Raw genomic sequence first — 115343 nt, forward strand, 5'->3', positions numbered from 1 at the left:
GTGCGGCTGCCCAGCTTCCCCCACCCCTATCGCCTGAACGTGGACCGCACCTTTTCCGTCGGTGAGCTGTCGGACCTGGATGGCGCGGGCCTGGTGGATTTGGTCAGCACCGATGGCAAGCTGAATGGACGCCGGCGCGACGCCGAAGGCAGCCTGGCCCGCCGCTTGACGGAGATCGAGGCCGAGGTTTCAAGCGACGCCGAAGCCCTGGCCGAGATTCGGGAGCGGCTGTGGCGGGCCACCCACCACCTGACGGATGCGCCGTCGGTGCTGCGCCGCTGGGAACGGGAGGTGGCGGGCTGGGCCCAGGACCGCATCCACGCCCGTGGCCGCAGCTTCGTCGACAGCCACTTCGACCTGAAGCGCTATGAGGACCTGTTCCCCCTGGCGCGCAGCATGCCGCGCCGCCTGGTGCTGGTGGTGGGCCCAACCAATTCCGGCAAGACCCACCGCGCCATGCAGGCGCTGAAGGACGCCCGCAGCGGCGCCTACCTAGCCCCCCTGCGCCTGCTGGCGCTGGAGATCATGGACCGCCTGAACAAGGAGGGCGTGGCCGCCAACCTGGTGACGGGCGAGGAGGAGATCCGCGTGCCCGGCGCCCGCATCACCGCCTCGACGGTCGAGATGCTGGACCCCGAGAGCCGCCTGGACGTGGCGGTGATCGACGAGGTCCAGATGCTGGCGGATGCGGAGCGCGGCTGGGCCTGGTCGGCCGCCCTGGTCGGCGTCCCGGCGGAAACGGTATTCCTGCTGGGCTCCCCCGACATCCGCCCGGTGGTCGAGCGCATGGCCCAGTATCTCGGCGAACCTTTGGAGGTGGTGGAGCTGGAGCGTAAGACGCCGCTGAAGCTGATCGACCGCCGGCTGGAGTGGAGCGATGTGCAAGCAGGCGACGCCCTGATCGCCTTTTCCCGGCGCGAGGTTCATTCCGTCCGCGAAACAATCCGCGCCAAGGGCCTGAGCGCCGCCGTCATCTATGGCGCCCTGGCGCCCGAGGTGCGCCGGCGGGAGGCGGAGCGCTTCACCACTGGCGAGGCCGACGTGGTGGTGGCGACCGACGCCATCGGCATGGGCCTGAACCTGCCCGTGCGCCGCGTGCTGTTCACCAGCCTGGAGAAGTTCGACGGGCATGAGGTGCGCCCCCTGTCGGGATCGGAGGTGCGGCAGATCGCCGGCCGCGCCGGCCGCTATGGCAAGTTCGAGGTGGGGGAATACGGCGTGGTCGGGCGCGGCAGCCCCAACGCCCTGCGCCATATGTACAAGGCGGCGGATGAGAAGGTGCACGCCGCCCTGTCCCTGACCCTGCGGCCCACCCGCGCCATGATGGAACGCCTGGCCACCTATGTTGGGACAGACCGCCTGGTGCCGCTGGTGGACTGCTTCGCCGCCGCCGACACCAAGGGCTCCCCCTACGCCCTGGCCGACCTGGCGCCGGTGCGCAAGATGGCGGTGGCCCTGGACGCCCGGCGCCTGGACTTCGACCGCCGCCTGACGCTGCTGTTCATGCCGGCGGACCTGGACCGCGAGACCGATGCCGACCTGGTCTATGGCATCTGCCGCGCGCTGGAGCGGGAACAGCCCCTGCTGCTGGACAACGTGGCCGGCAAGCGCATCGACAGCCTGGACGATCTGGGGTTGGAGGCGCAGTCGCGCATCTGCGACCTCTATTACTGGGCGACCCGCAAGTTCCCCACCTATTTCCCCGACCGCGAGGCCGTCACCGAACGCCGCGCCGCCGTGGCCGAGCGCCTGGCCCAGGTCCTGGCCATGCGCAGCCGCGCCCGCGCCGCCGGCGAAGGACCCAACAAGCCCAAGCCCGGTTTCAGAGGGGCGGCGCGCAAGCGCTATGGGCCCAAGCGGAAGTAGGGCCCATTAACTATAGGCTGTGCCCCATTTTATAGAATCTCTGCTAACATTTTGTTCTTAGGACATGATGCGCTATGGAACACGGTGATATTCAGAAGCTATACGGGAATCATCTTTCATCGATTGTGAATTTAGTAGTTATGAAAGAACGACCCCTATTAGCGCATTATACATCATTATCTACAATGGAAAGCATCCTAAGAGGTGGGGAAATTTGGTTCTCAAATCCCCTTTTTATGAATGATTTTCAGGAAGTCCGATTTGGGTTTATCGAAGGTCGGAACATTGTCGAGAGCGAAATGCTGGCACTGGATAAAAACTTAGATCACATCGGACAGAGAGTAGCAATTTTCCTTTCTGCTTTTACGCACTATTTTAAAGATTACGAAGAGAAGCATCTATTTAATCTGTTTATATTTTGCCTAAGTGAGTTTGATCCAGAATTCCCCGACGGCAGTCTTTCCATGTGGAGAGGCTATGGCGGTAATGGCACCGGTGCGGCTCTAGTATTCCGCACTGACTTTATCAAGATGAATGCAGATTCTCCATTTTTAATTTGTCAGGTTGCATATGGAACGGATGAATCTCGAAGGGAGAAAATTCGCTCCGTCGTGGAAATTGCCAAATCACAAGTAGCTGGAAACCTTGTTCCCAATGACAAATTATACATCCTTGCACATGAAACATTTCATGTACTCCGACTTCTTTCTTTAACATCAAAACATCGCGGATTTATGGAAGAGCGAGAGTGGCGGGTAATCTACCTTCCAGAACGAGATATACAACAACGCTGTCCCGAGTATCTTACATATATAGTAGGTAGGAATGGCGTAGAGCCCAAACTACGTCACCCACTTAAACCGATCTCATTACCAGAGGGAACAACGTATGATTGGAATTTCGAAAATATCGTCGACAGGATTCTTTTAGGCCCAACGCAAGCCACTCCCCTAGCAATAAAGGGCTTTAGCGGGATGCTAAAAACATTGGGCAAGGAAGAACTGATCGGCAAGGTTCGCGCCTCAGAAATTCCTTTCCGACCAACATAGTCTAGGAAATTTACGAACCTTATCATTAGAACTCTAAGAAAAACTCAAAGCGTGGGAAATCTGATTGGCTGTCTCTTGCAGCGCCGGAAGGAACTCCTCCCGCAACTGCGCCTCGGTCACGCGGGAGGCGTGGGTGCTGACGTTCATGGCGGCGATGACCGCCCCGCCCCGCCCTCGGATGGGCACGGCGATGGAGCGCAGGCCCTCCTCCAACTCCTGGTTCACCAATGCCCAGCCCTGGCCGCCGGCCTGGCGTACGGCGGCCCTGACCGCGTCCGCCGCGATGCCCGGGGTGGCGGCCAGGATGGCGTCCAGCTCGGCATCCGGCAGGGCAGACAGCAGGACCCGCCCCATGGAGGTGCGGGCCGCCGGCAGGCGGGTGCCGATGCTGATCTCGATGGACATGATGCGCTTCATGGGGACGCGCACGACATAGACGATGTCCGTGCCGTCCAGCACGGAGATGGAGCAGGATTCCTGCACCCGGGTCACCAGTTCCTGCATGAGGGGCTGGGCGACACCCGTCAGGGTCAGGGATGACAGATACGCCAGGCCCAGGTTCAGCACCTTGGGCCGCAGGCTGAACAGCTTGCCATCGAAGGCGACATAGCCCAAGGCGCACAGGGTATGCAGCAGGCGCCGGGCGGTGGCGCGCGTCACCTCCGCCCGTTTCGCCACCTGGGTCAGGGTCATGGGCGTGTGGGTGGCGCCGAAGGCCTCGATCACCGACAGGCCGCGCGCCAGGGCGCGCACGAATTCGCCCCCCTCTTCCCCCGTCTCCACATCCATCTCGGTCATCGGCCGCGCCTCCACCATGCAGGTGCCCCGCTCACGGGCCGTTGACAGGCCGGGGCGTCAGGTTCATTGTAATGTTCATTATACGGACATTTGTACGCTAGACGAACAAAAAAGATGCGGCTGCCGGAAAAAAAGTAGCCGGTGACTTCCCCGGGGAGGGGACGGCCAAAGACACCCCGCGTGGATCGCCGATCAGGTGACCGCCACCAGGACGCTGGTCAGCCCCCTGCCCCCGCGATGACGGAGGAGTGCGTAGTCATGACTGAGGTCTTCATCTGCGATGCGATCCGCACCCCTATCGGGCGCTATGGCGGCGCCCTGTCGTCGGTGCGCGCCGACGATCTGGCCGCCGTGCCGCTGCGGGCATTGATGGCGCGCAACGCCACGGTGGACTGGGACGCGGTGGGCGACGTCGTCTTCGGCTGCGCCAATCAGGCGGGTGAGGACAACCGCAACGTGGCCCGCATGGCCCTGCTGCTGGCGGGCCTGCCCGTGGGCCTGGGCGGCACCACCGTCAACCGGCTGTGCGGGTCGGGGATGGACGCGGTGGCCATGGCCGCCCGCGTCGTGGCCCTGGGCGAGGCGGAGTTGATGATCGCCGGCGGGGTGGAAAGCATGTCCCGCGCCCCCTTCGTCATGGGCAAGGCGGAGGACGCCTTTTCCCGCAAGGCGGAGATCTTCGACACCACCATCGGCTGGCGCTTCGTCAACAAGGCGATGAAGGCGGCCTATGGCGTCGACAGCATGCCGGAAACGGGGGAGAACGTGGCCGAGGATTTCGGCATCGCCCGCGCCGACCAGGACGCCTTCGCCATCGCCAGCCAGCGGAAGGCCGCCGCCGCCCAGGCCCGTGGGCGGTTCGAGCGGGAGATCGTTCCCGTCACCATCCCCCAGCGCAAGGGCGAGCCCAAGGTGGTGTCGGTGGATGAACACCCCCGCCCCGACACGACGCTGGAGGCGCTGGCCAAGCTGAAGGGCGTGGTGAAGCCTGACGGCACGGTGACGGCCGGCAACGCCTCGGGCGTGAACGACGGCGCCGCCGCCCTGCTGCTGGCGTCCGCCGAAGGCGTGCGCAAATACGGCCTGACGCCCCTGGCCCGTTTCGTGGGTGCCGCCACCGCCGGCGTGCCGCCGCGCGTCATGGGCATCGGCCCGGCCCCGGCGACGCAAAAGCTGCTGGCCCGCCTGGGCCTGAGCGTCAAGGATCTGGACGTCATCGAGTTGAACGAGGCCTTCGCCAGCCAGGGGCTGGCCGTGCTGCGCCAACTGGGCATCGCTGACGACGACGCGCGGGTGAACCCCAACGGCGGCGCCATCGCCCTGGGCCATCCCCTGGGCATGTCCGGCGCCCGCCTGGTCGCCACCGCCGCCCATGAACTGGCCGGGTCGGATGCCAAGCGCGCCCTGTGCACCATGTGCATCGGCGTGGGCCAGGGCATCGCCAGCGTCATCGAACGGGTCTGATCACCCCCAGGCCCTCAGCACACCGGAGCATAGCGACCACGCCCCATCTAGGGCCGCCGCAGGTTCCCGGGGAGCTCTGTGGACTGGAAACCGAGGAATAAGAATCGATGCTAAGCAAAGTTCGTACTTCAGCCCTGGAAGCCCTGGCCGACGTCGCCGATGGCGCCACCGTCATGGTGGGCGGCTTCGGCAACGCCGGCATGCCCATGGAACTGGTGGACGCCCTGATCGAGCAGGGGTCCCGGGACCTGACGATCGTCAGCAACAACGCCGGCAACGGCACCACCGGCGTGGCGGCCCTGCTGGCGGCGGGCCGGGTGCGCAAGGTCGTCTGCTCCTTTCCCCGGCAGAGCGACAGCTTCGTCTTCGATGAGCTGTACCGCGCCGGCAAGGTGGAACTGGAGCTGGTGCCCCAGGGCAATTTGGTGGAGCGCATCCGCGCCGCCGGCGCCGGCATCGGCGGCTTTTTCACCCCCACCGGCTATGGCACGCCGCTGGCCGAGGGCAAGGAGACGCGCGTCATCGACGGCAAGGGCTATGTCCTGGAATACCCCATCCACGCCGACGTGGCCCTGATCAAGGGCCGGCTGGCCGACCGTTGGGGCAACATGGTCTTCCGCAAGACCGCACGCAACTTCGGCCCCATCATGGCGTCCGCCGCCAAGGTGTCGGTGGCGCAGGTGGAGGAGATCGTGGAGTTGGGCACCCTGGATCCGGAGACCATAGCCCTGCCCGGGATATTCGTCAGCCGCGTGGTGGCCGTGGGCAAGTCCGCCCGCGCCGCCGCCTGAGGTCAAGGAGCCAAATCATGACCCAGACCCCAAGCTACATCGCCTGGACCCGCGACCAGATGGCCGCCCGCATCGCCAACGACATCGAGGACGGCGCGGTCGTCAATATCGGCATCGGCATGCCCGAGCTGGTGGCCAACCACCTGTCGCCCAATAAGGAAATCCTGCTGCACAGTGAGAACGGCATCCTGGGCATGGGCCCCAAGCCCGCCGCCGACGCCGTGGACCCGGACCTGATCAACGCCGGCAAGCAGCCGGTGACCCTGCTGGACGGCGGCGCCTTCTTCGACCACAGCCTGTCCTTCGCCATGATGCGCGGCGGGCACCTGGACATCGCCATCCTGGGCGCCTTCCAGGTGGCGGAGAACGGCGACATCGCCAACTGGTCCACCGGCAAGCCCGGCGCCATCCCGGCGGTGGGCGGGGCCATGGATCTGGCCGTGGGCGCACGCCAGGTTTTCGTGATGATGGAGCACCTGACCAAGGACGGACAATCCAAGCTGGTGCACCGCTGCACCTATCCCCTGACCGGCCTGGGCTGCGTCACCCGTGTCTATACCGACCTGGCGGTGCTGGACGTGACGGCGGACGGCTTCGCCGTGCGCGAGCTGTGCCCGGGCCTGACGCTGGAGGCGCTGGCGGCCTTGTCCGGCCTGGCGCTGACGGCCACCAGCCACCCAGGCGTGTAAACGGTACATGAACAACGGGACGAAGCGCCCAGCCTAAGCCCTTGACCTAACCGGAAGATCGGCCAGGCGGGCAGCTTCGTACCATTGTAGGTTGATTCCGCCTCTCCTATCCTGGGTCCGGGTCCGGCCCTTTTGATCGGCCGGACCGGTTACCCAGGTGGGAGGGCGTTTGCGTGGACCTGGATGTCCCCAGCCTGCTGATCGTCAACACGCTGTTGCAGATCGTGGCGGCCCTGTGCCTGCTGATGGCGGCGCTGTCACTGCCCCGCCAGGCGGGCCTTACCTACTGGGCCCTGTCCGGCTTCGCCCAGGCCGCCGGCTTGGCGCTGACCAACCCTTTGGGTTGGCTGCCGCCCTGGCTGACACTGCTCTCCAGCCAATTCCTGATCTTCGCCGGCTATGGCCTGGCCTATGTCGGCGTGCTCCGCTTTCTGGGCCGGCCGACGCGCGAGGCCGGGCCCATCTTGGCCGTGGGCGTTGTGCTGGCGGCGATGTTCCTGTGGTTCACCCTGGGCGCGCCGGAAGACCGGGGGCGCGTCCTGGCCGGCAGCCTGTTTTTCGCCACCCTGTCGGCGGCCATGGCCTGGCGCCTGCTGCGCCAGGCGGAGCGCAGCCTGCACCCCGCCGCCACCGTGACGGCCGGCATCTATGCCGTCTGGGCGTTGCTGGCCCTGGCGCGCGCCGGCTGGGCGCTGGTGATCGACTGGAACGGCACGGCGCAGGAACCCCAGGCCATGACGGTGCTGACCCGCCTGATCGTCATCTGCGTCACCACCACCGTCACCAATGGCTATCTGTGGATGATCAGCCGCCGGCTGGATTGCGACCTGATGCAGCAGGCGCGTGAGGATCCGCTGACCGGCGTCGCCAACCGCCGGGTGATGTGGGCGGCGGGGGAGATGGAGGTGTCGCGCGCCCTGCGCCACCACCGGTCGCTGTCGCTGTTGATGATCGACATTGATCATTTCAAGACGGTCAACGACCGCTGGGGCCATGGCACAGGCGATGCCCTGCTGGTCGCCGTGGCGGATACCCTGGCGGAGGAACTGCGGCGCAGCGATGTGCTGGCCCGCGTGGGGGGTGAGGAATTCATGGCCCTGTTGCCGGAAACAGGGCTGGAGGACGCCTGGTCGGTGGCGGAGCGGGTGCGCCGCCGCGTGGCGACGATCACCCTGGACCGGCCGCAAGGACCGGTGCGCTGCACGGTCAGCATCGGGGTCGCCACGCTGGGCCCCGACGGGCAGGTCTGGGACGATTTGGTGGGCACGGCCGACCAAGCGCTGTATCGGGCCAAGGATACGGGCCGCAACCGGACGGAAACGCTGAGCCTGGGGCCCACCATGCCTGAGCGCGGCAGCTCCCACCCCGTGCAGCCGCTGATCCTCCCCGGTTGGGGCGCGTAGGGGATCAAAGGCCGGCAAAAGCCCAGGGGCCGCCTTCCGTCAGGGCTTGCGGGGCGTCAGCATCTCGCGCCACAGCGGCAGGCGCCGTTCCAGATCGGCGAACGTCACCAGCGCCTCGGGGCAATCGTCGCGGTTGGGCGCCTGGTTCTGCATGGTGACGGCAGTGTTGACCAGAAAATCGAACATCTCGCCCACCTTGCGCCGCTCATCCGCGTTGGGCGCCGTCAAGTCCAGCAGCTCCCGCACCTGGTCGGAGGCATGGTCCGTGCGTGCCGCCGCGGCGCCGCAGGCCTTGGCTTGGCCGATGATGGGCCCGGCCGAGCGCGCGTAGTCCCACACATCCGCGCGCGACGGGGCGGTGGCAAGCAACGGGGCCAGCAGAGCGATGGCGAACCGTGCGCGGGTTGGGGGCAGCCGTCTCAGCATGCCCGAAAGATAGGGCGCGGGCGGCCCCGGCGCCAGCGCCGCCTAGCCCCCGATCAACAGCTTGGTCAGCCAGCGGTGCAGGGGTTTCAGCGGGGGCCGGGCCAGGCGGTCCAGGCGGGGGCCCTTGCGGTCGAACACCGCCTTGAGGTGGCTGAAGGTGTCGAAGCCGTCGCGGCCGTGATAGCGGCCCATGCCGCTGGGCCCGATGCCGCCGAAGGGCAAATCCTCCACCGCCACATGGATCAGGGTGTCGTTGACCACCACGCCGCCGGCGGCGATGGTCTTGAGCGCCCGGTCGATGAAGGCGCGGTCGCGGCCGAACAGATAGAAGGCCAGCGGCCGGGGCCGGTCGCGCACATAGTCCAGCGCCCGCTCGACATCGTCATAGGGCACGATGGGCAGGATGGGGCCGAAAATCTCCTCCCGCTGCAGGGTGATATCGTCGGGCGGGTCCAGCACCACGGCCGGCCCCAGGACCAGGCCCGGCACCGGCGGGCCCAATTCCCGCACCTCCGCCCCCCGGGCCTTGGCCTCCGCCACCAGATCGGCCATGCGGGCGCGGCCGGCGGCGCCGAAGACGGCGGACATGGCGCTGAACCCTTGGCCCGCCCCTTGCCCTGGTGGGAAATAGCCGGGAACGGCCACCGCCAGCGCCGCCACGAAGTCCTGGACCCGCGACCGGGGCACCAGGACGTAATCGGGCGCGACGCAGGTCTGGCCGGCGTTGGTGAACTTGCCATAGGCGATGTCGGTCGCGGCCGACGTCAGGTCGGCGTCGGGCAACACCAGGGCCGGCGACTTGCCGCCCAGTTCCAGGGTGACGGGCGTCAAATTCTCCGCCGCCGCCTTCATGACCAGCCGCCCCACGCGGGTGGAACCGGTGAACAGGATATGGTCGAAGGGCAGGCGGCCGAACTGGGCCCCCACCTCCGGCCCGCCGGACACCACGGCGGCCACGTCCGGCCCAACCGCCTCCGCCACCAGATCAGCGATCAGGGCGGTGGTGCGGGGCGTCAGTTCCGAAGGCTTCAGCAGCACGCGGTTGCCGGCGGCCAGCGCCCCGGCCAGGGGGCCCAGCGCCAGGAACAAGGGATAATTCCACGGAGCGATGATCCCGACCACGCCCACCGGCTGCGGCTGCACCCAGGCGCGGCCGGGCCCCAGGGTCAGCGGCACGGATCGGCGGCGGGGTCGCATCCAGCCCGCCAGGTGGCGGCGGGCATGGCGCAAGCCCTCCAGGCTGACGAAGATTTCCGCGAACAGAGTCTCATGTGCCAGCCGGCCGCCGAAGTCGGCGTCGACCGCCTGGACCAGGGCGTCGCGGCGGTGGACCAAGCCCCGTTCCAGCGCCGCCAGCCAGTCACGCCGCCGCCCCGCCAAGGGATAGGCATCCTGCCGCGCCGCCGCCCTCAGGCGGTTGAAGGCTTGCTCCACCACCGTCAGGTCAGCCGCGCCGCCCTGCTGCACCGCCATCATCACCCTCTCCTTCACACATCAAACACGCCGCCCCTTCATCTCGGCCGGCGACCGCCGGCCCCCGCAGTTTTCCGGGGAGCCATCGGCGGACTGGAAAACGAGGAAGGCAAGGCCCCAGAGGGGCCGCCCGCCGCTTGAGGGCGCTAAAAATGCCAGCTCAGGTAGCCGCCGAAGCGGCGGGGGGAACCCATGCTGATGGAATCCAGGCCGAAGCTGTCCAGGTTGTTGATATCCATGATGTAGGTCTGGTCGAACAGGTTGCGCACCCACAGGCCCAGGCTGATGGTGCCGTTGGGCGCCGTCCAGCCCAGCCGCGCATCCGTCAGCCAATAGCCGGACTGGCTGAGCCGCGACAGGTTGTGGCTGTCGAAATAGACCAGCGACCGATAGGAGACATTGACGCTGGCGTTCAGCGTGCCGGCCTCCTTGCCGTTGGATCCGTCCAGCGGCTGGTCATAGCTGACCAGGCCGCTGAGGGTCCAGCGCGGGGCGGAAGGCAGGCGGTTGCCGGACAGGCTCTCCCCTTCGGAGACATAGTTGAGGTATTCGCTGTTGAGGTACTCGCCGCCCAGGCTGATCTCCAGCCCCTTCAGGGGGGCCAGGGTGATATCGGCGTCCACGCCATACAGGCGCGCGTTGGCGGCGTTGTTGAAGGTCTGGGTCGGGATGCCGTCGCGGGTGACGATCTGGAAGACCTGCAGGTTGCTGTAGTCGTAATAGAAGCCGGCGGCGTTCAGGCGCAGGCGCTTGTTCCACAGCTCCGTCTTGGCCCCGACCTCATAGGCGTCCAGCGTCTCATCGGCGTAGGGCGCCAGATCGGCCGGGTCTCGGGTGTAGCCGCCGAAGAAGCCGCCGCTCTTATAGCCGCGGTTGTAGCTGGCGTAGACCATGACGTCGTCGGTGGGCTTCACCTGGACGGAGGCGCGGCCCGACACGCTGTCGAAAGATTTGGAGGCGGCGTAGCTGAAGACGTCCACCACCTCCTCCACGGTGCTGCGATAGCGGAAATCCTTGTCATCCTTGGAATAGCGCAGACCGCCGGTCAGCGTGATCCGATCGGTCAGCTGATAGTCCACCTGGCCGAAGGCGGCGTAGCTGTCGCTGATCTGGGTGTAGGGATAGCCCACCGTGGCCACGTTGTTTTCCAGCGAGAAGCCGGTGGGGTTGTCATCGGTGACGAACATCGGGCGCAGGTCGCGCAGGATGTCGTACTGGCTGGAGGTGTTCAGATAGTCATGCAGGAAATAGGCGCCGGCCACGGCGCGCCACTTGTCGCCCAGCGGCGCCTCCACCCGCAGTTCCTGGGACACATCGTGCTGCGTGGCCTTGTAGGTGCTGGTCAGCAGATTATTGGGGCTGGCGTCGGTGTCCTCAAGATCGCTGCGCTCGGCACTGTCGAAACCGGTGATGGAATAGAGGGTGGCCGTGCCCACGTCCCAGCGCACGTTGACGGAAGCGCCCCAGGTGTCGACCTTGTCCTTGCCCTTGACGTTGTAGGCGCCGGCATAGGGGTTGTTGTCGGTATCAGCATAGCCCAGCGCGTCGGTGCACAGGCCGGAAGCGTAATAGCCGGGCGCGCACAGGCCCCCGGGACCAGCGGCGGAAGCGTCCTGCGGGATCAGGGGACGGGCCTGGAAAGACCGGCTGTCGCCCCGGTTTTGGCCACCATGGAACTGCACCGTGACGCTGAGATCGTCGGTGGGCGTGAACAGCAGGCTGGCCCGCCCGCCCCAGCGGTTCACGGCGTTGACATAGTCGTTGGTGTAGCGGTTGTAGGTGTCGCCGTCGTCGCGCTGGTAGACGCCGGCCAGGCGCATCGCCAGCTTACCGGGAATGAGGGCGCCGCCCACGCCGGCCTCCGCCTTCACCTCGTTGAAGCGGCCATATTCCAGGCTGCCGTCGCTGGTGGTCTCAAAGGTGGGCTGGCGGGTGGTGAGGTTGATGGCGCCACCGGTGGTGTTGCGACCATACAGCGTCCCCTGAGGACCCTTCAGCACCTCCACCCGTTCCAGGTCGAAGAACTGCCCCAGCTGCGCCAAGGGGGAGGCGACGAAGACGCCATCCGCGTAGATGCCGACGGCGCCGGCGGCGTTGGCGTTGAAATCGTTCAGGCCCACGCCACGGATGAAAACCTTGGGGTTGGCGCTGGCGTCGGACGTCTTGATCTGCAGGCCCGGCGTCAGGGCCGGCAGATCCTGGACATCGCGCACGTCCATCTTCTCCAGCGTCTCGGCCGTCAGGGCGGTGATGGCCACCGGCACGTCCTGCAAATTCTCCGACCGCTTCTGCGCCGTGACCACGATGTCCTGCAACACGCCGTCGGTGTCGGCCGGCGGCGCCGACTGCGCCCGGGCGGTTCCGTGCAGCGCGCCCAGCGCCACACCCGACAGCAGCATGAATGCAATACCCGCCCGGCCGATGCCCGTCTTGTCCATTCGCGTCATGGTTGGCTCCCTGTTCTGGTTCCGTCGTTGCGCAACCGCCCTACCCACATTTCCTTTGTTCAGCCCCGGTGCCCGCCGGGGGGTACGCGCCGTGTTACCGCCGCCTGACAATCAGGCGGACATCTCGAATACCGGCCATCGCCCGGTGATGGCGGCGCCGTCATAGGCCAGCAGCGGCCCGAATTGCAGCAGCACCGCCTCGCTCTGCGAGGGGCGCAGGAACACCCAGTCGTCCGGCTTCAGCGGCACGCGGCGCGATCCCGACCAGCGCTCCTGGTTGCTGGACCGGCCGTAAAGGCCGCTGAGCCGCAGGCCGGGTGGCGACACGGGATTGGCCAGCCAGTGGCCGCCCTGCACGAAGAAGGCGCGGGCCGTGTTGGGGTCGAAAAAGGCGGCGATGCCCGCCAAGCCTTCCAGGCCCGGAATCAGAGCCGGCTCCTCCACCTTCAAGACCGGCGTGGCGATGAAGCAGGCCGGCTGGTGATGGGCCAGGGTGTCGATGTCGAAATCCGTGGGCTTCACGAAGGCCGAGCCCACGGCCACCTCCGTCGCCACCGGATCATCGGTGTGCAGGGCATAGGTCGGACTGCCCGCCGTGTTGAAGGTGTAGGGCGCCTGGCCGTCCTTCAGCGGCGCCTTCTCGCGCAGCACGGCGGCCATCCGGGCGTACAGGTCCTTGGCCTGGGCCAGCGCCTTGCCCCGCATGTCGAAGATGCCCGGCATCTTGGCGACATGGGGGTCGTAGCCCATGAGACCGCAGGCGGTGACGGCAGGGTCCAGGGTCGCCAGCAGGGCGGCAAGGTCCCGCGGATCGGTCAGGCCGCCCCGGTGCAGGCCCACGTCGATCTCGAAATTGACCGACAGCGCCACGCCGCGCGCCTTGGCCATGGCCGTGTACTGGGCCAGGCGCTCCGGCGTGTCGATCAGCCATTGCGGCCCCGGCGCTTGCGCGCCCAGCGTGTCGTAATAGGCCGCGGCCGCCGCCACCGGCAGGGGCTTGCCCATCAGCATGTCGGCGTCGGGGACGCGCGCGCCCATCTCCACCAGCATGGGCTGGTTGAAGACCATGTAGCGCTTGGTCTTCAACCCCGCCGCCACCCGGTCCATCAGGTCGTGGCAGGGCAGCGACTTGACGACGATGCGCAGGCCCTTGGGCTGTCCGCCCGCCTGGCCGCCCGCCTTGCCAAGGGTATCGCTGACCGCCTTGATGTTAGCGTCCAGCCGCGTGGTGTCCACCACCAGCACCGGCTGGGCCACCCCCGCCTTGGTCAGGGCGGCCGACAGCCCGGTGAAATAGGCATCGTGCCCGCCGCCATGGTCGCCCGCCGGCCAGGCCAGGGCGCCGGCCCCGACCACGGCGGCGCCGGCGACACCGCCCGCCAGCACCCGGCGGCGGCTGGGCCGCCGTCCATAATCATCACGCATCGATGAACACCCCCCGCAGATAGTCGTTGAGGAAGCGCCCCTCCGGGTCGACCTGGCGGCGCATGTCCATGGCGTCGCGGAAGCGGGGATAGAGGGCGATGAAATCGGCGGTCTTCAACGTGTTCAGCTTGCCCCAATGTGGCCGGCCGCCATGGCGCCGCAGGATGGGTTCCACCACGTCGAACAGGAATTGGTAGTCGTCCTTGTAGTAGGCGTGGACGGCGATGGAGCCGGATGGACGGTCGTGGAAGGGCGACAGCCAGGCATCGTCGGGCGCGATCACCCGCGCCTCGATGGGGAAGAACACGTCGGGCCGTCGGGTCTCGATGGCCTCGATCACGTCCTTCAGGGCCTGCACCTGCGCCTCGCGCGGCAGGTGGAATTCCATCTCGTTGAAGCGGATGGGGCGTTCGTTGGACAGCAGCTGCCAGCTTTCGGCCACCACGCGCTCCGGCTCCAGGCCGGACAGCACATGCTTGGCCACCCGGCGGCGGATGGCGGGGGACCAGCCCAGCCAATCCCGCAGCGCCTTCAGGCTCATGACCGCGTCATTGTCCTGGGTAGGCGGCCGGGGGGTGGCGGGCGCATCCGTCTCGTCATGGGTGATGACGGCGGTCATGCCGGTGAAGGGCAGGTAATAGAACTCCACATTACGGTGCTGGCCCTGCAGGGTGGGCCATTCCGCCAGGGTCTGCTCCACCGGCTGCAGCCACACCCGCCGTTCCACCCGGCGAACGGGGCTGTTCTTCAGCGTCACGCGGGTTAGGATACCGAAGGCGCCCAGCCCCACCCGGGCCGCGGCGAACAGGTCGGCGTTCTGGCTGGGGCTGCAATCCAGCACCTGGCCGTCGGCGGTGACCAGGCGGAAGGCCTGGACGTTGCCGTGCAGCGCCATCAGGTTCACGCCCGTGCCGTGGGTGGCGGTGGACAGGGCGCCGGCCAGCGACTGCTTGTTGATGTCGGGCAGGTTGGGCATCTCCTGCCCCACGGCGGCCAGGGCGGGCCCCAGGTCGGCCAGGCGGGTGCCGGCGCGGACATGAGCGGTCAGGGCGTCCGCGTCATGGCCATCCAGCCCGGCGATACGGTCCAGCGTCACCAGGGTGCCGGGCGTGGGCACCAACGGCATGAAGGAATGGCCGGAGCCAACGGCGCGGATGGGCCCGGGCGCCTTGCACACCAGGTCAGCCAGCTCACCCTCATCCGCCGGGGCGGCGCGGCTGACGGGATAGGCATGCTGGATGCCGGACCAGTTGCGCCACAACAGGTGGCCGCGGGCGTCGGCGCTGGGCGGGGCCGGCGGTTCCGGCTGCACGCCCACGCGGCTGGCCGCCACGCCGCCACCGGCGGCCAGCGCCGTGCCGCCCATCAACAGAAACAGGGTACGCCGTGTCAGCATGGTTCGGTCCGGTTCCCCCTTGGGAATAGGGCCCTTCTGGGAAGGCCCTTTTTGAAAGGTGTCAGTTGGTCTTGGCGGCGGGCGTTTGCCCGGCCATGAAGCGGATCAGCGCCTGGTAATCGTCGGCGGTGCAGGAGAAGCACTGGCCGCCCGCCGGCATGCCGTTGAAGCCTTCCAGCGTGTGTTTCAGCAGGGTGTCCGGCCCCTTGGCCCAGCGCGGCGCCCAGGCCGTGGCGTAGGTCACCAGCGGGGCGCCGGAGTCCGGATTAGCGTGGCAGGCCTTGCAGCTGGCCTCATAAAGCCCGGCCAGGCGCTGGTCAGCCGGCCGCAATGCCGCCAGCGTCTCCGCCGAAGGCGGCGGCGCTGGCGCCTTGTCGCAGGCGGACAAGCCGCCGGCCATCACCGCCAACAGGATGGACGCGGACAAGCGCGCCCGTTTCGGAAAATGCCCGATGCCCCAGCCCATGGAACTCCCCGTCGCCACCCCGTCTATCGCGGGCATGGCGTTAGTCATCGCTAACTTCTGTTAGTGATAACTAAACTTTGGGGTGAGGGCAAGGGGGTAATCGACATCGGCCCTTTCTGGCCGGCCGTTAGCCCCCGACGGCCCCAAGGGCCAGCCAGATGTCCGCCGTCATTTCGGCGTCGGCGCGGGATTTGTGCGGGTAATCGCCGGTGATGGTGACGCCGCCGTCCTGGCGGCGACGGCGCTTGTGCCGCGTCCAGACGGCACAGCCCAGCCGTTCGGCCACCAGGGGAAGCCGCGACCGTTCGCCCGGCCAACGGCGGCGGGCCAGGGTTTCGGTGCATATCACCGGATTGGACAAGGGCGGCAAGCCGGCCACGGCAAGTTCCTGGTTCAACAAGGCGACATCGCCCGAGGCGCCATGGAACACCAAGGGATCGTGACCGATGAAGGCCAGGATGTCGGCCGCCACATCGGCGAAGTCAGGACAATCGGTCAGATCCTCCGCCCGGACGCCGTGCACGCCGATGGCGATGGGATTCAACGGGCATCGGGGATTTATCCGCCAACTGCACGCCTCGCGCACATGCCCGCCCCCGCCGCTCGGCGTAACCGCCACCGCCGAAACCTCGATGATGCTGCGTCCGTCCACCGGGCGAAAGCCGGTCATCTCGATGTCCATGGCCACCCAACGGCCCGTGCCGACGCTTCCCGCCTTACCCAAGACTTGCCCAACCCCGTGTGTGATTACCCTTCACCGACGCCGCACGCCGGGCGTCTATATCAGCCCCAGCCTCATGCGCCGTGACGCAGGCCGCCCATCCACATGTCGGTCAGGGCGCGGCAAACACTTTCCGGCGACATGGTGGGGTCGTCCAGCGCCATTTCAACGGCGGCGTAGCCCGCGTCCACGGCGATGCGGGTGCGCAGGCGCAGTTCGGCCGGGTCCATATCCGGCAACAGCGGGCCCATGGCGCGACAGATGCGGTCGGTGACCATCTCATGCGAAGCCAGGCGGATGGCGGTCAGCGAGGGCACGGCGCGCAGCGCCCGCATGATCCACACCGCCCCCGGCACGGCGGACGTCGCCTGAATGGTGGAGAGCAGGAACTGATAGTGGTTCTGCATCAGCTCTTCAAAGCCGGCGGGCGCGCTGCGCTCCAGCCAGTCGTAGAGGATGTCGTTCTGCGACTCCATGAGCGCGCCGCCCAGGGCGGCCAGCAGATCGTACTTGTCTTTGAAATGGCGGTAGAAGACCGGGGGCGTCACGCCGGCGCGGCTGGCCACCTGGTTGGTGGAGATGCGCTCGATCCCCACCTCACCCAGCAATTCGGCCCCGGCCTGCATCAGACGCTGGCGCGTCGCGGCGGCGCGGCCGGTCAGGGCGGGACCCGGGGGGGATGCGGCGGAGGCGGGTTCTGGGGCGGTCACGGGTCGGGCGGCTGAGGCTGTTGGGCGCGGCGGTCGGCGGCGGGAAAACGGCGCGGCGCCTACTGCGCCCGCCTATGGCGCCCCATGACTACCGCGTCCGGCGGCGGAACGCCATGGGCCATCGACCCGGCCGGCCCCCATATGTCCGCGGCCATACGCCCGTATAGCGCCAGACCACTGGATTCGGTGGCGCGCGGTGCTACTCTTTCCTTCGGGGAAGACAAGATTGCTGGACCCACAATGACCGGCACCACAGACAGTTCATTCGGCAAGGGTTTGACGGGCGAAGGTCCGATCGGCCCAGCCCGGGAAAACGCGGACGGCGACGCCCACGACCCGACGGTCGCCTGCCTGTCCATCGTCAGTTGGTCCATGGCCTTCGCGGCCCTGGGCGCCATCATTCTGCTGGCGGTCGTCCTGCTGCTGTTGGGCGTGTCGCAGTACACGTTCCTGATGGTGTGGTTCATCGGCGCGCCCTTCGCCGCCGCGGCCGCCGCGCTGATCGCCCTGTTCGTCCAGTTGAACCAGAAGGCCTCGCGCCAGGACTGAGCCTTCACGAGGGGGGTGTCAGCGGGGGCACAGGCCCCGCAGGAATAGCCGCACGACCTGCTGGACATATTCGTGGCGGTCCGCGGCGTCGCCCAGGCGGGCCGGATTGATCTGCCCTTCGAACGAATATCCCGCCGTAACCATGCCGAAGAAGATGTGCGCGGCGGTCATGGGATCGTCCACCACGATCACCCCCTGATCCGCCGCCCGGCGCAGATAGCCCGCGACCTTGCCGCGGGCCTGGTCGGGCCCGCTGCGGAAGAAACCTTCCAACTGATCGGGGAACAGCCGGCCCTCCGCTACCAGGATGCGGTTCATGGCCATGACATCGGGCTGCACCAGCGCCTCCAGCAACGAGGTGCCGAATTGCAGCAGCACCTCCTCCGGCGGGCCGCAGCTTTCGGCGATGTCGTTCATCAATTGGCTGATGTGGGCCGTGACGACATCAAGCACCGCCAGGAACAAGCCCTCCTTGTCGCCGAACAGGTCGTAGAGCGTGGCGCGGGAACCGCCGGACAGGGCGACGATGTCGCCCAGGGTCGTGCGCTCGAACCCCTTTTCCATGAAGACCTTCAGCGCGGCATCCATCATGGCGGCCCGCCGCGCCTCCGCCCGGCGTCCCAGCTTGGGCGCATCCGATGGGGGTGATGGCGGCTGCGACGGGGATGCCGCGGCCGGGAGGGAGGCTGTCTCAGAAGGATAGCTGGAAGCAGGCGCGGCGTGGCGTGAGGGGCTGGTCATCGTAATTTCATAGCTTAATCAATGGCCCGGTGACGCACATCACAGGACTGTACTGTATAATACAGTACGAAACCACCATTCGGCAAGGTCAGGGCTTCCGTACGATGCACCCTTGCCTATCTTTTTCCCCGTTCACTTACCACTTCCGGTTTGTTCCTGACTGAGGTGCGTTTTCGCCGACATCCAGACAGGCAGGGTTGGGGGCGGGCTTTCGTCGAAGAGGCATTGATGACACTCAACATTCCTAAGGTGGCCATGGTGGCGACGCTGTCGGTCGCGGCGATCACGCTGGCCGGATGCGGCGAGAAGAAGCAAGCGCCGCCGCCCCAGGGCCCTGTCTCCGTGGGTGTCGTCACCGTGACGCCGCAGCCCGTGACCCTGTCGACGGAACTGACCGGCCGCACCTCCGCCTTCCGCGTCGCCGAGGTGCGCCCGCAGGTCAGCGGCGTCATTCTCAAGCGACTGTTCACCGAGGGCGGTGACGTGAAGGCCGGCCAGCAGCTGTACCAGATCGACCCCGCCCCCTATGAGGCGGCGCTGGCCAGCGCCAAGGCCAGCCTGGCCCAGGCGGAGGCCACGGTGAAGTCGGTCAAGGCCAAGGCGGAACGCTATGCCGACCTGGTGACCGTGAATGCCGTGTCCAAGCAGGATTACGATGACATCACGGCCAGCCTGGCGACCGACCTGGCGGCGGTGGACGCCGCCCGCGCCCAGGTCAAGACCGCCCAGATCAACCTGGACTACACCCGCGTTTACTCCCCCATCAGCGGTCGCATCGGCCGCTCTTCCGTGACGGAGGGCGCCCTGGTCACCAGCGACCAGACCACGGCCATGGCCACGGTGCAGCAGCTGGACCCGATGTATGTCGACGTCACCCAGTCCAGCGTCGACCTGTTGCGGCTGCGCCAGGAGATCGCCGCCGGCCATGTGAAGGGCGCCACGGCGGGTGATGCCCCCATCAGCCTGCTGATCGACGGCCTGGGCGACCAACCTTATGGCGAGCCTGGCCGCCTGCAATTCGCGGACGTGACCGTGGACCAGACCACGGGCATGGTCACGCTGCGCGCCACCGTGCCCAACCCCAAGGCGGAGTTGCTGCCAGGGCTGTTCGTGCGGGCGCGGGTCGAGGAAGGCGTGCGCGACCAGGCCATGCTGGTGCCGCAACAGGCCGTGGTGCGCGGCGCCGACGGCGGCACCACCGTCTGGGTGGTGGGCCAGGACAACAAGGCGACCGTCCGCCCCGTCACCACCACCCAGGCGCAGGGCAACAAGTGGGTGGTGACCGGCGGCCTGAACGCCGGCGACCGCGTGGTGGTGGAAGGCGTCCAGCGCCTGCGTCCCGGCGCGGACGTGAAGGCGGATGAGGTGAAGCCCCAGGCGGCCGCCCCCGCCACCCCGCAGCCGCTGTAAGGCAGGGCCACCCCATGTCAAAATTCTTCATCGACAGGCCCGTTTTCGCCTGGGTCATCGCCATCGTCATCATGATGGCGGGCGCGCTGGCCATCAACAGCCTGCCCATCGAGCAGTTCCCCCGCATCGCGCCGCCCTCCGTGGCCATCACCGCCAGCTATCCCGGCGCTTCGGCCAAGACGCTGGAGGACACGGTCACCCAGGTGATCGAGCAGAAGATGAACGGCATCGATCATCTTCGCTACATGAGCTCGACCAGCGACAGCTCGGGCAACGTCACCATCACCCTGACCTTCAACGCCGAGGCCGACCCCGACATCGCCCAGGTGCAGGTGCAGAACAAGCTGCAGCTGGCGACGCCGCTGCTGCCCACCGAAGTGCAGCAGCAGGGCGTGCAGGTCAGCAAGTCCGCCAAGAACTTCTTGATGGTGCTGGCCTTCTACTCCCCCACCGGGCAGTTGAACGACACCGATGTCGGCGACTTCGTCGCGTCCAACCTGCAGGATCCCATCAGCCGCCTGGACGGCGTTGGCGACATCACCCTGTTCGGGCCCCAGCACGCCATGCGCGTCTGGCTGGACCCGAACAAGCTGGCGGCCGTTCAGATGACGGCAGCCGACGTGACCAACGCCATCAGCGTGCAGAACAAGGCCGTGTCCGCCGGCCAGGTCGGCGGTCTGCCCTCCGTCCAGGGGCAGCAGCTGAACGCCACCATCATCGCCCAGACCCGGCTGGAAACGCCGGAGCAGTTCGCCGACATCATCCTGCGCGTGAACCAGGACGGGTCCAAGGTCCTGCTGAAGGACGTGGCGCGGGTGGAACTGGGCAGCAACAGCTATGAGACCCAGGCGCGCTATAACGGTCATCCCGGTGCCGGCCTGGCCATCAAGCTGACCACCGGCGCCAACGCGCTGCAGGTCGAAAAGGCCATCAAGGCCAAGATCGACGAAATGCGCCCCCTGTTCCCCGAGGGGCTGGAGGTCGCCTATCCCTACGACACGACGCCGTTCGTGCGCCTGTCCATCCATGACGTGGTCGAGACGCTGCTGGAAGCCATCGTCCTGGTCTTCATCGTCATGTTCGTGTTCCTGCAGAGCTGGCGGGCCACGCTGATCCCCACCATCGCCGTGCCGGTGGTGCTGCTGGGCACCTTCGGCGTGCTGTCGGCCTTCGGCTTCACCATCAACACGCTGACCATGTTCGCCATGGTGCTGGCCATCGGCCTGCTGGTCGACGACGCCATCGTGGTGGTGGAGAACGTGGAGCGCGTGATGGCGGAGGAGGGATTGTCCCCCCGTGAGGCCACGCGCAAATCCATGGGCCAGATCACCGGCGCCCTGATCGGCATCGCCCTGGTGCTGTCGGCCGTGTTCGTGCCCATGGCCTTCTTCTCCGGGTCCACCGGCGCCATCTACCGCCAATTCTCGCTGACCATCGTGTCGGCCATGGGCCTGTCGGTGCTGGTGGCCCTGGTCCTGACCCCGGCCCTCTGCGCAACCCTGCTGAAGCCCGCCGCCCACCATGGCAGCGGTGCCGTGGAAACCGGCCCCTTCGGCTGGTTCAACCGCGGCTTCAACCGCCTGTCCAACGGCTATGGCAACGCCGTCGGCCATGTCAGCCGCCGCACGCTGCGCTATCTGCTGGTCTATGGCGTCATCGTCGCGGGCATGGTCTTCCTGTTCATGCGCATCCCCAGCGGCTTCCTGCCCGATGAGGACCAGGGCTTCCTGTTCGTGCAGGCCGCCACGCCGCCCGGCGCCACCGCCGAGCGCACGCTGGAAGCGGCCAAGGCCATGGAAAAGCACTTCCTGGTCGATGAGAAGGACAATGTGGCCGGCCTGTTCACGGTGGTGGGCTTCAACTTCGCCGGCCGTGGCCAGAACTCCGCCTTCGCCTTCGTCAACCTGCGCGACTGGTCACAACGCTCCCGGGCCGACCAGAAGGCCGGCGCCATCGCCCAGCGGGCGATGATGAAGCTGATGGCCTATCGCGACGCCTCCATCTACACCATCCTGCCGCCGGCGGTGATCGAGCTGGGCAACGCCTCCGGCTTCGACTTCGAACTGGTGGACCGGGCCGGCCTGGGCCATGAAAAGCTGATGGCCGCGCGCAACCAGCTGCTGGGCATGGCGGCGCAAAGCCCCGTGCTGATGCAGGTTCACCCCAACGGCCTGGAGGATGTTCCAGAGCTGCGGGTGAAGGTCGACCAGACCAAGGCCACGGCCCTGGGGCTGTCGCTGTCCGACATCAACGGCATCCTGTCCACCGCCTGGGGTTCGTCCTACGTCAACGACTTCATCGACAAGGGCCGCGTGAAGAAGGTCTTCGCCCAGGCGGACGCCCCCTTCCGCATGCTGCCCAGCGACATCAGCCGCTGGTACGTGCGGGGGTCCAGCAACCAGATGGTCCCGTTCTCCTCCTTCACCACGGCCCATTGGCAGTACGGCTCACCCCAGTTGGAGCGCTACAACGGCGTGTCGTCGCGCGACATCCAGGGCGTGCCGGCCCCCGGCCACAGCACGGGCGAGGCGATGGCGGAGATGGAAAGGCTGGCCGCCAAGCTGCCCCCGGGGATCGGGCACGAGTGGACCGGCCTGTCCTACGAGGAACGGTTGTCGGGCTCGCAGGCCCCCGCCCTCTACGCCATCTCGCTGGCCATCGTCTTCCTCTGCCTGGCGGCCCTGTATGAAAGCTGGTCCATCCCGGTGTCGGTCATGCTGGTGGTGCCGCTGGGCGTCATCGGCGCGGTGGCCGCGGCCTGGCTGCGCGGCCTGGACAACGACGTCTACTTCCAGGTCGGCCTGCTGACGACCATCGGCCTGTCCGCTAAGAACGCCATCCTGATCGTGGAGTTCGCCAAGGAACAGTATGAGGCCGGGCACGACCTGATCACCTCCGTGGTCACCGCCGCCAGGCAGCGTCTGCGTCCCATCCTGATGACGTCCTTCGCCTTCATCCTGGGCGTGTTGCCGCTGGCCGTGGCCAACGGCGCCGGCTCCGGCGGGCAGAACGCCATCGGCGTGGGCGTGATGGGCGGCATGGTCTCGGCCACCTTCCTCGCCATCTTCTTCGTTCCCGTCTTCTTCGTCTCGGTCCTCCGGCGCTTCGGCAAGCGGCCCTCCCCCGGCACCCCCGCCTCGGGCACGCCCGCCCCCACCGCCCCGGGCCATGACACCGCAGGACATCCGTGATGACCGTGTTTTCGATCCCCAAGCGCATCGCGGCCTTCACCGCCCTGCTGCTGACCACCGCCTCGCTGGGGGCCTGCTCCCTGGCGCCGGACTACACCCGGCCGCAAAGCCCGGTTCCCAACGCCTGGCCCACCGGCCAAGCGTATGAACCGGCGGATGCGCCCGGCAAGCCCTCGCCCCTGCAAGGCCCCGACAGCTGGAAGGCCGTGTTCCGCGGTCCCCGGCTGCAGGCCCTGATCGCCAAGTCGCTGGAGAACAACCGCGACCTGCGCGTGGCCCTGCTGAACATCGAAGTGGCGCGGGCAAACTACCGTGTGCAGGATGCGGCCACCCTGCCGACGCTGAACGCCGGCGGCAGCACCACCCGGGCCCGTACGCCCATCTCCGCCCTGGGTGCCCAGGGGGCGTCGGCAGGCGCCTCGGGCTCCGGCACCAAGGGCATCACCTACAATTCGAGCCAGGCGCAGGTCAGCGTCACCTCGTACGAGTTGGATCTGTTCGGCCGGGTCCACAGCCTGTCGCAGCAGGCACTGGAACAGTACCTGTCGACGGCGGAGGCCACGGCCACCACCCGCCTGTCCCTGATCGCGGAGGTGGCGAACGCCTACCTGACCCTGGTGTCGGACCGCCAGTTGCTGGCCCTGACGCAGGACACCCTCCGCACCCAGGAGGAGACGTACAACCGCAACAAGCGCATGTTCGATCGGGGCAGCAGTTCCGCCCTGGACCTGGCGCAGTCGCAGACCTCCGTCGACACCGCCCGCGCCAACCTGGAGCAATACACCCGCCAGGTGGCGCAGGACCGCAACGCCCTGGAACTGCTGGTCGGGGCGCCCCTGACCGACGCGGAGATCGAGGGCGCCAGCCTGGACGACCAGGACGTGCTTGGCGACCTGCCTGCCGGCCTGCCGTCCGACCTGGTGCTGCGCCGGCCGGACGTCCGCGAGGCGGAGCACACGCTGAAGGCGGCCAACGCCAACATCGGCGCCGCCCGGGCCGCCTTCTTCCCGCAGATCACGCTGACGGGCAGCTACGGCACGGCCAGCGCCGGCCTGACCGACCTGTTCGCCCCGGGCAGCAGCGCCTGGAGCTTCGGCCCCAGCATCAGCGTGCCCATCTTCGACAACGGGAAGAACCAGGCCAACCTGGACTCCGCCAAGGCCACCCGCGACATCGACGTGGCCAACTATGAGAAGGCTGTGCAGACCGCCTTCCGCGAGGTGGCGGACGCCCTGGCCGCCCGCGGCACGCTGGACCGTCAACTGACGGCCCAGACCTCGCTGGTGAAGTCCAGCCAACTGACCTACGACCTGTCGAACAAGCGCTACGAACGGGGCGTCGACAGCTTCCTGACCCTGCTGGACGCCCAGCGCAGCCTGTACAGCGCCCAGCAGAACCGCATTTCCGTGCAGCTCTCGCTGCTGGAAAACCGGGTCACCCTGTTCAAGGTGCTGGGCGGGTCGGAGACAGCGCCGACCGTGGAGGCCGCCGCGAACTGAGCCTTGATGGCCCCCACCCGTGGATGACCAGCGTTCCACGGGTGGGGGGTGGCTCTCAAGTGTCTATCCCAGCCTCACGCCTTGCGCGCCGTGATGTAGTCCTGGATGACAAGGGACAGCACGTCCAAGGGCATGCTGCCGGATGACAGGCCGGCATGGTGGAACTCGCGGATGTCGAACTTTGGCCCCAGTTCCTTTTTCGCCTGGTCACGCAGGCGCAGCCACATGGTGTGGCCGATCTTGTAGCTGCAGGCCTGGCCCGGCCAGGCGCAGTAGCGGTCGGTTTCCCGCGTCATCGCGCTTTCGGTGTCGCCCGTCAGTTCGACCATGTATCGCACGGCCTTTTCCCGGCTCCACCGCTTGTGGTGCATGCCGGTGTCGATGACGCAGCGGCCGGCGCGGAACAGCAGAAACTTCAGATAACCGATCCGGCCCATGGGTTCCTTGTCGTAGAGGCCCATTTCATCCGCCAGTTGCTCGGCATACAGGGCCCAGCCCTCGCCATAGCCGGAGAAGAACATGTTGGAGCGATAGCGGGGGATGCCCGCCGTCTCCTGCGCCAGAGCCACCTGCAGATGATGGCCGGGGATGCCCTCGTGGTACAGCGTGGTGGGAAGGGCCCATTTGGGCCATTCGCCGGTGTCGTGCAGGTTGAAATAGATGGCGGCCGGGCGGTTCCCATCCAGCGAGGGCGACTGGTAGTAGGCCAGCGGCGCACCGGCATCGATCTGCGGCGGCACCGGTTTCACCTCCGCCTTGGCCTTGGGCAGGGTTGAGAAGTAGCGGGGCAGATGGCCGACCACATCGGCCAGGCGGACACCCAGGTCGGCGATGAGCTGGGCCTTCCCCTCCTCCGTCTTGGGATAGAAGGAGGCGGGATCCTGGTACAGGGCCTTGATGCGCTGGCCCACCGTGCCCTGGGTCAGCCCCTGCGCCTTGAGCCCGGCATCCAGTCGGGCGGTGATCTCCCGGCCCTGGTCCAGGCCGATCTTGTGCACCTCCTCCGGGGACAAGGTGGTGGTGGTGTTGGCGCGCAGGCCGTCGACATACCAGGCGTCGCCGTCCTTGACGTGCCAGACGCCGGCGTCGTGCGTCGCCTGCTTGCGCGCGGCCTCCACCGCCGCGATCTGGCGGTCCAGGGCCGGCAGCACCTTGGACGTGTAGATGCCGGCGGCGCGGGCGGCCCAGTCGCCCTCTATGCCCTTGGCTTTGGTCCGGCGCGCCACGGAGGCCACCAGATCCGACGTGCCGGCGTCGACGCGTAGGGCGCGCATCTGGGTCAGGGTCGTGTCCAACAGGAAATCCGGCGCCACCACGCCCACGCCCCGGTCATGGTCCAGGCGCTCGGTATCCTGGTCCAGCGCGGTGGCGAAGGCCTCCAGCCGCGACAGGTAGGCCTCGGCGTCGTCCTTGCCGGTGATGGGGTGCTTGGTATCCAGGAAGGTGGGGGTGGACTGATAGCAGCCGGTCAGCTGGCTGATGGCGTAGGGGGAGCGTTCGCCCGGCCGGCCGAAGTCGAAGCGCTTGTACGTTTCCAGGCGGTTGGACAGGACATAGGCGACGCAGTCGTAATTGACGGCATCGATGCCGGCCAGGGCGCGACGGTCGATGCTGGCCAGGCGCCGCATCTGGCTGGCCGTGGCCTCACGCTCCGCGGCCAGGCCGGCGGCGGAACGGTCGGCCAGGCGGCCACGCAAGGCGGACAGCTCCCCGGTATCGAGGCCCAGGTTGGTCGCCGCCTCGGGCCGGCGCCGCAAATCCTCCTGGAAAAAGGTTTCGAGCAGGGCGGTCAGCGAGGCGCCAGCCCCTTGCGCCCACACGGGCAGGGCGGACGACACGGCGACGGCGGCGGTACCGCCGGCCAGGAATTGACGACGATCGATCATGAAGCTCTCCCAACTGTCGAACCTTGTTTTGCGGGAGAGTATGCGCAAAATTTTGAGGGATGAAAGCCGGTCCGGCGCCAGCGCTTGAACACGCCCCGGCCGCCCCCTAGAGTGCGGCTGCGTTTCCCCCCGTTGATGCAATGAAACTCCGGCACCAAAGGCCGCAGCCCAGGACAAGCAATGCCGTCCCGCCCTATCGACGCGACACCCATGCCGGATCTCAGCAAAAAGCAGACGCCGGTCCAGAAGCGGTCCATCGATACAGTGGAGACGATCCTGTCGGCCGCCGCCCTGCTGTTAGGCGAGGTTGGCATTGAACGGCTATCCACCAACCTGATCTGCGCCCGCGCCGGCCTGACGCCACCCGCGCTGTACCGTTACTTCCCCAACAAATACGCCGTGCTGAAGGAACTGGGCGTCCGGATGATGGAGCGGATGAACGCCGCCTACATTGCCTGGGTGAAGGCCAGCCATCCGATGCCGACGCAGGACACGCCGGAGCAGCAAGCCGACCGCCTGCGCCAGATTCAGGAGGTCACCAACGACATCGCGCGGAATTGCCTGGGGGGCGTCTGGGTCCTGCGGGCATTGCGCGCCGTTCCGGCGCTGCAGCAACTGCGCCTGGAATCCCATAATTTCGTGGCCGAGCGGTCCTTTCAGGAAATCCGTGGCCATTACCCGCATACCAGTGACACCGAGTTGCGCCTCGCCACCCGGTTGGCGGTCGAGGTGATGTACAGCGCCACGGAAATGGTGTTCGACGAGCCCGGCCTGGACGACAACCTGATCAACCGGGAAATCGCGGACATGGTCGTCCGCTACTTCGCCAAGTTCGCCGAGCGCGAGGCGGCGCTGGCCGCCGCGAACTGACGCGGCCACCGGACAGGAACGCTTTGGTGGCATCCCGCTACGACCAAGACACGCCTTCCTTGTTCCAATAAATTAAGCAACACCGACATAAATCGGCAATAGTTATTCAGTAGCTTTCGCTACCGAACGACATAGCGCTCAAAAAACGACAAAACATCTTTAGGTGGATTTGGGTCCGGCTGGCATTTGCCCGCCTGTGATTAGCGCATGAACCCGCAATTCGGGCGCGTGCCGCAATAAATCTTGGTCTTTATGACATTCATCCTCTTTCGCGAGGATGATGCTTTGGTGTCATTTTAATTTTTCAATTTTCCTTCCTATCGCCAGGACGCGTCCGCCCTCCCGGCTGGACGTCGTCCCAACCAGAACCGGCCACGCCCATTCCATCCGGATGGGTGAATGGCCCCCTTTGACCTGATGGAGCCCCTTATGCGCCGCCTGCTTATGCTCAGCGCGTCCGTCCTGGCGCTGGCAGCCCCCCTGATCGCCCCCTCGGTCGCCCGCGCCGCCGACGTCACCGCCGCGGATACGCCCGATGCCACGGCCAACGCCGACGCCACGACGCCCGAGTTGGTGATCAGCGCGAACCGGGAGCGGGGCACGGCCACCAATCTGGCGGTGGGCCAGGCCTCACTGTCGGCGGTGCAACCGCAATCGCTGCTGAACAGCCACTTCATCCAGGACGTGGCCTCGCCCATATCCGACTATCTGGCGATCGCCCAGTTCGCGCCCAGCGCCAGCAGTTCCAGCCCCAACGGCATGGGCCTGTCCAGCAAGAACGCCACGGTGCGCGGTTTCCAGGACGGTGAGTACAACGTCACCTTCGACGGCATCCCCTTCGGCGATCCCAACGCCTTCGGCCATGCCACCACCTCGTTCTTCCCGGCCCCCACCCTGGACCATGTGGTGGTGGACCGCGGCCCCGGCACCGCCAGCACGGTGGGCAACGCCACCTTCGGCGGCACCATGGCCCTGTCCTCCAACTCCCCGGCGGAGAGCTTCGGTGGCAAGGCCATGGTGGGCTTCGGCAGCGGCGGCGGCTTTGAAGGCAACGGCGCCGTGAACACGGGCGCCATCGCCGACACCCAGGGCACCCGCGTCCTGCTGGACTATGACCACACCCAGTCGGACGGCTTGCTGAACTATGCCGGCCTGAACCGCGACAACGCCTTGGTCAAAGTGCAGCAGCCCGTGGGCGCCGGCACCACCGTCACCCTGTTCGCCGATTACAGCGACCTGACCTGGAACAACTTCACCCAGCAGACGCGGGCGGCCACCGCCAAGTTCGGCAAGTCCTTCGCCAACCTGAACGACGACCCCAATTCACAGCAATACCGGGACTATAACGTCGACCACCGCAAGGCGGACTTTGAATATATCGGGGTGCAAAGCGACCTGGGCTTCCTGCGCCTCGACAACAAGGCCTACACCTACGCCCTGGATGACAAGGCCATCGCCGGCGCCGACCAGACCGGCGCCACCCCCAACGCGGCCCTGCTGTCCAGCGGCGTGCCCGGTGCCCATAACCAGGGGTATTACCGGGCGTGGGGCGATATCGCCAAGCTGGAAAAGGACGTGGGCGAGGGCTTCCTCACCACCACGATCCGCACCGGCATCTGGGCGGAACATGCCCGCGACACCCAGTTCCAGCAATCCTACAACCTGGCCACCGGGGTCATCACCGCCCTGACGCCCTACCGGAAATTCGGCAGCGTCATCAACAACTACATCACGGAAAGCGACACGACCCAACCGTTCGTGGAGCTGGAATGGCATCCGCTGCCGGACCTGACCATCATCCCCGGCTTCAAGCACATCGACTTCTCGCGCACCTTCCAGGGGGCGCTGAACTTCGCCCCTTACACCAACCGGGGGGATTACAGCGCCGACCTGGGCTCCACCATGGTCAACTACCGCCTGAACGACCAGATGGCGGTGTACGCCCAGTGGGCCATGGGCTTCCAGGCGCCGCAGGTCAGCGTGCTGGAAAGCACCGGGTCCAGCGCCAACCGCGTCAGCCCGCAGCAGACCATCAATTACCAGACCGGCTTCGTCTACAAGACTGACCGGCTGGTGGCCGATATCGACGGCTATTACATCAACTTCCGCAACAAGGTCAGCAGCGACCTGGAAACGGTGAACGGCATCGCCAACACCACGGTGTATTTCAACCAGGGCGGCGTCATCTACAAGGGCATCGAGGCGGAGGTGACCTACACCCTGATTGAGGGCCTGGCCGTCACCGCCAACGGCAGCCTGAACAGCGCCGCCGTCAAGGCCACCGGCCTTCAGATCGCCAACGCCCCCAGCAGCACCCTGGCCTATGGCCTGATGTACGACAAGGACAACTGGTTCGGGTCCTTCCTGACCAAGTATGTCGGCACGCGCTATGCCGGCACCGGCCAGCGCGCCGACAACAACCCCAACGTCAAGCTGCCCGACTATCAGTTCAGCGACGTGGTGGTGGGGTACAAGATGGGCGACCGGCTGAAGGTCAGCTTCATGATCAACAACCTGTTCAACAACCGCACGGCCACCGAGGGCAGCGGCAACCTGACCAACCCCACCTTCTACTATCTGCCGGGTCGCAACTACATGGGCACCGTCACCGTCGGCTTCTGACGATACCTCCTGTCCGCCATCTGCCATCCGACGGAGCGATGCCGATGTTGAAGAAGATGCTGCTGGTCTCGACCATCCTGCTGGCCTGGACCACCGGGCCCGCGCGGGCCGCCGGGCCCAGCGACGCGGTCTACCCCTACCTCGGCATCGACTGGGGCGGGGAGGTGTTCGTGGGCGCCGCCCTGCCCTTCGGCATGGTCAAGGTGGGCCCGGATATGGAGACCTTCGACGGCTTCCACATCGGCTCCGGTTATGCCGGGACGGGACGGGTGCTGGGGTTCAGCCACCTGCACCTCAGCGGCGCCTCCGGCAAGTACGGCAACATCCTGGTGGCCCCCGTCACTGGCGAGGTCATCCCGGCCGACATCAAGTCGGTGCGGGTGGATGAGGTGGCCAAGGTCGGCTATTACGCCGCGACCCTGACCCGCTACCAGACGCGGGTGGAGCTGACGGCCACGCCGCGCGTAGGCCTGCACCGCTACACCTTCCTGACCGGCGGCGACGCCCATATAACCGTCAACTTGGCGGCCATCCTGAACAAGGGGCCGGGGTCGGAATCCCAAAAGTTCCTGGGGGCTGAGCTCAAGGTCATCTCCCCCACCGCGATCGAGGGCGTGGGCCGCTACACCGGCGGCTGGAACGAGGGTGGCGAGTACCAGGTCTATTTCCATATGGAGGTCGATCACGTCCCAGCCCGGGTGCGCACCTGGGCAGGCGGGCCGCCATCCCCGGATGCCACCGCCACGGTGGACGGCGACCAGCCCATCGGCGCCAGCTTCGATTTCAATGCCCAACCGGGCGAGGTGGTGCAGGTGAAGGTGGGACTGTCCTTCGTCAGCGCCGCCCAGGCCCACCGCACTGTGGAGAAGGAGGCGCCCGGCTGGGACTTCGACGCCATCCGCGCCCAGGCGACCGCCGCCTGGGACAGGGCGCTGTCGCCCATCGCCGTGACGGGCGGCAGCGATGACCAGCGCCGCCAGCTGTACACCGCCCTCTATCACACCATGCTGATGCCCTCGGACCGCACGGGCGAGAACCCCAGCTGGACCTCGACCGAGCCCTATTACGATGACTATTACACCCTGTGGGATACCTTCCGCACCTCCGGCCCCCTGCTCACCCTGATCGCGCCGGAGCGGCAGCGCGACCTGGTGCGGTCGCTGGTCGACATCTACCGGCATGAGGGCTATTTGCCCGATGGGCGCAGCGGCAACGACACCGGCCGCACCCAGGGCGGCAGCAACGCCGAAGTGGTAATCGCCGACGCCTATGTGAAGGGCCTGACCGGCATCGACTACAAGACCGCCTATGCCGGCATGCGCAAGGATGCAGAGGTGCCGCCCCAGGACCCGCGCAAATGGGGCCGCGGCGGCCTGATGGAATACAACGCCAAGGGCTATCTCAGCCTGGCCAACGAGCGGTCAGGCTCCCGCACCGTGGAATATGCCTACGACGACTTCGCCATCGCCACGCTGGCCTGCGGGCTGGGGCGACGCGAAGAGGCCAAGCTGTACGCCCAGCGCTCCGGCAATTGGTCCAACCTATGGGACCCCGCCCTGGTGAAGGAGGGGGTGAAGGGCTTCCTGCGGCCCCGCAACCCGGACGGCAGCTGGGCCGAGCCCAACACCCTGAAGCGCGGCACCTGGCCCGACTTCTTCTATGAGGGGGATGAGTGGACCTATTCGCTGTACGCGCCCCATGACGTGGCGCGGCTGGTGGCCCTGTCCGGCGGCAAGGCCGGCTTCCTGCGCCGGCTGGACACGCTGTTCCTGAAGCGGCATTTCGACATGTCGAACGAGCCGGGCTTCCTGCTGCCGCTCTACTACAACTGGATCGGCCGGCCCGACCGCACCGCCGACATGACGGTCTACGCCCTGGAACGGGAATTCCTGGGCACCCACGGCGGCATTCCCGGCAACGACGATTCCGGCGCCATGTCCAGCTGGCTGATCTTCCAGATGCTGGGCTTCTTCCCCGTCGCCGGCCAGGATGTCTACCTGATCAGCACGCCCAGCTTCCCCGAAGCCGACTTGGACCTGGGCGAGGGCAAGCACTTCCGCGTCATCGCCCATAATCTGGATGCGGAGCGGTTCAACCGCTACGTCCAGTCCGCCACCCTGAACGGCCAGCCGCTGGAAACCAACTGGTTCCGCCATGGCCAGATCAAGGACGGCGGCGTGCTGGAGCTGGTCATGGGGCCGGAGCCCACGCGCTGGGGGACGGGCACGCCGCCACCCTCCCTGTCCGACACGACGGCTGACCGGCCCATGCTGTGTGTCCCAGCGTCGCAGCCCTGAGGCCGTCACGGTCCTGAAACCAAACGCGGTTAAGCCTTCGCCCCGAACCCTTTCGAGAAAGCCTTCCCATGCCTCTCCCCCGTTCGCTGCTGCTGGCCGGCGCCGCCACCCTTACCCTTGCCGCGTGCGCCGCCCAGGCCCCGGAGAACAAGCCCGCCACGGGTGCGGTGGCCATGAACCAGATCCAGGTCATCGGCACCCACAACAGCTATCACGCCGGCATCGCCGCCAGCGAGTCGGTGCTGTGGCAGAAGACCCGCCCCGAGCTTTACGCGGCCCTGGACTACCGCCACCAAGCTCTGACGTCGCAGCTGTCGGCCGGGGTGCGCCAGGTGGAACTGGACATCTTCGCCGACAGCAAGGGCGGCCTGTACGCCCATCCCGCCGGCCCCGGCCTGGCGGCGCGGGCGGGCCTGCCGGCGGACCCGCCCTTCGATCCCAACCACCTGATGGACAAGCCGGGCTTCAAGGTCATGCATGTCCAGGATGTGGACTACCGCAGCACCTGCCAGCCCTTCACCGCCTGCCTGGCCGAAATCCGCGCCTGGTCCCAGGCGCATCCGGGCCATGTCCCCCTGTTCATCCTACTGGAAACGAAGGAGGAGACCTTGTCCCTGTCCTTCCCCACGGTGACGCCGGAGGCGCTGACCCCCGCCAGCCTGGACGCGCTGGACCGCGAGATCCTGTCGGTGTTCAAGGCGGACGAGATCATCACCCCCGACCGGGTGCGGGGCGATGCCGCCACCCTGAACGCCGCCATCCGGACGCGCGGCTGGCCCAGCCTGGAGGAGGCGCGCGGCAAGGTCGTCTTCCTGCTGGACCAGCGCGCCATCAGCGCCCGTTATCTGGAGGGTCATCCCAGCCTGAAGGGCCGTGTCGCCTTCACCAACGCCAAGGTCGATCCCAATGGCGTCGCCAGCGACGATGCCGCCTTCATCGAGATGAACGACGGCCCCGGCGATGCCATCACCGCCCTGGTGCGCCAGGGCTATCTGGTCCGCACCCGGTCGGACGCCGACACCAAGGAGGCGCGGGCCAACGACACCCGCCGGCGCGACATGGCGCTGGGTAGCGGCGCGCAAATGGTCAGCACGGACTATCCGGCGTCTGAACCGGCCGCGACCGGCTTCGTCGTCAGCCTGCCGGGCGGTGGGGCGGCGCGCTGCAACCCGGTGACGGCCGGCGCAAACTGCGTCAGCCAGGGGCTGGACCGCTAAAGGCGGCCAGCGGGGGACAGCACGCTTGCCAGGGGCCTGAAACCGTTATCTATTCTTCCTGCTGACAAGAACATCGGAAACGGCAGGCGATGAAGATGATGACGCGATGGGCGGCATTGGCCCCCACCTTGGCCCCCACCTTGGCCCTGGGCACGGCGCTGAGCCTCAGCATGAGCGGCATGGCGTTCGCGGCGGACGCGGGCAAGTCGGTCCCGGGCACCCAAGGCATCACGGTCGACCTGACCCGGCCCGACTGGGTGGCCTTTCGTAACTTGTACCAGCAGCTGGTGCAGACCAACACCACCCTGTCGTCGGGCAGCTGCACGGCGGCGGCCCAGGCCGTCGCCAACCGCCTGACCGCCATCGGCCTGAAGAAAAGCGACGTGCGCGTGCTGGTGCCGGAAGGGCGGCCCAAGGATGGCGCGCTGGCGGCGGTGCTGCCCGGCAGCGATCCGGCGGCCAAGCCCATCCTGCTGCTGGCCCACATCGACGTGGTGGAGGCCAAGCGCGAGGATTGGCAGCGCGATCCCTTCACCCTGGTGGAGGAGAACGGCTATTTCTACGGGCGCGGCAGCAGCGACGACAAGGCCATGGCCGCCGTCTTCGCCGACCTGCTGGTCCGCCTCCGCCAGGAAGGGTTCCGGCCCAAGCGCACCATCAAACTGGCGCTGACCTGCGGCGAGGAAACCAGCGACACTTTCGACGGCGTGCAGTACCTGCTGGCCCACGACCGCGACGCCCTGGACGCGGAATTCGCCTTGAACGAGGGGGCGGGTGGCCGCCTGGACAAGGATGGCAAATACCTGGCGCTGGAAATCCAGGCGGGGGAGAAGGTCTACCAGGACTTCACGCTGGAGACGACCAACCCCGGCGGCCACAGTTCGCGGCCCAGCAAGGACAACGCCATCTATCATCTAGCGGCGGGCCTGAACCGGCTGGCGGCCTTTGACTTCCCCGTGGCGCTGAACCCGGTGACCAAGGCCTATTTCACCGCCCTGTCCCCGGTCATCGGCGGCGCGGTCGGGGCCGACATGATCGCCATCACCAAGGACAACCCCGACCCGGCGGCCATCGCGCGCGTCAGCCAGGACCCGGGCTGGAACAGCACGCTGCGCACCACCTGCGTCGCCACCATGGCGACCGCCGGCCACGCGCCCAACGCCCTGCCGCAGCACGCCCAGGCCAACGTCAACTGCCGCATCCTGCCGGGCCAGCCGCTGGAGGAGGTGCGCCAGACCCTGATCAAGGTGCTGGACGATCCGGCCATCAAGGTGACGGCGGTGGGCGAGCCCAGCCCCGTGTCCCCACCGCCGGCCCTGACGCCCACGGTGCTGGACCCGGTGAAGGAGGTCGCGGCCAAGATGTGGCCCGGCGTGCCGGTGGTGCCCACCATGTCCACCGGCGCCACCGACGGCCGCTTCCTGAACGCCGCCGGCATCGCCACCTACGGCCTCAGCGGCATGTTCCGCGACCCCGACGGCAGCGGCGTCCACGGCCTGAACGAACGCATCCGCGTGCGATCACTCTATGAGGGGCGGGAGTTCCTGTACGCTGTGGTGAAGAAGTACGCGGGGTGAGGGGAGGCCCGGTCATGCCACTGGCCGCCAGGTCCCCAAATAGCCAAGCCATCAACCTTGCAAGGGGCGCGTACCGTTGAGGACGTTGACGGCATGCCGAACCTGCTGCTCCAATTCTGGGTACGCAGGTGCCCATCCAAGCTCACTCCGCGCAAGAGAAGGATCAGCAATCAGAATTGCGGGGTCGCCGGGTCGGCGCTCGGCAATCCGCACAGGAATTGGACGATTGGTCACTCGCGCAACGGTGTCAACCACCTCCCGAACTGAGAAGCCGCAGCCGGTGCCTAGGTTGGCGGTCAAATTTCTGCTGCCTGACAACAGGCGCTTCAATGCCAAAACATGAGCCGAAGCCAAGTCGGCCACATGGACATAGTCGCGGATGCAAGTGCCGTCCGGTGTGTCATAGTCAGTGCCGAAGATGGCGATATTCGGACGCTTACCATACGCGGCCTGCAGCACCAGTGGAATTAAATGGGTTTCAGGCTGATGGTTTTCCCGCAATTCACCTTCAGGATCGGCGCCAGCCGCGTTGAAATAGCGCAGAATCGTATAGCCCAAGCCCTTGGCAAGGGCTATATCGGCCAGTATGCGCTCCACCATTAATTTACTGTGCCCGTAGGGGTTCAGCGGGGCAAAGGGGTGGGTTTCGGGGATAGGGGTGTACAGAGGATTGCCATATACGGCAGCTGTGGAGGAAAAGACGATTTTATCCACGCCATGCAACTGCATCACGCGCAACAGAGCCAAGCTATCCGCCACATTGTTCTGATAGAATCGCTGAGGATCGCGTACGGACTCCCCTGCCTCGATGAAAGCCGCAAAATGGAGAACGGCCTGAGGACGGTATTTCGCAAATATCGCGTCTAAATGTGCTTCATCTTTCAGTTCCCCCTTTTCGAATGGGCCCCATTGCACAGCACCTCCAACGCCATTCGAAAGATTATCATACACTACCGGCCGGAATCCCGATCTGTGTAAATATTTACACGTATGACTTCCTACAAACCCAGCACCACCTGTTACAAGAACGCAATTTTCCATTATGTTGATTCCCCCTTCTCAGAACTACAGTGTTTACCATTACAAAATATGGAGATTAAATAACCGATCTATTTTTTAAAACATGGGTTTACAATGCAAAAAAATATACCGAGCAGACTTGATTATTATCTAATATGAGCCACCCCTCAACCAAAACGCGACAAGATCTGATGGCCTTTTTTGAGACACTTGAAAAACTTCACCAACCCCGCAAATCATAATACCATCCAAAGCGATACTTGACTGCTTGGAGCGACACCCCACATCTTTAACCAACATTTCTTCGGGAGGTGGCCCGTTGATTTGGGTCCCACGGGGACACCTACAACGGCGTTAACTGATGTTGCCACCCCTATCGGGAGTTTCTGATGCCTGGGTCGACGGAAAACGTGAACTTATACGATAAAGGGTTTTATGCTAGTCAAGCCCCCGGTAGCGCGCGATCTGCGGCCATCATTCTGAACCATCTGTTCAAGTGGATCCAGCCACGCAGCGTCGCCGACGTCGGTTGCGGCGTGGGTACTTGGCTGAATGTCGCGCAAAAGCTTGGCGCCACGAAAATTGTAGGCTTCGACGGCGACTATGTTGATCGTTCAGCGCTTCAGATTCCTGAAGAAAGCTTCATCCCTACAGCACTGGATCATGAAATACCCAAGGAGAAATTACCAGAAAAGACTGAGCCTTTTGACCTAGTCATCTCTATGGAGGTCATTGAACACCTACCATACGAGTGTGGGGCCAAATTTGTCAAAGGATTGACGCAACTTGGAGACACAATCCTTTTCGGCGCTGCCGCGCCTTTCCAAGGCGGAACTGGACACGTCAATGAACAGTGGGCTGAGTATTGGGCCGTCCACTTTCGTCGAGAGGGATATATTTGTTTTGATGCCCTACGTTCTTTGATCTGGCAGCAAGACGGCGTGGATTGGTGGTATGCGCAAAATAGCCTAATCTTCACGCGACGCGATTCGATCGCGGCTCAGCGCCTGCCACCGGAAAGCCGGCGCGAGGGAGCACCCCTGAGCTTCGTCCACCCCATGAACCTACTGCGCCAAGTCCTCTACAATTTCCGGACCTATCGGGCCGCCGCTCGGGGCGTCGAGGAACAGGACTACATCGCCAGTGCCAATTCCTGGCGATCGGGAGAAACGACGCCACCGGACCTCACCGCCCCACGGTTAGCGCGGGAAGCACCCGAAAATACCCGCGCAGCGTTTCCCACGACGCGCATGGAACAATCCGAACCCGAAACGCTGCTTCATGATCTGGACTGCGAACTGAAGGGACTTCGGACCGCGGAACAGGACGCTCAACGTCGGAGGGCAGACTGTGAAGTCCAATTAGCGACGGCCCTGCACGATATGGCAATGCAGCAAGCCCAGTTGGAAATAACGACAGCGAATCTGCTTACGGCTCGGGCCGACCTGGAACGGTCGCGAGAAGAAGCGAAAGCCGACAGGAAGCGCCACAGCCATCAAGTTGAGAAGCTGATTTTCGAAAGAAAAAAAGCTGAGATCGCTTTAGCCTTGGCTCAAGGATCCTTAATTGAGTCGCAGCTTCGCCTGAATAGCCTCCATAAAATTATTAATACCATTCATAATGAAAATGAGGAGATTGCGCTTTATAATAGTTCATTACTGGAAGATATTAAGTCAAAAACCAACGATATAAATAATCTTAGAGCATTTGTTTTAAAGCTTGAAGACGAAATGCGGAAAAATTATCGGGATATTTGTGAGAAAAATCAAAAAATAGACGAGCTAATACATCTTTTACGCGTCGCGAATGCGCAAGTAGATGCCCTAGAGTCTTCTCTATTCTGGAGAATCACGGGACCGTTTCGCAAGATTCTCATGAGATTCTCAGGCAATCGGGGATAAAAGCGGAGAGTCAATGTCCGGCAAGCCGGTGAATATTATTTGCTTTAGTCGCAGCCCTTCCTATGGCTTCACCTGAGGAAGAGGCATGGGATTCCGTGACCGGCCCCAGGGGAATCGCATTTGGGAATGAGGGGTAGCGTTGGAGTGTGAAATGGGTTCTGTCTATCGGTCCACAACGAAGGAGTCCGGTCGGTGTCAGGACTGTTTCATATTTCCTTTCAAGGCCTTCCCGATCCACGGGCAGGGAACGCGCGTCGTCACGACCTTCTGGAAATGCTGACCATCGCGCTGAAGGCGTCGATTTGCGGCGCGGAAAGTTGCGTGGCCTTCGCGCTGTTCGCCCGGGACCGGCGGGCGTTGTTTGAAGAGTTCTTGGAACTAAAGAGCGGGCTGCCCAGCCACCACACCTTTTCTCGCATCTTCCGCTTGCTGGAGCCGGTGGCGTTTGCCCGGTGTTTTGAGCAGTTCCTCGGGCATCTGGGAGAGGACGGCGCTGGGGTGCTGGCGATCTCGCTGCGCTGTTCCTTCGACCGTGCCGCCGGCTGCTCGGCGCTGCATGTCGTCACCGCCTTCGCCTCCGGTGCCCGGATGGTGGCGGGGCAGCGGTCGGTGGCGGCGGGCGAGAACAAGATCACTGCGGCGCGGGCGCTGCTGCAGCTGTTCACCTTGAAGAGCGTGCTTGTCACAGCAGCTTGCCCTCAACGTCATGCACGCCACCAAAAACAACAACGCAATCCGCGCACGACGAAAACGCGCCGGTTGGTCCGAGGACTACGCAAAAGCAATCCTCGGTCAAATGCGATGGCCCCGCACCATTGGCGCTAAACCCTTGTACCTATGCCCGATATTTTGCTAATTTCAGTCGAGGTCAGTTTCAAAAGTCCACGCAATAATTCCGTAAAATAATTCCGAAGGTCTGAAAAATCTGCCCTATAATATATTTATCATTTAAAAACCAACATCTTAACCATAGGTAGATGTAGAAGATGCGTAAGAACTTGGCGGCAATATCAGAATCGAACAAAGATTCCCCATTGGGCACTCGAGAGGCGGCCAGCAATGATAAACTATTATTCCGTGACTGGAAGATTGATAACAAATTTATCAATTTAGCGCTCTCAAGAAGCGTAAATTGCGATATGGTGTCATTTGACGTCTTTGACACGGCTCTCACACGCACAGTGGATAGCCCTGCCGATGCATTTGCAGAAATAGAAAAGCGACTTACGGAGCATTTGGGCGAAGTGGCAGCCGGCTTCGCTACGGAACGCGAAGAGGGTGAGCGCGATGCGCGGGCTCGCCAATTCCAGTTGACTGGGGCAGAAGAGGTTACCTTCGATCAGATTTATGCTGAAGTTGAGCGCCGTATGCCCGGCTTGGCGCCGCATCTGGCCCAGGCTCAGCATATTGAATACGCGGTAGAGCGGGCGATTCTACAGCCAGTCCCCGATGTGCTGGAACTGACGCGACGCCTGGCGAAAATTGGCAAGCCGTACATCTTCGTCTCCGATATGTATCTACCGGATGACTTCCTAGCAACGGTACTATCTGACTGCGGCTATTCAGGGTGGCAAGCACTTTTCGTCTCTTCCAAAACAATGGCGACAAAGTCCTCGGGCCGCCAGTGGGAGGTCGTAAAAGCCCACTATCCCTTGCCCCAGAAACTCCTGCATATCGGGGATGATGAATGGGCGGATGGTGCCAGTCCCGAGCAAGCCGGACTTGAGACGCTGATTTTTACCAGGGCCCGGTCGGAGCGGCGCGTAGCTGGCCCTCTGTCGCCGTCGATTCTGCCATTCTCCTATCTGCAACGGTCTATCTGCTTGGGCGCCCGCCGGCAAACGGAACAGTCCGAAACGAAAGCAGATTATTGGCATCGTGTTGGGCGGGTTCTGGGCGGTATCGTCGTCGGCAGTTTCATCCGATGGCTATCCCAGCGGGTACAGCACCATCGTATTGAAAAACTTTATTTCTGCGCCCGCGATGGCTGGCTGATGCAGCGCGCTTGGCAAGTAGCCAATCTGGACAGGGAGACGGGTGCGGAAGACCACTATCTATATGTGTCTCGGCGCCCTCTCAACCTAGCCCATGGCTACATGGAAAGCAGCCGCGGTCGGCTCAGCCTGAGCCTGCTTGAGTTCCTGAGCAGTAGCCCAGACGGGCGCACGACGGTCTTGCAGGCTTTGAAACGCGCCGACTTGGCTGACAATATGGCGTTGACTGCGGATTGCGTCGCCCACTACGGCTCGCTGGAGGCTCCGCTAGAATGGCCCAGCCTTCTCGCCTTCCGCGATATCCTTCAACGTCATGCCGCTAGCATCTATAACAAGCTGGCGAGCAACTACGATGCCCTGACCGGATATCTGGAGCAGGAGAAACTGGGCGTCGGCGGACGGTCCGCAATCGTGGATATGGGCTGGCACGGCACCATGCAGCGGTCGCTGAGGCTTGTCCTGGAGCGCATGCACGGCACGGCGCGGCTAAGCGGGTTTTATTATGGCCTTTGGCCGCACGCCCTGACGAACCGTTATGGCGCCGGCCTCATGGAAGCCGCATTCGGCAGCGAGTTTCGTCCCCTGGCCGAGCAATTCCAGTTGCATAGCGCAGTCGATATACTGGAAGAGTTACATAGCGCGCCGCACGGCACGGTCTGTTCCTACGCAAATCGGAATGGTGTCTGGAGTGCCCTCCTATCCGAGAGCCCAGCGGAAATGTCCCAGTATGAAACCATCACGCGCCACTTCCAGGATGGAACGCTCGAGACCATCGCAGAGATTTTCATGACAGGCTCCAGCGGTACCTTGACGCTGGAAAGCCTTACCCCCGAAGCTGCCAGGGCGGCCATGGCCGCCTTCGCTGTTTCGCCGTCCAAACGGGATGTCGAAATGTTTGGCGAGATCGGTCATTGCTCGACCTTTGATCATGCCGTCCTCGCTCCTATCATACCGACCGACATCCCCATGGATGAGGCTGCTATGCGGAAGGGACTGTCTGGTCACTGGGGAATTGGCACCCTTAAATATTGGTACACTAATTCGCCCGTAGAGCAGCGTGACGCTCTGCGCAACCTGGCTAAACAGACATTCGGTCACTATGGGGACCGCGTTATGCGGCAATTCTCCTAAGCGACTTAAATAATTGCGGGAAAGATGATGAACAGTTTGTTTCCAACCAGCATGAAAATGCTGGACCGGCCGCTGTCTTTTGGTGATCGGGTTGCTATTCTGACGAGAACCAAAAACCGCCCAATCCTATTGGCTCGGGCATTCGCCAGTATAATCGCCCAGACCCATCAGAACTGGCATCTTTATCTGGTGAATGATGGCGGCGATCCGGCACAGGTCAATGAGTTAGTGGAGACATATGAGACGGCATTCGCGGGCCGCCTCACCGTTATTCACCACGAACGTAGCCTGGGGATGGAGGCCGCCTCCAACGCCGGCCTCAGCATCGCACAAGGTGATTTTATCGTCGTGCATGATGATGATGACTCATGGCACCCCGAATTCCTAGAAATTACCACCAAGCACCTGAATGCTCCCTCGAACCATAAATACGCGGCAGTCCTGACGAACTGCTATGTCGTCAATGAGCGTATAGAGAACGACCGTGTATTGGAACAGGACCGTACTGTCTGGTCATACTGGCAGCCTCAGGTCGACTTGGCGACGATGCTGACGAGAAATATCTCGCCACCCATTTGCCTTTTAGTCCGAAAGGCGATTGCTGATTTGATTGGCCCGTTCAACGCCACCCTGCCTGTACTGGGAGACTGGGACTACAATCTGCGCATCCTAACCGTGGGCGACATCGCCACCATACCCGAACCCTTGGCATATTATCACCACCGTGTCCAAACGGATACCGGTCTCTACGGCAATTCTGTTCGGGCCGGTGTCAACCAGCATCAACTGTATGACACATTGTATCGCAATAGCTTGGTGCGACCTCTACTGCAGAAGGAACCGGGCTACATCGGGCTTCTTCACATCCTGTTGCGTCAAGCTGATGGGAAGCACTCGCAGACCATAGACCTCCTGAAGCAGCAAGATACGTGGAACCATCACCGACATGCGGATCTACAGCACCGCATTACTGTCTTCGCTGCTCGCCTGGATAACTCGGAGGCCCAACTCCACCAGATCAATGAAACCTTGGCTCAGTTGCGCCAATCCGCCCTGGAAGATCGGGCGGTGATCCTGGAAATTCATTATATGCTAAGCCAGTTAACTAGGCTGCTTCGGGGCTTCTGGCGGCGCATAGTCCCTCTCCGGCGCTTGATCGCAAAGATGCGTGGACGGATTTGATCCCAGTCGAACCGACACCATGACAGCGCCCGCCTCTCCAATTGGCCGATCAGGGTGATTCCTCCTGAAGCGACGAAGGAAGAGAGGCGGTCCAGCGTGCGGCTCTCGGTCCTAGCAATAATGAGAATTATGTAAAGTTTTATAATATTCTTATCAATGATATGGCGATATTCCTAGGCCGTTCGATTAAACTTCCGAGATAAGCCTTACGCCCTTATTGTCAATGTCATCAAAAAAATAATGCGTTAATATATCTTGAGTAAATTTATTCATCGAGATTAGCGCATATCCATGGCAGTCTTCCACACACTCCACAATTACCTCAGCGGCTTACGCAGAGCACCTATCAGGCGTCACGAGACCGCCAGCCCCCCGTTGTTCAGCGACGCTGCCCCAGTCCAGAGCTCCAATTGGCATCCGCACTTTGGCCAAATCACCGACACCTCCTTGAACGTATGGCTGGCGCGGTTCGCAGCTGTGCCAGCCACATGGTCGCTGGTCCTGGCGACTGACGAGCGTACGGGGAGTGAGTTGCTGTGCCAGTTGCTGGGCCAGACCGGCCGCCTAGGACGACCATCGGAATATCTAAATTGCGGCTGGATGCGCCGCTTCATACATGACTATCCTGATGACATACAGGAACAACTTTCCATTGCTCACCATGTCGGCACCACGCCTAACGGTTGCTTTTCTATGAAACTGCATCCATGGCACATCGACCTACTGTCGACGGCGGAGGGGGCCGTCGCCGCCGCGTTTCCCAGCCCCCGCTTCGTGCGATTGATCCGGCAGGATTTGCTGGGTCAAGCTATATCTCTGCTCCGGGCCCGCCAGACCGGCAGCTATCACAGCCATATCCAAGAAGAAAAGCCCGCCACCTACGACGCCAATGCCATCGACGGTATCATACGTGATCTGTCCCGCAACCGGGCGCGCTGGGACATGTACTTCGCTCGCATCGGTGTGATCCCGCTTTTGGTCACTTATGAAGAATTGTGCACTGATACTTTCGGAGTGCTGACTCGCATTGCAACCTTCATGGGGGAAACGGTGCATCACAAGGATCTGGTTGGTATGTTACCCATACGCAAGCAGGCGAATAGCCAGTCGTGGGAATGGCGGGAACGCTATGTCCGGGAACGGGGCGACATCAATTATCTGGATCGCATGTGATCGGACACGGAACTGGTCATGCGGCCCAACGTTGACGTGATCACCCTTCCCCAACCATCATCTTCACGATGGCCGAGAAATCCAGGTGCCCATTCCCGGCCGCCGAGAACAAGGCGTACAGCGCCGCCGCGTTGGCGCCCAAAGGCGTGGCGGCACCGCTGGAGGCGGCGGCAGCCTGGGCCAGCTTCAGGTCCTTCAGCATCATGTCGACGGCGAAGCCCGGCGCGTAGTCACGGTTGGCGGGGGAGGTCGGCACAGGACCAGGGACCGGGCAGTAGGTCGTCAGCGACCAGCATTGGCCGGAGGAGGTGGAGCTGACGTCGAACAGCTTCTGCCGGTCCAGGCCCAGCTTGTCGGCCAGGGCGAAGGCCTCCGACACGGCGATCATGGAAATGCCCAGGATCATGTTGTTGCAGATCTTGGCGGCCTGGCCGGTGCCGGGGCCGCCGGTATGCACCACCGTCTTGCCCATCTGCGCCAGATAGGGCCGCGCCCGCTCCATCGCCTCGTCACTGCCGCCCACCATGAAGGTCAGCGTGCCGGCGGCCGCCCCGCCAGTGCCACCGGAGACGGGGGCGTCCACCAGGACGAAGCCACGGGCGGCGGCGGCGGCGGCAACGGCACGGGCGCTGTCGACGTCGATGGTGGAGCTGTCGATCAGCAGGGCGCCCGGGGCCGCAGTGTCGAAGACGTTGCCGGCGTCCTCATAAACGCCGCGCACGTGGCGGCCGGCGGGCAGCATAGTGACTACCACCTCGGCACCCGAGGCTGCATCGCCGACGGACCCGGCGATGACACCGCCCGCCTCGGCCAAGGCGGCCAGCGACTGGGGCGACAAGTCGAAACCCACGACGGTGTGGCCGGCCTTCAGCAGGTTGCGGGCCATGGGCAGGCCCATGTTGCCCAGGCCGATGAACGCGATGCGGCTCATGATCGTTCCTCTCCCGTAATGATTATTCTTCAACCCTTCGCCAACAGGCGGCGGGCGATGATCAGACGCATGATCTCATTGGTGCCCTCCAGGATCTGGTGGACCCGGACGTCGCGGACGTAGCGTTCCAGCGGGTATTCGCGGATGTAGCCGTAACCACCGTGCAGCTGCAGCGCCTCATTGCACACCTGGAAGCCCACATCGGTGGCGAAGCGCTTGGCCATGGCGCACCAGGTGGTCGCCTCGGGATCGCCGGCGTCCAGGGCAGCCGCCGCGCGGTGCACCATCAGGCGCGCGGCCTCCAGCTCCGTCGCCATGTCGGCCAAGCGAAACTGCAGGGCCTGGAAATCCGCCAGCTTGCGGCCGAAGGCCTCGCGCTCCCCCATGTAGCGGGTGGCGAGGTCCAGGCAGGCGCGGGCGCCGCCCAGGGAACAGGAGGCGATGTTGATGCGCCCCCCATCCAGGCCCTTCATGGCGATGCCGAAGCCCGCCCCCTCCTCGCCCAGCCGGTTTTCCACCGGCACGCGGCAGTCCTCGAAGATCACCTGGGCGGTGGGCTGGCAGTTCCAGCCCATCTTCCTTTCCTTCTTACCGAAGCTGAGGCCCGGCGTGCCCTTCTCCACCACCAGGGCGGAGATGCCCTTGGGGCCCGGACCGCCGGTGCGCACCATGACGACATAGAGGTCGGAGACACCGGCGCCGGAGATGAAGGCCTTGGACCCGTTCAGCACATAATGGTCGCCATCCCGCACCGCCTTGGTGCGCAAGGCGGCGGCGTCGGAGCCGGAGCCCGGCTCCGTCAGGCAATAGCTGGCCACCCGGTCCATGGTCATAAGGCCCGGTAGGTACCCGGCCCTGATCGTATCGCTACCGAAACGATCGATCATCCATGCCGCCATGTTGTGAATGGACAGGAAGGCGGCGGTGGCAACACAACCAGCGGACAGCTCCTCGAACAACAAAGCCGCGTCCAGGCGGCTGAGGCCGGAGCCGCCATGCTCCTCCCCGCAATAGAGCCCGCCCATGCCTAGGGCGGCGGCGGCACGCAACGCGTCGAGGGGGAAGATTTCCTTTTCGTCCCATTCAGCGGCGTGTGGTGCCAAATGCTCGGCGGCGAAGTCCCGCGCCATGTCGCGGAACGCCGACTGCTCCTCCGTCATGCGGAAGTCCATGGCCCTACCCTCCCTGTTCTTATGCCGTATCAGGCCATGTTCAGCATGATGGTCTTCTTGTGGGTGAAGTGCTCCAGCATGGCCTCCAAGGTCGCTTCCTTGCCCAGGCCGGAGGACTTCACCCCGCCGTAGGACAGGTTGGGCTGCACCACCAGGTTCTGGTTCACCTGCACCAGGCCGGCCTGCAGGCGCTGGGTGGCGTCCAGCGCCGTCTTGAGGTCACGGGTCCAGATGGTGGCGGCCAGGCCGAACTCGCTGTCGTTGGCCTGATTGATCACGTCCTCGTAATCCGTGAAGCGAATGACGCAGGTGACCGGCCCGAAGATCTCCTCCCGCGCCAACCGGCTGTCGTTGGTCATGCCGGTGAAGATCACAGGGCGGACGTACAGGCCCTTGGTCAAGGCGGTGTCGGTGGGCAGGGCGGAGCATTCGTGCGCGGTGGCGCCGGGGGTGCGCTTGCCCTCGGCGATGTAGCCCTGCACCCGATCGAACTGCTGCGGTGAGACGATGGTGCCGATGTCCGTCCTCTCGTCCAGCGGGTCGCCCATGACCATGGCGTCCACCTTGGCCTTCAGCGCCGTGACGAAGGCATCGTGCAGGCTGTCATGCACGAAGATGCGGCTGGCGGCGGTGCAGCTCTGCCCCTGGCGGGTGAAGCGCATGCCGGTGATGGCGCCGGCCACCGCCTGTTCCAGATCCGCGTCCCCCATGACGATCATGGGGCTTTTGCCGCCCAGTTCCAGGGTCACGGGGATCAGCTTGTCGGCCGCCGTGCGGCTGACGATGCGGCCGGTCTCGACCGAGCCGGTGAAGGTGACCTTGGCCACCTTGGGGTGCGCCACCAGCGGCGCGCCGCACTCGGGGCCGAAGCCGGACAGGATGTTCAGCACGCCGGCCGGCAACACCTGGGCCATGATCTGGCAGGCGCGCAACACGGCGAACGGCGCCTCCTCCGCCGACTTCACCACCACGGTGTTGCCCGCCACCAGCGCCGGCGCGATCTTCAGCGCCATCAGCATCATGGGCACGTTCCACGGGATGATGGCGCCCACCACGCCCAGGGGTTCCCGCACCGTCAGCGTCAGCATCTTGGGATTGAAGGGCACGGTCTCGCCCTTCAGTTCACCGCCCAGGCCGCCATAGAAGGTGAAGGCATCGGCCAGCACGCCGGCCTCGACCCGGCTTTCCGTGCGCAGGGCCTTGCCCGTCTCCAGCGCCACCAGGCGGGCCAATTCTTCTGTGTGCGCGGTCAGCAGACGGCCGCATTCCGCCACAAGCCGGCCCCGCTCCCGCGCCGGCAGCGCCTTCCACGTCATGCCGGCCTCGACGGCGGCGACCACGGCGGCATCCACGTCCGCAGCCTCGCCAAACGCGGCCCGGCCCATGACATCACCCTTGGCCGGGTTGATGACGTCGAAGGTCTTGCCCGAGGCAGATGCCATCAGACGGCCGCCAATCAGGTGCTTACCCGACAGGTCGGCGGCCAGGGCGTAGGGATCCAGCTGCGGGGCCAGGGCCTGGGTGGGAGTGGGGGTGCTCATGGGGGTTCACTCCTGCTTATTCTGATTCGGGCCTGTTTATTCCGCTTCAGGGCGGCCCCGAATGCCGGAACCGGGCCAGGGGCCCAGCCCCGTCAGGTCAAGACATGGCGCGCGATGGCGAAGGGCGCCAGTATCCAGGTGGCGATCCGGGCGTTATAGGGGCAAGTGCGCGAAACCGCTGTGCATAAAAACACCGATGCCCCGGCCGACCTTGGGGAAAATGGGCACAGGGGCGGAGCCCGAACGATGGTCAGACCGACATGACCGACGTGCGCCTGGCGAACGGATTACGGGGGTAGCGCCAACGGCCGCGGATGTAACGCCATTTAAATTTGTTACCGCTAACAAAAGTCGCTTGACGACAAGAGGCGATATAAATATTATTTATCCCAAGCGAACGGTCCTGCGGGATCGATCGACCATGATGGGGAAGAAGCACCCGACGATGTCGTGACGCCGCTGCGGCGCATGACAGGCTGGCCTTGGCGCCGCCCGTTCGCCTTCACCCCATCGCCCGAGTTTCGCCGACCCTGTCGGCATATCGCATCTGGCAAGTCCTGCAGAGGCCCGCTCATGGTCCGGCAGGGGTTACCCGATGGCCCTGAGAGAACCCTCCCGTTCCCAGGGTCTTATCTCCCCAAGCCGGGGCGCGCGTCGCCCCGGCTTCTTTTTTTCCCATATCCGCCGACCCGCCCGATGTTCCCGATTCCCCTGGCGCGGCCGATACGCCAGGATGGCGTGGGGAAAATTGGGGGGATTTGGACAATCATGCGTAGGTATTCGATTGCCGTGGCCATGGCCCTGTGCGTGCTATCCGCCTGGACGGGAACACCGGCGGGAGCGAAAGCACCGGCGGGTTCCGTCGATCTGGGGACGCAAGCCATTCCGGCCGCCATCGGCGCCGACCCCACGCCCGACACCCAGCATCCGGCGCGCATGGCGGTGCTGCACATCCCCACAGGCGCGCGCAATGGGCACCCGGTGGAGATCAACGGCGTGGCCTATCTGGCATCAGGCGCCGGACCCCACCCCACCCTGCTGCTGCTGCACGGCCTGCCCGGCAATGAGAAGAACCTGGATCTGGCCCAGGCGGTGCGCCGCGCCGGTTGGAACGTGGTCACCCTGAACTATCGCGGCTCATGGGGCAGCCCCGGCAGCTTCCGCTTCGCCAACAACCCCGAGGACGCGGCGGCGGCCCTGGCCTACCTTCGCGACCCGGCCCATGCGCAGGAACTGGGGATAGCCACCGACCGCCTGGTCATCGCCGGGCACAGCATGGGGGCGTGGACCGCCGTCCACACGGCGGCCAAGGATGGCGCGCTGGCCGGCCTGATTCTGATTTCCATGGGTGACATCGGCGTCATCGCCCATCTGCCCCATGACAAGCTGGTGGCGCTGGCGGCAGACAACCGCGAATCCCTGGCAGGCGTGACGCCGGAAAGCATGGCCAAGGAAATGGAAAGCCATGCCGACGCCTTCGCCACCGCCCCGCTGACCGCCCGCCTGACGGGCACGCCCCTGTTGGCGCTGACATCCGACGATGGACTGGCCAGCCATACCGACGCCCTGGTGGCCGGCATCCGCGCCCACGGCGGCAGCCGCATCACCACCGGCCACGCCGCCACCGACCACGGCTGGTCCGATCACCGTATCGCGCTGGAGGCGGCGGTGATCAACTGGTTGCAGAATTTGGGGCGCTGAACGAACGGGGCCCGTGACGCATCCGGTCACACATACGGGTCCGGCGACCCCATGTGGTCCTGGACGTAGCGGCGGATGCCCTCCTCCAACTCCGTGAAGGGGCGGTCGTAGCCGGCGGCGCGCAGGCGGCCCATGTCCGCCTGGGTGTAATACTGGTACTTGCCCTTCAGGTGGTCGGGCATGGGGATGTAGTCGATGCGCGGCGGCAGGCCCGCGGCAGCGAATAGGGCGCGGGCCAGGTCGTTCCAGCTGCGCGCCTTGCCGGTGCCCAGGTTGAAAAGGCCGCTGACACCCGGGTTGTCGTGGAGCCACAGCATGACGTCGACCGTGTCGCCCACCCAGATGAAGTCGCGCAACTGGCCGCCGTCGGCGTAGTCCGCCCGGTCGGAGGCGAACAGCCGGGCCGGTTCACCGCCCATGATCTGGGGATGGAGCTTGGCCGGGACGGAGCGCATGGCGCCCTTGTGATACTCGTTGGGGCCATAGACGTTGAAGAACTTCAGGCCCACATGCTGCGGAGGCGTGGGGTCCCGCCGATCAATCGCGGCGCGCACGCGGCGGTCCAGCAGGTGCTTGGACCAGCCATAGGGGTTCAGCGGGCGTAAGCGGGCCAGTGCCTCGGCCGAGGAATCATCGTCGAAGCCCTGGGCGCCGTCGCCGTAGGTCGCGGCGGAGGACGCGTAGATCAGGCGCACGCCCGTGGCGGCGCACCACGACCATAGGTCCAGCGTCAGGCGGAAGTTGTTCTCCACCACCCGGTCGGCGTCGGTTTCCGTGGTCGCCGAAATGGCGCCCATGTGGAAAATGACCTCCACCGCGTCGCCATGGCAGTCCAGGAATTCCGGCAACTGTTCCGGCGTCACGATATCGTGCAGGTTCCGCTTGGCGATGTTGCGCCACTTGTCGCCCTGGCGCAGCCGGTCGACCACGACGATCGGACCCAGGCCCCGCTGTTCCAGGCCGGCGACGAGATTGGACCCGATGAAGCCGGCGCCGCCGGTCACGATGATCATGGACTGTCACTTCCCATAAAATCCGTGCCGGTTCCCTGGACGGCGCCGGCACGGTCTTGATAGGGGACCGGGCCGGCCGGGGCAAGCCATCGGGGGACAGGTCAGCCCGTCACCCGGATGCGCTTGGCGATGCCCGTGGTGCTCTGGTTCGGCACCAGGTCAACCAGGGCGACGCGGCCGCCGTTGGCCTGGACCACGTCTGCGCCCACCACCTGGTCGATGGTGTAGTCCGCCCCCTTGATCAGCACGTCGGGCAGGATTTCGGTGATCAGGGCCAGGGGCGTATCGTCCTCAAACAGGGCCACGGCGTCGACCGAGCCGAAGGCGGCCAGCACGATGGCGCGGGACCGCTCGTCCTGGATGGGGCGCTCCGGCCCCTTCAGTCGGCGCACCGAGGCGTCGGAATTGAGGCCGACGATCAGGCGGTCGCAGGTCGCCCGCGCGGCGGCCAGCAACTGGACATGCCCGGGATGGATCAGGTCGAAACAGCCATTGGTGAAGCCCACCTTCAGCCCCAGGCGGCGCCACCGCACGATCTGCTCCCGCAGTTCCGCGCCACCCAGGAGCTTGGACAGGTTCTGGCGGTCGTCCTGTTCAGCCAGGGCGTGCAGCAACTCGGCCGGCGTCACCACGGCCGTGCCCACCTTGGCCACGACCAATCCGGCGGCGACGTTGGCCAAGCGCACCGCGTCGGCGATATCCGCCCCGGTGGCCAGCGCCGCGGCGATGACCGACACCACCGTATCGCCGGCGCCGGAAACGTCGAAGACCTCCTTGGCCTCCGCCTGGACATTGAGGGAGCTGCCGTCATCCCGCACCAGGGTCATGCCCTCCTCACTGCGGGTGACCAGCATGCCTCCGATGCCATGGTCGCGCATGAGGGTGGTGGCCGCGGCCACGATGCCGTCCGTCGTGCTGGGGCTGTGGCCCACGGCCAGGGCCAATTCGGCGCGGTTGGGGGTCACGAGAGTTGCCCCGCGATAAATGGAATAGTCGGCACTCTTGGGATCGACGATCACCGGCTTGCCCGCCCCGCGCGCCAGCTCGATCAACTGCCGCAGCACGGACGGGGTGAACACGCCCTTGCCATAGTCGGACAGGATGACGACATCGACATCGGCGACATGGGCCGCCACGGCAGTGACCAAGGCCGCGTGCACCTCCGCCGCCACCGCCAGCTCGCTATCCCAGTCGGAGCGCAACAGATGATGGCCATCGGCGACGAAACGGGTCTTTTCCGAGGTGCGGCGCTGGTTGTCCACCTGCAGGATGGACGTGACCTGGTCGTCGGCCGCCACCAGCTGGCTCACGCGCACGCCGGCGGCATCCCCGCCGAGGACACCACCGAAGACCACCTGACCACCCAGCGCCGTGATGTTGCGCACCACGTTGCCGGCGCCGCCCAGCATCACATCCTCTTGCGCGTTGCGCAGCACGGGCACCGGCGCCTCTGGCGAGATGCGTCCCACCTTGCCGCGCACGAAGCGATCCAGCATGACGTCGCCGATGACCATGACCCGCCCCCCCGCGAGGGCCTCGACCGTGGAACTCAAACCGGCAAAGTGGCTCATGGCTTTCCCATTCCCAGATCAGAACGATAGGCCTGGATGGCCCGCGGGCCGCACCGTATCACACCGCGCGCGCGGGTGAAGACCCAACGTCACGCCTCATCTCATCCCCGGCGCGCCAAGCCGACGCCGGCCAGGGCCAGGGCGAACCCGACCAGCTGCACGGGCGTCAGCGTCTCGTGGAACAGCAGGAACGCCTCCACCGCCGCAAGCGGGGGGACCAGCAGAATCAGGGCCGTGGCGCGGGTGGCCCCCCCGTGCCGCACCATCCACACCAGCAGCGAGATGCCGATGACCGAGGGACCCAGGACGGACCAGAGCAAGCCGGCCCACAGTACCGGGTGCGCATCCCAATGCGGGGCGCCCACCGTCAGGAACAGGACCGACACCACGGCGGCGGCGCCCAGGTTTTGCAGCACACCGGCGGGCCGCAGGTCATCCCCCGCCAGCGAGGACTTCTGCAACAGGGTGCCGATGGTCACGCCCAGCACGCTGAGCAGCGCTAGGCCGGCCCCCAGGGGCGACAGGCCCCCGCCGCCCGCCACCCCGTGCAGGGCCAGCTTGGGCGCCAGCACGCAGGCGACGCCGGCGAACCCGATGCCAAGGCCGGCCCAGGCGCGGGCACCCTGCCGCTGGCCGAACAGCAGAGTGGTGATGAGCGCGGTGAACAGGGGCTGCAACGCGCCCAGCAAGGCCATGACGCCGGCGGCCAAGCCCTGGGCGATGGCCCAGTAGGAAAACCCCAGATAGACGCCCTGCATCAGCGCGCCGGCCAGCAGGTGCAGCCCTACGCGCCGGCCCCGGGGCCAGGCGACGCGCAGCGACAGCGTGGCGGCGGTGAAGACCAGCGCCGTCAGCCCGAACCGCACCAGCAGGAACAGCTGGACATCGGCATAGGGCAGCACGGCGCGGGCCACCAGAAAGCCGGTGGACCAGATGAGGATGAACAGCCAGGGGGCGCCCCACCCCAGCAAGCGGGCCCGAAGGGCGGCGGACTCGGCACCCCTCACGGCAAAGCCGCCGCCAGGGCCCGGATATGGTCGGGCCCGATGCCGCAACAGCCCCCGACGATGGCGGCGCCGGCGTCCACCCAGCGCCGTGCCCAGTCCAGATAGCTGGCGGGCGTCAGGTCGGCGCGCAGCTCATCCAGGCCATTGTTGGCGGTCGCGTCCTTGGGCTGCGGCGGGAAGGCGTTGGCATACACACCCAGGGGCAGCGGTGCGCCGGCGGCGGTGGCCCGCGCCGCGGCCAGCGCCGGCCCCATGACCTCGGGCTGGCTGCAATTGAACAGCAGGGCGGCGGCGCCCAGGGCCAGCGCCGCCTCGGTGGCCTGGGCCACCGTCTCACCCCCGCGCAGGCGGGGATGGGTGGCGGCGTCGGCCGCTTCATCCTCCAGCGTGAAGGACAGCCACAGCGGCTTGGCATCCTTCCCCAAGGCATTCGCCAAAGCCGCGCGCACGGCCCGCACCTCCGCCACCGCGCTTTGGGTTTCCGCCAGCCAAAGGTCGACATGGGGCGCTAGACCCCCCACCAGCGGCGCCAGCAGGTCCGCCGCGCGGGCGGCATCGAACAGGTCCGCGCGGTAAGAGCCGAACAGCGGCGGCAAGGATCCGGCGACGCGGGCGCCCGGCTTGGCGTCCGCCGCCTGCCGGGCCAGCCGCCCGGCGAGGGAGGCCAGGGCCCCGCCTTGCGTGGCGAACCGCTCCTCCCCGATATGGAAGGGCACGAGGGCGTAGCTGTTGCTGGTGATGATGTCGGCCCCGGCCTCCAGGAAGGCGTCGTGCGCGCGGCGCACATAGTCCGGCGCCTCGATCAGCGCCAGGGCCGACCATTCCGGCTGGCGGAAGGGCGCGCCCATGCGCTGCAATTCCCGTCCCATGCCACCGTCCAGCAGGATAGTACCCCGTCCCATCTCACCCTCCCCCATTCGCGCCTGTTACACGCCGTCGTGCCATACGCCGTCCTGTCACACCCCATCCAGGGCCAGCACGGCGAAGCTGGCCAGCCAGTGCTCGCCCATGTAATCGGACTCCAGGTGCGGCAGGGCATCGGCCAGATGCGTATCGGCCGCCGCCCGCGCCCGCACCGCCACCGGATCGGCTGGGTCCAGCTGGGCGGCGATGGTACGCCAGCACCAGGCGCGGCTGAGGTTCAGGCCGTCCAGGTGGGCGATGGTGCCGTCGCTGCGGTCGCTGACCGTGGCCGGGGTGAACAGCGTTTGCGGCCGGCCCGCCGCCACGCCGGGCAACAGGCGGGCGAACCAGGCGCGAAACGCCTCGCGCGGCAGCACGGCGGCCATGGCGACGGCAGCGGTCAATACCGGGGAGAGGAAGTCGGTGCCCGACGGCTCCCACACCTGGGCATCGGCGTCGTCGCCATACCAGGCCTGGGCCGTCCGGGTGATCAGGTCAGCCAGGCCATCGTCCCCCCGGCGCCGGGCATAAGCCATGGACAGGGTCAGGGCGAAGGCGGTGTTGATGTGCAGGCCCGTGCGGACCGGGTATGTCGCCTTGGGCAGGTAGGCCTTCAGCAGGCTGACAATTTCCGCCGTCAGCGGCGCCAGCGCCGTGGCCCAGGCGGCGCCCACGGCCCCCATGCCGGTACGGCGCAGCTCCGCCACCAGCAGCAGATACCACGCCCAGCCATAGGGCCGCTCGAAGGTGCCGGTGTTGGGGCGCCGGAAATAGGCCAGCTCGCCCGCGACCTTCTCCGGCGTGTAGCTGTCGGCGAACAGGGCGCGGATGCGGTCCGCCACCGGGCTGTCGGGATAAAGCCGCAAGACACGCGCCAGCAGCCAATGGCCGTGGACGCAGGAGTGCCAGTCGAGGCTGCCGAAAAAGATGGGATGAAGGGCGCGCGGCGTCCGCGCATCCTCCGGCCCGTTCAGCATGTGGGTGAGGATGTTGGGATATTCCCGCGTGACGTGGCCCAGCGCGATTTCGGCGAACTGGACGGCAAGGGCCTCGGACAGGCCAGGGAAAGTGCTTTCAGTCATTTGGGGAAACCCAGGATTTGGATCAGCAGGGTGTTGGCCACCAGGACCAGCAGGGCGGTCGGCACTTGGGCCCGGATGACGGCGTTGCGGTCCGGCAGTTCCAGCAGGGCGGCCGGGACGATGTTGAAATTGGCGGCCATGGGCGTCATCAGCGTGCCGCAGAAGCCCGAGAGCATGCCAATGGCGGAAATGACCGCGGGGTCGCCGCCGAACCGGCCCACCAGCAGCGGCAGGGCGATGCCCGAGGTCATGACCGGGAAGGCGGCGAAGGCGTTGCCCATGAGGATGGTCAGCAGCGCCATGCCCCCGGTGTAGGCGCACACCAGGGGGAAACGGTGGTCCAGGGTCAGGTGCTGGCCCACCATCAGGGCCACGGCGTCCCCCACCTTCGCCAAGGCGAAGATGCCCCCCAGGGCCGCCAGCACCTGGGGCAGGATGATGGCCCAGCCCACCAGCTCCGCCAGGCGCCGCGCGTCACGCAGGGGCGCGACCAGCCGCTGGCGGGTCAGCATGACGGTCGCCAGCCCCACGGCGACGATGCCCAGCGCCAGCCAGATCAGCGTGCCCTGCCGGGGGTCCACCAGCGCCTGGCCATTCCAGGTCACGGCCGGGCCCCAGATCGTCCCGGCCAAGGCGATGACCGGCGGCAGGAACAGGACGGGGAACAGCCAATAGCCCCACCGCCGGGCCTGTTCCTCGCGTGCATCGCGCGGGGCGCAGGCCTCCGTCCCCCGGCCCATGAGGCCGAAGCCGCCCAGCACCGCCAGCGCCAGCACCAGGATACCGTTGCCCAGATCGCCCAGATGGTCGCCGGCCAGGAAGCTGAGCGCCAGCAGGGCCCAGAACAGGCCGGCGCCCAGGCGCCGGGGGTTGCCGGCATCGCGCGCCGCGCGCCAGGCGATGGCGGCGAACATCAGGCCAGCCAGGTCATAGGCGACGCTGATGCCGATCATGGCGCTGCCGCTCCTTTTCCGGCCTTCAGGCGACGGTCCAACAGCAGCAGGCGGGCGCCATGCACCACCACCGCCACGATGGCGGTGGGAATGGCCCAAACGGACACATCCAGCGGGCTGACCTCGATGCCATTGGCGGCCAGATAGCCCTTGATCAGGATGACGGAGCCGATGGCGACGAAGATGTCCTCGCTGAAGAACAGGGCGATGTTCTCGGCCGCCGCCGCATGGGCGCGGACCAGGGCCCGTTCCGGTGGCGCCAGGGGGCGGCCCAGATTTTCCTCGGCCACCGCCTCGCCCATGGGGGCCAGCACGGGGCGCACCATCTGGGCATGGCCGCTGAGATCCTTGGCGCCCAGGGCGGCCAACACCTGGCGCAGGATGAAGAACACCAGGTAGGTGCGTCCCACCGTGGCGGCCTTGAGGCGCCCGATCAGGCGCTGCGCCTGCACCTGGATACCCAGCCGTTCCAGGAGACCGATCAGGGGCAGGAACAGGTAGACCAGGCAGATGTAGCGGTTGGCGTTGAACAGGCGGCCGAAGGCCGACACGATCTCCACCACGCCCATGCCGGCGGCCAGGCCGGTGCCGAAGGCTGCCGCCACCGCCACCAGCAGCGGGTTCAGGCGGACGGCGAAACCGGCGGCGACGATGGCGATGCCGACCAGGCTGAGCATCAGACGCCGCCCTCGCCCACTGGCCCACAACCGCCGCCGAAGCCGCCTCCCCCTGGCGTCTTCACCAGGATGGCGTCGCCGGGGCTCATGGCCACGGTGTCGGTGGCGGCCAGCACCCGCACCGTGCCATCGGCGCGATGGACCTCCGTCACGCCCGGGGCACCGGATCCGCCGCCCTCCAGGCCGAAGGGCGGCACGCGACGGCGGTTGGACAGGATGGCGGCGGTCATGGGCGCGCGGAACCGGATCAGTCGTTCCACCCCGTCCCCACCGCGATGGCGGCCCGCGCCGCCGGAACCGCGGCGGATGGCGAAGCGCTCCACCAGCACGGGGTAGCGCACCTCCATCACCTCGGGATCCGTCAGGCGGCTGTTGGTCATGTGCGTCTGCACCGCGCTGGTACCGTCGAAATCGGCGCCGGCGCCGGACCCGCCGCAGATGGTTTCGTAATACTGGCGGGCGTCGTCGCCGAAGGTGAAGTTGTTCATGGTGCCCTGGGCCCCGGCCATGACGCCCAGGGCGCCATAGAGCGCGTCCACCACCACCTGGCTGGTTTCCACGTTGCCAGCCACCACCGCCGCTGGATAGGCTGGATTCAGCAGGCAGCCGGCCGGCACCTTCAGCACGATGGGCTTCAGGCACCCCTCGTTCATCGGGATCTCATCATCCACCAGGGTGCGGAAGACGTAGAGCACGGCGGCGCGGCAGACGCTGAGCGGCGCGTTGAAGTTGGTCTCCAGCTGCCCGCTGGTGCCGGTGAAATCGACCACCGCCTGGCGCGCCCGCCGGTCCACGGTGACGGCCACCTGGATGACGGCGCCGTTGTCCATTTCATAGCGGAAGGTGCCGTTCTTCAGCACGCCGATGACGCGGCGCACCGCCTCCTCCGCATTGTCCTGCATGTGGGCCATGTAGGCCTCGACCACGTCGCGGCCGAACTGCGCCACCATGGCGGCCATTTCCTCCGCCCCCTTGGCGCAAGCCGCCACCTGGGCCCGCAGGTCGCCGATGTTCTGGTCGGGATTGCGGGCGGGATAGCGCCCGCTGGCCAACAGCGCCCGCGTCTCCTCCTCCCGGAAGCGTCCGCCTTCCACCAGCAGGAAATTGTCGATCAGCACGCCCTCGTCTTCCACGGTGCGGCTGTTGGGTGGCATGGAGCCGGGGGTGACGCCGCCGATGTCGCCCTGGTGGCCGCGCGCGGCCACGAACACCAGCAGGCTGCCGTCGGCATCGAACACCGGCATGACCACGGTGACGTCGGGCAAGTGTGTACCGCCGTTATAGGGCGCGTTCAGCATGTAGACGTCGCCCGGCCGCATGCCCCGGCCGTCTTGGGACCGCGCCTCGACGATGGCGCGCACGCTGTCCCCCATGGAGCCCAGATGCACCGGCATGTGCGGCGCGTTGGCGATCAGCCCGCCGCCGCGGTCGAACAGCGCGCAGGAAAAGTCCAGCCGCTCCTTGATGTTGACCGAATAGGCGGTGTTCTGCAGGGCATAGCCCATCTGCTCCGCCACCGCCATGAACAGGTTGTTGAACACCTCCAGCATCACCGGGTCGACGGTGGTGCCAATGGCGGTGCGCGGCGCCAGGGCCACCACCCGTTCCAGGATCAGGTTGGCATGGCCATCGACGCGGGCGCGCCAGCCGGGCTCGATCACCGTGGTGGCCGTGGCCTCACGGATCAGGGCGGGGCCGTCGACCTGATTGCCGGGCGCCAGGGTGGCGCGGTCATAGACGGGGGTGTCGGCCTGCTCCCCCGCCATATAGGTGCGGACGGTGGCCAAGGGTGCCGGATCGCCATTGGCGACAGCTGGCGCCGCAGCGATACGTCCCCGGCCGGGGCGGCCGATGGCCTCGGCCGACAGCGCCTCCACCACCACGGTCTTGCCGGGGGCGACGAAGCCAAAACGGCGGCGATGTGCCTCGGCGAAGGTGGCGGCCAAAGCGGCGGCGTCCCCGAAGGGCACGGTCAGGCCGGTATCCGTGCCGGCGTATTTCAGGCGGGCAGTCAGTTCCACCTCGACATCCGCCACCGGCACGTCCTGGGCGGCCAGGTCGGCCCTCGCCTCCCGCGCCAGGGCCTGGGCCGGGGTGGAGAGGTCGAGGTCGGCCGACAGCGGCTGTTCGATCGTGCGGTCACGGATGACGCGCAAATCGGCCAGGCCCATGCCATAGGCCGACAGCACCCCGGCGAAGGGGTGGATCATCACCCGCGTCATACCCAGGGCATCGGCCACCAGGCAGGCGTGCTGGCCCCCCGCGCCGCCGAAACAGGCCAGGGTGTACTGGGCCACGTCATAGCCGCGCTGGACGGAGATTTCCTTGATGGCCTTGGCCATCTTCTCCACCGCGATGGTGATGAAGCCTTCCGCCAGCTGGTGCGGCGTGCGCGCCTCCCCCGTCGCCGCCTGGACCTCGGCGGCCAGAGCCTGGAAGCGGGCCTCGACAGCGGCCAGATCCAGAGGCTGATCGGCGGCCGCCCCGAAGACCTGGGGGAAGAAAGCCGGCTGGATCTTGCCCAGCATCAGGTTGCAGTCGGTCACGGCCAGGGGCCCGCCCCGGCGGTAACAGACGGGGCCGGGCACCGCCCCCGCCGATTCCGGGCCGACACGAAATCGCGACCCGTCGAAGGAGCAGACGCTGCCCCCGCCGGCGGCCACGGTATGGATGTTCATCATGGGCGCGCACAGGCGCACACCGGCCACCATGGTCTCGTAGGTGCGCTCATAGGTGCCGGCGTAGTGCGACACATCCGTGGAGGTGCCGCCCATGTCGAAGCCGATGACCTTGTCGAACCCGGCCTCCACCGCCGTGGCGACCATGCCGACGATGCCGCCGGCGGGCCCGGACAGCACCGCATCGCGGCCCTGGAAAGCGCGGGCATCGACCAGGCCGCCGTTCGACTGCATGAACAGCAGGCGGGCCCCGTCCCCTTCGCTGGCCCCGCCATCCTGCAAGGCGCCCGACACCTGATCGACATAGCGGCGCAGCACCGGCGACAGATAGGCATCCACCACCGTGGTGTCGCCCCGGCGCACCAGCTTGATCAGGCGGCTGGTCTCATGGCTGACCGACACCTGGGTATAGCCGATGTCCCGCGCGATGGCGGCCACACGCGCCTCATGGGCGTCAAAGCGGTAGCCGTGCATCAGCACCACGGCCACGGCGCGATAACCGGCGTCGTAGGCGGCCTGAAGGTCGCGGCGGGTCGCCTCCTCATCCAGTGGCGCCAGGACGGCGCCGTCGGCGTCCACCCGTTCCGCCACCTCGACCACGCGGGTATAGAGGCTGTCGGCCAGGCGGATATGGCGATCGAACAGGCGGGGCCGGGCCTGATAGCCGATGCGCAAGGCGTCGGCATGGCCCCGGGTGATGGCCAGCACCAGCGGCTCGCCCTTGCGTTCCAACAGCGCGTTGGTGGCGACGGTGGTGCCGATCTTCACGGCATCGATGGTGGCGGGGAAATCGGCATGGGCGGCCAGCAGCGACCGGATGCCGGCCACGGCGGCGTCCTGATACTGTTCGGGATTTTCCGAGAGCAGCTTGGCGGTCAGCAGCCGGCCATCGGGCCGACGGGCCACCACATCGGTGAAGGTGCCACCGCGATCGACCCAGAATTCCCAGCCCGATCCGCCCGTTTCCGGATGCACTGCCGCCATGTCCCGTCTTTCATCAGACCTGCCCTGCCGGCGCCACCCTAGCAAGCGCCGCCGGCCCAGGCCAAGCCGGGATTACAGGATAATTTATCCGAATTTGGCCCGCGCCGCAGCGGGGGCGCGACCGATCACTTGCGTTGCGCCTTCTTGAAGACGCTGGGGGTGCCGACGTACAGCAGCACGGCCTCTTCCTCGGTGCGGTTTTCCACCGTGTGCTTCATGCGCGCATCGAAATGCATGCTGTCGCCGGCCTTCAAGGTGGTGCGGGTGTTGCCGGCGGTGGCGTACAGCTCCCCCGACAGGACGTAGCGGAAATGCTCGCCATTGCGGGTATCCACCGGGAAAACGTGGCCCGGCGGAATTCTCATCATGATGATGTCCAGCTTCCGGTCATCCAAGTCCGAGGCCAGGTCGATGTACTGGACGGGGCTGTCCACCTCGATGATGTTGGGCTTGGCCGCGCGGTGGACGATGGTGCCGGTGTTGGGCACCTGCATGAAGAAGGAGATGTCGACCTCCAGCGCCTCGGCCAGCGCCAGCAGGGACACCAGCGACGGGACGCTGAGGTTGCGCTCGGCCTGGCTGATGAACGGCGCCGACAGGCCGGAACGGTCGGCCAACTGCTGCAGCGTCAGGCCCATGTCCTTGCGACGCTTGCGGATTTGCTCCCCTATGGGCATCGACGGCTTTTTCGCCCGGGCACTTAAAATCTGCATCGGGATTCCTCGATCTTCCTCAACGGGCCGACGCCGGGAAGCCCCGGCCGCCCCACCCCCATCTGAAACGCTCAGGCCCCTGCCCAAGGCCGTTGGTTCGGCCCCGGTCCTGTTTTTCATTCGCCCGTCCCGACACCAAACAGATGTGGGAGGTCAAAATATTTGACGCAAAGAATTTAGCGCCGACACCATATGATAATTTTCTTCCGTGTCCACCCCCGGAACATGGGACCAGCATTGCGCGGAAGTCAGTATCGGCGACATTTTATGTCGCACACCCCCGGCCATTTCAGGCCGGGGGTAAACGCATGATCAGGCCCTGGGGGCCAGCAGGTCATCCAGACGCGCCGGCGTGCCCTCCACCCGCTCCAGATGCGGGTACCGCAGGCCGTCGTGATAATCGATGCGCACGGTGCGATAGCGGTCGCCGTTCTTCACGATCAGCTCCACCGCCGGGCCTTGGCCCTTGGCCGCCGTCACCGCCGCCTTCATGCGCTCCGCATCATAGGCGGTGCCGTTGACCGCCACCACCTGCGTGCCGATGATCAGGCCGGCCTTGAAGGCGGGGCCGTTCCACTGCACCGAGGTGAGCGCGCCGCCCTTGTCGAGGGCCAGGCCCAGCGAATAGGTCAGGTTCAGGGAACCCGGCGCCTCATTGGCACGGCTGGCCTCAGACAGGGGCTGATCGGTGTAGACCAGCTTGTAGCCGCCACGGGCCAGGCCATCGAGCGGGGCGGACTGGTGGGTTTCCAGGCGCGTGCGCAGGAAGGTCGACCAGTCATAGGGTTCCACCTGGTTCAGCGTCTTGACCACATCGTCGAAGGTGTAGGTCACGGGCACGTAGCTGCCGTCATTGATGCCGAAGAAGGCCTTGGCGAAATCATCCAGCGAGCGCTTGCCGCCCGACCGTTCGCGGATCAGGCTGTCAGCGTCCAGCCAAACCATCTGGCCTTCGATGTAGTAATCCTCCGCGCGTTGCCAGCTGATCCACGGCGCCGGACGCCGCATGGCCACGATGGGGCCGTTGGTGGTGTCGGCCAGATCGCGCCAGGCGCGGCCGACACGGGTGTCCAGCGTGGCGGCGACCCCGGCCAGATTGTCCAGCGCCTGCTGCTTGGTGGTCAGGCCGGCGCGGGCGGCCAGCACCCAGCCCCAGAACTGGGTCTGCCCCTCGTACACCCACAGGCCGCTGTCGCGCATGGGCACGTTGAAGTTGGGCGTCCACAGATCCGCCGGGCGGCGGAACTTGCCATTCCAGGAATGGGTGTATTCATGGGACAGCAGCTCATGCCCCGCCGACTTGTTCCAGTCGGTGAAATAGGTGGGCGTGGTGCCGTTCTCGCTGGAGCGGTGATGCTCCAGCCCGATGTGGCCCAGCTTGTCGCTGAGGGCCAGCAGCATCTCATAATGGTCATAGTGGCGGGCGCCGAACAGCTTGTCCGCCTGGACCACCAGGGCCCGATGGGCGGCGATCTGGTCCGGCGTCGCCTCCAGCAGCTCCGGCCGGTCGGCCACGATGTTCAGGTGCATGGGCGAGCGCCCACCCGGGTCCAGGTCCAGCCGGCGATAGTAGCGGCCGGCGAACATGGGGCTGTCCACCAGGGTTTCGAAAGGCACGGGCTTGAAGGTGGTGATCCCATCCTTGCCCGCCGCCTTGGCCACGTCCAGCGCCGTGCCGAAGCCCCAGCCCTCCGGCAGCTTGATGCTGGCCTCGACGGGAATGCGGCGGGTGAAGTAGCCGGCGGGATAGAGCGCCACCGCGTTCCACTGAACGTTGGACATGTCCGGCGTCATGACGATGCGGCCCTGGTTGTCCGCCGTGGGCGACACGAACTGGAATTCCATCTCCAGCGCCGTGGCGCCCTTGGGCACGTCGACGTGGAAGCCATAGACCTCCACCGGGTCGCGTTGCCATTCCACGCGCTGCCCCTCGGCGGCCCCGCCCTTGGCATGGATGATCAGGCCGGCCAGCTTGTCGATGGCGCCGGTGGGGGAATGGTTGCCGGGCAGCCACTTTGGATAAAGCAGGGTCAGCGGGCCCGGCCCCGCCACCGGCACCGTTTCCTTCACCCAGAAAATGCGCCGCTCGGTATCGGTGGCATCGACCTGCAGACGGATGGTGCCGGGATAGGCCACGTCCTGTGGTTCGGGAATGGGGGCCGCGGCGGGATAGGGCTGCGGCAGCACCTCATCGGCCCGGACCGGCACGGCCGACAACGGGCTCATCAGGGCGGTACCGGCCGCCAACACGGCGGCCAGGGACAGGACGGCAGACTTCACGGACTTAAAACCCCATCTTGTAGGCCCGCCCCGCGCAGGCATGTTGGCATGGAGCAAATGTTAGCTTAGTCCTTCAAATCATGTGTAAAAATCTTGTATTGTTTTCTTAATAATTTGAATGGCGGAATTTTTGATCCGCTTTTAGCCCCGCCGGGAAGAGGGGATTCCCTCACCCCAGCAGCCCGTCCAGGGTGATCTCCGCATCGGCGTGGGCCCGGCTGGCCAGGACGATGGGCCGCTCATCTCGCAACCGGTCCTCGTAGGTCGACTCGATGGCGTTATCCGACCAACCCCGGCGCCGGTATTCGGCATGGAAGCGCCGGCGCCGCCCCGCCTCATCCGTGGCGACATAGAGGCGGCGGGTGGCCAGGGCGCGCCACGCCGGCTGGGTCAGCGCCGGCACGCCCTCGACGATCAGGATGTCGTCCGGCGCCAGCGTCACCGCCTCGCGCCCCGGATGGCTGATCTGGGTCCAGACGTCATAGCGGGGCGGGGTCACCGGCGCCTCCCGCCGCGCCAGCGCCGTCAGCGCCTGATGCGCGGCGTCCAGGTCATACCGGCCCAGGACGCCGGCCCCCCGCTGGTCGCGGGACTTCAGCCAGTTGTCCAGCCCGACGACCACGCCGGCGCGGCCCGACTGCCCCAGCCGCAGCGAGAGGCACTGCGCCAGCAGGCTCTTGCCCGCCCGCGCCAGGCCGCCGATCAGCACCACGTCCCCCGCCTTGATATCCGCCGCTAAACGGTCGAGTTCGACCGACAGGCCCGGCCAGACATCCAGGATGAAGCGCACGGCGTCGGCCAAATCGTCGACGACGACATGGGGCTGGGCCGAGCTTTTGCCATCGCGCCCGCCGTGGCCGTCGCGCACCAGGATACCGCCCATGCCGCAGGCCCGCGCCAGGCCCATGTCACTGGAACTGTCGCCCACCATCCAGGAGCGCGCGACGTCGATGTTCAGGTCCGCCGTCGCGGCGTGGACCATGCCCGGCTTGGGCTTGCGGCACTCGCAACGGACCAGCAGGGACGGCACCCCGCCGGATAGCGTGGGATCGGGATGGTGCGGGCAGAAGTAAATCCGGTCGACATGGGCATGCTGGGCGGCCAACCCCGTTTCCAGCCGGGCGTGGATGGCATCCAGCGTTTCCAGGCTGCACAGCCCCCGGGCCACCGCCGCCTGGTTGGTGACGACCGGCGTGCGGAAGCCGGCCCGGTTCAGCCGCGCCAGCGCGGGCGGGGCGGTGGGGATCAGATCAAGCGCCTCAACCGTGGTGACGCTGCCCTTTTCCACATTCAGCACGCCATCCCGGTCCAGGAACACGGCCGGCTGGGGTGATCGCAGCGACAGGCGGTCGGGAAGGCCGGCGGTCCCATCCGCGCGGACGCGCTCCAGGTCGTCGGCCGACACGATCCGGCGGACATATTCGGGGCTGCGATAGCCCTGTACCGGCCGGCCGGCTGAAAGCAGCCGCTCCACCTGGGCGCGGATGGACAGGTTGCCGTTCAGCGCCCGACGCTCGATCACGGCGGGGCCGGTCCAGGCCAGATTATGGAAGTCGCCGACATGCGGCGGGACACGGAAACCCAGGACCCGGCCATCCTCCGCCCCCACCACCAGGTCGCCTTGGTCGGGATGGTCGCTGGGCTGGACCAACAGGGTGGCGGCGGCGCCATGCCGGCGGTGGTGCTCCAGGAAGCGGTCCAGATCCACCTCCGTCACGGCGTCACCGGGCAGGATCATGGCGGTTTCGGCCAGCAGGGCCGCCACTTGGTCAGGCGCGACGGCGCGTACCGCCAGGCCCCAGCGTTCCCCATCGCCGCAATAGCCGCCAACGGCGGCGGAGCCGGTGACCACCAGCACGTCGTGCAGGGCGGAGCGGGCGATCATCGCCAATTGGCGGCCCAGCAGGGCCGTTCCCCCCACATCCGCCAGGGCGGGGAAGTCCCCGTCGCCCGCAAGAATGACCACCTGGGCCAAATCCACCCCCGACCATCGCGTTGCTACCGCCAGCGTCCCAGCGGGGAATCACCATAGGGGGGTGGCCAGCGCCCGCGCAACAGGGGCGCGGCGGAACCGGATGCGCCGCTCGGCGCTTGTGGTCGGGTCATGGGCGGCCCGACCGGGCCGCCACCCCCATCCTGTCCCATCCTGAGGAGTTGCCACCATGAGGACCCTGACCGGCAAGGCGGCCACCGCCTCCGCCCTGTGCCTGATGCTGTTCGCGCCCGCCCTCGCCACCCCGGCGGCGGCGCAGGACTCCGTGGGCGACAAGGCCAAGTCCATGGGTGAGAAGACCGGCGCCAATTCCGTGCTGGGCGTCACCCCGCGCACCGAGGACTTCGTGAAGGAGGTCGCCATCAGCGACATGTTCGAAATCCAGTCCAGCGAACTGGCGCAGCAGAAGGGCGACGAGGCCACCAAGTCCTTCGCCAACCAGATGATCCAGGCGCACCAGAAGACCTCGGCCGAACTGAAGACCATCGTCACCGGCGGCACCGTGCAGGCGACCATCCCCACCGCCCTGGACAACACCCACCAGAAGAAGCTGGACAAGCTGAAGGGCCTGAGCGGCGCCGACTTCGTGAAGCAATACCGCGAGGACCAGGTGAGCGCCCACAAGGATGCGGACTCGGCCTTCGAGCGGTATGCCAAGGGTGGCGACAATCCGGCCCTGAAGGACTGGGCCGCGAAGACGGAACCCACCATCGCGCACCACCTGGAAATGGCCAAGGCGCTGGACAAGACGAAGTAAGGGCGGCCCGCAGCGGCGCGGGAAAGGGCGGCCCGTCACGGCCGCCCTTTTTCCTAGGAGTCTTCTCTTTTTCCCAACCCCATCCCAATATGCGAAAATACTGCCAAGATAGCGAGAAATATACACATTAGAGTAATTAATGCCTTTTCTACCCCGAAAGAATCGGCGGCGACTGCCGAGGAAGCCACGGCAAATCCCGAATAATAAAATGTGAAATCGGAGCGCAACTTCGGTGGAATGGCCGATATTTTATATGGTTTATCTATGTGGACGAATCTAAATTTTATAATAAAAAGTCTGATAATTGTATATGCTATATAAGCACAGAACACCGCGCGCGATAATATGTAACCATTAAGAAAAATTCCCGACGACCTGTATATAATCGCCGCACTGGACAGGAACGCCAGAATGAGGTTTACGAACCTAATTATTTTTTGGTGAGCGCGATATCTTTCTTCTTCTATACAAATAGCCATCCGAAACAATTTGCAAATTATAAAAAATAGAGCATTTGTAATATATCGCCTATTTTCCAAAAAAATCTCAAACATTTACAATCTTCCAGGACAGTATTTCCCCTCAAATATATTAGATGGACATCATAAATGCACTACCCCCAAATGACATCAATCTCTTCCTCGAGTAAATCTATAGCTCCGAGGGCGGCACAGACGTCATTCAATCGAGAGTGATAAGCGAATAGCCTTCGGGCACCATCAGGCGGCCGGATGCGCCAACCCGGCCACCAGCAGGCTGGCGGTGGCGGGGTTGCAGGCGAAGGGCAGGTCGGCCAGGGTGGCCAGCCGGATCAGGGCCTTCACGTCCACGTCGTGCGGCAGGGTGCCCAGGGGATCGACGAAGAAGATCATGATGTCCAGCTTGCCCTCGACGATCATGGCACCGATCTGCTGGTCGCCGCCCAAAGGGCCGCTGCGCAGGCGGGTCATGTCGAGGCCGTCGACGGCTTCCGCCACGCGGGTGCCGGTGGAGGAGGTCGCGTAGATCTTGGCCCCCCGCAGAAAGTCGGTATGGGCCAAGGCCCAGTCCACCATGGCCTGCTTCTTGCCGTCATGGGCGATCAGGCCGATGGCGCGGCGTCCGTCCTCACGCATGGGGTCCAGTCTCCGGAAGATGAAAGGCGGCCATAAAAGGGGGCGGGGTCAGGAGGCGACGGCCTGGCCCTCTGACTCCTCCCCGCGTGCCAGCAGGTCCAGCGCCTCTTGCATCAGGTAGCGCATGGCCGCCTCGGCCCGGGGGGGATCACCCGCCAGGATGGCCTCGGCCACGGCGTTGTGGTCGGCCACGCTGGCCAGGCGCACGCCCTTGTACTGGTTGGTGCGCCGGATGCTGAAACGCAGGGCCGTGTCGATCAGTTCCCGCAACTGCAGGTAAAAGCGGTTGCCGCTGGCCTTCAGGATGGCGACGTGGAAATTGATGTCGGTGATCAGGGGGTCGTCCTCCCCCCGTTCCGCCGCGTACATGCGCTCGATGGCGACCTTGATGGCCGCCTTCTCCGCCGGGGTGGCGCGGGCTGCGGCCAGCTGGGCCGCAAGCGGTTCCACGGCCAGGCGGATCTCCGTGAATTCGGCCAGCAGCGGCAGGGAGAACTTGCGTTCCAGGATCCAGCGCAGCACGTCGGGATCCAGCAGGCTCCAGCTTTCCTCAGGCTCGACCCAGGTGCCCTGGCGCGGGCGGGCGCGCAGCAGACCCTTGGCCGTCAGCATCTTCACCGCCTCACGCAGCACGCTGCGGCTGGCGCCGTAATGCTTGCAGAGGTCAGCCTCGATGGGGAAAGGCTTGTCGGCACTGTAGGTCCCGGTAACGATCGCGGCCCCCAGGTCCTGCACGATGGCGAATGTCAGGTTTTGGCCACGAAACTTGGCAATCATCCCTGCCCCCACATGATTTCACACAACAGCTTATATCCCCGCCGACGCCAATTTGAACCCACTATCCACCAGACCGCGAACGCCGATGTTAGCGATATCATACACGAACAGCGTCCCGGCATCGGGATCGGCCGCGATCTCGGCCGCGGTCATGCCTTCCCGCGCCGTGGTGACGAACAGCAGGGTAAGGTCCGGCCCACCGAACGCGACGCAGCTGACGCGCGCCGTGGGCAGGGGAATGACGCCGGAAACGCGGCCGTCGGGGGCGTAGCGTACCACCTGGGCGGCCCCCCACTGCGCGCTCCACACATGGCCCTGGGCGTCGACATTGGCGCCGTCGGGGTAGGCCCCCTCTTCCGTCGTCACGAAAACGCTTTCATTCGACGGCGTGCCCGTGGGCGGGTCATAGTCGAAGACGCGAATGCGGCGGGTGGGACCGTCGGTGTAGTACATACGCGTGCCGTCCGGGCTCCAGCACAGACTGTTGGAGATGAGGGCGCCGTGCACCAGCGGCGTGGCCCGGTTCCGCCCGTCCAGGCGATAGAGCGCGCCGGCCAGCGTGCCCGCCGCCCGCGCGTGCTCATCCTCCACCATCGTGCCGGCCCAGAAGCGGCCCTGGCGGTCCACCCGGCCGTCGTTGAAGCGGACGCCGGCGGGCAGGGCCTGTCGCGCCAGCCACTCCACCCCGCCGGTGCGTGGGGTGAACAGGGCGAAACCGCTTTCGAACGCGACCACCAGGCGATCGGAATCGCCCTCGATCAGGCCGAAGGAGCAGACGCGCTCCGGCGCCGTGAAGGTTTCCACCGCGCGGCTGGTCCAGTCCAGCCGATGCAGGCGCCGCTCATGGATGTCCGTCCACCACAGCGACTGGTCGCGTTCATCCCAGGTGACCCCTTCGCCCAGGGTGTTGCCTAGGGCGAAGCGGGCGACCAGCGGGGCGTCGAGCAGGGGACCGGCCTTCGTCATGTTACCACCAGGTGATGTAGAGGGCGGAGACGATCACCAGAACCACCAGGGCCGCGAGGTTGAAGCTTGTGCTGGTGGAATAGTCGATGCCCTTCAGCTTGACATTGATCTGGCTTACCTGCAGGGCGGGGGCGGCAAGCGACACCACCACCGCCGCGGCCAGGCAGGCCAGGAAGGTGACGCCGACACGGTCGATGAACGGCAGTTCGGGCAGCCAGACCTTCAAGGCGAGCGACAGCACGGCCGAGCCGATGGCCGCCGTCAGGGCGCCGGCGGCATTGGCGCGCGGCCAGAACATACCCAACAGGAAGATGACGCAGATGCCCGGGGTGAAGAAGCCGGTGAATTCCTGGATGTACTGGAAGGCCTGGTCGAAGTTGCCCAGCAGGGGCTTGGCCACCACGATGCCGATGATCACGGCCACCACGCTGACGATGCGGCCCACGGCCACCAGGTGATGCTGGCTGGCGTCCTTCTTCACATGGGCGTAGAGGTCCAGGGTGAAGATGGTGGCCACGCTGTTGATCTTGGACGCCAGCGACGCGACGATGGCCGCGACCAGGGCCGCGAACACCAGGCCCTTCAGGCCCGCCGGCAGCATCTTCATCACCTCCGGGTAGGCCTGGTCCGGGGTCGCCAGGTTGGGGACCAGCAGCAGGGCGGCCAGGCCCGGCAGCACGATGATGACCGGCATCAGCAGCTTCAGAAAGGCGGCGAACACCACGCCCTTCTGCGCCTCACGCACCGACTTGGCGGCCAGCGCGCGCTGGATGATGTACTGGTTGAAGCCCCAGTAGGACACGTTCATGACCCACAAGCCGCCCACCAGGACGGAGATGCCGGGCAGGTCCTTATAGTTCGGGTTGTCGCGCGTCAGGATCAGCTGGAACTTCTCCGGCACCGCCAGCGTCAGCTGATGGAAGCCCGCCAGCACGCCCTGGCCGCCGGAGATCTGATTCAGCGCCAGATAGCCGATGATCAGGCCGCCCAGCACCAGCAGGGTGACCTGCACGATGTCGGTCAGCGCCACGGCCTTCAGCCCGCCGAACAGGGAATAGGCGCAGGAGAACACGCCCAGCACCACCAGCGCCGTCATCTGGTCCACGCCCGCCACCGCGTTCACGGCGATGGAGCCCAGCCACAGGATGGAGGCCAGGTTGACGAAGACGTAGACGCCCAGCCAGAACACCGCCAGCGTCAGCCGCACGCTGGAGCCGTACCGCTGCTCCAGGAACTGGGGCATGGTGTAGATCTGGTTTTCCAGGAAGATGGGCAGAAAGAACTTGCCCACCAGGATCAGGGTCAGCGCCGCCATCCATTCATAGCAGGCGATGGCCAGGCCGACCTTGTAGCCGGAACCGGCCATGCCGATGATCTGTTCGGCGGAGATGTTGGCGGCGATGAGCGAGGCGCCGATGGCCCACCAGGGCAGCGAACGGCCGGCCAGGAAATAGTCCTTGGCGTTCTTCTCATGCCCGGCCTTTTCCCGCGACACCCACTGGGCCAGGAAAAAGATGAACACGGCGTAGACGCCCAGCACCGCGATATCGATCGTCGCCAAACCCATCGGCGTACCCCCCTGTTTATATTGGACGCACTCAGCCGCCACCGGGAAACGCCCTGGGGCGGGTCCCTGGTGGCGGGTCCTTGTACCAGACTTTACGAAAGCTTCAGCGCGGCGCGGACCGCGACCACCAGGCCGGCGGCGCGCTCCGCCATCTGGCCCAAATCCACGCCCGGCTTGTACAGATCGCCGCCGGACCCGAAGCCGGTGACGCCGGCGTCCACCCAGGGCTGCAGGTTGGCGGCCGTGACGCCGCCCACGGCGTAGACGGCGACATCGGCCGGCAGCACGGCCTTCAGCGCCTTCACATGGCCGGGCGCGTGGCTGCTGGCCGGGAACAGCTTCAGATACCGGGCGCCGGCGCCGATGGCGGCGAAAGCCTCGGTCCCGGTCGAGAAGCCGGGCATGGACACCATGTCCAGCGACACGGTGCGGGCGATGACGGAGACGTCGACGTTGGGCGAAACGATCAGCTGGCCACCCACGGCGCGCACCGCGTCCACCTTATCCGGCGACAGCACGGTGCCCGCCCCCACCAGGCAGTCGTCGCCGAAGGTCTGCACCAGACGCTCGATGCTCTGCAGCGGCTCCGGCGAGTTCAGCGGCACCTCGATGGCGCGGATGCCCGCGTCGTGCAGGGTGCGGGCCACGGCCACCACCTCATCGGGCGTCACGCCGCGCAGGATGGCGACCACGGGCATATGCTTCAACCAGGCTTCGGTCATGACGCGTTCCTTCACAGATGGGCCTTCACAGACGGCCCTTCACAGGCGGCGGAAATAGGCCAGCAGGCCGGCGGTGGATTGCTCGGCGCCGTTCAGCGCCAGGGCGGCCACGCCGTGGCTGGCCAATGCCAGGGTATATAGGGTGTTCAGCGCCGGGGCGCCGACCAGGACCACCCGCGTGGGCGCCGGCCTGCCCAGCGCCCGGTACCGGGCCAGGATGGCGGCCACGTCACCGCCGATGACCAGGCCGGACAGGAAGCCCAAGGCGTCCTGAGGCGTCAGCACGCCCGCCATCTGCCGGGCGCGGGTTTCGAACAGCAGGTGCAGGACGTCGGCGCCCGCCTCCGCCACCCGGGCCAGGCCCTGGCGGAAGCCGGCGTCCGGCGCGCCATCCCATTCGGCGGCGCCGCGCGCCAGGGTGCTGTGCTTGGACAACAGGGCGTAGATCTCGCCCGACATGGCGGTGGTGAAGCCGGTGATGCGGCCATCCGCCAGGTCCACCCACTTGGAATGGGTGCCGGGCAGGCACAGCAGATGGTCGCCCGTGGCGAGATCCGGATGGGTGATGAGGGCGCCCAGCACCTGGGTCTCCTCCCCCCGCATGACGTCGGGGGCACCCTGCAGGTTGGTGCCCTTCACGCCCGGCGCGATGTAGACCGGCCGTCCCCCCTCACTTTCGAATGGCAGATCGATGCGGTGCAGATGCCCGACGATCTCCGCCGCCCCCGCCGGGGCGGTGGCGTAGGGCACCTCCACCCAGCCAAGGGTGGAACCCACCATACCGCAGAGCAGCAGGGGCAGGCGGCCATGGGCGGCATCCCAGTCGGCGAGCAGGCCCCGCACCGTGTCAGGGAAGCCGCCCGCCGGCACGGCGGCGGCCCCGGGACCGGTACAGGTGTCCAGCACGGCACCGTCCGCATCAACCAGCGACAGGCGCAGGTTGCTGGTGCCCCAATCGCCGGCGATGAAGACAGGCTGGCTCATCAGTGCGATTCCCGCGTGACGCGGTCGCCGCTGGCGCCCACCAGGAAGTCCAGGTCACAGCCCTTGTCGGCCTGCATCACATGCTCGACATGCAGGCGGTAATAGCCGCGCGCCGGGGTGGGCGCGGCGGGCTGGGCGGCCAGCGCGGCCCGGCGGCGGGCCAGTTCGGCCTCATCCACCAGCAGGGACAGGCTGCGGCCGGGGCCGTTCAGCTCGATCTCATCGCCGGTGCGCACCAGGGCCAACGGCCCGCCGGCGGTGGATTCGGGGGCCACGTGCAGCACCACGGTGCCGAAGGCCGTGCCGCTCATGCGGGCGTCGGAGATGCGCACCATATCCTTGACCCCCTTGGCCAGCAACTTGGGCGGCAGGGGCATGTTGCCCACTTCCGGCATGCCGGGATACCCCTTCGGGCCACAGCCGCGCAACACCAGCATGGAGGTTTCGTCCACCTCAAGATCCGGATCGTCGATGCGGGCCTTGAAGTCCTCGATGGTGTCGAACACCACGGCGCGGCCGCGATGGGTCAACAGCTCGGGCGAGGCGGCGTTGGGCTTCATCACCGCGCCATCGGGCGCCAGGTTGCCGCGCAGCACCCAGATGCCCGAGACCGGCTTCACCGGGTTGGTCCTGGGGCGGATGACCTCGTCGTTGTAGACCTCGCCCTCGGCCACGATGTCGCCGATGGTCATGCCGCCGACGGTGACCGCGTCCAGGTTCAGCTTGTCCTTGATCTTGGTCATCAGGCCCGGCAGCGCGCCTGCGTAGTGGAAATCCTCCATCAGGTACTGGCCCGAGGGCTGCAGGTCCACCAGCAGGGGGATGTCGGCGCTCAGGGCGTCGAAGTCCTCCAGCGACAAGTCAACACCCAGCCGGCCGGCCAGGGCCAGCAGGTGGATCACGGCGTTGGTGGACCCGCCGATGGCGGCGTGCACGCGGATGGCGTTCTCGAACGCGGCGCGGGTCAGGATGTGCGACGGCTTCACGTCGTCCTTCACCATGGCGACGATGCGGCGGCCCGTCTCATGCGCCATGGCGCGGCGGCGGGCATCCATGGCCGGCAGCGTGCCGTTGAAGGGCAGCGACAGGCCCATGGCCTCGATCAGGCAGGCCATGGTGGAGGCGGTGCCCATGGTCATGCAGGTGCCCGGCGAGCGGGACATGCCGGCCTCGGCCCCCATGAAGTCCTTCAGCGTCATCTCGCCGGCGCGCACCGCCTCGCTGAACTTCCACACGTCGGTGCCGGAGCCGATGTCCTTGCCGCGGTACTTGCCGTTCAGCATGGGACCGGAGGAGATGACCATGGTGGGCAGGTCGACGCTGGCCGCCCCCATGATCTGGCCCGGAGTGGTCTTGTCACAACCGCCCAGCAGCACCACGCCGTCGATGGGGTTGCCGCGGATCGATTCCTCGACCTCCATGGCCAGCAGGTTGCGGAACAGCATGGCGGTGGGGCGCATCTGCGTCTCGCCCAGCGACATGGCGGGGAATTCGACCGGCAGGCCGCCGGCCTCCCACACGCCGCGCTTCACATGCTCCGCCACCTCGCGCAGGTGGGAATTGCAGGGGGTCAGTTCCGACCAGGTGTTGCAGATGCCGATGACGGGGCGGCCGTCGAACACATCGCCGGGCAGGCCCTGGTTTTTCATCCAGCTGCGGTGGATGAACCCGTCGCGGTCCAGTTTCCCATAGCTGTGCGCGCTGCGTAACTTCCGCTTGCCGTCGTCGGTCATCGTCTACCGTCCACCTCGGGGCCGCCGGCCCGCATCGCTTGCCAGGGTGGGATGATGGCCGGAACGCCCTTGGGCCTGGGCCAGCGCCCAAAGGCCTGGCGCAGGCCTGGATGGCCTGTGACCGGTCGCCCGCGGCGTTCCGATGGGGGCTGGAACAGAACCGCCCGCACCCGCCGTTTCCCTACCCCAATGCCGTTATGGTAGGAGGTCTGGCGCCCGGCCCCCGGCATCATGGCCGCCCAGACTGGGAACGGCATGGACCGATGACCCGGCATTCATCCTCCGGTTCTTAATATGATTTATCGGACAAAAACGGCGCCTGTAAAGGGGATTTGGTGGCCTGGCCGATTGGGGGCGATTGCGGCATCGGCGGCCGCGTCCTAACTATCCTTGATCATCCGGGCCTGACGGCCCTTTCTGGAAAAAGGGGGCCGCCATGCCCGACAGCAACCCGCCCGCCACCGGCCCCATCGAGACGCCGGCGGAACCGCCGCCCACCACCCCGGAAGGCATCACCCAGCACCTGTACCCGGTCTATGGCGACCTGGCGGGCAAAGCCGTGCTGATCAGCGGCGGCGGGTCGGGAATCGGCGCCTATCTCACCCACGCCTTCGCCGCCCAGGGCTGCCGCGTCGCCTTCATCGCGCTGCGCGAGGCGTCGGCTATGGCCCTGGTGCAGGCGGTGGAGGCCGCGACCGGCCAACGCCCCCTGTTCCTGCGCTGCGACCTGCGCGACGTGGAGGCCCTGCAGGCCAAGGTGCGCGAGGCGGAGACGCAGATGGGCGCCTTCGACGTGCTGGTCAACAACGCCGCCCGCGACGACCGCCACGCCGTCGCCGATGTCACGGTGGCGGAGTGGGATGACAATCTGGCCATCAACCTGCGCCCGCAATTCTTCCTGGCCCAGGCGGTGGCGCCGGGCATGAAGGCCGCCGGCGGCGGCGCCATCGTCAACCTGGGGTCCACCGCCCATAACCTGGGCTTGGCCGGTTATCCGGCCTATGTCGCGGCCAAGGCCGGCGTCACCGGCCTGACCCGGGCCCTGGCCCGCGAATTCGGCCCCGATGGCATCCGCGTCAACACCGTGGTGCCCGGCTGGGTCATGACGGAGCGGCAGCAGCGCCTGTGGGTGACGCCCGAAGCCCTGGCCGAAACCCTGGCCGCCCAATGCCTGAAGCGCCCCCTGACCGGTGAGGACATCGCCAGCGCGGTGCTGTTCCTGGCGTCCCGCGCGTCATCCATGATGACGGGGCAGTCACTGGTGGTGGATGGGGGGCGGAGCTTCAGCTAGGGGCGCCGTCGTCACACCACCCCCAGGGCGCCCCCTTTCGGGCCCTCAAGCAATCCGGCCACCCGGATCAGCGCGCCCTTCAGCGCGGCCGCGTCGGGGGCGGCGCCCAAGGCTAGGCGCACGGCCTTGGGCACGGGGGTGTCGGATGACAGGAAGGCGTCGCCCGCCACCAGGGTCAGGCCGGTGCGGGCGGCGCGTTGGACGAAGGCGTGGGGCGTCCAGTCGGGCGGCAGGGTGAGCCACAGGTGCAGGCTGTCCGGCTGGGCCTGGTAGCTGCCCGGGGGCAACAGCTCCGCCGCCAGACGCTGGCGGGCGGCGGCCTCGGTCCGCACGGCATCGGCCAAGGCGGCGGCGGTGCCGTTCAGCACCCAGTCCGCCGCCAAGCCCCCGGCCAGGGGGGAGGACATCTGCATTTGCGTGCGCAGCACCGCCTCAAAGCGTTCGGCCTGGATGGCGTCCGGGGCCGCGACATAGGCCGTGCGCAGGGCCGGCGTCAGGCATTTGGACAGGGTGGACACATGCCAAACCTGGTCGGGCGCCAGCGCCGCAAGGGGCGTTCCGGGGTCAGCCGCCAGGGCGCCGTAGGCGTCATCCTCGATCACCGTCAGGCCCTGGGCCTGGATGACGGCCGCCAGCGCCCGTCGCCGGTCCGCCGACATGGTCGCGGTGGTCGGGTTGTGGTGGGTGGGGGTGCAGTACAGCAGGCGGGCGCCCGTACCCCGGCAGGCGGCGGCCACCGCGTCGGGCAACAGCCCCTCGCCATCGCAGTCCACCGCCACCACCCGCAGGCCGAGGCGGGCCGCGATGGCGGTGAAGCCGGGATAGCTGAGCGTTTCCGCCAGCACCACGTCGGCCCGCTGCGCCAGCAGGGACAGCAGCGCGTGCAGCGCCGCCTGGGCGCCCGGCGCCACCAGCACGCGGTCGGCATGGGGGCTGGCGCCCGCCGCCACCCCGCCGGCGGTGTAACGGCGGCGCAGCCAAGCGGCGCCGGCGGTGCGTTCCTGCGCCCCGCCGCCGGCGGCGCGATAGCCCAAGCGGCGCCCCAGGTCCGGCGCCCGCGCCAGCCTTTCCATCCCTTGCGCCAGATGGCTCCGCAGCAAGGCCAGGGGCTGTGGCGGCACATTCATGGACATGTCGATATCACCCTGGGCCAAGGGCGCCATGTCCGCCGCCGCGCGGTCGGAGATGAAGGTGCCCCGCCCCACCACGCCCGCCAGCAGGCCGCGATGCCGCGCCTCGGCATAGGCGCGGGTGACGGTGGTCAGGTCGATGCCCAGCGCCTCCGCCAGGGCGCGCTGGGTGGGCAGGCGTTCCCCCGGCACCAACCGGCCGGCGCCGATGTCGGCCGCCATGGCGTCGGCGATAGCGAGGTAGACCGGCCCGCCTCGGCCGCTCAACCGGGGTAACCACAGCTCATCTTCCGCCATCGCGTCGCTCCCTGCCCCTGAAATCGCCCGACATGATTTGCCCCGGAATGGATTGCATGGATTATATGTATGCGGACATTCGTATTAGGAAGCCCTGCAATCGCCGTATGCCATGATTTCCCTCAACTGAGCAGATCCGCAGCCGGAGATGTCCCGAGTGTCGGCTGACACAGCCCGTGGTGCGCCGCCCGTGTTACCCCAGCGGGGGATGATCCTGTCGGGAATGGAAGAATGCGGGGCAGTGAGTTCGCCGATTTGCGCGCCTTCGCCACCATCGTGGCGCAAGGCAACTTCGCCCGAGCAGCGACACAGCTGCACGTTTCCCCCTCCGCCCTCAGCCAGACCATCCGGGCGCTGGAGGCGCGGCTGGGGGTGCGCCTGTTGAACCGCACCACGCGCAGCGTGTCCGTCACCGACGCCGGGTCGCGGCTCTATGCCCGCCTGAAGCCGGTGATGGAGGAGTTGGAGGCCGCCGTCGCCGACGTGAACGACCTGCGCGAACGGCCGGCCGGGACCCTGCGCCTGACCTCTTCGCGCGTGGGGGCGGAACGGTTCCTGGCCCCCATCCTGGGTCGGTTCCACCAGGCCTACCCCGACATCATCCTGGACATCACGGTGGACGACGTGGTCCACGACATCGTGGCCGAAGGCTATGACGCCGGCATTCGCCTGGGCGAAATGATCTCCGACGACATGGTGGCCATCAAGCTGGGCGGCAGCCTGCGCCAGGTTGCCGTCGCGGCGCCCGGCTATCTGGCCCGCCATGGCATGCCCCAGCACCCGCGCGACCTGCTGGACCATACCTGCATCAACTGGCGCTGGGCGGAGACGGGCCGCATCTACCATTGGGAGTTCCAGGAACCGGACGGTGACTGGTTCTCCGTCGCCGTGAAGGGCCCCATCATCGTCACCGACAAAAGCCTGGTGCTGGCGGCGGCCTTGCAGGGCGTGGGCATCGCCCTGTGGCTGGAGGACCGCGTGGTGCCCTATGTCGAGGAGGGCAGCCTGGTCACCCTCCTGGAGGAATGGGCCGGCAGCTTTCCCGGGTTCTTCCTATGCTATCCCAAGCAGCGGCATACGCCCCTGCCGCTGCGCGTCTTCACCGACTTCATCCGCGCCACCTATGGCAGTTGATTATATAGGCGCAGCTTCATAGGTCGTTTCGATTGTGATGCATTCCGCATAGGGCGGCGGGCTTCCATCTTCAGCCGCATCCCCGGCCCAGTCCCGTGGCGGGCCGGCTTTCAGGAAGGATGCGCATCATGGCAAGCGATACCCCGACGACCGATGCCCCCAAGGTTTGGTTCATCACCGGCATCTCGCGCGGCTTCGGCCGGGAGCTGGCGCGGGCGGTGCTGGACCAGGGGCAGGTGGTCATCGGCACCACCCGGGACGGCCAAGGCGATCTGCCACACCACGAACGCCTGCATGTCCTGCCGCTGGACGTGACCGACGCGGCACAGGTCCGGGAAGCGGTGACCAATGCCCACGCCCTGCACGGGCGGTTGGACGTGGTCGTGAACAACGCCGGCTATGGCCTGCTGGGCGCGGTGGAGGATGCCGAGACCACCGCCACGCGGCAGATGTTCGAGGTCAACTTCTTCGGCGCCCTGGCGGTGATGCAGGCGGCCCTGCCCCTGATGCGCGCCCAGCGGTCCGGCCATATCGTCAACATCACCTCCATCGCCGGCCTGGCGCCGGGCGTGGGGTCTGGCCTTTATGCCGCGTCCAAGTTCGCGCTGGAGGGCGTGTCCCTCAGCCTGGCGCAGGAGGTGGCACCCCTGGGCATCGGCGTCACGCTGGTGGAGCCGGGCGCCTTCCGCACCGACTTCCTGACGGACCAGTCGCTGCGCGTCACCGGCGGCGGCATCGCGGATTACGCGACGACCGCCGGGGCGGCGGTGGCCCGCCTGCAGGCGCAGAACGGCCAGCAGCCGGGGGACCCGGCGCGGGGGGCCCGCGCCATCGTCGCCGCCGTGCTGTCGCCCAACCCGCCCCGGCATTTGGTGCTGGGCACCGACGCCTGGAACCGGGTGCAGGCCCGGCAGCAGGCCTTCGCCGCCAATCTGGCGGAGTGGCGGGCCGTCACCCTGGGCACCGACTTCCCGGCGTAACGGTCACAGCGTTTCCAGGCGGCGGCGCGTCTCCGCCGCCTGGGAGCGCAGCGCTGACCGGTCGGCGGGATCCATGCGCGCCAGCTGGCGGTAGGGCAGCGCCAGGCGGGGGTTGACGGACAGCGCCGCCGCGTGCCGGTCCAGGAAATCCCAATACAGGGCGTTGAAGGGGCAGGCGCGCGGCCCTACCCGCGCCTTGCGATCATAGGGACAGCCCCGGCAATAGTCGCCCATGCGGTCGATATAGGCCGCCCCCGAGGCGTAAGGTTTGGTGGCCATCAGCCCGCCGTCGGCGAACTGGCTCATGCCCAGGGTGTTGGGCAGCTCCACCCATTCGAAGGCGTCGATGTAGACGCCCAGGTACCAGCGGTGCACCGCCGCCGGGTCCAGCCCCGCCAGCAGGGCGAAGTTGCCGATGACCATGAGGCGCTGAATATGGTGGGCATAGGCGTGGCGCAGCGATTGCCCCACCGCGTGCGCCAGGCAGCGCATGGACACGTCGCCGGTCCAGAACCAGGATGGCAGGGGCAGGTCATGGCCCAGGGCGTTACGCTGGTCATACCCCGGCATGTGGGCCCAGTAGACGCCGCGCACATATTCCCGCCATCCCAGGATCTGGCGGATGAACCCCTCCACCGCCGCCAGGGGGGCCGCCCCGCGCCGCCACGCCTGTTCCGCCCCGGCCACCACCTCGGCCGGCGACAGCATCTTGGTGTTGAGGGCGAAGGACAGCAGGGAATGGAACAAACGCCAGCCGCGCGTGCTCATGGCGTCCTGGTAATCGCCGAAATGCGGCAGCCCCCGCGCCAGGAAGGCCTCCAGCTGGGCCAGCGCCTCGGCCCTATTCAGCGGCCAGGGCAGCCGGTCGGCCATCGGATCGCCGAAGCTGTCCACCCCGGCGGCGGTGATGGCGCACCACAGGGCGGCGTGGTCGTGGCGCGGGCGGCTGTCCTCGGGCTCGGCGGGCACGCCCGGCCAAGGCTTGCGGTTGTCATGGTCGAAATTCCACTGCCCGCCCACCGGGTGCCCGCCATCCGGTTCCAGCAGCACGCCGTGGACGCGGCGCATGTGGCGGTAGAAATGCTCCATCAGCCAGCGCCGCCGCCCCTGGAACAAGCCGGCGGCGGTATCGCGGGCGCTGAGGAAATGGTCGGTGTCCACCATGCGGGCGGACGGCCCCAGGCGCTGGGCATAGTCGGCCAGTTGGCGGTCCAGCCGCCATTCGTCCGGTGCCTGGTATTCGAAGGCCGTGGCGCCGTGCCGCCCGCGCAGCAGGTCCAGGTTGGCGGGCAGGTCCTGGCGGTTGGCGGGATCATCGATCGCCAGGTAATCGACCCGGTGCCCGGCCGCCCGCAGGTGGCGGGCGAAATCCCGCATGGCGGCGAAGATGGCCAGGATCTTCTGCGCGTGATGGCGGACGTAATCCGTTTCCTGCCGCACCTCCATCAGCGTGTACACCACGCCGTCGTCCGCCTGGTCGAACCAGTGGTGGCGGGGATTGAGCTGGTCCCCCAGGATCAGGCGCAAGGTCGTCATGGCTGGCCCCGGGCCGCGCGGCGGCAACGGTCGGAGCAATATTTCACCTCCTCCCACACGCGCGACCATTTGCGCCGCCAGGCGAAGGGGCGGCCGCACTGGACGCAGGTCTTGGTGGGCAGGTCGGATTTCCGTCGCATGCGCATGGTGTCGTTTCCACCAATCACAGGTCCCGCTGTCACAGGTCGAGGCTGAGTTGCCCGCGTGGGGCGGGGCGCGGGCGGGGGCGGGACGGCGCCGGCTTGCGCGAGCCATGGCGGTCGACCAGCGCCGGGACCACGGCCTTGACCGCCGGCTGGGCCCGCAAGCCATGGACGCGCGCCTTCGCCACACGGGTCGCCGCCTCCAAATCCACAAGGGGGATGGGAATGTCCCGCCCCACCCGCACCCCGCAGCGGGCCTGCACGTCGGCCGGCATGCGCCACGGTTCGAACAGCCAGCTGTCCGGCACCCGCCGCAGGGCGGGCAGCCAGCGGCGCACGAAGCGGCCGTGGGGATCGTGGTCGCGGGCCTGCTTCAGCGGGTTGTAGACGCGGGTGGTGTTCATGCCCGTGGTGCCCGATTGCATCTGCATCTGGCTCCAATGGATGCCAGGCTCGTAGTCCAGAAACTGGCGGGCCAGCCACAGGCCCACGGGGCGCCAATGCAGCCACAGGGGATAGGCGGCCACGGACACCAGCATCGCCCGCATGCGGAAGTTGATCCAGCCGGTCTCGCGCAGCATGGCGACGCAGGCGTCGACCAGGGGCCAGCCGGTGCGCCCCGCCACCAGCGCCTGGAAATGGGTCTCGTTCCATTCCCCTTCGCGCAGGCCGTGATAACCGGGGTGCAGGTTGCGCCATTCCAGCGGCGGTTCGCTTTCCAGCTTCTGGATGAAATGGCAGTGCCAATGCAGGCGGCTGAGGAAGGCGGCCAGGCCCTGCCGCCGGGGATCGGGCCCATCGGGCAGGTCGGCCAGGCGGTCACGGGCGGCCCGCACCACCTCGCGCAGGCTCAACGCGCCCTGGGCCAGATAGGGCGACAGGCGGGAACAGGCGGTGGGCGCCGACAGCGGAGAGGATAGGCCGCCGCGATAGCGGCCGCTGCGGTCGTCCAGGAAACTGTCCAGCACCGCCAGGCCCCGGCGGCGACCGCCGGCCTGGCGCAGGGGCGCGTCCGTGGGCTCAAGGCCCAGGGACGCCGGCGCGGGCGGCGGGCCTTCCGTCCAGGGTGGTGGCAGGAAATGGACCGTCGGCACCGACAGAGGGGGCGCCGCCATGCGCGCTTCCCACGCGGCCTGCCATCCATCGCGGTCCGCCAGGCGACGCACGACGCCGAACTGCGGCACCTCGTGCCAGGCGACGCCCTGCTCACGGCACCACCGGGCCACCGCCCGGTCCCGCCGATAGGTCAGGTCGTTGCCGGTTTCCTCATGCGAATGCAGGGTGGTGAAGGGGGCTTGGCGGTACAGGCGCCCCAGCACCTCAACCACCTCGCCCGTCGCCACATGCAGGGCGCCCCCGTGCTGGCGCAGGTCGTCCGCCAGGTCGGCCAGGCATTCCTGGATGAACTGATAGTGCAGGTTGGCGGCGTCGGGTTGACGCCACAGGCTGGGCTCGATGACATAGAGGCACAGCACCGGCCCCCACAGCACCGCCTGATGCAGGGCGGCATGGTCCTGCAGGCGCAGGTCGCGCTTGAACCAGACGACGCTGTAAGTCATGGCACCCTTCCCCCCTTCGACGGCGCTCGGGCACGCGGCTCGGCGGCTGTTGTACGGGAAAGGGGCGCCCGGCGGATCACCGGCGCCGTTTCATGCCATGACCAGGACGCGCGCCGCTTCCCGGGTCTTGTTCACCATGGTTTCCACCTGGCGGATGGCGCGGCCGATGTCGTTGATGTTCTCGGTCACGGAGTCCACCGCCCCGGCTGTCCGCTGCATGTTCCGAGACATCTCCAGCGTGACGGCGCCTTGCTGCTCTACCGCCGCCACGGCTGAGGTGACGTGGTCCCGCACAGCATCGATGGACCTGCGGATACTGTCCAGGGCCCCCACCACCTCGCCCGCCACGGACTGCATGCCCGTGATCTCGCCGGAGATTTCCAGGGTAGCGGACGCCGCCTGGTTGGCCAGGTTCTTCACCTCCGTCGCCACGACGGCGAAGCCCTTTCCGGCCTCGCCCGCCCTCGCCGCCTCGATGGTGGCATTCAGGGCTAGCAGGTTGATCTGGCCGGCGATGGCCCGGATCACATCCACCACCCGTTCCATGGCCTGGGCGACGGCGTTGAGGCGCTCGGTCGCGGCACCAGCGGCCGCCGCCTCCGCCGCCACGCTGTCGACCGCCCGCTGCGATTGGGTCATGTTGGCCGTCAGCTCATGGGTCGAGGCGGCCAACTGCCCGGCGCCGGCGGAAATGCCCTGAACGGCGCCGGCGGTCTGGTCCGCCGCCGCCACGGCCCCCTCGGATCGGCTGATCGACTGTTCAACGGCGGCATCAATTTCCGAGAAATTGCTGTCGATCAGCCGCTTGAGGTCGCCCAGCATGCGCACCTGACGGGTGATGTCGGTGGCGTACTTGACCACCTTGTAAGGCTTTCCATCGGGATCGAGGATGGGGTTGTAGGTGGCCTCGATCCAAACCTCGCGCCCGCCCTTGCCCAGGCGCTTGAACTGCGCGGCCTGATAGTCGCCCCGGCGAAGGGCCTCCCAGAACTGGCGGTACTCCGCGCTGTCCTTCTGTCCCGCTTCCACGAACAGGCTGTGGTGCCGGCCCTCGACCTCCGCCAGGGTATAGCCCATGGCGTTCAGGAAATTGTCGTTGGCCCTCAGGATGGTGCCATCCAAGGTGAATTCGATCACCGCCTGCGATTTGTTGATGGCGGTCACCTGGCCCAGCAGGTCAGCCTGTTCCCGCTTCGCCGCCGTCACGTCGGTGGCAAACTTCACCACCTTGTAGGGCCGGCCGTCGCGGCCCAGGATGGGGTTGTAGGTGGCCTCGATCCAGACCTCGCGTCCACCCTTGCCCCGGCGTTTGAACTGGGCGGCCTGGTAGACACCCCGGCGCAGCGATTCCCAGAACTGGCGGTACTCCGCGCTGTCCTTTTCGCGCGGTTCCAGGAACAGGCTGTGATGCCGGCCCTTAACCTCCGCCTGGGTATAGCCCATGGTTTTCAGGAACTTGTCATTGGCGGTGAGGATGGTGCCGTCCAGCGCGAACTCGATCACGGCCTGGGACTTGGCAAGCGCCGCCAGCGTCGCCTTCGTCTCATTGGCGCGCCGTGTCAGGAAGGACCAGAACATCAAGCAACTCCACACGGCAGAGCCAAACATTTAAAAAATGGTTAAGCTCACGCCATTAAAATTGGTTAAATCCCAAAATCCCTAAAATCATCGATATCCGCTATTTAAGATAAGCGGCCGAAATTAAGGGTAATTTTTCGGATACGTCTGCCATGAATGTAGTGTGAATACTGGGTTATGTCCACTCGAGTTTCTTTATATGACTAAACGCCTATTATCCATCGGGTTATCTTGGCCAACCCCGGCGGGGTATACAGCGGCACCATGGCATCATCAGGCCGGGCTTCCACCGACCGCCCAAATACTTCATGATGCCAGTGACTTAATGATCGTGGCCGTCTCTTGGCAGGGGGTGGCCGCCCGCCGGGTTAACCAAACCCGCCCCGAAACCCATGATCAAAGGCCGCATCACCCATGACCAAACCTTGGCTCCGCCATGCCGCGACCCTTGCCCTCATCCCGGTTCTGGCGGCACCTGTTGCGGGCCTGGGGCAGGACAGCCGGGGAGGGAGTGCGGGCCAGGCGCCATCGCCGGCCACGAAGCAGTTGGAGAAGCCGCCGGAAACAGAGCCGCCGCTGACGACCGCCTATCGTCCCTTCGACGCCTTCGCGCCCCTGACCCTGCCTCAGGCGGTGAACCAATACCGCTCGGGCAGCGGCCTGCCGGGCCCGGCCTACTGGCAAAACCGGGCGGATTACGAACTGCACGCCCGGCTGGACCTGTCCAAGCCCGAGGCACCGTCCATCAGCGGCAACGCCGTCATCCGCTACACCAACAACAGCCCCGACGCACTGGACCGGCTGTGGCTGCAGATGGACCAGAACATCTATCGCAAGGACGCGCGCGCGGCGGTGGCCAGCGGCGGCCGGCCCAGCCGCGGCAACACGGACGGCTTCATCATCAAGGCGGTCGCCGTTTCCTTTGGCGATGGCAAGGTGATCGCCCTGCCCTTCCATGTCGACGACACCCGCCTGTGGGTGGACCTGCCCAAGCCGTTGGCGGCCAAGGGTGGCAAGCTGGCGCTGCACATCGACTACGCCTATACCATCCCGGGCACCTGGGGTGGGCGCACCGCCCACACGCCGACCAAGAACGGCGAAATCTATGAGATCGCCCAGTGGTATCCGCGCATGGCCGTCTATGACGACCTGCGCGGCTGGGACACCCTGCCCTATCTGGGGGCGGAGTTTTATCTGGAGTACGGCGACTTCGACTACACCGTCACCGTGCCGGCCACCATGCTGGTGGCGGGTTCGGGCGAGTTGGTGAACGGGGCGGAGGTGCTGACCCCCACGCAAGTGAAGCGCCTGGACCAAGCCCGCGCCAGCGACGCCACGATCCTGATCCGCACGCCGGAGGAGGTGACCGACCCGCAGAGCCGTCCCCGCACCACGGGGGAGATGACCTGGCATTTCCGCATGAAGAACACCCGCGACGTGGTGTTCGCCGCCTCCAACGCCTTCGTGTGGGACGCGGCGCGCGTGAACCTGCCTGAGGGCAAGCACGCCCTGGCCATGTCGGTCTATCCGGTGGAGGGCGTGGGGCCGGGCAAGTGGAACCGGTCGACGGAATACCTGAAGGCCTCCATCGAGCATTTCTCCAGCCAATGGTTCCCCTATCCCTGGCCGGTGGCGGTGAACCTGGGCGGCCATGGCGCCGGCATGGAATATCCGGGCATGGTGTTCGACGGCTTCCAGGATGAGGGCAAGAAGCTGTACTGGATCACCACGCACGAGATCGGTCACACATGGTTCCCCATGATCGTGGGATCGAACGAGCGGCGCGACGCCTGGATGGACGAGGGGTCCAACACCTTCATCGACATCTATGCCCAGGACGCTTTCAATCACGGCGAATACGCGCCCAAGCGCGATGGCGAATACGCACCCGGCGGCGGCAACCCGGTGGACGAGATCCTGCCGCTGCTGACCGACGCCGCCGCCCCCAACATCATCAATGCCCCCGATGGCGTGTCGGAGAAGTACCGCCACCCCGTCAGCTATTTCAAACCGGCCCTGGGCCTGGTGCTGCTGCGGGAACAGATCCTGGGGCCGGAGCGGTTCGACGCCGCCCTGCGCCGCTACATCCGCGCCTGGGCGTACAAGCACCCCTCGCCGTCCGACTTCTTCCGCGCCATGGAATCCGGGGCGGGTGAGGACCTGACGTGGTTCTGGCGCGGCTGGTACCTCAACAACTGGGCGGTGGACTTCACCGTGCGCAAGGTCGCCTATGCCGAGGGCGGCCCGGACAAGGGCGCCCTGGTGACCCTGGCGGCCCTGGACCGCCTGGTCCTGCCGGCGACCCTGCGGGTGGACTATGCCGACGGCAGCCAGCGCAACCTGCGCATTCCGGTGGAAACCTGGCGCGGCACGGCGGAGGCCACGGTGCGCCTCGGCGGCGGCCCCGCCATCACCCGCGTCACCATCGACCCCGACCACGCCCTGCCCGACACCAACCGGGCCAACGACGTGTGGGAAATGCGGCCATAACCTGAGAAAGGGGGCTGGCGCGGACCACGCGCCAGCCCTCCGCCCTCATGCCGCGCGGATTTTGGCGATGAAGTCGTTGACCTGGGTGCGCAAGGTCTCGGAATCGCGGCTGAGGGCGTTGGCCGCCTCCAGCACCTGCGTGGCCGACTGGCCCGCCTCCTCCGATGCCACGGTGACGCCCGAGATGCTGCGTGAGACATCCTGGGTGCCCTTGGCCGCCTCATCCACGTTCCGCGCGATCTCACGCGTCGCGGCGCTCTGCTCCTCCACCGCGGAGGAGATGCCGGCGGCGATCTGGTTGAGATCGCCGATCACCCCGGCGATGCCTTCGATGGCGTCCACCGCCTGACGGGTGGAGGTCTGGACCGCGACGACCTGGGCGGCGATGTCATCGGTGGCCCGCGCCGTCTGGTTGGCCAGCGACTTCACCTCACCGGCGACGACGGCGAAGCCACGCCCCGCCTCGCCGGCGCGCGCGGCCTCGATCGTGGCGTTCAACGCCAGCAGGTTCGTCTGGCTGGCGATGTCGTTGATCAGGCCGATGACCTGGCCGATGCGATCGGCGGCGCTGGCCAGGCCCTTGATCTGTTCATTGGCCTCCCGCGCGCGGTCAACCGCCGCCGTGGAGATACGCGCCGATTGGTTGACCTGGCCGCTGATCTCTCCCACCGAGGCGGAAAGCTGTTCAGCCGCTGTCGAGACGGTCTGCACGTTCGCCGTCGTCTGATCGGCGGCGGCGGCCACGGCCGTGGCCTGACGGCTGGTTTCCTCGGAGATGGAGGACATGGCGGCAGCGGTGGAGGTCAATTCGACGGCGGCGGACGAGACGGAATCGACCACCCCGCCGACGCTGGCGGTGAACAGGTCGGCCAATTCGTTCATCGCCCGCCTCTTCTCCTCCGCGGCGCGCCGTTCCATGGCCTTGGCCTCCGCCTCCATCTCCCGGTTGCGGATGATGTTGTCCTTGAAGACCTGCATGGCCTCGGCGACCTCGCCCAGCTCATCCCGGCGACCGATGCCGAAGATGGTCAGGTTCACATCCCCCTCCGCCAGGCGGCGCAGGCAGGCGACCATGCGGCCGATGGGCTGGGCGATGCCGGTGTGGCCGATGAGCAGCCCCAGCCCCAAACCGACGGCGATGCCCAGGGCGGAACCAAGCAGCATGATGGTCTGCGCGGTCGTCGCCGTGCGCACCCCGGCCTCCGCGGTGCGCGTGCCCTGCTCATCGAAATAGTCCGCCGCGGCCTTGACCGCGGCTTGCAGGCGGTCGGCCACGGGACGGTTTTCCTCAACCGCCCGCATCACGCTCTTCTGGGCATCACTCAGGGTGATGTCGCGCCCCAGTTCCCGCGCGCGGGCGAAGGTCTGGTCCATGCCCTTGAGATAGCTACGGTACTGATCCTCGATGTCCGCCACCAGGCGGCGTTCACGGTCGCTGTCCACCCTGCTCCGCAGGTCGTCCAGACCCTTTTCGAACGCGGCGCGGTTGGCATCCACCAGCTTCTCGGCCTCGGCGACATTGGCCGGGCTGGCATTCATGCCCACCCGATATTCCGAGCGGCTGAGAGCGACCAGCGCCTGGTTGACCCGCGCGGCCCGCAGCGCCAGCCCGTCCGCGGCGTCGATTTCGGTGCCCGCGATACCCAGGCGCCGGACATTGCTGTACCCGGTATAGCCCAGCCCGCCGACGACCAGCGCCAACGCGCCGACCAATGTCAGGATTTTATATACCAAACGCATATTTCGAAGCATGGGTAAGCCACCTTCCCGTGAAGCTCAGGGATTTGTGAATCGAGGTGCTGCGCCAGTGATGGTCACGCGCGGACGGATCTTCCGTGTAGGTGGCGATGTCGGGGCACTTCGCTTGCCTGATCGCCGGAAGGTCGCGCTATACTTTCCAATCGTCGCACGCTGGCGTCGGGATGCGGGCCCAGGGGCGCGGCGCGGTCGTAGCGTACGGCCTGGGCAATCGCGCCGCCGGGTGGAAGCTGGGGATGGGGAACAACAGGCACAGAAAGTTCCATGAGACAGCCTCACGCATATCCGTGAGCAGCCCGGATTGAAGCGCGGGCCACGTGCAACTAAATAGGCGCGAACGGGGATTATGTTTGACGACTGCCGTTTCCAACGCCTGCGATATTTAGTTTTTTCTTTACCCTGAACAATCAAGCTGAAGCCGATGCTTGGCACCATAGCGCCAACGGCATCAGTCCGGCTGCTGTTTCCTTGCATGCCGCAGCCGGCATTGTCAGGCAGGTCACATGTTCGTCCGTTTCTGGCCACGGCGGGATGCCGCCGTGACAAGCCACCGACCCTGGAGAAAGCTTTAATGCCTGCCACGTTTACAGCGTTTATGCTTCATTGCAAGCCGTTTTATCGTTCGAATAGAATTATACGACTTCAAACAAGCCTGACCTGCGGGAATCGGCCGCCGCGCGGCGTCGTGATGCCGTCCCATCGGATATGAGCCGGTGCAGGTGCCATGGCCCGTCCGCTGAAACCGAAGACCCCTTTCGCCGAACGGCTGATCCGCGCCCGGGGCGCCATGGGGCGGAACGAAGCCGCGTCACGGCTGAAGACCCACCCCGTCACCTTGGGCTCTTACGAGCGTGGCGTCGCCCTGCCGACCGTGGAGGTCCTCATCGCCATGCGGGAGGTCTACGCCGTTTCCTTGGATTGGCTGATATCGGGGATGGGGGAAATGCGGTTGCCCCTGCCGGAGGGGACATCCCCCCCCTTGCCGGAGACATTGGCGTCCCTTGACCGTCCGCGTCTACGCAGCCTGTTCCAGGCCTTCATCGACACCGTCATTCGCCAGCCGGCCACCCTTCAGCAAAAGCCGGAAGAATTGGCCGACTGGCTGATCAAAGGATACGACTGGCTGGCTGGCCCCCCGTCACAGGACGACGCCAGCACGCCGGGCCTGCCCTGAAAGAAGCCGAACGGCTTCATTGGCGGTCGGCCATTCGGCCCCCCTTCCAGCCTGCCTCAGTGTTGTGCCAGGCCGGTGGTGGGCCGGGGCTCTCCCACGCCATAGCCCTCGGCCGCCTGTTCATGGTGATGATGCGGCAGGATGGTGGGCGCCTTGCCCGGCGCCACCATCTCCACCAGTTCCATCATGCCGTTATCCTCATGGCTTGTGTTATGGCAGTGCATGACGATGGCGCCGGTGTAATCCAGGGCCTGGCTGAGGAACTGCACCACCTCGCCGTAATTGAAACCGGTGTTGGCGTCGACGTTGGTCAACCCACCGGGGAAGGTGCAGTTGGTCCCCCCGACCGCCGGGGCGCAGTTGATCAGCGCCGTGTCCCGCCAGATGGGGAAGGCATAGTCGACCGTGCCGCGCCTGACCACCTGGAAGGAATTGGTGTGGATGTGGAACATGTGGGTGTCGGCGGCGCTCATCACACCCCACAGGTTCGTCTGGCCCAGCGTCAGGATGCGCTGCGGCCCGCCATCGCCGTTGAAGGGCCGGCCGTTGACCACCGAGGCGCCGCCGGCCGATTCAGCGTAGGTGCCGCTGGTGAAACCGAACACCACGCCCTGGGTGGGGGAAGTGGGCCGATCCTGCGCCTTCACCAAGGTGGCCGGCGCGTACAGCCGATTCAGCGCCGTCTGCGTGGGCAGGGCCGTGGACACCGGCCCCAGGGATCCGGGGGGTGCCACCACCTCCACGATCATCACCCGCTGGGTATCGGGCACCGGGCCCGGCTGGCACAACGTGTCCATGTCGGGGGACCGCTCCAGCGGCTCCTTGGACCTCTGCAACCGCTCCACCACCTTGCCCAGCGCCGGCTGCGCCAGCACATAGCGGCCTGGCTTGGTCGGGGCCTTGACCATGAGGTCCAGCCGCTGGCCCGGCGCCAGGAACAGCAATTCATTGTTGATGACGCCCTTGCCATCCGGCTTCGACACCGGGGGCCCGAGGCGCAGCGGCAGATCCTCCTCCCCCGGCGCCAAGGGGCGCTGCACCGGCGCGCCATCGGCCGCCAGGACATAGGCGGCGGGGGAAGGTGCTGTGTCCCCCTTATCCTGCGGCACCAGGCACATGGGCACCACGGCGCCCACGGTGGTGTTCACCACCCGCCACAGCTGCACCTCTCCCGCCACCATGGTGACTGTGGGATTGAGCTGGCCGTTGACCGAAAGTTTCGCGTTCGGGCTGTTGACCGGCGGCTTGGGCCCGCCCGCGTAGTCGCAGGAGGCGAAGGGGTAGACGCTCTTGCAGGTCACCTGTTGCGGAATGGCCTGGGTACTGGCCGACGGCCCGTATTCTATGCTTTGCAGCAGCATCACCTTTTCCGTCGCGGAGCGAACCGCCGGCAGGCTGTCGATGCCGTTCTTCTCATCCTGGATGATCAGCGCGCCGCTCATGCCGCTGGCCAATTGCAGGGCCACCGCCCCGTGCTTGTGCGGATGGTACCAATAGGTGCCGGCGGGATGCTGATCCGGGATCTTGATGTGGTAGTGGAACTCACCCTTGTGGCACAGGCTGGTGTCGCCCCCGGCGTGCTGGGCGCACAGGGCCAGGACGCTGTCCGGCGTGCCGGCCGGATAGAGGTTCAGCAAGACATTGTCGCTGTCCTTCTGCGGACTGACATGCAGGCCGTGGGTATGCAGGTTCAGCACGTCGAAGCCGTGGGGCACGGCGTTGAACATGGCCGCGTCGCCTTGGTCCACCTGAAAGGGCAAGCCATTGGTGAACAGGATGTCCAGCGTGTCGCCCGGATGGGCCCGAAGGGTGGGACCGGCCAGCAGCTCATTCGTGGGCAGCGCCGGCCCGGGGCCCCGCTTGGGCGCGGCCATGGCCGATTTCAGCGCCGGGCCCCTCAGGTCGCCAAAACTGACGAAGGCGTTGACCTGCACCGGCACCGACGCCCCGTCCCCGTTGGGAAGGGTGAAGATTTGAGGGCGGGCCTCCAGATGGGCCACCCCGTCGACCATCGGCATTGGTGCCGGCTGGATCAATTCCCCAGCCACGGCCGGCAGGGCGGCCATCAGGCCGCCGACAATTCCGACAGTCACGGCCTGTCGGCCCAAAAGAGCGAGAATGGACATGGCGCTTCCCCAACCGGCGTAATCCCGGCGCGGGATATTGCCCGACATGCGCGCACGAATCCATATTTCACTACTTATGCAGGCAGACGCGCCGACTAGGCCGCCAGATCCAGCGTCCGTTGATCCGGCACCCCGGCGAAATACTTGTCCAGCGCGTCCTGGAACAGGCTGTCGTAGTCCCCCGCCGCTAGGTGGAACAGGGTCATGCTGGAGTGGAACTTGAGGGCGTCCACCGGACCGAACACCGCCACCGGATCGTGGCCGGGCAAGTCGTTGACCAAGGCGGTCAACTGGCGCAGCCGACCGCCCAGGATGGTGTGCTCCAGATAAGGCCGCGCCTCATCGAGGGAGGCAAGAGCGTACAGTTGCGACGTCGCACTTCGTCCCAGACCGGCCAGCTGTGGGAAGAAATACCACATCCAGTGGCTGCGCTTGTGCCCGGCCGTCAGTTCGTGGATCACCGTATCCAGCTGGGGGTTCTGGGCATCGACGAAGCGTTGCAGGTCGATGGGTTGGTCGCGGCGGTGGTCCATTGTTCCCTTCCCGTGATGTGACCGAGCCCTCCCGGACGGATGGGACAGCATATCCCAAGGCCCAAAAGAAAGCCGGCGCCCCTTGGGTGTAGGGGCGCCGGCCATCAATCATCGATAAAGGGATTTTGTTCAGAAGCCGCCGGTGCCTTACGCCGCGTCTGCCAGGAACAGGCCGCCGATCTGGGTGTTCGCGGCCTCCAGCGCGCCGGCCTTGGCATCGGGACCCATGGCCACGCCCTCGGCGCGGACGATGGTGACATCCGTGATGCCGAGGAAGCCCAAGAAGCCCTTCAGATAGGCCTCCTGATGGTCCAGCGCCGCCTCATAGGGCGTGCCGGCGTACTTGCCGCCGCGGGTGGAAACGACGATGACTTTGCGGCCGCCGGCCAGGCCCTGAGGGCCGGACTCGGTGTAACGGAAGGTGCGGCCGGGCTGGGCCAGGCGGTCCAGGTAGGACTTCAGCTGGCTGGGGACGGAGAAATTGTACATCGGCGCGCCGATGACCACGACATCGGCCGACAGCAGCTCATCCACCAGAGTGTCGACCAGGGCGCGTTCCGCCTGCTGGGCGGGGGTCAGGTTCTGGTCGGCGCCGAACTTGGCGACGGCCAGCAACTCGCCATCCAGATGGGCGGGCGCGTCGGCGGCGACGTCGCGATACACCACCTCACCCGACGGGTTGGCTTGCTGCCAGGCCTGGACCACGGCGGCGGTCAGCTGGCGCGAAACGGAGGCCTGGGCCAAGGGGCTGGAATCGATGTGCAGGAGCTTCATGATCAATGCTTTCGTTCTGGCAGCTGACCTTCTGGCAGCTGGCGTTCCGATTGGGGCGCCGGTTCACCGGCCGCCAAAAGACCCCTTAAGAATGCCATTGGAACGCCCTTGCCATCAGGGGGCGGATTTCGCACTCTATGTTCCACGACTGGAACAATAAATCCCGCCAGTCCGGCGGGATGATGGGGCCGACAATGCGCGACCTGAACGACCTCTATTACTTCGCCCAGGTGGTGGATCATGGCGGTTTCGCCGCCGCGGAGCGGGCCTTGGGCGTGCCCAAGTCCACCCTCAGCCGTCGCGTGTCGATGCTGGAGGAACAGCTGGGCGTGCGGCTGCTGCAGCGGTCCACCCGCCGCTTCGCCATCACCGATGTGGGCCGCACCTATCACGCCCATTGCCTGGCCATGATCGCGGAGGCGGAGGCGGCCCAGGAGGCGGTGGATCGCACCCGGGCGGAACCGCAAGGCACCGTCCGCGTCAGCTGCCCCACGGCGTTGGTGCCCACCCGGGTCGGCGCCGTCGTCACCCGGTACATGACCCAGCATCCGCGCGTGACCATCCGGCTGGAGGCCAGCAACCGCCGTGTCGACGTGATCGAGGAAGGCTATGACCTGGCGATCCGTGTGCGCATGCCGCCGCTGGAGGACAGCGACCTGATCGTCAAGGTGCTGGAAAGCCACGGGTCGGCCCTGGTGGCCAGCCCGGCCTTCCTGGACCGTCATGGCCGGCCCACCAACCCGGAGGAGCTGGCGGCCCTGCCGGCCGCGGACATGCCGCGCACGGGCGGGGACTATGTGTGGCGGCTGTACGGTCCCGACGGCATCCTGCGTGTTGTCCCGCACCAGCCGCGCCTGATCACCGAGGATATGGGCCTGTTGCGCGACGCGGCGCTGGCCGGGATCGCCGTCGCCCAACTGCCCCTTTTCGTCATCGACGCTTACCTGGCCCAGGGCACGCTGGAGGCGTTGCTGCCCGGCTGGACCCTGCCGGCGGGGGTGGTGCATGCCGTGTTCCCCTCCCGCCGGGGGTTGGTGCCCGCGGTGCGCGGCTTCATAGACGCCCTGGCGGCGGAATTCGCCAACCGCCCGACAGCCCCCTGCCCCGCCAACGCTGCCTGGATCGGTGGCGGGCTGTAGGCCACCACGTGGCGACAAAGTCACCCCGTCGGCAGATTTGCAATCATAGGGTCCTTTACCCTTGACAGCGCCGCGCCCCAGCGGCGCTATTAGGGCGTTAACCATAAGAATTCCGGGGAAATTTCGGTTTGGGGGACCCATCCGCCATGCCTGGGTCGTCTTTTGTCCGTCACCTGGGCGCGCGCCGCCTGGGCGCGCGATTGCTCGCGTGTGCCCGCGCCAAATCCGCGCCGACTTCCCTCATGTCCGTGCTGACCATGGCCGGCGCGCTGACGCTGATGCTGTGGCCGGCGCTCCTCAACGGCTTCCCCATCGTCTTTTTCGACACCGGCGGCTACATCGAAGCGGCGGCGGACCATAAGCTGGTCGAGGGGCGATCCCTGGCCTATGGCCTGTTCCTGCAGGCGACGTCCCTGAACTGGCGCACCCTATGGGGGCCGGTGCTGGCGCAAAGCCTGCTGACCTTATGGATGCTGCGCCACCTGAGCGCCGGCCTGATGCCGAACCGGGGACGGACGGACGCGGCGCGCGATGGCGCCGCCCTGCTGGGCTTGGTGGCCGTGCTGTCGCTGGGCACCGGCATGGCCTGGTACAGCGCCCAGCTGATGCCCGACCTCGCCATTCCCCTGGTGGTGGGCAGCCTGTGGCTGCTGGCCTTCCGCTGGGCCTGGCTGTCCTGGGGCCAACGAATGGGCATCGCCATGGTGGGCGTGGTCGGGCTGTTGTCGCACATGTCCGGCATGGCCCTGGGCGGGGGCCTGATCGTGGTGCTGGCCGCGATGAAGGCCGCCGGCATGCTGACACGGCACCCGCGATCCTGGCGAACCCTGCGCCTGCTTCCCGCCACCGCCATGGTGCTGGGCAGCATGCTGGCCCTGCCCCTGTTGAATGGTGTCGTCACCGGCCAGGCCCGCCTGACCCCTGGGGGCCCCCTGTTCCTGTTCGGCAGCCTGCTGCAACAGGGCCAGGTGCGCCGCCTGCTGGACGAGCGGTGCGCCGAAGACCCGCATGCCTACGCCCTGTGCCGGTATCGCCACCGCCTGCCCGCCACGGCGGATGAATTCCTGTGGGGCGAGGAATCACCTCTGGTGGCGCTGGGCGGATGGCAGGGCATGGCGGCGGAGGCCGGGCGGATCAACCTGGCGGTGATGCGGACCTACCCCCTGGCCCTGGCCCTGTCATCCCTACAGGCCGGCGTGGAGCAGTTCTTCCGCGTCCAATCAGGGGATGGGCTGGGTGAGTTCCATGACAGCACCCGAGCGGTCATGCATCGCGTGCTTCCGGCGTCCGAGGCCGCCTTCCTCAAGGCCGACCAGCAGAGCGAGGGGCCGACCCCCGGCATGGCCGATCTTTCCAATTACCTGACGGTGCCCTTGGCCTTCCTGGCCCTGGCGGCGCTGGGCGCGCTGATCCCCCAAGCGGTAAGGCGTCGGGACGGCGTGGCGCTGGGGGCGCTGGTCTTCCTCTGGGCGGCGCTGGCCGGCAACGCCCTTATCTGTGGGGCTCTGTCCAACCCGCACGACCGATATCAGAACCGCCTGGTGTGGATGGTGCCCGTCTTCGCACTGGCCATCGACCGGCGCCTGCGCCAGGCGGACGGTGCTCAAGAGGTCGCGGCGCCATCCCCGGCGCCGTATGCGTCGAGCCCGTGGTTCCGGTTGCGCCGCCGGCTGGCGCGGGGGGTGGCGCTGCCGGTGGTGGGGGCCGGCGCCGACCTTGTGCTGCCCGACATCCTGGCGCCGGATATCATGGTGATGGACCTGGCCCCTGTCGACCTGACGGGTCCCCAGCAACCCTGACCTTCTTGGTAAGGCGTAAATCCGCGTTGATTGCGTTACGCTTTTTCCGTGCCTTCAGCTCCCCTTGCCGCCTGCCACGCCAGCGCCCCGCATGATCGCCTGCCGTCGACGGCGCAAACCATGGAATCGCGGATGATCCGCCTCTCCCTCCCCGTGCGCCTGTTGCTGGCCATCCTGCCAGCCGCCGGCATCATGCTGGGGGGGATGATCCTGGTCACGGTACACCTGAGCCAGCAGGTGGTGGAGCACTTCGTCAACGACTATGGCCGCGACACCGCCCAACGCGAAGCCCTGGCCATCAGCGCTAGCGTGAAGGAGGCGATGACCCTTGCGGAGGGGACCGCCCGCATGGTCTCCGCGCTGGCGGCGACGCGCGAAGTCGAAGGCGGGCGCCTGACATTGAGCGACCGCCGACAGGTCACGGAGTACCTGCGCCAGGCGGCCGCCCTGCATCCCGAGGTCGCGGGCATCTGGTTCTATGCCGAACCGGACGCGCTGGGTCCCGACGGCGCGGCGCTGGCGGCCCATGACGCGCAGGTGGGGATGCCGGGCACCGGCCGTTACGCCCTGCACGCCAGCAGCCAGGAAGGCACGGTGCGCCTAGCCCCGCCGCCAGCGGATTTCGATGTCCAGGATTATTATGCCCGCGCCGCGCGGCGCCACCGCCTAACCGTCCTGCCTCCCCACGAATTTCCCATCCTGGGCGTGCCGACCATCGTGGTGTCGCATGCCTATCCGGTCATGATGGGCGATCGGGTCATCGGCGTGGCCGGCATCGACCTGGACCAGAAGGCCCGCGCCCGCATTTATGACGGCCACCGCCCCTTTGGCGCGCCCGTCGCCATCATCAACACCTCGGAGGTTTGGGTCTACCATTCCGACCACGCCCTGGTGGGCAGCACCGCCACCTTCGGCAATGGGCCGGGCGATCAATTTTCGGTCGGGGAGCAGGTGTTCGTCGACCAGGCGCAACCTTACAGCCTGGAGCGCCGCCTGGCCGATGGGACGCGCCTGAAGCGCTTCACCTGGCCTGTGGATCTCTTCCCCGGCGAAGGGCGGCGTCTGCTGGTCATGGATGTGCCGCTGGACCGGCTGGCGGGGCCCTTCGCCGGCATCCGCACCGCCATCCTGGTGGCGGGCGTGCTCTGTGCCCTGCTGCTGACCGGCCTGATGGTGGCGGCCGTGCGCCTGATCGTGGCCCAGCCCCTGAAGCGCCTGCAGGCCGGGGTGGATGGCCTGAGCCAGGGGGATTACGACCGGACCCTGCCCGACCAGGACCGCCCCGACGTCATCGGCGACCTCGCCCGGGGGCTGGAGGATTTCCGCCGGACACTGGTGGAGCGCGACAGCCTGCGTCGCGACCTGCAGCGGGTCGCCGCCTGCATCGCCGTGGCACATGACGCCATTTACATGATGAGCCGGGATTATGACGTGCTCTATGCCAACGACCAGGCCCTGACCCTGGTTGGCGTTACCGACGCGAAGGATCTGCTGGGCCGACGCATTTCGCAGTTCGTCACACCGGAAACGGCGGCGGCGCTGGCGGCCTTGCGCCAACAGATCAGCGTCAGCCTGGCCCACAAAGGCGTGTGGACGGGGCGCATCGACAATTGGGCCACGCTGACGGGCTATGAGGTGGAAGCGGTGGAGTTCACCGCCAGCATAGACCCCGGCGGCGATATCCTGGTGGTGGCGCGCGATGTATCGGAGCGTGACCGTGTCGAACGGGAACGCCAGGTGCTGCAACGGCAAATCCTGCAACAGGACAAGCTGGAAACGGTCGGCCAACTGGCAAGTGGCGTCGCCCATGACTTCAATAACCTTCTGGGTGCCATCCTGGGCTATGCCGGCTTCCTGTCCACCGATCTGGCGGCGGGTTCGGCGGCGCGGGGCTATGCCGACCGCATCCTGGAGGTGGGCGCCCGCGCCAAGGATTTGGTTCGGCAAATCCTGGGCTTCGCCCGCACCGACGCCGGCGTGCAGGAGGTGGTGCCGGCCCGAACCATCATCGAGGACGCGCAGGTGGTGCTGCGTTCGACCGTACCAGCCACCACCCGTCTGACCTGCACGGCGGAGGAGGGTCTACCCCCCCTGCGTGCCAACCCGACCCAGATGATGCAGGTTCTGATGAACCTGGTGATCAACGCGCATGACGCCCGCCGGGGCGATGCCGGTGACATCACCATCCGCCTGAACCGCGGCCCCCTTCCCTTCGCTTTCCCACCGGACTGGGCGACCGCGGAAATTGTCCCGGCGCCGGCAGGGGTGCCGCACGTGGTGCTGGAGGTCGCCGACCAGGGCAGCGGCCTGCCCCCGGACCACCTGGCCCGCATGTTCGAGCCCTTCTTCACCACCAAGGGGCAGGACAAAGGCACCGGGCTGGGCCTGGCCAACGTCCTCAGCATCGTGAAGGCGCATGGCGGCGGCCTGGCCGTGGCCAGCAGGCCGGGTGCCGGCACCGTCATTCGGATCACCCTGCCCAGCTTTTCCGGGCCCAGCTTTTCAGGGCCGGCGGCCATGGCCGCGGCCGACGAACAGTCCGAAACAGCCCGCACCGCTCCCCCCGCCATCCTGCGGGTCCTGGTGGTTGACGACACCGAGGCCATGGGCGAACTGCTGCGGGAGGGGCTGAGCCGTCGGGGCCATGAGGTCACCGTGTGCGGTGATCCCCGGGCCGCGCTGGACCTGCTGTCTGACACGGCGTCGGGCTTCAATGCCCTGATCACCGACCAGGTGATGCCCGGCATGACGGGCATGAGCCTGATCCATGCCGCCAAGGGCCGTCATCCCGGGCTGATTTGCGTACTATGCACCGGCTACAGCGCCAACGTGGACGAAGCCGCCGCGCGCGCCGGCGGCGCCGACGCGTTTTTCATCAAACCCCTGTCGGTAAAGGCCCTCATGGATCGGCTGGACGCGCTGTACGACACGCGTCGCTGAGCGCCCCCGTCAGGGGTGGATGCGGCTGGGGAACCAGCTGTCCATGCTGCCCCGGTCCAGCCAGCGGCCATAGGCGTAGGGGGCCGCATAGGCGCCACCGTAGGAATAGGGGCCACCATAGTAAGGATAGGCGCCATCCAGGCCGCCATCCACCCAGCCGCCGGGCCCCCCACCCCAGGGACCGCCCCAGCCGCCCCCACCCCAGGCGCCATTGTGCGGGTGGCCAGTGACGTTGCCTTGGGATACCGACAGTGAGAACGCGATGCCCGTGTCCTGGCAGGGGCGGAACGGATTGCCATCTTCGCCGTAGTTCAATGTGGCGCCGGCCCCGCGCTCGATCATCCCGCCGCCGAAGCCGATGCCCATGGTGACACTGCCCCCGACGCGGCAGTTGGTGTCCTTGGATTTCCAGCCATCATCCTCTGGCGGGCGCGCGGCCACGACACCATCGTCCCGTCCATCGGCGGTGGCGACACCCGGACCGTCGAGGACCGGCGGACGCGTCGGCCCCTCATCAATGGCATTGACCGGGGCGCTGGCCGCGCCGGCGGGTGTCGCCACCGTCTGGGTTTGCGCGCGGGCGCCCATCGCGAAACAGACCGCGGCCAAGGCCAGGGCGGACACCAAGGATTTGGCCGGGAATTTCGATGTCGGGGCGGCAGGCATGTATCTCAACTCCAGAAACGGCGCCGGGAACGCGCCGACCCAATCCTTTTCGGATCGGGTACCCGTTTCCAATATGGCGCGGGCCACCCCAGTTTCCACGCCTTTCCTGACAGGAACCTGTCGATAAACCACTTTCCTTACGCGCTGGGGGCTGCGTCCTTGGGCGTGGCGTGGCGCTGCGATACCCGCTGCGCCGGCCAGCGACCCGCCGCCAAGTCGTCGATCAAGCGCATTTGCGCCGGCAAGCATACGTTTTCCAGGTCATATCGCTGCACGATCGTCTCCCGCGCGCGGTGGCGCAGGCGCCCCAGCCGTTCGCGATCCGCCAAGGCGGCGGCGACGGTCCGCGCCAGCCCCTGGGGCGAGAAGAAGTCGACCAGCAGGCCGTTCTGACCGTGCTTGATGACCTCACGCACAGGTGCCGTGTCGGACGCGACCACCAGACAGCCGCTGGCCAGCGCTTCCATCAAGGACCACGACAGCACGAAGGGATAGGTCAGGTAGACATGGACAGCCGACACGCGCAGCACCGACAGGAAGGTGTCATAGGGCACCTTGCCCAGGAAGTGGACGCGCGCGAGGTCGAGTTGATCCCCCACCTCCGCCATGTACTTCGCGCGATAGTGGGGATGGTCCTGCGGGCGTGTGCCATAGCTGACGTCGTCGCCGCCCACGATCACCACCTGGGCGTTGGGCCGCTGCCGCATCAATTCCGGCAGGGCGCGCAGGAAAGTGTGGAAACCGCGATAGGGTTCCAGGTTGCGATTGACGAAGGTGATCACCTCATCCCCTGCCCGCAACACCAGGGGGGTGGCGGCCCCGTCGGGCGTGACCGTCAGCACCGCAGCCGGATCTGGACAAACCAGGCGGGTATCCACGCCGTCATGCACGATGGCGACCCGGCGTCTGAAATCGGCCGGAAGGCACTGCGCCTGCCATCGGGTGGGCGTGATGCCCGCGTCCATGGCCTGCAGCCCGTGCAACAGCACACTGTTCTTGATACGGATGCGAAAGACGTCATCCAAGACCGGCGGAAACTCGGGATCGAAGCCGACATCCGCACCGTGGGCATTGTAAAAGAACTCCAGGTAGGCCAGCAGCTTGGCCTTTGGAAACACGTCCTTCAGAAACAGGGCCTCCCCCCAGCCTGGGTGGGCGCAGATCACATCGGGAACGAAACCCTGTTGTGCCAACTGAATGCAGGCGCGCAAGACGGTTTGCCCCCGCCGCACCGCGGCTTCGAAGGACGCGACATAATGGTGGATGCCCTGGGTGGCGCCAGCAGGCGATGGGTACCGAACCATGACCATGCCGTGCGGCAGGGGAAGGTCGGAACAGTTCGCCTGGTCGCCCAGGCAAACGACCTCATGCCCAGCCGCGGCCAGGCGGATGGCCAAGTGGCGATATTGGCCGGGGAAGTTCTGGTGAACGAACAGCAGCCTCATGATGCGGTGTCGACACCCGCCGGCGGGGTAACGTAAGCGATCGCCCAGAGATTGAAGCTGGCCTCATCCCTGGTGACCTTTACATGGCCGAATCCGGCATCCAGCAGCGCCTTGCCCAGGGTTCGCGCGGTAAAGCCCGTGTGGTGCGCCATATAGTGATTGCCGTGCGCGATGGAAGCGCGCAACCCGAACACCATGTCCAGCGGGGCTACCGGACCGGCCGGGGACATATAGGCGGGCTCATCCAGCTTGTCCTCAAGCACAAGGCGGGCGATGGCCTGCAGGTCCGGCAAGGTTATCAAGGCGAAGCCATCCGTCTTCAGCACCCGCCGAAACTCCGCCAGCGCCACCGGCACCTCGTGCGCGTGCAGATGCTCGATGTTGTGGGAGGACCAGATGGCGTCCACGCTGGCATCGGCCACCATGGAAAGATCGGTGATCGATGTGACGATGTCGGGCCGCACGGCGGGATCGATATCGACCCGCACCTCACGCCATTCGCTGCTTGAAAACAGACTGTGCAGCTTATCCGGCCTGTAAACGCCGGAGCCGACGTGCAGGACGGTGCGCGAAACGCAGGATACTAGGGTCATGCTCAATTCCGAACTCACGGGGAGGCCGTCCCCCTGCTGCCTGTCGGCACTATCCCCTGGCGACGCGCCAATTCCAACAGGGCATCATTGATACGCGACGGCGGCACCCCCAGCGGCATCAGCATGCCACGGCCATGGTGACGCAGGCGCTCGGCCTGGGCACCAAGATCGAAGGCGGCGACGGTCAGACCGGCGGCCAGCATCTCGGTCAAGGTGTAAGACCAGGTTTCCGGCCATATCGAGGGCAGGAAACCAAGATGGGATTGGCTGGCGCGCAGCAGATCCGGCGCCTCTTCCGGGCTATAGCGCCCCGCGACCCGAACCCGGCCGGTTTCCAGCAAAGGCGTGTCATCCTGGGTATAGCCCACCACCAGGAATTCCAGGGGCAGGTTCCGCGCCTGGGCATCCCGCGCACAATCCAGCAGCACGTCGTACCCCTTGACCATGCCGATGGCGCCGAGGACGGCCACCCTGACGGCGGACGGATAGACCGGATCGGATGGCAGCGGGACGGGGGGCACCTCGAGATCGGGGTGGGGCCGCACCAACACGGGAATGGTCGCACCCGGCGATTGCGCCATGGCGAGAGGGGCTAGATAGGTCGTCAGGCGGCGCGCGGTGTCCTGCGTCGGGCAGACAACCCGCTGCGCCCTGGCCAAAAAAGCCGCCATGGACCGACGCCATGCCGCGACGGATAAATCCGTCGGGTGGAGCCTGTGCCCGTTGCTCAGGACACAGGTCTCGCACACGGATACCGGTGGCTCACCGCAATAGCGGTCACTGCCATCGACCAGGTTGATCCGGGGGCAGATCCATACGTAGTCGTGCGCGTAGACCTCGTACGGCCACTGGCCGGCCAGCATGTCCAACAATATGGACGGAACGCCCATGACATGGTGCACGACCATGCGATCCACCCCGAGGGCGCGCAAGTCGAGCATCAGCTGTGGCAACCCGGCTGCGCCTTTGTAAACCAAAGATCGGAGTTGCGGCATGTCCGGTATTTCCAGGAATACCCGGGGCGGCTTGGCCTGCCCCATGTCTCCCCTCTCGGTGACGGGCTGCCGCCAGCCTTCAGCCCGCAGAACGACGACCCCCACCCCTTCCGCGATCAAGGTCGCCACCTGGTCATTGACAAAGCGATCCGTTCCGCCGCCCAAGGCCGGGCAAACCACAAGGCAATTCCGCGGGCCCAGGCTTTGAGCCCAGGCGAGGTCCAGGGCGCGCCGCGCCGGCAACAGCGGATCCGCGGCGATGTGCGCGTGCACCGCCGGCTCATAGTCGGGATGAAGGCGGTTCAGAGTCCTGATGGCCGCGGCGATGCGGTCCGATTTTTCCACACCGAAGGACGAGCCCCCGACATGGCCAACGAAGATGTCCAGGGCGGCGACATGGCGCCAACCGCGCGCCCGCGCCCGCCAGCAGAAATCATTCTCTTCACCATAGCCCTGACCAAACATTTCGGCATCGAAATAACCAACGTCGTCCAGGCAATCCCGCCGTATATAGAAACAGAAGCCGACGCCAGTGGGCATATCGGCGATTTGGCCGGCCAATGTCGCCGCAGCCAAGCCATCCAGGAACGGTATTGAGGCGTTGGCCAAGGGTGTGCCACCGATATCAGGATAACTGAAGATGGTGGCGTCATTGGACAACGGGGTCACCGTGCCGATGGCGGCGTCCTGATAAGCGGCCAAAGTCAACCGATGCAGCCAATCGCCGTGAACCATGGCATCGGCATTCAGCAGTACCACATCACGATCAGGGTGCAGGGCCATGCCCCGATTGACCGTCCGCACAAAGCCGAGATTGCAGGCGTTGCGTAGCACGGTGGCCCAGCCCCGGGCCTCCACCTCATCCACCAGCGCCACCACAGCCGCGTCCGCGGGGGCATCAACGATCAGAATGATTTCAGTCGCGGGACGGGCGTAGGCGCCTTCCAGGCTGTCGCGTAGCGCCGATAGGCAGGCCCGGGTGACGTCCGCGTCACCATAAATGGGGACGATGACATCGACAGGCCGAGGGGACGCCCGGTCCAGGCCCCGGATTCCAGTACCCGGGCGGTGCCGTGGCGCGCCGCGCTCAGAATTCGATCCCAGAACGCTAGCCGGCCAATACACGGGCTCCTGGGTCGATGGAAGAATCCCCCGCACCCCTTCTTCCGCAGCCAGCATCGGCACGGTTTGCGCATCCGCCGGCTTGGCGTCCGCCTCGGGCCGGAATACCAAACGATGCGGCTGACCGTTGGGGCCCAGCAGGTCCAGAGCGACGGGCCGGGTCGGGCACGCGGCGTCCCAAGCCCGCACGATCAAGCCATTCCCCTCCTCCTCAGCGATCCGCATGGCGCGTGCGATGAGGCGAGGAGGTTGGGTGGCGGCGGGCTCCAAGGGCGCTCCCAGCGCCCGCGTACCATCAACGACGATGTCGAATCTGGCGCGCCCGGCGAGGGCCGTCGGCACGGTAAAACTGAACGGACACAGGCGCGCGTCAGCCGTTGTCACGCCTAGAGGCATCTGGGCCACCGCCAGGCCGTTCCAGCGCAGTTCAGCCCGTTGAGCCGACGCCCCAGCCACGCCATCAATGCGGCCGCCACAGGGGTAAGCCACGGCTGGAACGACACCGGATGCCACCAAGCCGCGCAGCATGCCCAAACAGGTTTCGTTGGTTTCCGCGTTCCAGCAAAGTGCGGGTATGATACGCTCAAGAATGCCCGGGAAGTCCGGCGAGGAAAGGGGTGTCGCCTGTGACAAGCCCACCGCAGCCAGGGGATGGACGCTGTCCAGATCAAGGGCCCGCGTGAAGCAGGAGGCGGCGTGTTCCATCCGTCCACGGGCTAACGCGACGACCCCTTCAAGAACCATATCAGCGGCAATGCCACTGGACCGGGCCAAATGGGCCGCGCGGTGGGCCGCATCGTCCAGGCGCCCCGCGCCAAGGGCCGCCTGTACCAGGTAACGCAGACCCTCAAGCCGGGCCTCGGGCCACAACACGGCTTCCAGGCTCAGCGCAGTTGCTGCTTCATAGTCTCGGCGGGATAATGCCGCATCGATGTCCGCCAGTATTTGGCGCTGGCGCGCAACCACGGTATCGGACATCTGGCGAGTAGCCTTAACGGGGCAGGACCGCGACCTTCAGAGCCATGAGCGGATCTTGCGGCTGCGACGAGCGGCACATGACGCCGTCTTGCCCCGTGACATCACCCTGGCGCAGGAACCGTACGGCATAGTCCACCCGATGTGTGTTCGCCAGCCGGCCGACCAAGCGGAAACCGGCGCCCAGCAGCGGCAGACCACGGCCGGAAATTCCCGCCAGCGTGCCGGCTTTGACCCAAGTGGCGCCTGGGTCGATCGGATTGGCCGCACAATATTCCAGCCCTTCGGCCAATTCCGGCGAGCCGCCGACGGTGAAGGCTTCGATCCAAAACAGGTGGTCTCCCGCCGATGCCCATTCGCCACCAGCGAAGGCGCGGTCGCCCATGCGCTGAATATGCGCAATGAGGCGAACATCAAGAGTTGCGGGCATCATCTCATCCCCCAACTTCTGGACGCCGACGGAGATGGATGAGGAAAGCTGACCACTCAGGGTGAAGGTGGTTATCAGCAAGGGCGCGGATTGCGCGGTGACGACAAGCGCCACCCCTTCCGAGCCACTGAGCCACGCTGAGGTATTGAGCCCACCGGCGGTCAGGAATTGCAGTGGCGCATAACCGGCCTGGGAGAGCGAAGACACCTGAACCGAGGGGAAACTAACACCCTTGATCTGCTGTCGCCCTGCCTCGCTCAGACGGGCGGTTATGTAATAGGTCCCTTCTGGCAGGGCCATGACCTTGGGCGTGGCCCGAACCGGATCACTGTCGGGTGATGACGTTACGACCGCCGATGTTTCGGCTGGCGCCAGAGTGTTTGGCTGCATCGTCTACCGATAAGAAGGTGGAGAATTGCCGAATACTGCCGGCTGAGAGCCCATAAGGCAAGTAAGACTATGGCGGGCCAATGGCCCGCCATACCTTAATTAAGCTGTTTAACTGACCAATTACTTGACCGTGAACCAATTGATGTTCACACCCGTGGCACCCTGGACCGTGATGGTAGAGCCATCCGGCAAGGTCAAGGTAGTGTTGCCGTTGCTCACGGTCGCATTGTTGATCAGTGAGATGAGGTCCAGCGACTTGCCACCGTAATTGGTGGAAGCAAACGCCAGCGTATCCTGCGAGGGGTTGAAGCCCGACACCGTGTCGTTGCCATCGCCCGGGCTGAAGATGAAGACGTCCTTGCCGGCGGCGTTGCCAACCAAGGAGTCGTTGCCCGCACCACCGATGATGTAGCTGCCACCACCGCTGGCATAGATGGTGTCGTTGCCTGCACCACCACCCAGCGTGTCGGCACCGTTGCTGGTGCGACCGTCGATGACGTCGTTACCCGCACCGCCGTTGATGATGTCGTTACCGGCACTCGACGTGATCACATCGTTGGTGGCGGAGCCGATGACACTGTCATTACCAGTGCCGGTAATGATGGTGTTCGTACCGGTGCCGACAACGGTGCTGGAGCCGCTCAGCACCAGGAAGTTGTTGCCGGCGTCGCCGACCACGACCTTGCCACCACTGTTGCCGTCCAGGAACAGCGCGGTCGTATTGCCGGCGGCGGTGCCAGTCAGGACGACGGAGGTCAAGGTGGGATCAACGGAAACGTTGGTCACGACGCTGCTGCTGCCGACCGTGCCGGCGGCCGTCTGGGACAGATCCACAGCGGCCAGCGTCGGCGTGGTGGACGATCCACCACTGACGACCACGCTGCTCACCGACGACACGCTCGCGGTGCCAAAGGTGATGGTGGAGGACAACGTCGCCGTCGGAGTGTTGGATGATGTCGGCGCCGCGGTCGTGATGCTCAGCGTGCCGCTGGCGGCGATGACGCTGTTCAAGGCGTTGGCCAGAGCATTCTGACTGGCCTGGGAAATGGATGGCGCCGTCGTGACGCTAACACCACCGGTGACAGTTGGCATGATTATATCCCCGCTTAAACGTCACTTAACCACTATTGAACCGCAGCCCGCTGCGGCGCTGACGTATACGTTAAAACCCCATGGCGAATTTATTAACGCGTTCCGCCAGCCCCGCGTGGTTGTAGGTATAATTCACGCGGCTCGCGGCGCACAAGCCGGATTCAGGAAAACTATCGCTTTAATTTTAGATTTGAGCACCCGCGCCGCGCCGCCAACAACAGCACATGGCAAAACAGCAATGTTTTTAGACCGTTCGGCCTATACCTTTAGGCGGGAGCGGCCTCTGGCGATGGCGGCTTGAGCCGCTTGCTGCGCGTCCCGTCGCCTTCGCGGGCGCAGCGATTCGCAGTCAAGCACCTCGCACACCCCCAGGGCCAAAGGTTAATGAACCTGCGCCGCCATGTTCCTCCATACCTGGACGGAAATCAGCCATTTAAAGGATTGACGCCCCATCATCGCTATGGCTCTTTCCGCGCAGTCCTTTCACATCTCGGCTATGAGAGTATAAATTTTCTCATATATTCAACACAATGGCCGTAATATCCACAGAGGCTAGGCATTCAATGAACGGTGCTGAGAGCAAGCCCGCGGCGCAAATCGCACCAGTGCCCTTGGTGGTCGACATCGACGGCACGCTCATCCGCTCTGACCTTCTTCTTGAGAATTTCTTTACCTTGCTTTCCAGCAACCCCATCGGCGCGCTGGGTGTCTGGCGCTTGCCGCTGCGCAGCAAAGCATGGCTTAAAGATTATCTATCAAATAAAACGGATCTGGATGTATCCACGGTACCGCTTAACCAGCAGGTTATCGATTTTCTCCTGGCCGAAAAAGCCAAAGGTCGGCGGATCTATTTGGCCTCTGCCTCGAACCACAGGCTGGTGAAGGCGCTTGCCGAACACCTGGGGTTCGTGGATGGGGTGTTCGGCTCAAACGAAAACCTTAACCTCTCGGGGCCGAACAAGGCGGAGTTGCTGTGCCGGGAGTTCGGCGACAAGGGCTTCGATTACATCGGCAACGACTGGGTGGATATGCCGGTCTGGCGTCGGTGCCGGACGGCGATCGTCACCAACGCTCCCGCCCGGCTGGTGCGACGGTTGATGGCGGAACGCCATGACGCCGTAGAGCTGCCGGTGCCCCAAGCCGGGGTGAAGGTCTACTTGAAGGCGATCCGGGTCCACCAGTGGCTGAAAAATCTGCTGGTGTTCGTGCCGCTTCTGGCCAGTCATGACCTGACCGGCGTGACCATCATCGACAGCCTGCTGGCCGCCCTGGCGTACAGCCTGGCCGCCAGCAGCGCTTATCTGTTGAACGACCTTTTGGACCTGCCCAATGACCGGGCTCATCCCACCAAGCGCAACCGGCCGTTGGCCAGCGGCCGGTTGCCGCTGATCCAGGGCGCGGCCCTGGTGCCCTTGCTGCTGGCCGTATCGGCCCTGTGCGGCCTGCTGGTGTCCATCAATTTCCTGGCGGTGCTGGCCGCCTATTATGTGATCACCCTGGCCTACTCGCTGTATCTCAAGCGACATATGTTGATCGATGTTCTGACTCTGGCGGGACTATATACGTTGCGCATTCTGGCGGGCAGCGCCGCCATTGAGCGTCCTTCGTCTGCCTGGCTGCTCGGCTTCTCCGTTTTCGTCTTCCTCTGCCTGGCACTGATCAAGCGCTATATTGAGCTGGTTGGCAGCCTGAAGGCCAACAAGGGCAACCCCAAGGGCCGCGGTTATCGGCTGGAGGATCTCAGCATCCTGTCCGGCCTGGCCAGCGCCAGCGGCTATTGCTCCGTCCTGGTGCTGGCCCTCTACTTCAACAGCCCCGAGGTCCATGCCCTGTACAGCAACCCGTCGCTGCTCTGGCTGGCCTGCGCGCCCCTGCTGTATTGGATCAGCCGTCTCCTGCTGCTGGCCCATCGCGGCGAATTGCATGATGACCCCGTGGTCTTTGCCGCCACCGACCGGACCAGCCTGATCACCGGCGCCATCATGGTTGCCATCGTCCTGGCGGCGGTGTGACCCATGCGCCAGCCGATCACATCCTGGGGCAATCTGGCCGCTGTCGAGCATGAGGTGGCGACACCCGCCTTCCGCGAAGAAGCGGGACTCGTCCTTTCCAGCCTTCTGGAAAAGACGAACAGTGTGCTGGCCCACGGCCTGGGCCGCTCCTACGGGGATAGCCCGCTGAACGGCGGTGGTGGTCTGCTGGTCACCCGCCGCATGGACCGGTGCCATTTCTTCGATACAACCCGCGGGGTCGTGCGCGCGGATGCAGGACTAAGCCTGGCCGATTTGCACACCATCACCATACCGCGCGGCTGGTTCGTGGCCGTGACGCCGGGCACCAAGTTCGTCACCCTGGGCGGCGCGGTCGCCAATGACGTGCATGGCAAGAACCACCATGTGGCGGGGAGCTTCGGCCACCATGTCCGCGCCCTCGGCCTGCGGCGCTCCGACGGGGAGGTCCTCGAATGTGGGCCCGACCGGAATGCCAACCTATTTCGCGCCACCATCGGCGGTCTGGGCCTGACGGGCCTGATCGAGTGGGTGGAGATCCAATTGCAGGCCATCGCCTCTTCCGACATGGAGGTGGAGAACCTCCGCTTCGACCATGTCGACCGCTTCTTCGAGTTGGCGGCGGAAAGCCTGGACTGGCCGTACAGCGTGGCCTGGGTCGATTGCCTGAGCCAGGGTGCGACCCTGGGTCGGGGCATCTTCTCACGCGGGCGCCACGCGGCGGACGGCCCCCGCTTGGCCCAGCCGGCCCGCGCCAAGCTGGCGGTCCCCCTGACCCCGCCCATCAGCCTGATCAACGGCCTGAGTTTACGCGCCTTCAACGCCGCCTATTACAGCCGCCCGGGCGCGACCTTCGCCGGCCGTTGCCATTTCGATGGCTTCTTCTATCCCCTGGATGGTGTGCATCACTGGAACCGGGTCTACGGACCCAAGGGTTTTTATCAGTACCAGTGCGTGGTGCCACCAGCCGTGGCACGTGGGGCCGTGACGGAATTGCTGGCCCGAATCGCGGCGTCGGGTACGGGATCCTGCCTGGTTGTCCTGAAGAATTTCGGGGACATCGCCCCGGCCGGCCTCCTGTCCTTCCCCATGGCCGGCACCACGCTGGCCCTGGACTTCCCCAACCAGGGCGCGCGCACCCTGGCGCTGATGGCCGACCTGGATCGCATCGTGGCATCCGCTGGCGGACGCCTTTATCCGGCCAAGGACGCCCGCATGCCGGCGAATCTGTTCGCGGCAGGTTACCCCGACTTGGCGGACTTCAAGCGACACCTCGATCCGGCCTTCATGTCCGACTTCTGGCGGCGGATGGACCGGAGCTTCCAAACCCAATAAGCGAACAGGCGTGAACGAGATGACCGGACAGAACGTGGTGATCCTGGGGGCGACCTCCGCCGTGGCCGAGCGCTATGCCCGGCTGCACGCCGCGCGCGGTGCCCGCTTGGTGCTGGCCGGCCGCGACGCCAAGCGGCTGGCGGCCATTGCCGCGGATTTGAAGGCGCGGGGGGCAGCGGACGCCCAAGTGGCCCTGGTGGATCTCGCCCTGCCCCAAGATGGCTTCGACGCCGCGTGGACGGCGATGTCGGCGAAGCTGGAAGACAGGGTGGATACCGTCCTGGTGGCCTATGGCATCCTGGGCGACCAGAAGGCGGCCGAGAGAGACATCACCGAGATGACCCGCCAGTTGACCACCAACATGACCAGCGCCTGCGCCTGGCTGACGGTCGCGGCCAACTACCTGGAGCGCCAAGGCGAGGGTACGTTGATCGCCATAGCGTCGGTCGCCGGTGATCGTGGCCGCCAGTCCAACTATGTCTATGGTGCCGCGAAGGGCGGCTTGGCCCTGTTCGCGCAAGGCATGGCCCACCGCTTCGCCGGCACGAAGGTGAAGGTGCTGACGGTGAAGCCCGGCTTCATCGACACACCCATGACCGATGGTCTGGCCAAGGGCGGACCGTTGTGGGCCACGCCTGAGAAGGTGGCGGCAGACATCGACACGGCGGCCACCAAGGGCGCCACGACCCTCTACACCCCCTGGTTCTGGATGGGCATCATGATGATCATCCGCAACCTGCCCGGAGCCATATTCAACCGGATGAAAATCTAATGGCGGATGAAACCCTGATGCCCAGCCGCACCGACAAGTCCACGGGCAAGATCGTCATCACCGGCGCCGCCGGCCTGGTGGGCCAGAATCTGGTGGTCCGCTTGAAAGACGCCGGCTACACCAACATCGTCTGCATCGACAAGCATCCGTCGAACACCCCGGCGCTGGCGCGCATGCACCCGGACCTGACCGTGATCAAGGCCGACTTGGCCCATGAGGACGGCTGGCAGGACAGTTTGAAGGGTGCCGCCACCCTGATCCAGATGCACGCCCAGATCGGCGGCCTGGATTGGGCGGAGTTCGAGGACAACAACATCACCGCGACGGAACGGGTGCTGGCCGCCATGCAAGCGGCCGGTGTCCCCTACCTGATCCACGCCAGTTCCTCCGTCGTGAACTCCATGGCGGTGGATTTCTACACCGAAAGCAAGAAGGCGCAGGAAAAGCTGGTGGATGCCTGCCCCATCCCCCACGTCACCCTGCGCCCCACCCTGATGTTCGGCTGGTTCGACCGCAAGCACCTGGGTTGGCTCGCCCGCTTCATGCAAAAGGTGCCGGTCTTCCCCATTCCCGGATCCGGCCGCTACATCCGCCAGCCGTTGTATGTGGGGGATTTCAGTGCCATCATCATCGCCTGCCTGGAAGGCCGGCGCACCGGTACCTATGACATCTCGGGCCAGCAAAAGATCACCTACATCGAGCTGATCCGCGCCCTGCGCAAGGCGGTGGGCGCCAAGACACCGTTGCTGCGCATCCCCTATGCCCTGTTCCACGCGCTGCTGTCGGTCTACGCCCTGGTCGATCGCAACCCGCCCTTCACCACCAAGCAGCTGAAGGCCCTGGTTACCCCCGACGAATTCATCGTCATCGACTGGCCCGGCATCTTCGGCGTGCGCTCCACCCCCCTGGACGAGGCACTGTCCGTCACCTTCAACGACCCGCGCTACGCCGGCGTCGTCCTCGACTTCTGATTTTCCCGAAGGGTTTCCCGCAATGGCTAAACTTGCCGTCATCGGCGCCGGCGCCATGGGCCTGGCCGCCGCCCATTATGCCCTGAAGGCCGGCCATGAAGTGGCGGTCTACGAGGTCGACACCCAGCCCGGCGGCATGGCGGCGCACTTCGATTTCGGCGGCCTCAGCATCGAGCGCTATTACCATTTCATCTGCAAGTCGGACCAGCCGACCTTCGACCTGCTGGCGGAGCTGGGCATCGCCGACACGCTGAAATGGCGCACCACCTCCATGGGCTATTTCATCGACGGCAAGCATTACCGCTGGGGCGATCCGCTGGCCCTGCTGTCCTTCCCCCTGTTGGGGCCGATCGACAAGCTGCGCCTGGGCCTGCAGATGTTCCTGACCACCAAGGCGCGCGACTTCCAATCCATCGAGCATCTGGACGCCGCCACCTGGTTCAAGCGCGGTGCCGGCGAGAAGCCGTTCAACATGCTGTGGAAGCGGTTGCTGGACCTGAAGTTCTTCGAATTCGCCGATAACGTCTCGGCCAGCTGGATCGCCACCCGCATTCGTCGCATCGGCAACTCACGCCAGTCTCTGATGAAGGAACAGCTGGGGTATCTGGAGGGCGGGTCCGAAACCCTGGTCCAGGCCCTGGCCGCCGACATCGCCCGGCGGGGCGGCAGCCTACATCTGGGCGCCAAGGTGGAGGAGATCGTGGCCGAGGGCGGCCGGGTTACCGGCGTGCGCACGGCGCAAGGATTCTTCCCCGCCGACGCCGTCATCTGCACCGTGCCCACGCCCTACGTGGCGGGCCTCGTCCCGGCCTTCACCCAGTCCACCAAGGACAAGTACGACGCCATCAAGAACATCGGCGTGGTCTGCGTCATGCTGAAGCTGAAGCGTCCTGTCACGCGGCACTTCTGGCTGAACGTGAACGACCCGACGATGGAGATCCCCGGCATCATCGAGTTCTCCAACCTGCGGCCCCTGCCCGATACGGTGGTCTACATCCCCTACTACATGCCCCACAGCCACCCCAAGTGGGGCTGGACGGATGCCGATTTCGTGGCGGAGACGATGGCCTGCGTGCGGCGCCTGAACCCAGCCCTGACCGACGCCGACCTGATCGACACCCATGTCGGGCGCCTGCGCTATGCCCAGCCGGTATGCGAGCCCGATTTCCTGGACAAGCTGCCACCGGTGCAGACCGAGGTCGCCGGCCTGCAGGTGGCGGACACCTGCTACTACTACCCCGAGGATCGGGGCATCGCGGAAAGCATCCGCTTCGCCAAGCGCATGGTGGACGCGCTGTGAGCCCTGCGATGGAAAAGCGCCCCGCGTCACCCGTGGACAGGCTGATGGCCAGTGAATTCGCCCGCTTCCTGCTGGTGGGGGGCTTTTCCGCCGGCGTCAACGTGGTCTCCCGGTATCTGCTGAACCGGTTCATGCCGTTCGAGATCGCGGTGCTGGTGGCCTACCTGTTCGGCATGGTGACCGCCTACCTGCTGTCCCGCCGCTTCGTGTTCGAAGCGTCGGGGCGCAAGGCGCACGAGGAATTCATCCGCTTCTGCCTGGTGAACGCCGTGGCGGCGGCACAGGTCTGGCTGGTCAGCGAAGGGCTGGCCCGTCTAGCTTTCCCGGCGGCGGGCCTGACCTGGCACGCCGAGGACATTGCCCACATCATTGGCGTGCTGTCCCCGGTCGTGACCAGTTATTTCGGCCACCGGCACTTTTCATTCCGGAAGTAAGCCCCCGCCGCCACGACGGTCGTCAGGGGCCAGCAGACCGTTCATGAAGAGCGCCGACGGCAAACCATTGCCCCCAGCCACCTCCCTGGTCCCGGAAGGCCAGCACCATGGGCTTGCCGACCGCTGTTTCCGGTATCTGCAGGTCCATGGCCGTCCACATGGTGGAAACTTCGAAAGAATACCGGGCGACCTCCGCCCCCGTGGCCTCATCGATCAACACCACCATCAGCCCCTCCGTACGGGGGCCGGTCACGATCGGGAAGATAATGTGGGATTTGGGCGGCACGAAAGGCCCAAAGCGCAGCTCTCCCATATTATTGTCGGCGCCACTCCAGGAACCGTAAATAGGGTCAGGCACCGGCGCCGGGCCGGCGACAGCGTTCTGACCATCCCTGGTCCAACCCCCAGCCACGGTGGGCGCCCCAGGCACAACGATGGGCGCCCCAAGAGCATTCAGGGGAACATATCCTGACAATACGGCAGTTGTGATTGCCCCTGCTACCTTGCAAGCCCGATGGTGGGGAAGCATGGCATAAGCGTTCACCGGCTGATTGGCTGAGGCCTTCAGGAAGCCCTGCCAACCGACGGCGTCACTAGTCACCTGGGACAGCGCCTGAGGAACGTCCTTGCGGTCCCAGCCGCCGCCAGCGAAGCCCTGGATGGTGCCGGCGCCATCCGTGAACACCAAGCGATCGGCCGCGCTTCCATCAACCGTCACCCAAGCCCAGCCAGCCGTGACAAAGCTGGCCTGGTTGTCGGCGGAAGACAGCATGATCAACCTGTCGATGGAGCCTGTGCACGAATTATCGGGTAGCACCGTGGCGATTTCCGCCAGGTTCTGCCCCAGAACGCGATTCGCCTCATCAGCGAAAACGCTGAGATGTCGCTCACGCAGAAACGGCAATTGTTCGATGATGGTCCGGTCCACCGGATAGACGGCCCTGTAGCTGTCCGAGTCCTGAACCTGGCTGAGGAAGGCATCGCGCGCCCGGGCACGAATAAGCGCCTGGGTTCCCGCATCCCGCAATCCGTCCAAATGGCCACGGACAGAACTCGTGGCCACCAAGGCTGCGATTACCCCTACGATGATGGATAAGGCCCTGATGGCGCCTCCCTGGACCCGCAGCGGTATCCAGTAAAACAAATGGGCAACCCAAAAGATGGATACGGGCGTGACATAGCGGCTGGACAGCGACTGTCCCAAACCGAAGGTGATGCGCCCCAGCGCGGTCACCATGGCGGTGCCGGTAATGAACAGGATGACCGCCAGCAAGCTGACCCGCGCAACCTCCTGGTCCCGTCCCAATACCGTCCGCCCCAGAGCCCCCAAGCTCAACAATAATCCAACAGCACCGAACCCGACGACAACCGTATATGGCTCCGCCCTACCGTTGCTGTCCAGGAACACCGTTACATTGCCCAGGTATCCGCAAACATATCGGACATACTCGACCGGATGCTGTAGCGAATAAATGTACGGCGAATGCCCCTCCACAGGGTGGAAATGCAGAAAATACGACAGGGCAAGCGTGACGGCGCAAAACACTGTGGCGATAACGCTGACCCGACCGACCCTTAGGAAAAGCGCCATAGGTATAAGAAGCATCGGGGCCAGCACACCGTTGGAAAGCGTATAGGTGCTGACAAACGCACAACCATATGCCGCCGCGCGGTACCCCCAGGGGGACCGGCCAGCCCGCTCGCGTTCGACTGACAGGCCAAAGAAAAAGAACGTCGCTGTCGCTGCCGCAGTGATTCCGAAAAATTGGACCTGAAATCCCCATAGGAAATTCTCGTACTGGTCCAATGAAAAGATCATTGCCGCTGCGATCGAAACCAGCGAGACGAAGACGAACCAGTTGCGCTCCATCTTTTTATAAAGAGCGCCTAACAAGAAGAGTGCACAAGCTTGAATTAGGATATTGGCTGTAAAATCGACTGCATTATTCGATTTTGAAATGAAATAATCGAGAAAGAAAATCAATCGAGGGAAAAATATACGATGTTCGTTATGTTGATTGAAGAGATCAAATAAATGTAGGTCGCCGTCAGCAAACTTCCGAATATAAATTAGATCTGCCCATTGATCCCAATACAATACGGCGCTTCCGAAATGGATTAATGCCCAAATCGTAGATGTTAATATTGAACAACCAAATATTAAAAAAGGTGATGTAATTATAAACCGAGAAATATTATAAATTGACGAAGAACGTCTTGTTATATTATTGGCGAATTCATTGAAAATCATAGGCATTGTTAACCCCACTCAATTCCCACCGTCGAGCAACGGAACCAGCTTATCCACCACGACGCCGGAAAGTTCAAGCGCCGCCATACCGCGTTGCACCAATCGAAGCCCCGCAGAAAGCTCCGTCCTCCGCGCGAATTCGGAAGCGATGACCGACTAAGCGGCAGACCGCGGCGCACCAACTAAGCCCCTAGGACGCAACTGGGGACAGTAAATGCCAAAAGGCCATGTAAGGATCAGAATCGCGATCTGTCTGGAAGCGGAGGCCATCCTTACTCCTCGGGGGAAGCGGAACCAACGCAGAGACTCGGACATAGCTTTTCATCCTTACTCCCCGGGGGCGAGTCGCGGCCGGAGGGGTGTCGAGCAGTCTTTGTCACAAGGACCGTCGGATATCCTTACCCCCTGGGGGCTTGCGACTCCTTGAGTTTCCGAGCACGGACCCGTCTTTCCTTACCGCCTGGGGGCCCACCGGGCCGTGTTGCGTCCCTGATGCCGGTCGAAAGTCCAAAAAGCGGTCCCTTCACCAGCCATTTCAGTCGCTTATCGGCTCGCTTGTCGGCGAGTGACCGTTTGCGCACTCCCCCAAGCTGTAAGGATCTACATTATCCCGCCCCCAGGCGGTAAGGATGTCGCCTTCACGGCACCGAGACGGGCATTGCGCGCGCCCCAGCAGGTAAGGATGGCTCTGCTATACGCATCCGCCGAATGATTTGGGCGGACTGCCCGTGCCTGTCCTTACATCGACGAGTCGCGGAAACTGGGGGATAAGGGCATACAGGGGCGGCCCTTGGTTGACCGTTTTACCCCCAAAACGAACGGTTATTTTTAGTGTTCCCTTTCAAAAAGGATTCTAGGACGCGCAAACCCTGGCAAACCCTGGGGTTTTGCGACCTTATGCTTACCAGCTGGGGGCGACATCCCTACCGGTCGGGGCGAGTCGCCTGCCGCCCCAGGGCGTAAGGGGCGGCGTTGATA

The 115343-nt window shown here is 65.9% G+C and carries 85 protein-coding genes and 1 pseudogene (1 of these 86 only partly in view); 37 read left to right on the forward strand and 49 right to left on the reverse strand.

Annotation, left to right across the window (positions count from 1 at the left end):
* Positions 1–1866, forward strand: partial view of a helicase-related protein gene (locus FBZ90_RS10370; protein WP_145731736.1) — the 3' portion only. Its footprint begins 363 nt before the window's first position; only the last 1866 of its 2229 coding nucleotides appear in the window; its start codon lies beyond the left edge, outside the window; the stop codon is at positions 1864–1866.
* Positions 1867–1940: 74 nt separating this feature from the next.
* Entirely contained in the window at positions 1941–2915 is a 975-nt protein-coding gene (locus FBZ90_RS10375; RefSeq protein WP_145731738.1) for a DUF2971 domain-containing protein, read from the forward strand.
* A 33-nt stretch (positions 2916–2948) separates the two neighbouring features.
* On the opposite strand, the gene FBZ90_RS10380 is transcribed toward FBZ90_RS10375, so the two are convergent.
* Positions 2949–3713 carry an IclR family transcriptional regulator domain-containing protein gene (locus FBZ90_RS10380; protein ID WP_211101979.1) on the reverse strand — a complete coding sequence of 255 codons (765 nt, stop codon included), beginning with the start codon at positions 3711–3713 and terminating at the stop codon, positions 2949–2951.
* Between the two features lie 258 nt (positions 3714–3971).
* Between FBZ90_RS10380 and pcaF the strand changes: the two genes are divergently transcribed.
* The 4 genes from pcaF to FBZ90_RS10400 all read left to right on the forward strand — a co-directional run bounded on the left by pcaF (position 3972) and on the right by FBZ90_RS10400 (position 8060).
* On the forward strand, positions 3972–5177 hold the full coding sequence (pcaF, locus tag FBZ90_RS10385; protein WP_145731740.1) for a 3-oxoadipyl-CoA thiolase: 1206 nt from the start codon (positions 3972–3974) through the stop codon (positions 5175–5177).
* Positions 5178–5284: 107 nt separating this feature from the next.
* Positions 5285–5968: a 3-oxoacid CoA-transferase subunit A gene (locus FBZ90_RS10390; protein WP_145731743.1), complete on the forward strand. Its 684-nt coding sequence runs from the start codon at positions 5285–5287 to the stop codon at positions 5966–5968.
* Positions 5969–5985: 17 nt separating this feature from the next.
* The gene (locus FBZ90_RS10395; RefSeq protein ID WP_145731744.1) at positions 5986–6657 is read left to right on the forward strand and encodes a 3-oxoacid CoA-transferase subunit B; all 672 of its coding nucleotides are present in this window, start codon (positions 5986–5988) and stop codon (positions 6655–6657) included.
* Positions 6658–6830: 173 nt separating this feature from the next.
* Positions 6831–8060 (forward strand): GGDEF domain-containing protein, encoded by a 1230-nt coding sequence (locus tag FBZ90_RS10400; RefSeq protein WP_145731746.1) that lies wholly within the window; start codon positions 6831–6833, stop codon positions 8058–8060.
* Positions 8061–8099: 39 nt separating this feature from the next.
* Here the strand turns inward: FBZ90_RS10400 and FBZ90_RS10405 are convergent, their stop codons facing one another.
* The 8 genes from FBZ90_RS10405 to FBZ90_RS10440 form a co-directional block, all read right to left on the reverse strand.
* Positions 8100–8486 carry a hypothetical protein gene (locus FBZ90_RS10405; RefSeq protein WP_145731748.1) on the reverse strand — a complete coding sequence of 129 codons (387 nt, stop codon included), beginning with the start codon at positions 8484–8486 and terminating at the stop codon, positions 8100–8102.
* A 42-nt stretch (positions 8487–8528) separates the two neighbouring features.
* Entirely contained in the window at positions 8529–9962 is a 1434-nt protein-coding gene (locus FBZ90_RS10410) for a coniferyl aldehyde dehydrogenase (RefSeq protein WP_145731749.1), read from the reverse strand.
* 143 nt (positions 9963–10105) lie between these two features.
* Complete coding sequence (locus tag FBZ90_RS10415) at positions 10106–12406, reverse strand: TonB-dependent receptor (protein ID WP_211101980.1); 2301 nt, start codon at positions 12404–12406, stop codon at positions 10106–10108.
* A gap of 111 nt (positions 12407–12517) precedes the next feature.
* Positions 12518–13831 carry an alanine racemase gene (locus FBZ90_RS10420; RefSeq protein ID WP_145731751.1) on the reverse strand — a complete coding sequence of 438 codons (1314 nt, stop codon included), beginning with the start codon at positions 13829–13831 and terminating at the stop codon, positions 12518–12520.
* Positions 13824–15227: a D-arabinono-1,4-lactone oxidase gene (locus FBZ90_RS10425; protein ID WP_145731753.1), complete on the reverse strand. Its 1404-nt coding sequence runs from the start codon at positions 15225–15227 to the stop codon at positions 13824–13826. Before FBZ90_RS10425 ends, FBZ90_RS10420 begins: the two co-directional genes overlap by 8 nt.
* Before the next feature lie 61 nt (positions 15228–15288).
* Positions 15289–15741 carry a c-type cytochrome gene (locus tag FBZ90_RS10430; protein ID WP_211101981.1) on the reverse strand — a complete coding sequence of 151 codons (453 nt, stop codon included), beginning with the start codon at positions 15739–15741 and terminating at the stop codon, positions 15289–15291.
* 79 nt (positions 15742–15820) lie between these two features.
* On the reverse strand, positions 15821–16375 hold the full coding sequence (locus FBZ90_RS10435; RefSeq protein ID WP_276509092.1) for a 3'-5' exonuclease: 555 nt from the start codon (positions 16373–16375) through the stop codon (positions 15821–15823).
* A 113-nt stretch (positions 16376–16488) separates the two neighbouring features.
* A complete protein-coding gene (locus FBZ90_RS10440) occupies positions 16489–17124 on the reverse strand; it encodes a TetR/AcrR family transcriptional regulator (protein ID WP_145731757.1) in 636 nt (211 codons plus the stop codon).
* Positions 17125–17364: 240 nt separating this feature from the next.
* Here FBZ90_RS10440 and FBZ90_RS10445 point away from each other — a divergent pair, with 240 nt between their 5' ends.
* Positions 17365–17673, forward strand: coding sequence for a hypothetical protein (locus tag FBZ90_RS10445; RefSeq protein ID WP_145731758.1), 309 nt, complete (start codon positions 17365–17367; stop codon positions 17671–17673).
* An 18-nt stretch (positions 17674–17691) separates the two neighbouring features.
* On the opposite strand, the gene FBZ90_RS10450 is transcribed toward FBZ90_RS10445, so the two are convergent.
* On the reverse strand, positions 17692–18414 hold the full coding sequence (locus FBZ90_RS10450) for a TetR/AcrR family transcriptional regulator (protein ID WP_145731760.1): 723 nt from the start codon (positions 18412–18414) through the stop codon (positions 17692–17694).
* A 228-nt stretch (positions 18415–18642) separates the two neighbouring features.
* On the opposite strand from FBZ90_RS10450, the gene FBZ90_RS10455 reads away from it, so the two are divergent.
* Genes FBZ90_RS10455 through FBZ90_RS10465 form a run of 3 tightly spaced genes read left to right on the forward strand, consistent with a single transcriptional unit; the run spans position 18643 to position 24514 of the window.
* Complete coding sequence (locus FBZ90_RS10455) at positions 18643–19824, forward strand: efflux RND transporter periplasmic adaptor subunit (RefSeq protein ID WP_145731762.1); 1182 nt, start codon at positions 18643–18645, stop codon at positions 19822–19824.
* Positions 19825–19838: 14 nt separating this feature from the next.
* Positions 19839–23015, forward strand: coding sequence for an efflux RND transporter permease subunit (locus tag FBZ90_RS10460; protein WP_145731763.1), 3177 nt, complete (start codon positions 19839–19841; stop codon positions 23013–23015).
* On the forward strand, positions 23015–24514 hold the full coding sequence (locus FBZ90_RS10465) for an efflux transporter outer membrane subunit (protein ID WP_246130275.1): 1500 nt from the start codon (positions 23015–23017) through the stop codon (positions 24512–24514). Before FBZ90_RS10460 ends, FBZ90_RS10465 begins: the two co-directional genes overlap by 1 nt.
* A 74-nt stretch (positions 24515–24588) precedes the next feature.
* On the opposite strand, the gene FBZ90_RS10470 is transcribed toward FBZ90_RS10465, so the two are convergent.
* Positions 24589–26400, reverse strand: coding sequence for a DUF885 domain-containing protein (locus tag FBZ90_RS10470; RefSeq protein ID WP_145731767.1), 1812 nt, complete (start codon positions 26398–26400; stop codon positions 24589–24591).
* A gap of 180 nt (positions 26401–26580) precedes the next feature.
* Between FBZ90_RS10470 and FBZ90_RS10475 the strand changes: the two genes are divergently transcribed.
* From FBZ90_RS10475 to FBZ90_RS10495, 5 genes are all read left to right on the forward strand, one after another.
* Entirely contained in the window at positions 26581–27270 is a 690-nt protein-coding gene (locus FBZ90_RS10475; protein ID WP_145731769.1) for a TetR/AcrR family transcriptional regulator, read from the forward strand.
* 429 nt (positions 27271–27699) lie between these two features.
* Positions 27700–29892, forward strand: coding sequence for a TonB-dependent receptor (locus tag FBZ90_RS10480; protein ID WP_186455718.1), 2193 nt, complete (start codon positions 27700–27702; stop codon positions 29890–29892).
* Between the two features lie 44 nt (positions 29893–29936).
* Positions 29937–32189, forward strand: a complete 2253-nt coding sequence (locus tag FBZ90_RS10485) for a GH92 family glycosyl hydrolase (protein ID WP_211101982.1) — start codon at positions 29937–29939, stop codon at positions 32187–32189.
* A 68-nt stretch (positions 32190–32257) separates the two neighbouring features.
* A complete protein-coding gene (locus FBZ90_RS10490) occupies positions 32258–33406 on the forward strand; it encodes a phosphatidylinositol-specific phospholipase C1-like protein (protein ID WP_145731775.1) in 1149 nt (382 codons plus the stop codon).
* Between the two features lie 95 nt (positions 33407–33501).
* Positions 33502–34983: a M20/M25/M40 family metallo-hydrolase gene (locus tag FBZ90_RS10495; RefSeq protein WP_246130276.1), complete on the forward strand. Its 1482-nt coding sequence runs from the start codon at positions 33502–33504 to the stop codon at positions 34981–34983.
* A 51-nt stretch (positions 34984–35034) separates the two neighbouring features.
* Here FBZ90_RS10495 and galE read toward each other — a convergent pair whose 3' ends face one another.
* On the reverse strand, positions 35035–36024 hold the full coding sequence (galE, locus tag FBZ90_RS10500) for a UDP-glucose 4-epimerase GalE (protein ID WP_145731779.1): 990 nt from the start codon (positions 36022–36024) through the stop codon (positions 35035–35037).
* Between the two features lie 368 nt (positions 36025–36392).
* Between galE and FBZ90_RS10505 the strand changes: the two genes are divergently transcribed.
* From FBZ90_RS10505 to FBZ90_RS10525, 5 genes and pseudogenes are all read left to right on the forward strand, one after another.
* Positions 36393–37904 (forward strand): class I SAM-dependent methyltransferase, encoded by a 1512-nt coding sequence (locus FBZ90_RS10505; RefSeq protein WP_145731781.1) that lies wholly within the window; start codon positions 36393–36395, stop codon positions 37902–37904.
* 192 nt (positions 37905–38096) lie between these two features.
* Positions 38097–38618: pseudogene (locus FBZ90_RS10510) on the forward strand (ISAs1 family transposase); the annotation flags it as partial.
* A gap of 272 nt (positions 38619–38890) precedes the next feature.
* On the forward strand, positions 38891–41029 hold the full coding sequence (locus FBZ90_RS10515; RefSeq protein ID WP_145731783.1) for a hypothetical protein: 2139 nt from the start codon (positions 38891–38893) through the stop codon (positions 41027–41029).
* 24 nt (positions 41030–41053) lie between these two features.
* A complete protein-coding gene (locus FBZ90_RS10520) occupies positions 41054–42211 on the forward strand; it encodes a glycosyltransferase family 2 protein (protein ID WP_145731785.1) in 1158 nt (385 codons plus the stop codon).
* 291 nt (positions 42212–42502) lie between these two features.
* Positions 42503–43384, forward strand: coding sequence for a Stf0 family sulfotransferase (locus FBZ90_RS10525; protein ID WP_145731787.1), 882 nt, complete (start codon positions 42503–42505; stop codon positions 43382–43384).
* Between the two features lie 40 nt (positions 43385–43424).
* On the opposite strand, the gene mmsB is transcribed toward FBZ90_RS10525, so the two are convergent.
* The 3 genes from mmsB to FBZ90_RS10540 are packed head-to-tail and all read right to left on the reverse strand — an operon-like array spanning position 43425 to position 47028.
* The gene (gene mmsB, locus FBZ90_RS10530; RefSeq protein WP_145731789.1) at positions 43425–44315 is read right to left on the reverse strand and encodes a 3-hydroxyisobutyrate dehydrogenase; all 891 of its coding nucleotides are present in this window, start codon (positions 44313–44315) and stop codon (positions 43425–43427) included.
* A gap of 29 nt (positions 44316–44344) precedes the next feature.
* Positions 44345–45487, reverse strand: a complete 1143-nt coding sequence (locus FBZ90_RS10535) for an isobutyryl-CoA dehydrogenase (protein WP_145731791.1) — start codon at positions 45485–45487, stop codon at positions 44345–44347.
* A 29-nt stretch (positions 45488–45516) separates the two neighbouring features.
* Complete coding sequence (locus tag FBZ90_RS10540) at positions 45517–47028, reverse strand: aldehyde dehydrogenase family protein (protein ID WP_145731793.1); 1512 nt, start codon at positions 47026–47028, stop codon at positions 45517–45519.
* Between the two features lie 768 nt (positions 47029–47796).
* Between FBZ90_RS10540 and FBZ90_RS10545 the strand changes: the two genes are divergently transcribed.
* Positions 47797–48729 (forward strand): alpha/beta hydrolase family protein, encoded by a 933-nt coding sequence (locus FBZ90_RS10545; RefSeq protein ID WP_145731795.1) that lies wholly within the window; start codon positions 47797–47799, stop codon positions 48727–48729.
* Positions 48730–48755: 26 nt separating this feature from the next.
* Here the strand turns inward: FBZ90_RS10545 and rfaD are convergent, their stop codons facing one another.
* The 11 genes from rfaD to FBZ90_RS10600 all read right to left on the reverse strand — a co-directional run bounded on the left by rfaD (position 48756) and on the right by FBZ90_RS10600 (position 64556).
* Complete coding sequence (gene rfaD / locus FBZ90_RS10550; RefSeq protein ID WP_145731797.1) at positions 48756–49742, reverse strand: ADP-glyceromanno-heptose 6-epimerase; 987 nt, start codon at positions 49740–49742, stop codon at positions 48756–48758.
* A 101-nt stretch (positions 49743–49843) separates the two neighbouring features.
* On the reverse strand, positions 49844–51313 hold the full coding sequence (gene rfaE1, locus FBZ90_RS10555) for a D-glycero-beta-D-manno-heptose-7-phosphate kinase (RefSeq protein WP_145731799.1): 1470 nt from the start codon (positions 51311–51313) through the stop codon (positions 49844–49846).
* A gap of 101 nt (positions 51314–51414) precedes the next feature.
* Positions 51415–52320 (reverse strand): DMT family transporter, encoded by a 906-nt coding sequence (locus FBZ90_RS10560; RefSeq protein ID WP_211101983.1) that lies wholly within the window; start codon positions 52318–52320, stop codon positions 51415–51417.
* Positions 52317–53222 carry a homocysteine S-methyltransferase family protein gene (locus tag FBZ90_RS10565; protein WP_145731801.1) on the reverse strand — a complete coding sequence of 302 codons (906 nt, stop codon included), beginning with the start codon at positions 53220–53222 and terminating at the stop codon, positions 52317–52319. The genes FBZ90_RS10560 and FBZ90_RS10565 overlap by 4 nt, the downstream gene beginning before the upstream one ends.
* Before the next feature lie 54 nt (positions 53223–53276).
* Positions 53277–54305 carry a DUF2891 domain-containing protein gene (locus tag FBZ90_RS10570; RefSeq protein ID WP_145731803.1) on the reverse strand — a complete coding sequence of 343 codons (1029 nt, stop codon included), beginning with the start codon at positions 54303–54305 and terminating at the stop codon, positions 53277–53279.
* Positions 54302–55258 (reverse strand): DUF979 domain-containing protein, encoded by a 957-nt coding sequence (locus tag FBZ90_RS10575; RefSeq protein WP_186455720.1) that lies wholly within the window; start codon positions 55256–55258, stop codon positions 54302–54304. Before FBZ90_RS10575 ends, FBZ90_RS10570 begins: the two co-directional genes overlap by 4 nt.
* On the reverse strand, positions 55255–55935 hold the full coding sequence (locus FBZ90_RS10580) for a DUF969 domain-containing protein (RefSeq protein ID WP_145731805.1): 681 nt from the start codon (positions 55933–55935) through the stop codon (positions 55255–55257). Before FBZ90_RS10580 ends, FBZ90_RS10575 begins: the two co-directional genes overlap by 4 nt.
* Positions 55935–59597, reverse strand: coding sequence for a hydantoinase B/oxoprolinase family protein (locus tag FBZ90_RS10585; protein WP_145731807.1), 3663 nt, complete (start codon positions 59595–59597; stop codon positions 55935–55937). Before FBZ90_RS10585 ends, FBZ90_RS10580 begins: the two co-directional genes overlap by 1 nt.
* Before the next feature lie 125 nt (positions 59598–59722).
* Positions 59723–60274 (reverse strand): helix-turn-helix domain-containing protein, encoded by a 552-nt coding sequence (locus FBZ90_RS10590; protein WP_246130283.1) that lies wholly within the window; start codon positions 60272–60274, stop codon positions 59723–59725.
* A 348-nt stretch (positions 60275–60622) separates the two neighbouring features.
* The gene (locus tag FBZ90_RS10595; RefSeq protein WP_246130285.1) at positions 60623–62590 is read right to left on the reverse strand and encodes a M61 family metallopeptidase; all 1968 of its coding nucleotides are present in this window, start codon (positions 62588–62590) and stop codon (positions 60623–60625) included.
* A 169-nt stretch (positions 62591–62759) separates the two neighbouring features.
* Complete coding sequence (locus FBZ90_RS10600; protein WP_145731811.1) at positions 62760–64556, reverse strand: HAD-IIIA family hydrolase; 1797 nt, start codon at positions 64554–64556, stop codon at positions 62760–62762.
* A gap of 196 nt (positions 64557–64752) precedes the next feature.
* Between FBZ90_RS10600 and FBZ90_RS10605 the strand changes: the two genes are divergently transcribed.
* Entirely contained in the window at positions 64753–65340 is a 588-nt protein-coding gene (locus tag FBZ90_RS10605) for a DUF4142 domain-containing protein (protein ID WP_246130287.1), read from the forward strand.
* 719 nt (positions 65341–66059) lie between these two features.
* Here FBZ90_RS10605 and FBZ90_RS10610 read toward each other — a convergent pair.
* The 7 genes from FBZ90_RS10610 to FBZ90_RS10640 all read right to left on the reverse strand — a co-directional run bounded on the left by FBZ90_RS10610 (position 66060) and on the right by FBZ90_RS10640 (position 73204).
* Complete coding sequence (locus tag FBZ90_RS10610; RefSeq protein WP_145731813.1) at positions 66060–66455, reverse strand: methylglyoxal synthase; 396 nt, start codon at positions 66453–66455, stop codon at positions 66060–66062.
* Positions 66456–66503: 48 nt separating this feature from the next.
* Positions 66504–67232: a FadR/GntR family transcriptional regulator gene (locus FBZ90_RS10615; RefSeq protein ID WP_145731815.1), complete on the reverse strand. Its 729-nt coding sequence runs from the start codon at positions 67230–67232 to the stop codon at positions 66504–66506.
* A 30-nt stretch (positions 67233–67262) separates the two neighbouring features.
* Positions 67263–68198 carry an SMP-30/gluconolactonase/LRE family protein gene (locus FBZ90_RS10620; protein WP_145731817.1) on the reverse strand — a complete coding sequence of 312 codons (936 nt, stop codon included), beginning with the start codon at positions 68196–68198 and terminating at the stop codon, positions 67263–67265.
* Between the two features lies 1 nt (position 68199).
* Entirely contained in the window at positions 68200–69765 is a 1566-nt protein-coding gene (locus tag FBZ90_RS10625) for a sodium/sugar symporter (RefSeq protein ID WP_145731818.1), read from the reverse strand.
* A 92-nt stretch (positions 69766–69857) separates the two neighbouring features.
* A complete protein-coding gene (locus FBZ90_RS10630) occupies positions 69858–70487 on the reverse strand; it encodes a 2-dehydro-3-deoxy-6-phosphogalactonate aldolase (RefSeq protein WP_145731822.1) in 630 nt (209 codons plus the stop codon).
* Positions 70488–70526: 39 nt separating this feature from the next.
* A complete protein-coding gene (locus tag FBZ90_RS10635) occupies positions 70527–71471 on the reverse strand; it encodes a 2-dehydro-3-deoxygalactonokinase (RefSeq protein ID WP_145731824.1) in 945 nt (314 codons plus the stop codon).
* Positions 71471–73204, reverse strand: coding sequence for an IlvD/Edd family dehydratase (locus FBZ90_RS10640; RefSeq protein WP_145731826.1), 1734 nt, complete (start codon positions 73202–73204; stop codon positions 71471–71473). Before FBZ90_RS10640 ends, FBZ90_RS10635 begins: the two co-directional genes overlap by 1 nt.
* 436 nt (positions 73205–73640) lie before the next feature.
* Here FBZ90_RS10640 and FBZ90_RS10645 point away from each other — a divergent pair, with 436 nt between their 5' ends.
* A complete protein-coding gene (locus FBZ90_RS10645) occupies positions 73641–74495 on the forward strand; it encodes an SDR family NAD(P)-dependent oxidoreductase (RefSeq protein ID WP_145731828.1) in 855 nt (284 codons plus the stop codon).
* A gap of 11 nt (positions 74496–74506) precedes the next feature.
* Here the strand turns inward: FBZ90_RS10645 and FBZ90_RS10650 are convergent, their stop codons facing one another.
* A complete protein-coding gene (locus tag FBZ90_RS10650; protein WP_145731831.1) occupies positions 74507–75922 on the reverse strand; it encodes an aminotransferase-like domain-containing protein in 1416 nt (471 codons plus the stop codon).
* A 231-nt stretch (positions 75923–76153) separates the two neighbouring features.
* Between FBZ90_RS10650 and FBZ90_RS10655 the strand changes: the two genes are divergently transcribed.
* Positions 76154–77056, forward strand: coding sequence for a LysR family transcriptional regulator (locus FBZ90_RS10655; protein ID WP_145731833.1), 903 nt, complete (start codon positions 76154–76156; stop codon positions 77054–77056).
* 128 nt (positions 77057–77184) lie between these two features.
* A complete protein-coding gene (locus tag FBZ90_RS10660; RefSeq protein ID WP_145731835.1) occupies positions 77185–78036 on the forward strand; it encodes an oxidoreductase in 852 nt (283 codons plus the stop codon).
* Between the two features lie 3 nt (positions 78037–78039).
* Here FBZ90_RS10660 and FBZ90_RS10665 read toward each other — a convergent pair whose 3' ends face one another.
* From FBZ90_RS10665 to FBZ90_RS10680, 4 genes are all read right to left on the reverse strand, one after another.
* Positions 78040–79572: a cryptochrome/photolyase family protein gene (locus tag FBZ90_RS10665; protein WP_145731837.1), complete on the reverse strand. Its 1533-nt coding sequence runs from the start codon at positions 79570–79572 to the stop codon at positions 78040–78042.
* The gene (locus tag FBZ90_RS10670) at positions 79569–79718 is read right to left on the reverse strand and encodes a DUF2256 domain-containing protein (protein ID WP_211101984.1); all 150 of its coding nucleotides are present in this window, start codon (positions 79716–79718) and stop codon (positions 79569–79571) included. The genes FBZ90_RS10665 and FBZ90_RS10670 overlap by 4 nt, the downstream gene beginning before the upstream one ends.
* A gap of 32 nt (positions 79719–79750) precedes the next feature.
* Positions 79751–81274 (reverse strand): FAD-binding domain-containing protein, encoded by a 1524-nt coding sequence (locus tag FBZ90_RS10675; protein WP_145731839.1) that lies wholly within the window; start codon positions 81272–81274, stop codon positions 79751–79753.
* Between the two features lie 90 nt (positions 81275–81364).
* Positions 81365–82852, reverse strand: a complete 1488-nt coding sequence (locus FBZ90_RS10680; protein ID WP_145731841.1) for a methyl-accepting chemotaxis protein — start codon at positions 82850–82852, stop codon at positions 81365–81367.
* A 414-nt stretch (positions 82853–83266) separates the two neighbouring features.
* On the opposite strand from FBZ90_RS10680, the gene FBZ90_RS10685 reads away from it, so the two are divergent.
* Positions 83267–85342 carry a M1 family metallopeptidase gene (locus tag FBZ90_RS10685; RefSeq protein WP_145731843.1) on the forward strand — a complete coding sequence of 692 codons (2076 nt, stop codon included), beginning with the start codon at positions 83267–83269 and terminating at the stop codon, positions 85340–85342.
* 45 nt (positions 85343–85387) lie between these two features.
* On the opposite strand, the gene FBZ90_RS10690 is transcribed toward FBZ90_RS10685, so the two are convergent.
* Positions 85388–87082 carry a methyl-accepting chemotaxis protein gene (locus tag FBZ90_RS10690; protein ID WP_186455721.1) on the reverse strand — a complete coding sequence of 565 codons (1695 nt, stop codon included), beginning with the start codon at positions 87080–87082 and terminating at the stop codon, positions 85388–85390.
* Between the two features lie 742 nt (positions 87083–87824).
* Here FBZ90_RS10690 and FBZ90_RS10695 point away from each other — a divergent pair.
* Complete coding sequence (locus FBZ90_RS10695; RefSeq protein WP_145731847.1) at positions 87825–88274, forward strand: helix-turn-helix domain-containing protein; 450 nt, start codon at positions 87825–87827, stop codon at positions 88272–88274.
* A 56-nt stretch (positions 88275–88330) separates the two neighbouring features.
* Here FBZ90_RS10695 and FBZ90_RS10700 read toward each other — a convergent pair whose 3' ends face one another.
* The 3 genes from FBZ90_RS10700 to FBZ90_RS10710 all read right to left on the reverse strand — a co-directional run bounded on the left by FBZ90_RS10700 (position 88331) and on the right by FBZ90_RS10710 (position 91707).
* A complete protein-coding gene (locus FBZ90_RS10700) occupies positions 88331–90400 on the reverse strand; it encodes a multicopper oxidase family protein (RefSeq protein ID WP_186455722.1) in 2070 nt (689 codons plus the stop codon).
* A gap of 95 nt (positions 90401–90495) precedes the next feature.
* Positions 90496–90933 (reverse strand): DUF1810 domain-containing protein, encoded by a 438-nt coding sequence (locus FBZ90_RS10705; protein WP_145731851.1) that lies wholly within the window; start codon positions 90931–90933, stop codon positions 90496–90498.
* Between the two features lie 147 nt (positions 90934–91080).
* Positions 91081–91707 (reverse strand): FMN-dependent NADH-azoreductase, encoded by a 627-nt coding sequence (locus FBZ90_RS10710; protein WP_145731853.1) that lies wholly within the window; start codon positions 91705–91707, stop codon positions 91081–91083.
* Between the two features lie 194 nt (positions 91708–91901).
* On the opposite strand from FBZ90_RS10710, the gene FBZ90_RS10715 reads away from it, so the two are divergent.
* From FBZ90_RS10715 to FBZ90_RS10725, 3 genes are all read left to right on the forward strand, one after another.
* Positions 91902–92846 carry a LysR substrate-binding domain-containing protein gene (locus tag FBZ90_RS10715; protein ID WP_145731855.1) on the forward strand — a complete coding sequence of 315 codons (945 nt, stop codon included), beginning with the start codon at positions 91902–91904 and terminating at the stop codon, positions 92844–92846.
* A 242-nt stretch (positions 92847–93088) separates the two neighbouring features.
* A complete protein-coding gene (locus FBZ90_RS27795) occupies positions 93089–94645 on the forward strand; it encodes a hypothetical protein (protein ID WP_186455723.1) in 1557 nt (518 codons plus the stop codon).
* Positions 94646–94777: 132 nt separating this feature from the next.
* The gene (locus FBZ90_RS10725) at positions 94778–97585 is read left to right on the forward strand and encodes an ATP-binding protein (RefSeq protein ID WP_145731857.1); all 2808 of its coding nucleotides are present in this window, start codon (positions 94778–94780) and stop codon (positions 97583–97585) included.
* 9 nt (positions 97586–97594) lie between these two features.
* Here FBZ90_RS10725 and FBZ90_RS28655 read toward each other — a convergent pair whose 3' ends face one another.
* From FBZ90_RS28655 to FBZ90_RS10755, 6 genes are all read right to left on the reverse strand, one after another.
* Entirely contained in the window at positions 97595–98251 is a 657-nt protein-coding gene (locus FBZ90_RS28655; protein ID WP_145731859.1) for a hypothetical protein, read from the reverse strand.
* Between the two features lie 137 nt (positions 98252–98388).
* A complete protein-coding gene (locus tag FBZ90_RS10735; protein ID WP_145731861.1) occupies positions 98389–99696 on the reverse strand; it encodes a glycosyltransferase family 4 protein in 1308 nt (435 codons plus the stop codon).
* Positions 99693–100289 carry a class I SAM-dependent methyltransferase gene (locus FBZ90_RS10740; protein WP_145731863.1) on the reverse strand — a complete coding sequence of 199 codons (597 nt, stop codon included), beginning with the start codon at positions 100287–100289 and terminating at the stop codon, positions 99693–99695. Before FBZ90_RS10740 ends, FBZ90_RS10735 begins: the two co-directional genes overlap by 4 nt.
* Positions 100290–100303: 14 nt before the next feature.
* The gene (locus FBZ90_RS10745; protein WP_145731865.1) at positions 100304–103384 is read right to left on the reverse strand and encodes a glycosyltransferase; all 3081 of its coding nucleotides are present in this window, start codon (positions 103382–103384) and stop codon (positions 100304–100306) included.
* A gap of 13 nt (positions 103385–103397) precedes the next feature.
* Positions 103398–104111, reverse strand: coding sequence for a hypothetical protein (locus FBZ90_RS10750; RefSeq protein ID WP_145731867.1), 714 nt, complete (start codon positions 104109–104111; stop codon positions 103398–103400).
* 210 nt (positions 104112–104321) lie between these two features.
* On the reverse strand, positions 104322–105293 hold the full coding sequence (locus tag FBZ90_RS10755; protein ID WP_145731869.1) for a calcium-binding protein: 972 nt from the start codon (positions 105291–105293) through the stop codon (positions 104322–104324).
* Between FBZ90_RS10755 and FBZ90_RS10760 the strand changes: the two genes are divergently transcribed.
* The 7 genes from FBZ90_RS10760 to FBZ90_RS10790 all read left to right on the forward strand — a co-directional run bounded on the left by FBZ90_RS10760 (position 105292) and on the right by FBZ90_RS10790 (position 112114).
* Positions 105292–105594 (forward strand): hypothetical protein, encoded by a 303-nt coding sequence (locus tag FBZ90_RS10760; RefSeq protein ID WP_145731871.1) that lies wholly within the window; start codon positions 105292–105294, stop codon positions 105592–105594. The two genes, FBZ90_RS10755 and FBZ90_RS10760, sit on opposite strands and share 2 nt — an antisense overlap.
* Before the next feature lie 262 nt (positions 105595–105856).
* Entirely contained in the window at positions 105857–107305 is a 1449-nt protein-coding gene (locus FBZ90_RS10765; RefSeq protein WP_145731873.1) for a UbiA family prenyltransferase, read from the forward strand.
* Between the two features lie 3 nt (positions 107306–107308).
* Complete coding sequence (locus FBZ90_RS10770) at positions 107309–108637, forward strand: FAD-binding oxidoreductase (RefSeq protein ID WP_145731875.1); 1329 nt, start codon at positions 107309–107311, stop codon at positions 108635–108637.
* A 19-nt stretch (positions 108638–108656) separates the two neighbouring features.
* A complete protein-coding gene (locus FBZ90_RS10775) occupies positions 108657–109409 on the forward strand; it encodes an SDR family oxidoreductase (protein WP_145731877.1) in 753 nt (250 codons plus the stop codon).
* A complete protein-coding gene (locus FBZ90_RS10780) occupies positions 109409–110380 on the forward strand; it encodes an NAD-dependent epimerase/dehydratase family protein (RefSeq protein WP_145731880.1) in 972 nt (323 codons plus the stop codon). Before FBZ90_RS10775 ends, FBZ90_RS10780 begins: the two co-directional genes overlap by 1 nt.
* Before the next feature lie 22 nt (positions 110381–110402).
* A complete protein-coding gene (locus FBZ90_RS10785; RefSeq protein ID WP_145731882.1) occupies positions 110403–111680 on the forward strand; it encodes an NAD(P)/FAD-dependent oxidoreductase in 1278 nt (425 codons plus the stop codon).
* Between the two features lie 8 nt (positions 111681–111688).
* Complete coding sequence (locus FBZ90_RS10790) at positions 111689–112114, forward strand: GtrA family protein (protein ID WP_246130289.1); 426 nt, start codon at positions 111689–111691, stop codon at positions 112112–112114.
* A gap of 22 nt (positions 112115–112136) precedes the next feature.
* Here FBZ90_RS10790 and FBZ90_RS10795 read toward each other — a convergent pair whose 3' ends face one another.
* Positions 112137–114371, reverse strand: coding sequence for a hypothetical protein (locus FBZ90_RS10795; protein WP_145731884.1), 2235 nt, complete (start codon positions 114369–114371; stop codon positions 112137–112139).
* Between the last annotated feature and the right edge of the window lie 972 nt (positions 114372–115343).

The sequence above is a fragment of the Nitrospirillum pindoramense genome, from assembly GCF_007827955.1.
Classification (GTDB): Bacteria; Pseudomonadota; Alphaproteobacteria; order Azospirillales; family Azospirillaceae; genus Nitrospirillum; species Nitrospirillum amazonense_B.

What these genes read in the sequence shown, in the direction of transcription:
- FBZ90_RS10715 (WP_145731855.1), top strand. Translation starts at nt 91,902, where the DNA reads ATGCGCGACCTGAACGACCTCTATTACTTCGCCCAGGTGGTGGATCAT.
- FBZ90_RS10745 (WP_145731865.1), bottom strand. Translation starts at nt 103,384, where the DNA reads ATGTCCGATACCGTGGTTGCGCGCCAGCGCCAAATACTGGCGGACATC.
- rfaE1 (WP_145731799.1), bottom strand. Translation starts at nt 51,313, where the DNA reads ATGAGCCACTTTGCCGGTTTGAGTTCCACGGTCGAGGCCCTCGCGGGG.
- FBZ90_RS10455 (WP_145731762.1), top strand. Translation starts at nt 18,643, where the DNA reads ATGACACTCAACATTCCTAAGGTGGCCATGGTGGCGACGCTGTCGGTC.
- FBZ90_RS10430 (WP_211101981.1), bottom strand. Translation starts at nt 15,741, where the DNA reads ATGACTAACGCCATGCCCGCGATAGACGGGGTGGCGACGGGGAGTTCC.
- FBZ90_RS10605 (WP_246130287.1), top strand. Translation starts at nt 64,753, where the DNA reads ATGAGGACCCTGACCGGCAAGGCGGCCACCGCCTCCGCCCTGTGCCTG.
- FBZ90_RS10790 (WP_246130289.1), top strand. Translation starts at nt 111,689, where the DNA reads ATGGAAAAGCGCCCCGCGTCACCCGTGGACAGGCTGATGGCCAGTGAA.
- FBZ90_RS10765 (WP_145731873.1), top strand. Translation starts at nt 105,857, where the DNA reads ATGAACGGTGCTGAGAGCAAGCCCGCGGCGCAAATCGCACCAGTGCCC.
- FBZ90_RS10405 (WP_145731748.1), bottom strand. Translation starts at nt 8,486, where the DNA reads ATGCTGAGACGGCTGCCCCCAACCCGCGCACGGTTCGCCATCGCTCTG.
- FBZ90_RS10650 (WP_145731831.1), bottom strand. Translation starts at nt 75,922, where the DNA reads ATGGCGGAAGATGAGCTGTGGTTACCCCGGTTGAGCGGCCGAGGCGGG.
- galE (WP_145731779.1), bottom strand. Translation starts at nt 36,024, where the DNA reads ATGGAAAATTGCGTTCTTGTAACAGGTGGTGCTGGGTTTGTAGGAAGT.
- FBZ90_RS10645 (WP_145731828.1), top strand. Translation starts at nt 73,641, where the DNA reads ATGCCCGACAGCAACCCGCCCGCCACCGGCCCCATCGAGACGCCGGCG.
- FBZ90_RS10520 (WP_145731785.1), top strand. Translation starts at nt 41,054, where the DNA reads ATGATGAACAGTTTGTTTCCAACCAGCATGAAAATGCTGGACCGGCCG.
- FBZ90_RS10635 (WP_145731824.1), bottom strand. Translation starts at nt 71,471, where the DNA reads ATGAGCCAGCCTGTCTTCATCGCCGGCGATTGGGGCACCAGCAACCTG.
- FBZ90_RS10750 (WP_145731867.1), bottom strand. Translation starts at nt 104,111, where the DNA reads ATGGCCCTGCCAGAAGGGACCTATTACATAACCGCCCGTCTGAGCGAG.
- FBZ90_RS10725 (WP_145731857.1), top strand. Translation starts at nt 94,778, where the DNA reads ATGATCCGCCTCTCCCTCCCCGTGCGCCTGTTGCTGGCCATCCTGCCA.
- FBZ90_RS10685 (WP_145731843.1), top strand. Translation starts at nt 83,267, where the DNA reads ATGACCAAACCTTGGCTCCGCCATGCCGCGACCCTTGCCCTCATCCCG.
- FBZ90_RS10705 (WP_145731851.1), bottom strand. Translation starts at nt 90,933, where the DNA reads ATGGACCACCGCCGCGACCAACCCATCGACCTGCAACGCTTCGTCGAT.
- FBZ90_RS10535 (WP_145731791.1), bottom strand. Translation starts at nt 45,487, where the DNA reads ATGGACTTCCGCATGACGGAGGAGCAGTCGGCGTTCCGCGACATGGCG.
- FBZ90_RS10585 (WP_145731807.1), bottom strand. Translation starts at nt 59,597, where the DNA reads ATGGCGGCAGTGCATCCGGAAACGGGCGGATCGGGCTGGGAATTCTGG.
- FBZ90_RS10450 (WP_145731760.1), bottom strand. Translation starts at nt 18,414, where the DNA reads ATGACCAGCCCCTCACGCCACGCCGCGCCTGCTTCCAGCTATCCTTCT.
- FBZ90_RS10485 (WP_211101982.1), top strand. Translation starts at nt 29,937, where the DNA reads ATGTTGAAGAAGATGCTGCTGGTCTCGACCATCCTGCTGGCCTGGACC.
- FBZ90_RS10580 (WP_145731805.1), bottom strand. Translation starts at nt 55,935, where the DNA reads ATGCTCAGCCTGGTCGGCATCGCCATCGTCGCCGCCGGTTTCGCCGTC.
- FBZ90_RS10785 (WP_145731882.1), top strand. Translation starts at nt 110,403, where the DNA reads ATGGCTAAACTTGCCGTCATCGGCGCCGGCGCCATGGGCCTGGCCGCC.
- FBZ90_RS10475 (WP_145731769.1), top strand. Translation starts at nt 26,581, where the DNA reads ATGCCGTCCCGCCCTATCGACGCGACACCCATGCCGGATCTCAGCAAA.
- FBZ90_RS10515 (WP_145731783.1), top strand. Translation starts at nt 38,891, where the DNA reads ATGCGTAAGAACTTGGCGGCAATATCAGAATCGAACAAAGATTCCCCA.
- FBZ90_RS10445 (WP_145731758.1), top strand. Translation starts at nt 17,365, where the DNA reads ATGACCGGCACCACAGACAGTTCATTCGGCAAGGGTTTGACGGGCGAA.
- rfaD (WP_145731797.1), bottom strand. Translation starts at nt 49,742, where the DNA reads ATGATCATCGTGACCGGCGGCGCCGGCTTCATCGGGTCCAATCTCGTC.
- FBZ90_RS10640 (WP_145731826.1), bottom strand. Translation starts at nt 73,204, where the DNA reads ATGACCGACGACGGCAAGCGGAAGTTACGCAGCGCGCACAGCTATGGG.
- FBZ90_RS10795 (WP_145731884.1), bottom strand. Translation starts at nt 114,371, where the DNA reads ATGCCTATGATTTTCAATGAATTCGCCAATAATATAACAAGACGTTCT.
- FBZ90_RS10420 (WP_145731751.1), bottom strand. Translation starts at nt 13,831, where the DNA reads ATGCGTGATGATTATGGACGGCGGCCCAGCCGCCGCCGGGTGCTGGCG.
- pcaF (WP_145731740.1), top strand. Translation starts at nt 3,972, where the DNA reads ATGACTGAGGTCTTCATCTGCGATGCGATCCGCACCCCTATCGGGCGC.
- FBZ90_RS10615 (WP_145731815.1), bottom strand. Translation starts at nt 67,232, where the DNA reads ATGATTGCCAAGTTTCGTGGCCAAAACCTGACATTCGCCATCGTGCAG.
- FBZ90_RS10390 (WP_145731743.1), top strand. Translation starts at nt 5,285, where the DNA reads ATGCTAAGCAAAGTTCGTACTTCAGCCCTGGAAGCCCTGGCCGACGTC.
- FBZ90_RS10675 (WP_145731839.1), bottom strand. Translation starts at nt 81,274, where the DNA reads ATGACTTACAGCGTCGTCTGGTTCAAGCGCGACCTGCGCCTGCAGGAC.
- FBZ90_RS10470 (WP_145731767.1), bottom strand. Translation starts at nt 26,400, where the DNA reads ATGATCGATCGTCGTCAATTCCTGGCCGGCGGTACCGCCGCCGTCGCC.
- FBZ90_RS10425 (WP_145731753.1), bottom strand. Translation starts at nt 15,227, where the DNA reads ATGCTGACACGGCGTACCCTGTTTCTGTTGATGGGCGGCACGGCGCTG.
- FBZ90_RS10435 (WP_276509092.1), bottom strand. Translation starts at nt 16,375, where the DNA reads ATGGACATCGAGATGACCGGCTTTCGCCCGGTGGACGGACGCAGCATC.
- FBZ90_RS10620 (WP_145731817.1), bottom strand. Translation starts at nt 68,198, where the DNA reads ATGACGAAGGCCGGTCCCCTGCTCGACGCCCCGCTGGTCGCCCGCTTC.
- FBZ90_RS10610 (WP_145731813.1), bottom strand. Translation starts at nt 66,455, where the DNA reads ATGCGTGAGGACGGACGCCGCGCCATCGGCCTGATCGCCCATGACGGC.
- FBZ90_RS10660 (WP_145731835.1), top strand. Translation starts at nt 77,185, where the DNA reads ATGGCAAGCGATACCCCGACGACCGATGCCCCCAAGGTTTGGTTCATC.
- FBZ90_RS10410 (WP_145731749.1), bottom strand. Translation starts at nt 9,962, where the DNA reads ATGATGGCGGTGCAGCAGGGCGGCGCGGCTGACCTGACGGTGGTGGAG.
- FBZ90_RS10755 (WP_145731869.1), bottom strand. Translation starts at nt 105,293, where the DNA reads ATGCCAACTGTCACCGGTGGTGTTAGCGTCACGACGGCGCCATCCATT.
- FBZ90_RS10690 (WP_186455721.1), bottom strand. Translation starts at nt 87,082, where the DNA reads ATGCGTTTGGTATATAAAATCCTGACATTGGTCGGCGCGTTGGCGCTG.
- FBZ90_RS10525 (WP_145731787.1), top strand. Translation starts at nt 42,503, where the DNA reads ATGGCAGTCTTCCACACACTCCACAATTACCTCAGCGGCTTACGCAGA.
- FBZ90_RS10775 (WP_145731877.1), top strand. Translation starts at nt 108,657, where the DNA reads ATGACCGGACAGAACGTGGTGATCCTGGGGGCGACCTCCGCCGTGGCC.
- FBZ90_RS10625 (WP_145731818.1), bottom strand. Translation starts at nt 69,765, where the DNA reads ATGGGTTTGGCGACGATCGATATCGCGGTGCTGGGCGTCTACGCCGTG.
- FBZ90_RS10680 (WP_145731841.1), bottom strand. Translation starts at nt 82,852, where the DNA reads ATGTTCTGGTCCTTCCTGACACGGCGCGCCAATGAGACGAAGGCGACG.
- FBZ90_RS10770 (WP_145731875.1), top strand. Translation starts at nt 107,309, where the DNA reads ATGCGCCAGCCGATCACATCCTGGGGCAATCTGGCCGCTGTCGAGCAT.
- FBZ90_RS10630 (WP_145731822.1), bottom strand. Translation starts at nt 70,487, where the DNA reads ATGACCGAAGCCTGGTTGAAGCATATGCCCGTGGTCGCCATCCTGCGC.
- FBZ90_RS10565 (WP_145731801.1), bottom strand. Translation starts at nt 53,222, where the DNA reads ATGGGACGGGGTACTATCCTGCTGGACGGTGGCATGGGACGGGAATTG.
- FBZ90_RS10655 (WP_145731833.1), top strand. Translation starts at nt 76,154, where the DNA reads ATGCGGGGCAGTGAGTTCGCCGATTTGCGCGCCTTCGCCACCATCGTG.
- FBZ90_RS28655 (WP_145731859.1), bottom strand. Translation starts at nt 98,251, where the DNA reads ATGCCTGCCGCCCCGACATCGAAATTCCCGGCCAAATCCTTGGTGTCC.
- FBZ90_RS10395 (WP_145731744.1), top strand. Translation starts at nt 5,986, where the DNA reads ATGACCCAGACCCCAAGCTACATCGCCTGGACCCGCGACCAGATGGCC.
- FBZ90_RS10490 (WP_145731775.1), top strand. Translation starts at nt 32,258, where the DNA reads ATGCCTCTCCCCCGTTCGCTGCTGCTGGCCGGCGCCGCCACCCTTACC.
- mmsB (WP_145731789.1), bottom strand. Translation starts at nt 44,315, where the DNA reads ATGAGCCGCATCGCGTTCATCGGCCTGGGCAACATGGGCCTGCCCATG.
- FBZ90_RS10575 (WP_186455720.1), bottom strand. Translation starts at nt 55,258, where the DNA reads ATGATCGGCATCAGCGTCGCCTATGACCTGGCTGGCCTGATGTTCGCC.
- FBZ90_RS10665 (WP_145731837.1), bottom strand. Translation starts at nt 79,572, where the DNA reads ATGACGACCTTGCGCCTGATCCTGGGGGACCAGCTCAATCCCCGCCAC.
- FBZ90_RS10695 (WP_145731847.1), top strand. Translation starts at nt 87,825, where the DNA reads ATGGCCCGTCCGCTGAAACCGAAGACCCCTTTCGCCGAACGGCTGATC.
- FBZ90_RS10545 (WP_145731795.1), top strand. Translation starts at nt 47,797, where the DNA reads ATGCGTAGGTATTCGATTGCCGTGGCCATGGCCCTGTGCGTGCTATCC.
- FBZ90_RS10460 (WP_145731763.1), top strand. Translation starts at nt 19,839, where the DNA reads ATGTCAAAATTCTTCATCGACAGGCCCGTTTTCGCCTGGGTCATCGCC.
- FBZ90_RS10480 (WP_186455718.1), top strand. Translation starts at nt 27,700, where the DNA reads ATGCGCCGCCTGCTTATGCTCAGCGCGTCCGTCCTGGCGCTGGCAGCC.
- FBZ90_RS10465 (WP_246130275.1), top strand. Translation starts at nt 23,015, where the DNA reads ATGACCGTGTTTTCGATCCCCAAGCGCATCGCGGCCTTCACCGCCCTG.
- FBZ90_RS10700 (WP_186455722.1), bottom strand. Translation starts at nt 90,400, where the DNA reads ATGTCCATTCTCGCTCTTTTGGGCCGACAGGCCGTGACTGTCGGAATT.
- FBZ90_RS10380 (WP_211101979.1), bottom strand. Translation starts at nt 3,713, where the DNA reads ATGACCGAGATGGATGTGGAGACGGGGGAAGAGGGGGGCGAATTCGTG.
- FBZ90_RS10415 (WP_211101980.1), bottom strand. Translation starts at nt 12,406, where the DNA reads ATGACGCGAATGGACAAGACGGGCATCGGCCGGGCGGGTATTGCATTC.
- FBZ90_RS10740 (WP_145731863.1), bottom strand. Translation starts at nt 100,289, where the DNA reads ATGACCCTAGTATCCTGCGTTTCGCGCACCGTCCTGCACGTCGGCTCC.
- FBZ90_RS27795 (WP_186455723.1), top strand. Translation starts at nt 93,089, where the DNA reads ATGTCCGTGCTGACCATGGCCGGCGCGCTGACGCTGATGCTGTGGCCG.
- FBZ90_RS10375 (WP_145731738.1), top strand. Translation starts at nt 1,941, where the DNA reads ATGGAACACGGTGATATTCAGAAGCTATACGGGAATCATCTTTCATCG.
- FBZ90_RS10735 (WP_145731861.1), bottom strand. Translation starts at nt 99,696, where the DNA reads ATGAGGCTGCTGTTCGTTCACCAGAACTTCCCCGGCCAATATCGCCAC.
- FBZ90_RS10495 (WP_246130276.1), top strand. Translation starts at nt 33,502, where the DNA reads ATGATGACGCGATGGGCGGCATTGGCCCCCACCTTGGCCCCCACCTTG.
- FBZ90_RS10570 (WP_145731803.1), bottom strand. Translation starts at nt 54,305, where the DNA reads ATGACTGAAAGCACTTTCCCTGGCCTGTCCGAGGCCCTTGCCGTCCAG.
- FBZ90_RS10780 (WP_145731880.1), top strand. Translation starts at nt 109,409, where the DNA reads ATGGCGGATGAAACCCTGATGCCCAGCCGCACCGACAAGTCCACGGGC.
- FBZ90_RS10670 (WP_211101984.1), bottom strand. Translation starts at nt 79,718, where the DNA reads ATGCGCATGCGACGGAAATCCGACCTGCCCACCAAGACCTGCGTCCAG.
- FBZ90_RS10760 (WP_145731871.1), top strand. Translation starts at nt 105,292, where the DNA reads ATGATTATATCCCCGCTTAAACGTCACTTAACCACTATTGAACCGCAG.
- FBZ90_RS10710 (WP_145731853.1), bottom strand. Translation starts at nt 91,707, where the DNA reads ATGAAGCTCCTGCACATCGATTCCAGCCCCTTGGCCCAGGCCTCCGTT.
- FBZ90_RS10505 (WP_145731781.1), top strand. Translation starts at nt 36,393, where the DNA reads ATGCCTGGGTCGACGGAAAACGTGAACTTATACGATAAAGGGTTTTAT.
- FBZ90_RS10540 (WP_145731793.1), bottom strand. Translation starts at nt 47,028, where the DNA reads ATGAGCACCCCCACTCCCACCCAGGCCCTGGCCCCGCAGCTGGATCCC.
- FBZ90_RS10590 (WP_246130283.1), bottom strand. Translation starts at nt 60,274, where the DNA reads ATGCCCATAGGGGAGCAAATCCGCAAGCGTCGCAAGGACATGGGCCTG.